The sequence below is a fragment of the Streptomyces sp. NPDC001852 genome, from assembly GCF_042891825.1.
In the GTDB taxonomy this organism is placed as follows: Bacteria; Actinomycetota; Actinomycetes; order Streptomycetales; family Streptomycetaceae; genus Streptomyces.
Window position 1 is genome coordinate 1 of record NZ_JBIATN010000015.1, and the last position, 111,741, is coordinate 111,741.

A 111,741-nucleotide genomic window follows, 5' to 3' on the forward strand; every position below is an offset into this window, starting at 1 on the left:
CCGCTACGAACGCAAGGCCGAACACTTCCTGGCGTTCACCGCCATCGCCTGCAGCCTCATCTGCTACCGCAGACTCTCCAAATGAGACGACTTCTTATATATGGCCTGTTCAAGTCTCAATGAAATAGGCCCGGTTCGACCCGCTGTCAGGCCGCCCCGCGCCGCCGTAAACTGCGGGTCCGCAGCCATGGGGGGCGCTGCTGACGGGGGGAGCGGTCATGTCCGGAAGTCCGTACGGTCCGAGTCAGGGATTCGCGGGGCCGCCGCTGCCGCCCATGCCGTCGAGCCCGCCACCCGCGCCCCCGGACGCCTGGCGCGCCGCCGCGGTCGCCCTGCTCAACCTGAGCGGTCTCGGCCTCGGGTACGCGCTGCTGCGGCGCTGGGTGCTCATGGCCGCGTGCTGGACGGCGACCGCCGTGCTGCTGCTCGTGGCGGTGCCCGTCGACGCCGACGGCGTCCCGGGCGCCGCCCTCGCCGGCTACGCCGTACTCCTGCTGCTCGCCGCCCTCCACGGCGGGTTCGCCGGGCTGCGCACCCGGCTCCCCCGCCCGGCCGGAGCGCCGCTCGCCCTGCTGCTGGGCGTGCTGCTGCTCGCCGTACCCGCGGGTGGCACCCTCTGGTACCGGGACGCCCATGACGAGGCCGTGGAACAGGCGCTCCTCGACCGCCTGGACAAGGCCGACCACCTGGTGGCGACGAGCGGCCGGGGGCCGTTCACCTCCGCCGAGTCGGACTACCGGTCGGCGCTGGAGGTCTACCGCGACCTCGCGGAGCACCACCCCGGCTCCCGCGCGGCCCGGCGGCTCCCCGACAGCCTGCGGACCTACTACACGACCGTCGGCGCTCCGTACGGCCACCGGGACTACTGCGGCGCCATCGAGCCGCTGAAGTACCTGCGCACGGTTCCCGGCACCATGCCGAAGGACCGGCTCGGCTCGCTGGCCCGCTGGCCGGACGACCGGCTGGCGACCTCCCTGTACGAGTGCGGGTCCCAGCGCCTCACCGCCGGCGGGACGGACTGGGACGCCCGCTTCGACGACCTGCTGAACACCTTCCCGCGGTCCGCGGCGGCGGCCAGGGTCTCGCCCGCCGTCGACGCGGCCGTGCAGCGCGCGGAGAAGGCCGTCGGCGGAAGCGAACCCTGCACGGCCGTCGCGCAGTTGCGCGACCTGGACACCCGGATCGGCGCCCTGTCGAAGTCCTCGGGGGACGCGGACGGTACGCTCGCCAAGGCCGCCGGCCGCGCCGGCCGGAGCGGCGACGCGGGGGAGTACGCCTGCGGAGTCCAGCAGTACGAGGACGGTGACTTCGAGGCCGCCCAGAAGACCATGGAACAGTTCGTCTCCGGGAACACGAACGACAGGAACCGGGCCCGCGCCCAGAAGATCGCCATAGCCGCCGAGGTCGCCCAGACGCTCCCGAAGGCCGGCAGGAAGCTGCCGACCACCGCCTCCGGCGGCAGCATCTCCGTCACGGTGAAGAACGACAGCCCGCACGACATCATCGTGCTCTACACCGGCCCCGTCACCGGCAGCCTCACCCTCAAGGGCTGCGGCGACTGCAAGGCGTACACGCTCGCCGACACCCTGATGACCGGCTTCAAGCCGTGCAGCGACAGCGGCAGGAACTACCCGCAGCGCACCATCAGCCTCCCGGCGGGCACCACCTACTTCCTGCACAAGCCGATCGGCAGCAGCACCGCGACCCCGGCCTCGGACACGGCCACCCTGCGGCCCGGCTACATCTACACGGAGTGCGCCTACACGACCCAGACGCTCGGATCCGGTATCTGACCGGGCCACCGCACGGAGCCGGCACCTCAGCCGGCCGCGTTGTCGACGCGCATGCGCACCTGCTCCTCCAGGCGCCGCAGGCTGCCGTCCAGGGCGTCGAACACCGCCTCCTCACCGGGATCGTCACCGGGGTCGAAGAACGACAGGTGCACGGTCACCTCGCTGGCCCCGCTGCCGATCCCGGACACCTGCAGCCAGCCGGTGTAGCTGCCCTTCTCCCGGGTGCCCCACTCCAGGCGCATCTGGTCGGGCTCGGCCCGCAGCACGGCGGGCATGTCCTGGCCCGAGCGGTCCTCGTGCACCGTGACGGAGGGCGGTTCCTCGACCTCCACGTGCAGGGCGTTGGGGAGCCATGCGTCGAGCCGGCCCATGTTGGCCGCCTGGTCGAAGACCTGCTCGGGCTGCGCGGGCATCGCGCGGGACCATTCGTACTCGGTCATGGTGACACCGCCCTCCACTCGGGACGTCGTACCCCGACCGCGTGCCCCTTCCGCGGCGGCCGAAAAGCCCACCGCCGCCCGCGCTGCGATCCGGACCATGTACGCCGTGAACTTGTCTGGTCAAGTTTGGTCGCGGTTCTTCCGCTCGACAGTGACGACCAGTACTCATGTCCCGTTCGTTGTGCACAGTCAGGCCGAGCGGGCAGGCGCCCGCACGGCATCCTCACCAACGGGACGAGGTACCACGCATGCGACTGCGCTGGAGATCCCTCGGAGGGCTGATCGCTCTCCTCGGCGCGCTGATCGTCGCCGCTCCCGCCCCCGCCGGGGCGGCCGGGAGCAGCGGCAACCTGATCGTCAACGGCGATGCGGAGGGCGGCGGCACCTGCACCGGCGACTGGGCCGCCGCCACCACGGTCCCCGGCTGGACCACCGAGGCCGGCGGCCTGGACGTCATGTGCCACAGCGTCGCCTCCTTCGGACTGCCGAGCGACGGCAACACCCCGGGCAAGGCGTTCTTCGGGCCCGGCAACTTCGGCGACGGAGCGATGACGCAGACGGTCGACGTCTCCTCGGCCGCCTCGGCCATCGACGGCGGGGGAGTGCACTACGACCTCTCCGGCTGGCTGGGCGGCTGGACCACCTACAGCGGCTACGTCGCGGTCAGCCTGCACTTCCACGACGCGAAGGGAAGCCCCGTCGGCGCAGCCGCCAAGCTGCCCACGGTGTCCGCGAGCGACCGCGGCCTGGCCACCAAGTTCCTCTCGCGCAGCACCACCGGCGCGGTCCCGGCCGGCACCCGCTCCATCCAGGTCGAGGTGCAGTTCCTGTCCACGAGCAGCGAGACCGGCTACCTCGACAACCTCTCCCTCACCCTGGACACCCCGGTCACCGCGCCCGCGCCGCTCGCGCCGCCCGTCTCCAAGGTCCCCGGCTACGACCACGTCTTCACGGTCATGATGGAGAACACGGACTACTCCGAGGTCATGAATGACCAGGCGGACACGCCGTACATACACAGCCTCATGACCCAGGGCGCCACGCTCACCGACTTCCACGGCGTCTACCACCCGAGCGACGAGAACTACCTCGCCATAGCCGGCGGCGACACCTACACCAAGGGCGCCACCTACTTCCCGAACATCAACTCTCCCGAGCGCAACCTCGGTGACACCCTGGAGGCGGCCGGCAAGACCTGGAAGGCCTACGAGCAGGGCATGGGCACCCCCTGCAACACCAAGAACAACAACGACAGTTACTACCAGCCCGACGACGCGCCCTTCATCAACTACACCGACATCAGCGGTGACGCCACACGCTGCGCCGCCCACCTGTTCGACACCACGCAGCTCACCACCGACCTCAAGTCCGCGGCCACCACACCGGACTTCTCCTGGATCGCCGCCGACGACTACTACGACGGCGAGGCCTCCGGAAACGGCAACGCCACCAGCCTGAAGACCCAGGACGGCTGGCTGAAGCAGACCCTCGCCCCGGTCCTCGCCTCCCCGGCCTGGACGCAGGAGCGCTCGCTGCTCATCCTGACCTGGGACGAGAGCGAGGGCGAGGCCTACAACCACGTGGTCACCACGGTCGTCGGCTCCCAGGGCACCGTCCCGGCCGGCACCAGCAGCCCGCTCCACTACGACCACTACGGCATCGGCCGCACCATCGAGGCCGCCCTCGGCCTGCCGGGCCTCACCGCCAACGACACCTACGCGACACCGCTCAACGCCGCGTTCGCCCCGTCCACCGCGAGCACGCCGACGCTCACCGGCGACCTGAACGCGGTCTCCGACGGCGGCAATGTCACCTTCCGCTACTCGGTGCCGTCGGCGTCCCAGGCGAACGCCAAGAACTGGATCGGCATCTACCCGGCGGGCGTCGCCCCGGGTCAGCGGTCCTCGCTGGCCTGGTCCTACGCACCGAACGCGGCCGGTGCCCTGACCTTCCCGACCGGCAAACTGAGCGGAGCGGGGAAGTACGACGTGTACTACCTCGCCGACGACGGCTACTCGGTCCTCGCCGGACCGTTCTCCCTGACGGTCGGCTGACCGGCCACGACGAGAACGGACCCGCACGTCCTCACCGCCCGCCGGAGCGGCCCACGGATCCCCACTCCGTGGGCCGCTCCCCCCTCCGCCGTCCCCACGTGGCCGGCGATCACATGCCCAGCGCGATGGCGACGCGGGTCAGCTCGGCGGTGTTGGTGATGTTCAGCTTGGCCCGGATGCGGCGCAGGTAGGCGTCCACGGTGTGAGTGGACAGTCCCATGTGGCGGGCGGTCTGGAGATAGGTGCGGCCGGCGGCGATGTGCCGGAGCGTCTCCCGCTCGCGCGGAGCCAGTGCGGGGGCCGGGGCTTCGGTGTGCGCAGTGGCGAGAGTGGCGCTCATGGGGCTGTCCTCCGGGCGAGACCTCTGACCGTTTGGGCGATTTGCCCTTGTTCCTCCAGGTTGGTTGCTGTATTTCATGACGGTGTCCGCCGACTGTCACAGGCGTGTCACAGGGAAGGAGGAATGGTTTACACCACCTCTGGACCCGGTCCTGCCAGACCGGCCCGATGGGCGAACAGGGCCGCCTGGACCCGGTTTTCGAGACCCAGCCGGGTCAGGATGCGGTTGACCCGGCTCTTCACGGTCGCCTCGCTGAGCCCGAGGTCCGCCGCGATCCGTGCGTTGGACAGCCCCCGCGCGACCAGCACCAGGACCTCGATCTCGCGCCCGGTGAGCACGGCGGCCTCCGATGACGACTCCGGCGCGGGGGAGAGGAGGGCGGGCGGCAGCGCGGTGACGGTGTCGATCAGGCGCCGGGTGACGCTCGGGGCGAGCACGGACTCGCCGTCGGCCGCGGCACGAATGGCCTCGGTGAGCTGGTCGGGCCGGCTGTTCTTCAGCAGGAAGCCGACGGCCCCGGCCCGCAGCGCCGCGTGCACGTACTCGTCCAGGTCGAAGGTGGTCAGCACCAGCACCCGCGGCACCGGCCCCGGCCCGGGCCAGTCCCGGACGATCCGCCGGGTCGCCTCGACGCCGGTCGTGCCCGGCATCCGTACGTCCATCAGCACCACGTCCGGCCGCAGCGCCACGGCCCGGGCGACGGCCTGCTCGCCGTCGGCCGCCTCTCCGACGACCGAGAGGCCTTCCCGGCGGTCGATCACGAGACGCAGTGCGGTCCGCACGATCTCCTGGTCGTCCACGACGAGCACCCGTACGGTCATCCGTCCCCCCGTGCCGGGGCGGGACCCCGCGCGGACAGGGCGGCGCGCAGACACCAGCCGCCGTCCGGCCGTGGCCCCGCGCACAGTTCGCCGTCGAAGGCCGCCACCCGTTCCCGCATGCCGACGAGCCCGCGTCCGGCTCCGGGCACCGGCCGGTGCCCCGGGGCCGGTGCGTCGTTCTCCACCTCGATCGTGAGCCGCGCCCCGTCCCCGCGTACGGCGATGCGGACGCCGACGGGACCGGCGTGCTTGACGACGTTGGTCAGCGCCTCCTGGACGACCCGGTAGGCCGAGACCTGCAACCCGGCCGGCAGCGCGTTCCCCGCGGGTACCTCGGAGACACAGCTGACGCGGCACCCCGCCGAGGCCGCGACACCGACGAGCAGGTCGATGTGGTCCAGGGACGGCTCGGGCGCGAGGTCGCGCTCGCCGAAGGACAGCAGTCCGAGCAGCCGCCGCATCTCGGTGAGCGCCGTGTCGGCGGTCCGTGCGATGAGACCGACACCCTTCGCGGCCTCGCCCGCATCGGGCGGACCGGAGGTCAGCACGTCCTCGGCGGCGCGCGCCTGGAGGGCGATCGCGCTGACGTGGTGGGCAACGACATCGTGCAGGTCCCGGGCGATCCGGGCCCGCTCGGTCAGCACCGCCTGCCGGGCGTTGATCTCCTGTTCGGCGGTGAGCCGCCGGTTGAGCTCGCTCAGGCGTTCCGCGTCTGCGTCGATCCGGCGCCGCCCGTACCCCAGCAGCCAGGCCAGGGCGAAGAAGAACACGAACGTCGTGACGGTGATCGGCTCCAGCGAGCCGGGACGGGGTGGCTGCCAGTTTCCGGTCAGGGCATCCGTGACGGCGGTGGTGGCCAGGCCGCACACGGTGAGCGGCACGCTCGCCGACGCCGGTGCGTGCCGGGCCACGGCATAGACACCGAGCATCAGCAGGAACGGCCCCGGCACCTTCCCCGGGATCGGGTCGAGCGCCTGGAACAGGACGTACAGCGCGGTCATCGCGAGGAGTACGGTCCGCGGCCGCGTCCGGCGCCACAGCAGCGGCAGGGTCTGCGCGCCCCACAGGGCCACCCCCCACGCCGGCGGCCGGGGTGTTCGGTCCAGCACCGTGGTCATGTCGACCAGGGTGAGGCCGCCGACCCACAACGCGTCCGTCAGACGCGGTCGGTCGGCGAGCCACCGCTGTGCGGCTCGGGGCAGGACGTTCACCTGGGCGCTCATATCGGTCCGTCAGGCTAGACGACCCGCAGGGCGCGGCGGATCCGCCGCCGGGCGCGCATCGAAAGATGCGTCACCGAGCCGAGGATCGGCACCGGGGCCGAGGTGCGGCCGGGTCCGGCCGCCCTAGCGTCCCGGGCATGACGAACACAGCCGTACCGGCACCACCCCACCCGACGCAGCAACCTCCCGCGCGTCCGGCACGCGCCCACCGGCGCACCTGGCCCCTGCTGGCGCTCGGTACCGGCGCGATGCTCCTCGCGGTCGGCGGCCGGTGGGACATCGAGGCCGCCGCCTGGATCTTCCCCGTCCTGCTCCTGCGCTTCAGCCGGCTCGGCCGCGCCTGGTCCGGAGCGCTGTGGATCTGGCTGGCGCACCTCGGCGCCGCCGTCTTCTGGGTCCAGGAGTCGGCGATCGGCTTCAACGCCGTGGTGTTCGCCGGGGCCCTCGCCCTGGCCGCCCTGCAGACACTGCCCTTCCTGGCCGACAGACTGCTGGCGCACCGGCTGCGACCCGCACCGGCCGCCCTGGTCTTCCCGGCCGGTGTCGCCGCCGCCGAGTTCCTGATCACTCTGCTGTCCCCGTTCGGCACGGCCTACGGCTCCCTGGCCGTCACTCAGCACTCGGCACTGCCCCTCCTCCAGGTCGTCTCGGTCACCGGCCCCTGGGGCATCGGCTTCCTCATCGGTTACGTCGCGAGCACGGCCAACCGCGTCTGGGACCGTCCCTCCTGGCGCGGCGGCCTCGCCTGCACCGCCGTCCTGCTGAGCGTCCTGCTCGCCGGCGGCGCCCGGCTCGCCTTCCTCCCGCCGCAGGGCACGACCGTACGGATCGCCGGCGTCAGTCCCTCCCGCACCGTGACGCAGCGGCTGCAGACCACACTCGCCCGATTCGCCGACGGCCGGGGCGGCGTCGCGGCGGCACCCGCCGACGCGGTGCGGCCTGCCATGACCGCGGTCGAGAACGACCTGCTGGCCGCGACCCGCCGTGAGGCCGCCGCCGGCGCGAAGATCGTGATCTGGCCCGAGGAAGCCGTCAGGACCCAGGAGCGGCAGGAGCCCGCCGCCGTCGCCGCCGCCCGGGCACAGGCCCGCAGCTCGGGCGTCTACCTGGAGATCGGAGTCCGCGTCTACAGCACCGCCGCGCCTGCCTACGGCCGGGACGAGGCGATGCTCATCGACCCCCGCGGCACCGTGCTGTGGACCTACCAGAAGGCCCACCCCATCCCCGGCTCGGAGCGCTTCACACCCGGCGACGGCCATGTCCCGGTCGTGCGCACCCCGTACGGCCGGCTCGCCGACGTCATCTGCTACGACGCCGACTTCCCGGCCCTGATGCGCGCGCGGGCCGACATCATGCTCGTGCCCGCGCACGACTGGAAGGAGTACGGTGCCGCACACACCGACAAGGCGGCGTCGGCAGCCGTCGAGGGCGGCTACTCCCTGATCCGCCAGGACGCGGAGGGCGTCTCCGCCGCGTACGACGACCAGGGCCACGTACTCGCCACCGCCGACTACTTCGCGACCGGCCGTCAGACCATGGTCGCCTTCGTGCCCGTGCGGGGCGTCACCACGGTCTACGACCGCGTCGGCGACACCTTCGCCTGGCTCTGTCTGGGCGCTCTGGCGGCGCTCACCGTCACCGCACTCGTCCGCCCCCGGCGTCCGGCGGACGGGTGACGACGGGCCGGGCTCAGGCGACGGCCCGGCGTGCCGTCCGCTCCACCAGGGAGATCCCGTCACTCATCGAGGCGCTGCCGTTCGACAGCACCGCCATGAGGCAATGGTGCCCCTTCACGGTGACCTGGCCGACGCTGTCGACGTTCCAGAGGCCGGAGGTGTTCCGCTGCAGCCAGCCGTTCTTCAGCGCCCGCGGGGAGCCGGAGCCGTCGGCGGCCGGCACTCCCCAGGTCTGCTCGGGGACGACCTGGCCCATGAGGGTGCGGATACAGGTCCGGGACTGCGCGTTCAGGGCGGCGGACTTCGCGGTGGAGCCGGGCTTCGCCGCCGTGTCGTCGTCGCACACGGTCCTCAGCAGCCGTATCCGGTCACGCGCGGTCGTCCGGGTCGGTCCCCACTTCACGCCCGGACCGCCCGTGGTCGAGGTCAGCCCCAGCCGCTTGTTGGCCGCCGCCGGCCCGGAGGCCCTGCCGATCCGGCGCCAGAGCGCGTCGGCCGACGAGTTGTCGCTGCGCTCGATCATCGGCTCGGCACGGCCGCGCTCCTCGGCGGTGAGCCCGTGTCCCGCGTCCTGTGCCCGGAGCAGCAACGCCGCGAGGATGTCGACCTTGACGATGCCGGCGGTGTCGTACGCGCCGTCCCTGCCCGTGCACCACCGGGGTGCGGCCGGCTCCGTCCAGGTCGAGCACGGCGGCCGTGGCATGCGGGGAGGGGCCGGGGAGGAGGCGGCCGGTGCCGGGTGCAGGGCGCCGAGGGAGACGAGGGCCGCGACAGAGACCGGCAGAGCGCCGGCCCGCGTGCGTGCGGTGGCAGGGGAGGGGTGAGACGGCATGCCGTCGAACGGAGACAGAACGTGCGCCCGACGGCGTGGCAGCGGTCACCTTCGGGCAGGTTCGTGGCGCAGTGCGGGAAGGCCCACCGGCACCGCCAATGGGACGCATCGCGGCATCCGGGTCGGTCGTGCGGCGGCGTGTACGCGCCTCGCGGGGCGCATGCCTCGCTTATCGTCGGCCAGACACCGACATCCGGAGCGATCATGGAAAAAACGGATGAACTGGTTGGCGTGGCCGGGGGCGTGACGGTCGTCCCCGCCGGTTCGCCGTCCGTGCGCCGCATCCGGCCGTGGCCACTCGGTGCCGCCCTGGTGATCACGCTCGGTGCCGTCACCGTGTTCATCCTCGCCGGAACCCGGTGGCTCAACCAGCCCGCAGTCCAGGCCTGGCGCACCGTGTGCCTGGCCATCACCGTCCAGGCACTGCCCTTCCTGCTCCTCGGCACCGCCCTGTCGGGCGCGATCAACGCCTTCGTGCCGGCCGACCTGTTCACCAAGGTCCTGCCGAAGCGGCCCGCCCTCGCCGTTCCCGTCGCCGGTGCCGCGGGGGCGGTGCTGCCGGGGTGTGAGTGCGCCTCCGTGCCGGTCGCCCACAGCCTGATCCGACGCGGCGTCACCCCGGCCGCCGCCTTCGCCTTCCTGCTCTCCGCGCCCGCCATCAACCCCGTCGTGCTGACCGCCACCGCCGTCGCCTTCCCGGGCAACCCCGCGATGGTCGCCGCCCGGCTGCTCGCCTCCCTCGCCACGGCGGCCGTGATGGGCTGGCTGTGGCTCTGGCTGGGCAGGGAGGAGTGGCTGCGGCCGGTCCTGCGGCACCGGCACACCGGCCACCGGCACGGCCGCGGCCGCTGGAACGAGTTCCGGCTGGGCTTCCAGCACGACTTCCTGCACGCGGGCGGCTTCCTCGTCCTCGGTGCCATGGCCGCCGCCACCTTCAACGTCGCGGTGCCGCGCACCGTGCTCGACGCCTTCTCCGGCTCACCCTGGCTGTCGGTGCTGTTCCTGGCCGGGCTTGCCGTGCTGCTGGCGGTCTGCTCGGAGGCCGACGCCTTCGTCGCCGCCTCGCTGAGCGGGTTCTCCCCGGCAGCCCGGCTCGCGTTCATGGTGGTCGGCCCGATGGTCGACCTGAAGCTGATCGCCCTTCAGGCGGGCACCTTCGGGCGGGCCTTCGCCTGGCGGTTCTCCACGGCCACCACCCTCGTGGCGGTCGCCGCGAGCGTCCTGATCGGAGGTGCGCTGCTGTGAAACGCCCGGTCCAGATCCTGCTCCTGACCCTGACCGGCATCGGGCTGCTGCACACGGCCCTCTTCACCGACACCTATCTGCGCTACGTCAAGGCCGGTCTGCGGCCTGTACTGATCACCTCCGGCGTGGTCCTGCTGCTGCTCGGCCTGGCCGCGGCGGCCGCACGGGGCGGACCGGAGCACACCGCCCACGACGACCACGAATCCGACCCTGAGCATCACGGTCACGGCCACACCGGCGCCCCGCGCATCGCCTGGCTGCTGTTCCTCCCGGCGATCAGCCTGCTCTGCTACGCGCCGCCCGCCCTCGGCGCGTACACCGCGGCACGCTCGAACGCCAAGCCGGTCGCTGTGCAGAAAGGATTCGCCCCGCTGCCCGCGACCTCACCGCTGCCCCTGACCCTGACCGAGTTCACCAAGCGAGTCCAACAGGACCCCAGCCGGGCCATCAAGAGCCGGCTCGTCCGGCTCACCGGCTTCGTCACCCCGGCCGGGGACGGCGCCGGCTGGTACCTGACCCGCATCATCTTCACGTGCTGCGCGGCGGACTCCCAGACCGTCAAGATCCACGTGTACGGCGCCGGGGCCCCGCCCGCCAACACCTGGCTCGCGGTGACCGGCACCTGGCACCCCCGGGGCACCCTAGGCACCAGGACCGCGCCGGCCGCCCTCGACGCCAAGGACACCCGCCCCATCGCCCAGCCGGTGAACGCCTACACCGACGACCTGCCGCTCACGCCGTCCTAGCAAGGCCGAACAGGGAGTTCGGCGTCGCGGGCGCGGGACCACACGCGTCGCGCGGGCCCGGTGTCACAAGGCCTGGCGGTCGTACCGGAGCCACCGCTCCTACCGGTACGACCCCGGCGTGTGAGGGGCCGGCCGGGCGGAGCCCTTCGCGGGCACGGCCGGTGTGCCGGTGAGGAGCACGCCCGTCACCAGCCAGGGGCGGATGCGCACGGCGTGGTCCCCACCCTCCTGCGGTGCCCAGGGGGCGAGCAGCGCCCGGACCCGGGCCAGGTCCGCGGGGTCCGTGACGAGCCGGGCGCAGCCCGTGACCACCACGCTCCAGCCGAGATGGGTGTCCGGGTCGATCGCGTCGGCCTCGTAGGCGACCACCACACCCTCGTCGCCGGCCTGCTGCGGGTGCGCGGTCAGCGCCGCGCCCTCGTGGGTGCGGATCACGATGTCGCCGCCGTCGAGGACATGACTGACCGGGCGCACCGCGGGAAGGGCCTGCCGGGTGAAGACGATCCGCCCGAGGGACACGCTGTCCAGCAACCGCAGCGCCTCCACCCGGTCGAGGTCGACGCGCCGGTGCACGGGCGAGCTGTCACGGATCATGGCTGGCTTCTTCGCGGGTGTGGGACTCTCGCCGGCTTCACAGGGCCCCCGGTGCGCGGCGACCATGCGGGGACGGAGCGACACCGTGGGGGAACAGGTGCCGCTCCTGCCCCCACTGTCACCCGACCCACGCCGTCCACACAGTGTCCTTCGGCCCACGGCGGCAGGGCCGGACGGCCCGATTCCGCCGGTCAACAGGGGCGGGCGGGAAGTCGTCGTGCGCCTCTTCGGCACTCACCCCGCCGACATCCCGGTTTGAGGTGCACGATGGTGTCGTGACACTCGACGGCCGGGTCCGGGAGACCGCCCCGAGCCCGCTCGCCGCCCGCCCGGCGCGATCCTGCCCGGCGAGGGGTACGTGGAGTGGGTGCGGCTGAGCCGCCGGTGTGCGAGAGGAGGCGGTGACGATGAACCGGACACCTCCCACGGCGGTCGGCCACGTACGGCTGTGGCGCTGGCGACGCAATCCGCTCAGGCGGCACAGCGACGTCGTCGAGGCCTGGATCGTCCTCGTGACCTGGGTGCTCGCCGTCCTCGGCGGAGCCGTGGCCGGTCTCATGGCGGCCCAGACCGCCGGCGCGGCGTTCTCCGCCCGGCAGGCCCAGGTGCACTCCCTGTCCGCCGTGCTCACCGACGACGCGGCGCCGACCCCGGCCTCCGGGACCGGCTACGACGACGGGCGGGTGTGGGCAACCGTGCGCTGGACGGACGTCCACGGCACCGTGCACACCGACCGCGCGAAGGTCTCCCCGGGCGCCCCCACCGGATCACAGGTGACCGTGTGGACCAACCGCGCGGGCCACGTGGTCTCCGCGCCCGTCACCGGCGCCGCGGCCGATCTCCAGGCGGCCCTCACCGGAGTCCTGGTCGCCCCGTCCGCCGGCGCGGCGGTCTGGGGCGCGGGCTGGGTGGTCCGCAGCCGGCTGATCAAGCGGCGCATGGCCGAGTGGGACGAGGAGTGGAAGCAGATCGGCCCCCGCTGGGGGAACTTCAGCGGCGGCGGACGAGGCTGAGCAGGCGACGTCGAGCCACCATCCCGCTCCGTGCAGGGGGCGCCGTCGGCGCTGGGCTCCGGTGGACGGAGGGCGCCGCATCCGGCCGTCGCTCAGGGGCTTCTGTTGCATGCCCAGGCGCCGGATGCGCGGTGCGGCCGGTGCGGGGAGTCGGAACGGGTGGGACGGGACGGGTGAGACACGACGACAGGGCGGGAAGGGCCACCCGCTTCTCGCGGATCCGGATTGCGCGGTGCACGGCTGCCGGCCGCTTCTCCGCGTCTGTTCTCGGTCCTTCCCGCCGTTACCAGCACACCACGGAACCCGCCGTCCCACCAGGCCCTGCGGCCCTCCGCGTCGTACTCCCCGGAGTGGGGCACGGCCGGCACGCCTTCAGGAGAGACCCACCGTGCGCTCAGCCTGCCGTCCCGCGGCGACCCTCCGGATCCGGCTCACCTGAGGGCTCGACTTCTCGTCGCACGTCGACGGCTGTACCTACTCGACCGGCACCGCCCCGGCCTCGACGAACGGGGTGAGCCGTGCGCGTACCTGCTCGGCGGACCCGGCTCCGGCGCTGGTCGTGGACCGGCGCGGTGATCTGGTCGCCGCGAACGACACGTTGGACGTGCTCACCGAGGGCGCCGCCCCGGAACGCGTCGGCCCCGGGAGGAATGTCCACCGGCTCGCACTGCATCCGCAGGGTCTGGCCCCGCGCATCGGCAATCTCGCCGAGTGGCCCCGGCACATCCTGGCCGCCTCGGCCATCTGCCCGAGCTACGGGACGAACTCGGCACATACATACCGGGATTGGGGCCGTCCGCCGATCACCTCGGCTTCTGCGGTGCCGCTGCGCGTGTCCTCCTCGTGCGGCGAACTGCGGCTGTTGACGACCTTCGTCGCCGCCGTCGACGTGACCCTCGCCGAGCTGGAACTGGAGGCGTCCCTGCCGGCGGCCCCGGCGGTCCCGGCGATCCAGCCGGCCCTGGCAACGGCCGCGGCACACCGGGACATCCAGCGAACCCACCGACCCGCCGTCACCGCCGCGGCCTTCTCCGAGGCCGGGGCGCTCGTGGCCACCTGGGACGACGACATGCCCGGGTGCAGCGGTCATCGCCTGGCGGCGCCTCGCGACGGCCGGCCTGAGGGTGCACACCAAGGGAGTCGGCCGAGAATGTCCCCGACAGGACGGCCCCGGTGGCCGCCGCCCACAGCGCCGGCCCCACCGTCGTGAGGACGGAAGGCCAGTCGCGCACGTACGGCGGCGGAGCGCGGAGCGCGGCGACACGCCGGGGCGATGTCCGGGCGCGGCCGGCGTCAGCGCGGGCGTGGGGCGGCGGACGAGCGGCGCCGAGCTGATCGCACGGCGACGGCCTTGCGGCTGCCGACTTCGTGGACCGCCTCCTCCGTCCAGCTCTCCGCCGTGTGGGCGACACCGGTCCGCAGTGGCCGGAGGAACGGGTTGGCGCAGGCTGCGAGTCGGGCGGGCAGCAGGCACCGGTGATGCCGGGCGAGGAGGCGGGCGCGCCCCTGGGCGAACAGCGCGGCACTGTCACACGGGCCGCCCGGCGGGGCGTAGGCGCACGGCGCCGCCGTACCCCGTGTGGCAGGACGACAGGGAGGAACACGCACATTCCCTGCGTCGTCAGTCGTCTGCTTGCTCAGTCGTCGTCGGCCGCCGGCACCCACCCCGTCGGCGGCGGGCAGCCGGACGAACAACCGGCCCTCGACAACGCGTCCGCTCAGTCCCGCGAGTCAGTCCCGCGAGTTGCCGAAGAGGATGCGGTAACCGATGAGCAGGACCAGGGAGCCTGCGATCGCCGCGCCCCAGGTGTAGAGGTCGAAGAAGTGCTTCTCCACCGAACGGTGGAGGAAGCGGGTGGAGAGCCAGCCGCCGACGAAGGCGCCCGCGACGCCGATGAGAGTGGTGCCGATCAGGCCACCCGGGTCACGGCCGGGCAGCAGGATCTTGGCGATTCCTCCGGCGAACAGGCCGAGGATGATCCAGCCGATGATGCCCATGGTGTTGTTCCTCCCGTCGGGTCGGGATCCGCGCCGAGCGCGCCGGAGACCGACACTTGGTATGCCTGTTTGCGCAAAGCCTAGGGGCAGGTCGTCGGGCCGGGACAAGGGGTGTTGGCCTGCGCGGGTCCTCTGGTGATGACCCGTCGAGGTTCTGCTACATGATGAAGACATTGCGCAATCGAGGAACTCGGCGGGCCTCAGGAACGTCGATCATGATGGATGCGGGACGTACGAGCGGCTGCGGAGGACGTGGATGAGTGTCTCCCTGACCAAGGGCGGCAATGTGTCGCTGAGCAAGCAGGCCCCCGGTCTGACTGCTGTGACGGTCGGGCTGGGCTGGCAGGCGAACACCGGGTACGAACCGGACGCCGGCGCGCTGCTGTGTGCCGCGTCGGGCAAGGTTCCGTCCGACGAGCACTTCGTGTTCTTCAACAACCTGAGCAGCCCCGACGGTTCGGTCCGCCACCTCGGCGGTGGCAGCCCCGTCGACGGCGACGACCAGCGGATCGAGGTCGACCTGACCAGGGTCCCCGACGAGGTCGAGAAGGTCGTCTTCACCGTGTCGCTGTACGAGGGCGTGAGCCGCGGCCAGGCCTTCGGACAGGTCCACCGTGCGTACATCCGCGTCCTGGACCGGGAAGGCGGCACCGAACTGGCCCGCTACGACCTCGCCTCCGGAGGCCTGTCGACCGAGACGGCACTCGTCTTCGGCGAGCTGTACCGGCACGGCGCGGAGTGGAAGTTCCGCGCGGTCGGGCAGGGTTACGCCTCGGGACTCGCCGGCATCGCCACCGACTACGGCGTGGCGGTGCTGAGAGAGGCGTCCCCGAGCCCCGCGCCGGCTCCGGACCCGGTCGCCGTACCGCAGCCGCATGCCGGCACCCCCGTGCCGCCCGCTCCGCTCAAGCCGCCGGTCGCCGCCCCGTCGGCCCCGGCGTTCACCCCATCCTCGCAACCCACCACCGGGAGTTCCAGCGTGACCTGCTTCTTCGACCCCAACCACGGCCCGGGCGTGACGAGCGTGACCTGGTCACCCCAGTGGGGCGTGCCCCGGCCCGTCCAGACCTGCGGCGCCTGCGCCCAGCGCGTCCAGACCACGGTCCCCCCGTTCTACACCCCGCCCCAGCAGGGCTATCCCCAGCCCGTGCCGCAGGGCTATCCCCAGCAGGGGTATCCGCAACAGGGGTACCCGCAGCAGGCGTACGGCGAGCCGTACGCGGACCACGACCATCACCAGCAGGGCGGCGGCCGGCGCTTCGGCGCGGGCGCGCTCATCGGTGCCGGTGCGGCCGGCCTCATCGGCGGCGCGCTGCTCAACGAGGCGTTCGACGACGACGAACCGGACGTCGTGGTCAACAACTTCTACGAGGACTGAGTCCGCCGGCAGGAGACGGACTTCTCCCGCCGCCCCGCGAGCATGCGCCCGACTCCGGAAAGGACGGGCCGGTTGTCCCGGCCGCGCCCGACCGCCGGAACCGGACGCCTACACTGGGTGGGCGCACGTGCGTCGGCTGTGGCGAGGGCGGGGACGGGAGAGGGCTGTGACGGAGAGCGCCGCCGGCTTCGAGGACCCGCCCGCCGAGGTGCTCGCCGAGGCCGCCGCGGCGTTCGGCCTGCTCGCCTCCTCGGCCCGGCTGCATCTGATGTGGGCGCTGTCGCAGGGGGAGAGCGATGTCACGCATCTCGCCGGCCGGGTGGGCGGGGCACTCCCGGCGGTCAGCCAGCACCTGGCGAAGCTCAAGCTCGCCGGACTCGTCCGCGCCCGCCGCGAGGGCCGACGGCAGGTCTATTACATCGACGACCCCGACGTCGTGACCTTGGTCCGGGTGATGGTGGGGCAGCTGACCGCGCGCTCGGCACGCCCCTCGGACCCTGCTCACGGACTGCGCCGGATCGGTGACTGAGGGCGCTACGCGGCCCCGTCGGACCCGGTGCCGACGTCTTCTGTACGGCGCTCTCCTGCAAGGTCTGTATGGCGCTCTTATCTGAGGCGCGTAGACTCCCGCTCCCGTACCATCCCGGTCCGCACGGCCATGAGACGCCTCACCTGTGAATCATGTGTGCATCCGTGCTGCTCGGGCCACAGGTTTGTTAGATTGCGCAACCACGCAAGCAATTGGCGAGCGGCGTGCTCCGCCCGCCCGGACTTCGCCGCGTGGGCTGGGCCGTACATCCCACGGCTCAGCCTGACGGGCCCGACCGTTCATGGGAGTGGGAGATGAGCGACCCGTGGGACGGGCCCACCGGGCAGGCCACGCGCAGCCGTAGCGCGCGCGTGCCCGGCCAGCGAGCGGTCGAGACCGACGGCGCGCCTCGGCCGGGCGGCCGGGCCGCGGCCCGGGCGGCTTCCCGCGGGCACAACGGCAGGCGGGGGCGCCGGGCCCGTCCGGTGGGCCGTGGCAGGAGGGTGCTGAAGGTCCTCGGGATCGGCCTGTCGGTGATCATCGTGGTCACGGCCGGTGCGGGCTGGTGGTTCTACGAGCACCTGAACGGCAACATCCACAGCGTCGCCCTCGACGGCAAGGGGGGCTCCGAGAAGGCCGACGCGTTCGGCCGCACCCCGATCAACATCCTGGTCATGGGCTCGGACGGCCGCACCAGCAAGGCCGACTGCAATCTCGGCGGCGGCTGTGCGAAGACCGGCGTGCAGACCGGCAGCAACGCGGACGTGCAGATGGTGGTGCACATATCCGCCGACCGCTCCAACGCGACGATCATGAGCATCCCGCGCGACACCATGACCCAGGTACCGGCCTGCAAGGACAGCGAGAGCGGCCAGTCCACGAACGGCTACTACGGGCAGATCAACAGCGCGCTGCAGTACGGCCCCGCCTGCCAGGTGGCCACGGTCCACCAGCTCACCGGCATCCCGATCGACCACTTCGTCAAACTCGACTTCTCCGGCGTCGTGAAGATGTCCGACGCGATCGGCGGCGTCTCCGTCTGCGTCACCGACAACGTCTACGACACCTACTCGCACCTGAAGCTCTCCAAGGGCGACCACACGCTCAAGGGCGACGCGGCGCTGGAGTTCGTCCGCTCCCGGCACGGCTTCGGCGACGGCAGCGATCTCGGCCGTACGGTCTCGCAGCACATCTTCCTCAGCTCGATGATCCGCAAGTTCAAGAGCGCGGGCACCCTCACCGACCCGACCGCGGTCTACGGCCTGGCCGACGCCGCCACCAAGGCGCTGACCGTGGACGACGGCCTGGGCAGCGTGAAGAAGCTGATCTCGCTCGCGGACGACGTGAACAAGGTGCCGACGAAGCGGATGACGTTCACCACGATGCAGACGGCCCAGGACCCCAACAACAAGGACCGGGTGGTCGTGGGCCCGGGCGCGAAGACCCTGTTCTCGACGATCGCCAACGACCAGTCGCTGACCACGGGCTCCGGCAAGAAGGCGGAGGCGGCCTCGGCGACCGCGAAGGCCACCGCCCCGGCCGTCCCGGCGTCGCAGATCGCCGTCACCGTGGAGAACGGCACCGCGGTCACCGGCCGCGCCTCGGGCATCGCGACCGCGCTGACCGACCAGGGCTTCAGCTCCGCGACGACCACGGCCAACGCCCCGAGCCCGGCGACGACCACCACGCTGACCTACGGCACCGGTCAGAAGGACGAGGCGAACACGGTCGCCAAGGCGCTCGGACTGTCCTCCGCGCACCTGAAGCAGGGCACGGGCACCGGCCTGACCCTGGTCATCGGCAGCGACTGGCCCAGTGGCACCAGTTTCCCGGGCGGCAGCTCCTCGCCCGCGCCGGCCGACACCAAGACCGCGGTCGGGGGTGCTCACGCCTCCACCGCCGACCAGGCCAAGACCTGCGCCAAGGTCAGCCCCTACAGGACGGTGAACCTCAACGGCGTCCCCATGACGCCGGCCCAGGCGTACGCCGCGGCGCGCAGCACGCCCGACTCCGACGCCTGACCGGGGGCGTCGGAGCAGGCGGCCCGGGTGGAGGGCCGAGGGCGGGCCGGCCGTGCCGTGCCCGCCGCGAAGGTCAGGGGCTGGCGATGTCGAAGCCGTACCGCAGGGGCTCGCTGGTGACGGTGTAGTCGCGGCGGTACAGATACACCGCCTCGGCGCGTGCGCCGCCGGGCTGTGCGGCCTCGACCTGGCAGGGGTACGTCACCTGGATCACGCGCGGTCGGTCGGAGACCTTCATCCGCAGCCCGTCCGCCGGTCCGCCGTCGAGCACGGCGGTCTCCCAACCCGTCACTTCGGTAGTCTCCACGCCGGAAAGTTTACGGGTTGCGCAAGTTTCGATCCCGTGAGCCAGGTCACTTCGCGCCCGTCTAGGCGGGCCGTTGCGAGGCGGCCGCTTCGGGGCGCAGGTCGGCCAGGGTCAGTGGGTGGGCCGGTGGGTCGGCCACGGCGATGCGGGACGTCGCGTGCAGCTCGGGGTCGACGTGGAGCAGCTCGCCGGGCGCCATGAGCTGCCAGTGCGGGCTCTCGTCCATGGGCTCGCTGGCCACGACGACCGACGGACGATCACCCAGATGTGCCGACCGCACGCGCATGTGGCCGTGCCGGCCGCTGTGGTCGAGGTGCCGTGAGCCGTGGTGACCGCCCGCCGGACGGCGCAGGACGTACAGCTCGTGGGTGGCGGGGTAGCGCAGGGCCCAGAGCTCTCGGGCGGTGACGAGGATGATGTTGAGGGCGTACAGGGGCAGGTTCCCGGCGACCCAGCGGGCCGCGGACACGATGCCGGCGGACACGTCCCCGCCGTGCGCCGCCGCCTCCCGCGTGACCAGGGCGAAGAAGCGCTCGGAGTCGGTGTCTCCGCGCACCCGTGAGCGGTCGTCGCCGAGATGGCGGTCGAGCCTGTCCAGCCCTTCGATCACACCGTTGTGCGCGAACAGCCGACCGCTCTGCACGAAGGGGTGCGTGTTGCGCACGTCCAGCCCTCCGGTCGAGGCGTAGCGGATGTGGGCGAGGAAGGTGGCCGACTCGACCTCCCGGGCCTCCTCGGCGAAGGCACGGTCCTCGTACGCGGCGATCGGTGCCTTGTGCACCTCCGGCGTGCCGTCCGCGTCGAAGAACCCGAGCCCGGTGCCGTCAGGCTCGCGGTGACTCTGCACACTGAGACTGTCGGGGGCGTCCAGCAGCCAGAACGTGGCGTGCGTGCGCAGCGGGGAGCTGATCAGCCCGAACAGTCGGCACACGGCGTCCTCCTCGTCACCCGTCGTTCGCCGAGCCCCGTCGTCCGGCGCCCCGCCCGGACGACCATGGTCCCGCGCCCCGGACGTTCGCGCACGCGTGCCGCAGAGGGAATCGGCCCCCGCCGTCGGCGCCTTCGTCCCGCCGGCGGCTTCCTCAGGCGGCGCCTCGCAGCACCGAGTCGAGCGCCGCGTCGATCGTCGGATGAGCGAAGGCGAAACCCGCCTTGTGCAGGGCGGCCGGCAGGACGCGTGCGCTGCAGGTGATGCTCGCGGCGAACTCCCCGAGCGCCGCGCGCAGGGCGAAGGCCGGGACGGCGGCGAGCGCCGGGCGGTGCAGGGCGTGACTCAGGGCCCGGGTCACCTCGCGGTTCGTGGGCGGTTCGGGGGCGGTGAAGTTCACGGGCCCGGAGAGCTCCTCGGTGCCGAGGGCGAAGCGGAGCGCTGCGATGTGGTCCGTCAGGGAGATGAAGGGCCAGTACTGGTCGCCGGAGCCGAGGCGGCCGCCCAGGCCGAAGCGGAAGAGCGGGAAGAGGCGGCCGAATGCGCCGCCCCGGGCGGTGACGACCAGGCCGGTGCGGGGGTGCACCACGCGGATGCCGGCCTGGCGGGCCGGGTCGGCGGCCGCCTCCCAGTCGATGCAGACGGAGGACAGGAAGTCCTCCCCGGCCGGCTCGCTCTCGTCGACGGTCCGTGCACCGGTGTCGCCGTAGTAGCCGGTCGCGGACGCGGACACCAGGACGCGCGGTGGGGCGGCGGACGCGGCGCAGGCTCGCGCGAGGGTGTCGGTGCCGCGGACCCGGCTGTCGCGGATCTCCCGCTTGTAGGCGGCGGTCCACCGCTTGTCGCCGACTCCCGCGCCCGCCAGGTGTACGACGGCGTCGACGCCGTCCAGCGCACCGGGCGCGACGCGGCCCGCGACCGGGTCCCAGTGAGCGGACTCGCTGCCGTCGTGAGGGGTGGCGGCGGACCGGTCGCGGACCAGGCGGACCACCTGGTGGCCGTCCGTGAGGAGGGAGCGGGTGAGGGCGGAGCCGATGAGTCCGGTGGACCCGGTGATCGCGACGCGCATGGCGTCCTCCCGAGGAGTTCGTGCTTCACATGTGAACCGCGGCGCACGATACACGAGTGCTTGCAGTTTCAAGTAAACCTGGGTCGACCCGTCCGGGACCGTGACGACCGGGCCCGGCACACCAGGTCCGCGGCGGCCGGCCGCCACTCGGGATACGTGAAGGCGAATCCGGCCGTGGACAGCCGCCCCGGGACCACCCGGCGGCTCTTGAGCAGCAACTCCGTGTCCGAGCGCAGCGCGAAGGCCCCCAGCTCCGCCATCCACCGGGTGGCCGGCAGTCCCACGGGGACGCCCTGGGCCGCGCGCAGCGTCCGCATGAACTCCCGGTGCGGGAGCGGGCCGGGGGAGGCGAGGTTGACCGGGCCGTCGATGTCGCCCCGGTCGATCAGGAACTCCACCGCGCGTACGAAGTCCTCGTCGTGGATCCAGGAGACGTACTGCGCGCCCCCGGCGACCGGACCGCCCAGGCCCAGCCGGGTCAGTCCCCGCAGGACGTCGAAGACCCCGCCCCGGTCGGGGCTCATCACCATCGCCGAGCGCAGTGCCACCTTCCGCGTCCTCGGCGTCGGTGCCTCGGTCTGGGCGCGCTCCCAGTTCCTGGCGATGCCGACGCTGTAGGACCAGTAGTCCGGGACTCCGGGCTCCGAGCCGCCGATCAGGCCGGTCGCCTCGTCGTTCGCCGCGTCGAAGCGATGGGCGTAGATCGTCGCCGTGCTCATCTGCAGCCACACCCGCGGCGGTTGCGTGGCGGCGGCGATCGCCTGCCCGACCACGCGCGCCGAGTTCACCCGCGAATCCTTCATGGCCCGCAGGTTCTCGGCGGTGTAGCGGCAGGAGACGCTGCGTCCGGCCAGGTTGATGACGACGTCGCTGCCGTCGACCGCCTCGGCCCAGCGGTCGAGCGCGGCCCCGTCCCAGCCGACCTGCCGCTCGCGCCTCGGATGCCGGGTCACCACGGTGACGTCATGTCCGGCTGCCGTCAGCGCGCGATCGAGGATCGTGCCGATCTGTCCGGTGCCTCCAGGCAGAACTACCTTCATCGAGCCCCCTCGGTTCCGTGCCCACAGCGTAGCCGTAGATTTGAACACGTTCAAAAGGGGCCTCGATCATGTACCCGACTGCGTTACGAGCCGGCCAGGGCCGCGACCTCGGCCGCGGTCAGCGTCCTGCCGTGGACCCGGAAGTCGTCGACCGCCGCCTTCAGATACGGGTCCGGGTACTGGGACCTGCCTATGTACGCGGCCCTGATGTGGTTGCCGAAGGAGCGGGTTCGACGGTGACCGCCGTGTTCCGGCCCGCCTCGCGGCCGTCGACGTACAGCACGGCGGTGCCGGAGCCGTACGTGACGGCCACATGGACCCAGCGGCCGGTCGGCAGCGGGTCGGCGTCGTGCTGTGCGGGGATCTACGGTAGAGAACTGTCTCCTGGTGTCAATGGCGCGCGGGAGGCCGGAGGGTGCGGCGGTAAGTCGCTGGACAACTCCCTTACCGGCGGGCAGCGTTGATGCAATGCAGCAGGAAGAGATCTGGGACGTCGCTGCCGCCCGGCGTTACGACACGCCCGGCACCGGCATGTTCGCGCCCGAGGTTCTGACGCCGGCCGTGGAACGCCTCGCCGAGCTGGCGGACGGCGGGGCCGCACTGGAGTTCGCGATCGGGACCGGCCGTGTCGCCGTCCCGCTCGCCGAGCGAGGAGTCCCCGTCACCGGCATCGAGTTGTCCGGCCCGATGGTGGAGCAGTTGCGGACCAAGGCCGACGAAGCCACGATCCCCGTGGTCATGGGTGACATGGCGACCACCCGCGCCCCGGGGACGTACAGCCTCGTCTACCTCGTCTACAACACGATCTCCAACCTGCTCACCCAGGCCGAGCAGGTCGAGTGCTTCCGCAACGCCGCCCGCCATCTCGCGCCCGGCGGCCGGTTCGTGATCGAGCCGTGGGTCCCGGAGCTGCGCACGCTTCCCCCGGGCAAGGAGGCCACCGTGTGGCGCGCCGACGCCGGATACGTCGGGCTGGACACCTACGACGTCCTCGACCAGCGTGTCGTATCGCACCACTTCCGCTTCGACGAGAGTGAGGAGGCCCGGCTGTACCGCAGCCCGCACCGCTACATCTGGCCGTCCGAACTCGACCTCATGGCCCAGCTGGCCGGATTCGAGCGGGAGTCCAGGCACGCCGACTGGTCCGGCGCGGAGTTCACCGCCGAGTCGCGTTCCCATGTCTCGGTGTACCGGCTGCCTCCGGTGACGGGGTAGCCCGCAAGCGCCTCCCGTGCCGCGACGGTGGGCCGGCCGAGCTGTCAGGGAGGCAGCAGCCGCAGCGCGTACAACGCGGCGCCCAGGTCGGCGAGGGCCATCGGGTCGGTGAGCGGGCGCCCTGTCAACTCCTCGATGCGGCGCAGCCGGTAGCGCACGGTGTTGGGGTGGACGAAGAGCCGTTCCGCGGCCCCGGCGGCGACTCCACCCGAGGCGAACCAGTGACCGAGGGTCTGCAGCAGCCGCGCCCGCTCCGCCTCCGGCAGTGCGAGGAGCGGGCCCAGCGCGACCTCGACCAGCCGGGTCGCCTCCGCGGGGGCGGCGGCGACCAGCATCGCCAGCGGGCTGTCGTCGAACCGGGTGACCCCCGGACCCCCGCCGGACGGTCCGGCCAGGGCCAGCCGGGCGAACCGCAGCGCCTGCGGAGTGTCCCGCAGCGAGTCGAACCGGGGGCTGACGCCGACCCGGGCGCGCCGGCGGCGCAGCGCGCGCAGGCTCACCGTCTCCGCGTCCCGGTGCCCCAGCGAGACCAGCCCGATCTGCTGGTCCGGCAGCAGCCGCCACACCGACGGCACGCCGGAGCGGAGCAGCGCCGCCTCGATCCCGGGCAGCGGCTCCTGCCCGGGATCCGGCACGGCCGCGGCCACGACCGCGTACGGTCCCCGCTCCGGCAGACCGAGTTGCCGGGCCGCCTCCCACGGTGTCGTACGATCCGCGAGGGCACCCGTGAACAGCGCCTCGGCCAGGGCCGACCGGCGGGCCTCGCGCTGCAGTGCCAGCTCCGCGCTGGCCTCGCGGTAGGCGGCCGCGACGGCCTCCGCGTACCGGCCGAACAGCGCCCAGATCTCCGAGGAACCGGCCACCAGCTCCGCGTCCGTGACCTCCGGGTGCCGGCGCGCCTCGTCGACCATCTCCGACCAGAGCAGCTCGAAACCGACCCGGTACGCGTGCAGGGTGTCCGCGAGCGGCACGCCCTGCTCGGCGCGCAGCCGTCCGGTCTGCTGGGCGGCCCCCACGTCGGGCTCGGCGCCGTAGGCGAAGCGCCCGAGGAGCAGATCGGCGTTCCCCTCGCAGGAGTCCCTGAGCGACGCGAACGGGATCAGCGAGTCGTCCGCGTACGACTCGACCTCCGCACGGATGCGCTCGGCCATCCGTCCACCCAGCTCCGGCAGGCGCCCCCGCAACGCCGACCCCACATTCGACAGACCCATACCCGCAGCGTACGGCGCACTGTTTGTTCCCGGGAATAACTCCGGCAGGGGTGAACTGTGGGTGTCACCATGGACGCCCGCGAGCGTGCACGCGAGCATGCCGGGAGCGCCCGCGGCGGGACCCGTGAGCGCGGCGGGAGCATGCGTGCGAGGAGGCATCATGGCCAATCTGGCGGAATTCCTGGTTCGGACGGCGCGACGGCTGCCGGAGCGCCCGGCGCTGCGGCTCGGCACCGCGGCCACCACCTACGCCGAACTGGACCGGCTCAGCGCCCGGGCCGCCGCCCTGCTGCGCACCGAGGGCCTGCGCACCGGCGACCGCGTCGCACTGATGCTCCCGAACGTGCCCGAGTTCGTCGTCCTCTACTACGCCGTCCTGCGCGCCGGCGGCATCGTGGTGCCGATGAACCCGCTGCTGAAGGAGCGCGAGACCGAGTACCACCTGCGGGACTCCGGCGCCGTGCTGCTCTTCGAGTGGCACCGGGCGCCCGGCGAGGGCGCCGCCGGCGCGGCCGCCGCGGGCGTACGGCACCTGACGGTCGAACCGGCCGCCTTCGCCGCCGAACTGGCGCGCCTGGAACCGGAGTACGAGGTGACGGCCGCCGCCGGTGACGACATCGCCGTGCTGCTCTACACCTCGGGCACCACCGGCCGGCCCAAGGGCGCCGCGCTCACCCACTCCGGGCTCCGCCACAACACCGAGGTCAACGTCACCGAGGTACAGCGGCTGACCTCCGACGACGTGATCGTCGGCTGCCTGCCGCTGTTCCACATCTTCGGGCAGACCTGCACCATGAACGTCGCCGTCCGCAGCGGGGCGTCCCTCAGCCTCGTCCCCCGCTTCGAGCCGCAGGCCGTGCTCGACGCCATCGTCCGCGACCGGGCCACCGTCTTCGAGGGCGTCCCGACCATGTATGCGGCGCTGCTCCAGCACCCGGGCGCCACCGAGGCCGACGTCTCCACCCTGCGCATGTGCATCTCGGGCGGCGCCTCGCTGCCGGTGGAGATCCTGCACGGGTTCGAGCGGCGCTTCGGCTGCATGGTGCTGGAGGGCTTCGGCATGTCCGAGACCAGCCCCGTCGTCTCCTTCAACCACCCCGACCGCCCGCGCAAGCCCGGCTCCATCGGCACCCCCGTCCGCGACGTCGAGGTCCGGCTGCTGGACGACTCCGGCCGGGACGTCGCACCGGGCGAGGTCGGCGAACTGGCCGTGCGCGGACCCAACCTGATGAAGGAGTACTGGCGCCGCCCCGAGGAGACCGCCGCCACCATCCCCGACGGCTGGCTGCGCACCGGCGACCTGGCCCGCCAGGACGAGGACGGCTATCTGTACATCGTCGACCGGAAGAAGGACCTCATCATCCGCGGCGGCTACAACGTCTACCCGCGCGAGATCGAGGAGGTGCTGCACGAGCACCCCGCCGTCGCCCTCGCCGCGGTCCTCGGCGTGCCCGACGAGCGGCTCGGCGAGGAGGTGGCCGCCGCGGTCGTGCTGCGGCCGGGGGGCCGGGCGGACACCGAGGAGTTGCAGCGGTTCGTCCGGGACAGGGTGGCCGCCTACAAGTACCCGCGCCGCCTCTGGCTGACGGACGCGCTGCCGATGGGCCCGAGCGGCAAGATCCTCAAGCGGGAGATCACCGCGCCGACCCCCTGAGACGGCAAACAGGTCGTTCACAATAAACAGTTGACGTCACGTCGTGTTGGCCGGGACCCTCGTCGCATGTCATCAACCACCGATCACACCGACCCCTTCAGCCCGCCGCGGCCGGAGCAGGCGCGCGCCCAGCGGGTCCACGCCTCCCTCTTCCGCATCGCCGAGCGGCATGCGGCGACGGACGAGCAACGGCGTCGCCAGACCCACCCGTCGCTCGTCGCGCCGCACGAGGCGGTCCGGCTCGTGACCTTCCTGCTGAGCGGGGCCGCGCTGCTCGACGAGGGCGAGCCGGAGGTGGACCGTGCCGACATCACGGCCGCGTTGAGCCTCGTCCCGCTGGTGCGAGCGGAGCTGGACGAACTGGAGGCCTCGCTCCTCCAGATGGCCCGCGGCCGGGGCATGACCTGGCCCGAGATCGCCTTCGGTCTCGGGCTCGGCACACCGCAGGCCGCCCGACAGCGTTACGAACGACTGGCCGACCGCACCACCACCGACGACGAGGACGCCTGACACCCGGACCGGCCGGCGCCACCCGGGGGCGCCGGCCGTCCCTCAGCCAAAGGTGCCTCACCCGTCCGCACCAGGATGGCAGCACGACCCCCGCCGGAGCCGTTCGGCCACCTTCAGCCAGGACATGTCCTGGGGAGGTTGGGGCACCACGGCGGAACGGTGAGCCGACGTCAAGTCGCCCTGCGCGTACGGGACTCCCTCGCGCACCACGACCGGAATGCGGACGAGGGCGTCGAAGTCGGAGAACGGGTCTCCGTCGACGATCGCCAGGTCGGCGATCCTGCCCTCCTCCACCGTCCCGAGGTCGGCGTCGAGACCGAACAGACGGGCCGGCTCCACGGTCGCGGTGTGCAGGGCCTCGGCGGCGGTGAAGCCGTGCGCGACCAGGGCCCGCAGGCCCAGATGCAGCGAGAGCCCGACCGGGACCAGGGGCGCGTCGGTGCCCAGGGCGATACGGGCGCCGTTCGAAGCGAGGCGCCGGTAGTCGGCCATCTCGGCGGCCAGGGCCCGCCGTTGCGCGTCCGTGGGCACGGTGCGGGCGTGTGCGCGGACGACGGCGACGTCCCAGGGCGGCATGAGGTGCGTGACGCGCGGATCCTCGGCGAGCCCGGGATCGGCGGCGAGCAGGATCTGCGCGCTGAACGGCGTGATGATCAGGGCGAAGGAGCCGTCGGCGTACTGCTGCACCAGATCCTGGCCGATGCGGCCGAGCGGGGTGGTGGCATGCCCGTACTCCAGGCGCTGGGTGGCCTGCAGATGGGTGGTCAGGTCCTGTCCCGCCGCCCGGCCCGGCGCGCACAGATGGCTGCCGGTGGGCAGGCCCAGCGCATGGGCCACCTCGGCCGCCTCGGCCATGACCTCGCCCGGGGCGCGCACATACGTCTTCACGAAGTCGACGTCCAGGGCGGCGGCGCGCCGGAGCGTGCGCCGGACACCGTCCCGGGTGCGGTGGGCTCGGCCCATGCTGTACGCGGTGCGCGCGCCGTCGATCAGTTCGGCGCAGGCGAGCTGCCGCGGGCCGAGCAGGGTCCCGCAGCCGGCCGCCTCGCGCAGCCGTACCGCGTCGTACAGCGGGCTGCCCAGGCAGAACGTGGTCGTGATGCCGTACGCGAGCGTGGTCAGGCTCTGGCGGGCGCCGTAGGTGGCCGGGTACGGGTGGGTGTGGCTGTCGACGAGGCCGGGGACGACGGTCCGGCCGGAGGCGTCGAGGGTGCGGTGTCCGGGGCGGCGGGCCCGGTGCGGCTCGACGGCGGTGATCCGCTTGCCGGTGACGAGGATGTCGACGTCGTGCCGGGGCGGCGTGCCGGTGCCGTCCCACAGCAGGCCGGCGTGGATCCGCAGCGGTTCGGCCACGTCGCTCGCCGGGCGCCCGGTGGTCAGGCCGAGCGGGAGCGTGCGGGCGCGTGCGGTGGTGAGGGAGAGCCGGCGCAGCCGGCCCTCGGACAGGTACAGGAGCGTGCCGGAGTCCGCGGACCAGCTGGGGTGGTCGGCCGGCTCGTCGGTGATCCGGCGGGCCGGGCCGGCCGGGGTGCCGTCGGCCGTCACGGGCAGCAGCCACAGCGCCGACTCGGCGACCAGCGCCATCCAGTGGCCGTCGGGCGACCACACCGGCCCGGAGGCGACCCGGTCGGACAGCGACTGGTGCTCGGCGGGCAGGTGACGGCGTTCACCGCCGGTGCGGGTGTCGATGACGCGGATCAGGTTGTAGCCCTCGCGGAACCGCTGGTTGAGCCGGTTGCGGTCGCAGAACGCCACGTACCGGCCGTCGGGCGACCAGGTGGGCGCGCCGGGCGGCCCGTCGGTGGCCAGCGGCCGGGCCAGCACCTCCTCGGCGCCCGTGGCCAGGGTGCGCAGCAGCAGGTTCCCGGTCACGTCCTGGCAGGCCAGCCGGGAGCCGTCCGGTGACAGCGCGGGATACAGCCGGCCGCCCTCGGTCAACGGCTCGTCGGCGCCACTGCCGAGGTGATGACGGCGTACGGCCACCAGCCCGTCCCGGTCCGTGCAGTACAGCAGGCTGCGCCCGTCCGGTGCCCACGCCGGCATCTGCACCAAGTGCACGTCGTCGGCCTGGAGCAGCTTGCGCGGCGTGCCGTCGACCGGCAGCACCCACAGGGCGTTCAGCGCCACGAAGGCCACGCTGCGACCGTCCGGGGACAGAGCCGGCCGGTGCAGACCGCGCACCGGGGCCGGGAACTCCGGTGCGAGCGGCGCCCGTCGACGTCCCCGGGACGGACCGGGCACCGTCATCCGCGCGGTGAAGGGAACCTCCCGCACCGAGGACCTGGTGAGGGAGCGGACACGGATCCGGCCGTCCCCGACGTACAGCAGCTCGTCCTCGCTCAGCCAGCACGGCGGAGCGGCCGCCAGGTCCTCGTCGGCCGTGACGACCTCACCGTCGACCACCAGCCGTGCCGCGTCGGCCGGCTGCCCGGGGCTGCCCGCGCCGGTCAGCTGCACATATGCGATCCGCCCCGCGGGTGAGACGGACGGGCACAGCAGCCGGCCGCCGGTCACCGTGCGCAGCACCTGGGCCGGGCCGCCCGACACCGGCACGCGGACGAGCGACAGCCCGCCGTCGTTGCCGCCGCCCGGCGTGTGGGCGGCGCGCACGCACACCAGCGACCGCCCGTCCGCCGACCAGGCCGGATCGAAGTCCTCGTGGTCCCCGCCGGTGAGCCGCCGTAGCCGGCCGTCGGCCACGTCCAGCACCCACAGCCCGTAGGAGGAACCGGACGTGGCGTCCCCGCCGCGTTCGGAGGAGAAGGCCAGTCGGGTGCCGTCCGGCGACCACGCGACCCCGCGGTCGTCCCAGGGCCCGTCCGTCAACTGCCGCAGCCCGCCGCCGTCCGTCCGCAGCGACCACAGGTGGAAGCCACCCCCGCGGTAACCGCACACGGCCAGCGTCTTCCCGTCGGGCGACAGCGCGGGGCGCGTCGCCTCCAGCTCCCAGCCCGTCACCTGCACGGCCCGTCCGCCGTCCCGGGACACCCGCCACAGCGCCCCCTGGACTTCGGCGATCAGGTCACCGGCGGCCGGGCTTCCGGTGACCGAACCGCCGGTCACCTGCGTGTAGGTGAGCACCCGTTCGCCGGCGCGGGCCGGGACGCCCGGTCCGGCCGGGGCTCCTGCCGCCGTCGCCGGCCGCGCGGAGACCGCTGTGACCAGCCCTGCCGCCGCCGTACCGAGAAATCCGCGCCGACCGACGCTGCCGAAGTCCATCTCCCCTGTCCTTCCTGCCGTCTCTGCTCAGCGAAGTGGCAGCGGTACGCCCCGCACCAGTACGCCATTCCGGCCACAACGGCCCCGCCCCACGTCCGGGGCAACGCCCGGATCGCACGACGGTCACGGGGCGTCACCCTGCTCGGGAGCACTCACCAGCCCGTCAGCAGCAGATGGTTGAGGAGCAGGGCCAGGACGGCCTGCGCGGTGAGCCAGGGGCGGGGGTGGGGGAGGAGGGCGCAGGCGGGGAGGAGCCAGAGGGCGAAGGGCAGCCAGATCCGTTCCGTCTCCGCCTTGCTCATCCCGGACAGGTCGGCGACCAGCAGGGCGTACAGCGCCACGGAGACCAGAAGCGCCAGACGCAGGTCCGCGGGGCGCCGGGCGCCGGTCCCCGGGAGCAGCGCCCTGGTCGTCCGGCGCAGACCCGCCGCCGTGGCCGGGCCGGTGATGAGGGCGGTGCAGGCGAGGTTGGCCCAGACCCAGTAGCCGTAGGGACGGGTGCCGCCGACGCCCTGGTAGTAGCGCGTGACGAGGAGGCGGTAGGCGTGCCACCAGTCGAAACCGGCGAGCGTGAACAGCACGGGGACCACGGCCAGTCCGGCGAGCAGGGACACCAGGACGGCCGGGCGGTCCCGCAGTTCGCGGCGCGCGAGCGCGACGACTGCCGCGCCGATCAGGGCGAACAGCGTGAGACCGTAGGAGAGGTAGCAGGTCAGGCCGAAGAGGAGCCCCGAGGCCGCCGCGTACCCGTGGGACCGTCGGGTCAGGGCCAGGGCGAGCAGGGCCAGCGACCAGGCGGCGACGGCCGCGAAGTAGGCGTCGGCCGAGGTGCCCTGCCACACCGCGGCCGGGGCCAGCACCAGGAACGGCGCCGCCCGGCGCGCGAGCGTCTCGTCGGCCAGCGCGCGCAGCGCGATCAGCACGGCCACGCAGCCGGTCGCACCGACCGTGATGCACCACATCCCGGCCCAGCCGCCGCCCCGCAGTCCGATCCGGTCCAGCAGCACGAAGGTGAGCGTGGCGGCCGGCGGGTGGCCGGCGATATGGGCGGGCCAGGGGTCGGGGGTGCCGCTGACGATGTGGTGGGAGAAGTCGCGCAGAGTGGCCGGGATGTCGTGGAAGCGGCCGATGACCCGGAGGTATTCGTTGGTGGTGGTCAGCCTGACCGCGATGCCCCGGTGCCAGCCGTCCACCAGGGCGAGGGACAGGATCCAGGACAGGGCGGCCGCCCAGGCCGCCGCGAGCAGCCCGCGCCAGGGCAGCCGGGCCGCGACGGCGGGGCCGTGGGCCACGGTGGCCGCCGCCACCGCCAGGGCCGCCGGGGTGCCGGGGCCGAGGTGGGGGTCCCAGTCCGCGAACAGCGGCGGCCAGTGCACGATCAGGGTGTGGCGGGTGTCCTGGATGTGCCGGCCGACGACGACGGCCGCCGTCACGAGGAGGGCAACGGCACCGGCGGCGTACAGGTCGTGGCGGAGAGATCGGGTCACACCGGAACGCTAGGCCGGGGGATCGGCGACCGGCCGCCGTGCGGGCCCGACGTCAGCGTTTCGTCACCGGTCGCGAGCCCTTTCCCGGGCGTCCTGCGGCCTACGGTCGGGACATGCGCGACCATCCCCGGCTTCCCACTTCCCCAGGCTTCTGGCGCAGCCCCCTGCGCGGCCCCTGGTTCACCTCGGTGCTCGGCCTCGTCCTGCTCGTCGGCATCACCGTGCTGTTCGTGACGGGCCTGGTGTCGTACGCCGCCTACAACCCGGGCCTGTCCCGGGTGAACGACATGACCCCGGACAAGGGCCTCCTGGGCTTCTACCTCTTCGCCTGGCCCACCGACCCGGTGTGGCTGTACCGGCTCACCCAAGGTGTCCACGTCACCCTCGGCATCACCCTGATCCCCGTGCTGCTGGCCAAGCTGTGGTCGGTGGTGCCGAGGCTCTTCACCCTGCCGCCGGCCCGCTCCCTGGCGCACGCACTGGAGCGGATCTCCCTGGTACTGCTGGTCGGGGGAGGGCTGTTCGAGTTCACCACCGGAGTCCTCAACGTCCAGCTGGACTATGTCTTCCCGGGCTCCTTCTACCCGCTGCACTTCTACGGCGCATGGGTGTTCTTCGCCGCGTTCGTCGCACACGCCGCGCTGAAGACACCGGCAGCGGTACGCGCCGTGCGGCGGCGCAGGCAGGAGCAGAACGACCTCGTCTCCCCGCGCCCCGCGGCGCCCACCGTCTCCCGGCGCGGCGCGCTGGGGCTGGTCGGCGGTGGTTCCCTGCTGCTGTTCCTGACCACGGTCGGGCAGAGCCTGGGCGGGCCCTTCCGCCGTACGGCCCTGCTCGCGCCGCACGGCACCGCCGATCCCGGTGGGGGCCCGAACGGCTTCCAGATCAACAAGACCGCCGCCTACGCCGGCATCACCCCGGCCGACACCCACGAGGACGCCTGGCGGCTCGTCGTCACCGGCCGCACCGGAACCGTCCGGCTCAGCCGCGCCCAGCTGCTTCGACTGCCGCAGCACAGTGCCTCGTTGCCCATCGCCTGCGTGGAGGGCTGGTCGACGGCCGACCAGTGGTGGCGCGGCGTACGACTGCGCGACCTCGCCGCGCTCGTCGGCTACGACGGCGATCCGCCGGACGTGCTCGTGGAGTCCCTGCAACGGCACGGAGCGTTCCGGCGTGCGGCCCTGCGCGCCAACCAGGTGGCCGACGGACGCTCTCTGCTCGCGCTCTTCGTCAACGGCGAGGAACTGTCCCCCGACCACGGCCACCCGGCGCGGGTCATCGTCCCGGCGGCACCCGGTGTGCTCAACACCAAGTGGGTGGGCCGGCTGACCTTCGGAGACCTGTGATGCCGCCTCGCCTCAGCCTGGGCAGCCCCTTCCAACTGCTGCTGCTCGCCTGCTCGTTCGCTCTCGCCGCATACGCCGGGGTGCGGCTGCTCGCCGGTGACTGGTTCGGCGTGGCGCTGTGGATCGTGGGCGCCGCCCTGCTGCACGATCTCGTCCTGCTGCCGCTGTACACGCTGGCCGACCGGGCGGTCACCGGCGGCCTGGGAGCGGCCGGACGGCGCGGCTGGACGCTGTACGTGCGCGTCCCGGCCCTGCTGTCCGGACTGCTCCTGCTCGTCTGGTTCCCGCTGATCAGCGGCATGACGGCCGGGCGCTACCGGTCGGCCACCGGGCTCTCGCCGGACGGCTTCCTCACCCGCTGGCTGCTGATCACCGCCGTCCTCTTCGGCGGCTCGGCGCTGCTGCTCGCATGGCGCGTGCGCAGGGCGGCGAAGCACCGGCCGCCCGCCGACCACTGAGCCACCGACCGCCACCCGGCCCTGCGCGCGTACCGCAGCAGGGCCGGGGTGCCGAGGCGCGCCCAGGGAAACGGGGCACCGGTGGCCCGGGCGGCGCCGACCGTGTCGACCACCTGGACCCGGGCGCGTTCGTCGACGTGTCCCGGCACGGTCTCGGCGATCAGCAGACCCCCCGGGCGCAGCAGCGCGGCCACCCGCTCCAGCAGCACGGAAGGCTGCCCGCCGATGCCGATGTTGCCGTCCATGAGGAGCACCGTGTCCCAGCGGCCCTCGCCCGGCAACGGCTCGAAGACCGAGCGCCGCAGCGCCTGCCCGCCGAGGCGGACCGTGTGGTCGACGGCGGCCGCGCTGACGTCGATGCCGAGCACGGTACGGCCCCGGGCGGCGAGTTCCGCCACCAGCCGGCCGGGACCGCAGCCGACGTCCAGGACGGCGCCCTCGCAGCGGTCCAGGACCTCCCTGTCGACCTGGTCGGCCCGCCCGCACCAGCGCTCCACCTCCAGCGGCAGCAGCCAGCCGTCGGTGCGGCGCAGGAAAAGTGGGCCGCGGCCGGTGCGCAGCGCGGCCGCGTAGGGATCGGCGGCCGCCCAGGCGACGGAGCCGCCCCTCATCGCGGGGTGACCGGTGTGCAGCCGGCCAGCCGTGCCGCGAACCGGCCGCGCGGAGCCAGCGCGGCGACGGCGTGCGCGTCGGCGACGGTGTCGACGTCCCGCAGCCGGGGCAGCTCGCGCACCCGCAGCCCGGCGGCCACCAGCCGCTCGCGCTGCACGGCCCCGGTCGCGGGCGTCGACATGGGCACGCCCCGCAGCAGGGCGGGGTCGGGCTCGGCCAGGCCCAGGGCCCAGAAACCACCGTCCTCGGCCGGGCCGAAGTACGCGTCGCAGTCCGCGAAGTCCACGGTGAGCAGCTCCGGCGTCACCTGCGGGGTGTCCATGCCGATGAGCAGCGCCGGGCTCGAGCAGTGCGCGAAGGCGTCCGCCAGCCGCTCGTCCAGCGTGCCCGAGCACTGCGGCACCACGTCGAAGCCGGCCGGCAGCCACTTCCCCGGCGTTCCGTCGAGGACGAGGACCCGCCGGGTCGCCGGCGCCGCCGCCACGGCGTGCAGGGTGTCCGCGAGCGCCGCCTCGGCGAGCTGAGCCGCCTGCTGCGGCGTGAACGGCGGGGTGAGCCGGGTCTTGACCCGCCCCGGCAGCGGTTCCTTGGCGATGACGAGCAACGTGGTCACCGTACGATCCCCCCGTCGGCCGGGGTCTCGGCCAGCACGCGGCTCATGTCCCGCACCGCCTGCCAGGTGCCGCGCCAGGTGCCCGTCACCTTGGAGGCGCCGGTGCGCGGGCGGTAGGGCACGTCGTGCTCGGCGATGCGCCAGCCGGCGTCGGCCGCGCGGACGACCATCTGCAGCGGATAGCCGCTGCGCCGGTCGGTGAGGCCCAGCGCGAGCAGCGGCTCACGGCGGGCGGCGCGCAACGGGCCCAGGTCGTGCAGGCGCAGCCCGGTACGGCGGCGCAGCATCCGGGCCAGCGCGAGGTTGCCTGCGCGGGCGTGGGCCGGCCAGGCGCCCCGGCCCTCGGGGCGCCGCCGGCCGAGGACCAGGTCGGCCGCGCCGTCGCGGATCTCCCGTACGAAGGGAACGAGCAGCGCGGGGTCGAGGGAGGCGTCGCAGTCGCAGAAGCACACGATGTCGCTCGTGGCCGCGGTCAGTCCGGTGTGGCAGGCGGCGCCGAAACCGCGCCGCGGCTCGTGCACCACCGTCGCGCCGAGCGCGCGGGCGATGCCGGGGGAGCCGTCGGTGGAACCGTTGTCGACGACGAGGGCGCGCCAGCCGGCCGGGATCCGGCCGAGCACCCAGGGCAGGGCCTCGGCCTCGTCCAGGCAGGGCAGCACCACGTCGACGTCCGCTGAAGTGGTCGTCACGGTTTCACCCTACGAACGCCGATCGGGCATATCGGACTCATGGTCCTTACGAAACGCGGACGCCGGACCCGCGGCCGCACGCCGGGGACCGCACGGTGCGACGCTGGAGCCATGCAACCGCTGTACGAGCCCCACGGGACCGAAGCCGCAGCCGAGACGGCCCGGATCCTGGTCGTGGACGACGATCCGACCGTCGCCGAGGTCGTCACCGGATATCTGCACCGCGCCGGCTATGCGGTCGACCGCGCCGACGACGGCCCGAGTGCCCTCGCCCACGCCGCCGCGCACCGGCCCGACCTCGTGGTGCTCGACCTGATGCTGCCCGGCATGGACGGCCTGGAGGTGTGCCGGCGGATGCGGGACGGCGGGCCCGTGCCGGTCATCATGCTGACCGCCCGAGGCGACGAGGACGACCGCATCCTGGGCCTGGAGGTCGGCGCCGACGACTACGTCACCAAGCCCTTCAGCCCCCGCGAGCTGGTCCTGCGCGTGGAGTCGGTGCTGCGCCGCAGCCGCCCCGTCGCCACCGGGCACCGGCTCGCCGCGGCCGGACTCAGCGTCGACCCCGACGCCCGCCGGGCCACCAAGAACGGCACCGAACTCGCCCTCACCCTCCGCGAGTTCGACCTGCTCGCCTTCTTCCTGCGGCATCCGGGCCGGGCCTACAGCCGGGAGGATCTGATGCGCGAGGTCTGGGGCTGGGACTTCGGCGACCTGTCGACCGTCACCGTCCACGTCCGACGGCTGCGCGGCAAGGTCGAGGACGACCCGGCCAGGCCCCGCCTGATCCAGACGGTGTGGGGCGTGGGCTACCGCTTCGAGCCCGGCCTCGGGTCCGGCGAGGCGGTGCACTGACCATGCGGGACACCCTCCTCATCGCCCTCTACGCCTTCGCCGGCGCCGCGGCCGCGGGCGTGGCGGGAGCGGGCGTGCTGCGCCTGATCCGGCGCCGCTCGCTCACCGCATCCCTCGCCGTGGTCGCGGCGGTCGGCGTCGTCGCCATGCTCACGGGCACCCTCGCCGTCGCCTGGGCGATGTTCCTGTCCTCCCACGACCTGACCGTGGTCACCACCGTCGTCGCGATGGCGGCCGTGGTCTCCCTGGCCACCGCGCTGCTCCTGGGCCGCTGGGTCGTCGCCCGCAGCCGTGAACTCACCGACGCCGCCCGCTCCTTCGGCGACGCCGGCGCCTTCGCCGCCCCGCACGGACCGGCCACCGCCGAACTGGACGCCCTCGGCCGCGAGTTGGCCGCCACCAGCGCACGGCTGGCCGAATCCCGGGAACGGGAGCGGGCCTTGGAGAAGTCCCGGCGCGAGCTGGTCGCCTGGATCTCGCACGACCTGCGCACCCCGCTCGCCGGACTGCGCGCCATGTCGGAGGCGCTGGAGGACGGCGTGGCCGCCGACCCCGGCCGCTACCTCAAGCAGATCCGCACCGAGGTCGAACGGCTCAACGACATGGTCGGCGACCTCTTCGAACTCTCCCGCATCCATGCCGGCACCCTCCCGCTGAGCCCGACCCGGATCTCCCTGTACGACCTGGTCTGCGACGCACTGGCGGGCGCCGACCCGCTCGCCCGGGAACACGGGGTACGGCTGGTGGGCGATCGCGTCGAAGCCGTTCCGGTGGAGGTGGACGGCAAGGAGATGACACGCGTGCTCGGCAACCTCCTGGTCAACGCCATCCGCCGGACCCCGCCGGACGGCACCGTCGCGGTCGCCGCCGAGCGCACCGACGACGGCGTGGTGCTGTCCGTCACGGACGGCTGCGGCGGCATCCCCGAGGAGGACCTGCCGCGCGTCTTCGACACGGGCTGGCGCGGCACCGACGCCCGGACCCCGCCCGCCGGGGCGGGGCTGGGGCTGGCGATCGTACGGGGCATCGTCGAGGCCCATCAGGGCCGGGCCACCGTCCGCAACATCCCGGGCGGCTGCCGCTTCGAGGTGACCCTTCCGACGGCGTAGGCGCGAACGGTCACCTCTCCCGGCGGCAGTCGATGGCGCTCGGGGACTGGCTCCGGCAGGTGAGCCCGCTCCCCGGGCCGATGAGGCGCGAGAGCATCGGCGCGATGTCCTTTTCGCAGGACAGACCCGGGCCGTCCTCGGGATCGTCGTTCGCCTGCCGGCAGACCCGGTCGATGACGGTGGCGCCGTCGATCTTCTGGCCGGGCGGCGGCGTGTCCGCGAAGGCCGGTGGGACGAGGAGGCCCAGGCCGAGCACCGGTGCGGTGAGCAGTGCTGCGACCTGGGCGCGGGTCGGCCTCGGGGTCCGTCGCGACATGGCTGTCCTTTCGACTCGGTCATGCGATGTCCCTGCGAATCAACGCCATGATCGACGGCGACGCCGTCCCGCGGGTGGGGACACGCTCAGTGCGTTCGCGTGAACTCCCGCATTCCGTCCGCGAAGGCCACCTCCGGCTTCCAGCCGAGTTCCGCGCGCAGCCGCGAGGAGTCCGCCGTGATGTGGCGGACGTCGCCCAGGCGGTACTCGCCGGTGACGACCGGGTCCGGGCCGCCGTGGGCGGCGGACAGGGCGCGGGCCAGGTCGCCGACCGTGTGCGGCTCACCGCTGCCGGTGTTGTACGCCGTGAGGGTCCCCGGGCGGGGCCCGGCCTCCAGCGCCAGGACGTTGGCCGCGGCCACGTCCCGTACGTGGACGAAGTCCCGCCGTTGCCGGCCGTCCTCGAACACCCGCGGAGCATCGCCGCGTTCGAGGGCCGAGCGGAAGAAGGAGGCGACGCCGGCGTACGGCGTGTCGCGGGGCATCCGGGGGCCGTACACGTTGTGGTAGCGCAACGAGATCGCCGTACCGCCCGTGGCGCGCGCCCAGGCGGCCGACAGGTGTTCCTGGGCGAGTTTGGTCGCGGCGTAGACGTTGCGTGGGTCGGTCGGGGCGTCCTCGGCGACGAGACCGGGGGTGAGCGATGCGCCGCACCGCGGGCAGGGCGGTTCGAAGCGGCCCGCCTCCAGGTCGGCCGCGGTCCGCGGTCCGGGGCGTACGACCCCGTGACGGGGGCAGGCGTAACGCCCCTCCCCGTACACCACCATCGACCCCGCGAGCACCAGGCGCCGTACCCCCGCCTCCGCCATGGCCGCGACCAGCACGGCCGTGCCGAGATCGTTGCGCGAGACGTACTCCGCCGCGTCGGCGACACCGTTGCCGAGCCCGACCATCGCCGCCTGGTGGCAGACGGCGTCCACCCCGGCAAGCGCCCGGGCCACGGACGCCGGGTTGCGCACGTCCGCGCCGGGATCCTGCCGGACGTCGTACACGAGCGGCTCGTGCCCGCGCGCCCGCAGCGCCTCGACGACATGGGACCCGATGAACCCGGCTCCGCCGGTGACCAGTACACGCATACGGCCACGCTAGACGCGGAGGGCGCCGGGACCGGGGCACACGACCGACACGTCACGACTCGGTAAGGGTGGCGGTCTCCGCCCGTCCTCGGGCCCCTGTGGGCGTCGAACCGCCCCCACTCGGCGGCCCACGGCCCGCGTTCGGGCCGCCGTCCGAGGGCGTCCGTCGTCACAAACCCCAGGACCGGTTGCCGAGCCTGCCACGGCGGCCGTCGGGGCATGTCAGGCGTGCCGCTTTCGCGGTGTCCGCGGCTGCGGCACGCGGTTGGTTTCAGCTGGGGACAGTTGGTTTCACCGGGGGACACGGCGGGTGACGCCCACGGTCAGGCCCGTTTCAAGAATTTCTGTCAACAACGTTGACTCCGTGGCGCGGCGACCGCACATTACCTATCGGTAGAACCCGGCGGTAATCCCGCCAACGGTCACTTCCCCACTGCTCTGAGCCGCCGCTTTCTCGCGCACCAGCACACGCGCGGGCCCCGTCATGCCCGCCTGCTCTGTGTCCCCCCACCCGAGAAGAGGGAGCACCCGCCCATGCCCAAGCCTGCCCTGCGCCGGGCCGTCGCCGTGACCTCCGCACTCGCCGGCGCCCTGGCCCTCGGTCCCGCCGCCGTACCCGCCCACGCCACGACGCCGCTCAACTACGCCGCCCTCGGCGACAGTTACAGCGCCGCCTCGGGCGTCCTGCCCGTCGACGCGAGCAACCTGGTCTGCCTGCGCTCCACGGCCAACTACCCCCACGTCATCGCCGCCCGCTCCGGGGCCCGGCTGACGGACGTCACCTGTGGCGCCGCCCAGACCAAGGACTTCACCGGGTCCCAGTACCCCGGGGTCGCCCCGCAGGCGGACGCGGTCGGCGCGGACACCGGCCTGGTGACGCTGACGATCGGCGGCAACGACAACGGCACCTTCATAGGCGCCATGCTCGCCTGCGGCAGCGCGGGCATCCTCAGCGGGGGCAAGGGCAGTCCGTGCAAGGACACCTACGGCACCTCCTTCGACGACGCGGTCGACGCGAAGACCTACCCCGCGCTGAAGAACGCGCTGCGCGCCGTGCGGGCCAAGGCTCCCAACGCCCGCGTCGCCGTGCTGGGTTACCCGTGGATCACGCCCGCCACCGCCGACCCGTCCTGCTTCGCCCGGCTCCCGGTCGCGTCCGGCGACGTGCCCTACCTGCACGCGCTGCAGGCCCATCTCAACGCCGTCGTGCAACGCGCCGCAGCGGAGACCGGGGCCACGTACGTGGACTTCTCCGAGGCGTCCGAGGGACACGACGCGTGCCAGGCCGTCGGCACCCGATGGATCGAGCCGCTCCTCTTCGGGCAGAACATCGTCCCGGTCCACCCCAACGCGCTCGGCGAGCAGCGCATGGCCGAGCGCACCATGAGTGTCCTCGGGCTCGGCTGACCCCCGCGCCCGGTCAGGCGCGTGCGCCGCCGTCGACCCGCAGCACCGTGCCCGTCACGAAGGAGGAACGGTCGCTCAGCAGCCAGGCGGCGGCCTCGGCGATCTCCTCGGGAACGGCCGCACGGCGCAGCGGGGTGAGCGCCGTGAGCCGGTCCTGAAGGCCGGGCGCCTCCGCTTCCCAGGCCCGGATCATCTCCGTCAGGGTGTTGCCGGGCGCGATCGCGTTGACGCGGATGCCCTCGGGGCCGTACGTCACCGCCGCCGACTCGGTGAGGCTGTTCACCGCCCGCTTCATCGCACCGTACGCGGGCAGTTCGGGGTTGCCCCGCAGACTGCCGACGGACGAGTTGTTGACGATGGCGCCCGTGCCGGCGGTGGCCCGGATGGCGGCGACCTCGGCGACCATGGCCAGCCACACGCTCTTGAGGTTCACCCTGTACACGTGGTCGAACCCCGCCTCCGGGAGCTGGTCCATGGGGCCCGGCGGCTGGATCGTCGCGCCGTTGTTGAAAGCGATGTCGAGGCGGCCGTACAGGTCGACGGTACGGTCCACGGCGGCCCGCACGCTCGCGGTGTCGGCCAGGTCGCACACGACGTGGTCCGCGGTGCCGCCGGCCGCCCGCACCTCCTCGGTGACGGCCTTCAGCTGAGCCTCGGTGCGGGCCGCGAGCAGGACCCGGGCCCCTTCCCGGGCGAAGAGCCGCGCCGCGGCGGCGCCGATCCCGCGCCCGGCGCCGGTGATGAAGGCGACCTTGCCGGCCAACAGGCCCCGCGGGGGCGTGCCCTTGTTCGGTGTGTTGTCCATGGCAGCGAGCGTGCGCCCGCGGGACGGGCCCGAGCCAGGCACCCTCAGTACCTGGATCGGGCTCGCGGCACACCCGCACACTGGAGGCGTGGACAGAGTGGAACTGGCGGGATTCCTGCGCAGCAGGCGCGAGCGGATCAGCCCTGCCGACGTGGGCCTGGCCGCCGGGCCGCGCCGGCGCACACCGGGGCTGCGCCGCGAGGAGGTGGCGCAGCTGGCGTTCATCTCGACCGAGTACTACACCCGGCTGGAGCAGGCCCGCGGCCCGCGCCCGTCCCGTGAGGTACTGGCCGGGCTGGCCCGCGCCCTGCGGCTGTCGGACGCCGAACGCGAGCACCTCCATCTGCTGGCCGGAGCCCCGCCCGACCGTGCACCCGGACCCCCGCGCGAGGTGCGGCAGGGCATCCTCGACCTGATCCACCGGCTCCCGCAGTCCGCGGCCTTCGTCACGTCGGCCACGCTGGAGGTGCTCGCCTGGAACGAACTGGCAGCCGCCCTGATGGAGGACTTCTCGGCACTGCCGCGTCGCGACCGCAACCTCGCGCGCCGCGCCTTCCTCGGCCGACGCTCCGAGGGGCGGCGCCTGTACGGCGTGTCCGACGCCGACGCGTTCGCCCGGCACGCGGTACGCCGGCTGCGCACCGCCGCCGCCCGCTACCCCGACGATCCCGAGGTGACCGGGCTGATCCGCGAACTCCGCGACAGCAGCGAGGAGTTCGCCCGGCTGTGGGACGCGCACGACGTGGACGGCGAACCCACCCTCCGCAAGACGTTCCGGCATCCGCTGGTCGGGCCGGTCACCGTCGACTGTGACGCCCTCGACCTCAGCGACCGGGACCAGCAGGTCGTGATCTACACCGCCGTCCCCGGCACACCGTCCGAGGAGGCACTGCGGCTGCTGTCGGTCATCGGCACCCAGCGCATGGACGCCGCCCGCTGAGCCGACCCGCCGTACGGTGCGGGCAGGGCATGAGGGAAAATAGTTGCCTGGCGAAACTACGGGGAACGCGTGAAAGGCCCTCCATGCCGCACCTCACCATCGACTACTCCTCCCGACTGGCCGCGGCCTTCGACGCTCGCGCCCTTGTGGAGGAGCTCCACCCGCTCGTGGTCGAGGAGTCCGGTACGTCGGGCGTGTGCAAGACGCTGCTCCGGCCGGCGGAGACGTATGCCGGGGACGGGCGGAGCCGGGAGGCCGCTTTCGTCCACGTGGAGGTCGGTCTCATGCCCGGCCGGTCGGAGGCGCGGAAGGCGCGGCTGTCGGAGAGCGTTCTGGCGCTGCTCGCCAAGCATCTGCCGGCGGACGACGGGGGTGAGGAGAGGGTGTTCCTGTCGGTGGAGGTCCGCGACCTGGCGGCCACCTACAGGCTTTCGCCCTCCGCTCGGTGAGCGGGGCCGGAGCAGGTTCCGGCCCGCGCGAATTCGGTTGTCCGCGCCGTCGGCCTCGCACTACCGTGCGGCCGGTGGATCTCTTCTCACACTCGTGGACGGCATTACGCACAGCGGTCGCGGAAGTTCCGGACGAGGACTTCGAGCGGCCGTCCGGCTGTACCGGCTGGCTGGTGCGGGACCTGGTGTGCCACCTGGTCATCGATGCCCAGGACGTCCTGATCACCCTGGTCACACCCGCTGACACCGAACCGACCGTGGACGCGGTCACCTACTGGAACCTGGTCGAACCACCGACCGGCGAGGATCCGCTCGACGCGCTGATCCCCCGGCTGGCCGCCGCCTACGGCGAGCCGCGTTGGCTGAAGTTCCACTTGGACGACGTCGGTTCCGCGGCGGGCCGTGCGGCCGAACTCGCCGATCCGGCGGTCCGGGTCGGCACGCGCGACGAGGTGCTGACCGTCGGCGACTACCTGTCCGCGTACGTGGTCGAGTGGACCTTGCACCACCTCGACCTGATCGCCCATCTGCCGTCGGCAGCCGAACCGCCCGCCGAGACCCTCGCGGCGGCGCGGGCGTCGCTGGAGAAGATCGCCGGGAGCGCGTTCCCCGCCGCGTTCTCCGACAGGGAAGCACTGCTGATCGGCACGGGACGCCGTACGCCGACCGACGTGGAGAAGGCCGCGCTGGGTGACCTCGCCGCCGAACTCCCGTTCGTTCTCGGCTGAGCGGCCCGTCCCGGCTCCTCGCTCCCCGCTGCTCGGTCGAAGGCTTCCGTGTCCCCCGTGCGCTCCCGTCCCCCGAGCGCTCGAACGACACTCGAGCCGAGACCACTTGATGAGATGTTCTTCGTATCCGGGTCACTACCATGAGGCCCAAGACAACCGATCGACCGGCCCGTTCGATACGTGCCGTTCGGGGTCGCCGATGCCAGGGACCGCTCCCCGGGCTGCGGTGATCTTCCTGTCCAGGAGGACCTTCCGCATGTTCCGACGTATTGGCAACACTGTCGTCCGACATCCCGTGTGGACGATCGTGGCATGGCTGATCGCCGCAGTGGCGATCGTCGCCACTGCTCCGAGTCTGCCCTCGAACAGTGACGAGAGCAGCTTCCTTCCCAAGAGTTACGAGTCCATCAAAGCGGCGGAGCTCCAGCAGAAGGCGTTCCCCAGCGCCTTCACCCCGTCCGCGATCGCGCTGTACCAGCGCACGGACGGCGGCAGGCTGACCGCCGCCGACAAGCAGGACGTCGCCCGGATCACCACCGAACTGGGCAAGAAGCACATCGACGAGGTGCAGAAGGTCGTCCCCGGCCCGCCGTCCGAGGACGGCAGGTACGACCTGACCCTGGTCCAGATGGACAGCAAGAACACCGGTCAGCCCAAACAGGCCGACGCGGCGAAGGCGTTGCGCGACGACGTCAAGCAACTCGCCAAGGGCACGCACCTCGACGTCAAGCTCGGCGGTTCCGCCGCCCAGACCCTCGACCAGCAGGACGCGTCCAAGCGAGGACAGGCGCTGATCGGTTTCGGCACCGTCGCGATCATCCTGGTGACCTTGCTGATCATCTTCCGGGCGCCACTGCTGGCCGTACTGCCCGTGGTGCTGATCGTCCTGGTGTCGGCCGTCGCCAACGGCCTGATCTCCTACGCCACCAAGCTGTTCGACCTGCAGGCCAACAGCTCGATCTCGGGGATCCTCATCGTCGTGCTCTTCGGCGTGGGCACCGACTACTTCCTGTTCCTGATGTTCCGTTACCGCGAGGCCCTGCGGGCCGGTGACGAACCCAAGCAGGCGATGATCAACGCGGTCGGCCGGGTCGGTGAGGCCATCGCCTCGGCCGCCGGTGCCGTCATCATCGCCTTCCTCGCGCTGGTGCTGTCGACCCTCGGCTTCCTCAAGCAGATGGGGCCGGCGCTCGCCATCGCGGTCGGTGCGACCCTCGTCGCGGGTCTGACCCTGGTCCCGGCGGTGGTCTCGCTGATCGGGCCCAAGGTCTTCTGGCCTTCCAAGTCCTGGCAGAAGGAGCCGGAGAACGCCCGGTTCGCCGCCCTGGGCCGCGGGGTGCAGCGCCGCCCGGCGCTCGCGGCCGCAGTGTCCGGTCTCGTCCTGGTCGCGCTGTCGCTCGGCATCTTCAGCTACCACGCCTCGTTCGATCTGGCCTCGGGCTCGATGCCCAAGACCAAGGAGTCCATGGTCGTCCAGGACCAGATGCAGAAGGCGTACTCGGCGGGTGCCGCGGCACCGACCGACGTCTACCTGTCCAGCACCGACGGCAAACCGCTGGACAAGGCCGCCTTCGGCGCGTACGTGAGCAGGCTCGCCGCCGTGGACGGGGTCGAGAACGTCCGTATGACGCGGGTCAACAAGGACGGCAGCACCGCGGACTTCACCGTCACGCTCAAGTACGAGGCGTCGACGGACAAGGCGATCGACGCCGTGGGCCGTGTCCGGGACGTCGCCCACGCCGACGCCCCTGACGGCACCGAGGCCGTCGTCGGCGGCATGTCCTCGATCTACAAGGACATCAACACCGCGGTGAACCACGACTACAAGACGGTCTTCCCGGTGGCCGCCGTCCTCATCATGGTGATCCTGGGACTGCTGCTGCGCAGCGTCGTCGCCCCCTGGTACCTGATGGCATCGGTGGGCCTCGGCTTCGGCGCCACCCTCGGCGCCACCGTGTGGATCTTCCAGAAGGGGCAGGGACACTCGGGCCTGATGTTCATGCTCCCGGTGTTCATGTATCTGTTCGTGGTCGCCATCGGCACGGACTACAACATCCTCATGATCGCCCGGCTCCGTGAGGAGGCCCGCGAGGGCCGCGACCCGCGTGAGGCGGCCGGGATGGCGCTGAGGCACGCCGGACCGACCGTCGCGGCGGCCGGTTTCATCCTGGCGGCAACCTTCGCCACGATGATGCTGGCGGGTAACTCGCTGTTCACCGAGATGGGTTTCGCGGTCTCCTTCGGCATCGCGGTGGCCGCCTTCGTCATGGCGATGTTCTTCACCCCGAGCCTCACCGCACTGATCGGCCATGCCGCGTGGTGGCCGGGGCACGGTGACCGGGCCGAGGCGGTGCCGTCCGGCGCGGGCACCGCTGCCGGCGGTTCCGCGACGCCGCCCGGAGCCGACCGGGACTCCCTCGCCCACGACCCCGCGGGTCGCCGCAACTAGCCGCGACGTACGGCGTGACGGGGAGTCCGGCCGGGCCCCATGGGACCCGGCCGGACTCTCCATCGGCACGCCGCAGGGGTACGGGTGCACCACGCGGCTTCGTGCAGGTGCCGACCGGCGTTTCTACCCGCCCCCTACGATCCGGACATGAAGATCACCTATGAGTGGCGGGGCGAGTTCGACAACGCGGCCCTCGACGCCTTGCACGCCACGGGCTTCGGTCACCCGGTGGGTCGGACCGAGTGGCGGGAGAGGCTGCAGCGGCACAGCCTCGGCTGGGTCTGTGCATGGGAGGACGGGACGCCGGTCGGGTTCGTCAATGTCGCCTGGGACGGCGGAGCGCACGCCTTCGTCCTGGACACGGTCGTGGCCGAGCACTGCCGTACCCGGGGAGTCGGCACCGCGCTCGTCGCGACCGCGGCCGAAGGGGCCCGCGCCGCTCGGTGCGAGTGGCTGCACGTCGACTTCGAGGACCACCTGCGTCCATTCTACTTCGACGCGTGCGGGTTCAAGGAGACGACAGCGGGGCTGCTGGCGCTCTGACGCCGACCGACCGTACCGCCTCGGGCAACGCCGCACCGGCCCGGCACCTTCCCGCTGCTCTTGCCAACTCGTGCCGACGACTTGGCCCGCCCGGCGACGCTCAGAAATGCTTTGCCGGATGCTCACTGCGGGCGGCATGCTCACGGCCGTGACAGCTCAAAGTGCGTCCACCGCCACGATTGTCCTGCCCGTCGGCGTGCGCGATCTGCTGCCCCGCGATCTCCCCGCGTGCACCTGGTCCGGCTCGGCCACCCATCTGCGCCAGGTGGAGCGGGCGCTGGCGCGCGCCGCGGCGGGGGAGGTGGACTACCTGGCGGTCTGCACCCCGGTGGATCTGCCCGTGGCGATCGGCGGCGTCGACTACGGGGTGTCCGGGGGAGCCGGCACCTTGTGGCAGCTCGCGGTGCTCCCAGCGCTGCAGTCCCGCGGGCTCGGAACCCTCCTGATCGGGGCCGCCGAACAGCGCATCGCGGGGCGCGGCCTGAGCAGGGCGGAACTCGCCGTGGAGGAGGACAACCCGCGGGCTCGCGCGCTGTACGAACGCCTGGGCTATGTGGCGTACGGCCGTGCGCCGGATGGCTGGGACGTCGAAGGACCCGACGGTGTCCTCCGCCGGCACGAGACGATGTGTGTCCTGATGCGCAAGGACCTGTGAGCCCGCGGAGCCGACCCCGGCCCCCGGGCGGACGCGCGCCTGCGCCGGTGCCTCACAGCGGCTGGCCGGAGAGGGCCGCCAGGTAGGCGCCGTAGAGCAGGGACACGGTCGTGAGGCCGCCGCACACCAGGCGGACCCGGGGGGACGGGGGCGAGCGCCACACCCGTGCGAGGGCGCGGGCCGGGGGGATGAGCAGGGGGAACGCGGGAAGGAGGAAGCGCGGCTTGGAGGAGAAGGGACCGGACACCGCGACCGCCATCAACAGCAGCACGCCCGCGAAGACCACCAGCGGCAGTGGGGCGCGGTCCTGACACAAGAGGCAGAACGACACGATGGCTGCCACGACCAGGACCACGGAGACCGGATAGGTCACCCAACTGCCCTGCAGCGGCATCGACTCCAGGAACCGCAGGGGCCCGACCGAGAGGTCCAGGCGGGAGTTCCAGGCACTCTGCACCCGCAGGTAGCCGTGCCACAGGTCACCGGTCTGCCGTCCCACCCACAGCACGTACCCCGCCCAGCCCAGGGGACCGAGGGCCGCGCCGACCAGGAGTCCCGGGGAGGCGCGCCCGCGCCGCCGTACGACCTCGTGCGCGGCCGCGGTGGCCACGGCCGCGGCGACCGCGATCCCGGTCGGCCGGGTGAGGCCCGCCAGCAGCGCCAGCGAGCCCGCGGCCAGCCAGCGGCGGCGCAGCACGGCGTACAGGGCCCAGGCGGCGCACGCGGTGAACAGGGGTTCCGTGTACGCCAGGGTGAGGGCGACCGACTGCGGCACTACGGCCCACAGGGCGACGACAGCGGTGGCGACGGTCCGCCCGTGGAGGTGATGGACGATGGCGTAGATGCCGTACCCGGCGATCCCCGCGCAACTCCAGGAGATCAGCAGCCCGGCCTGCCCGGCGGTCAGCGGGAGCACGCCGCACAGGGCCCGGATGAGTGCCGGATACAGGGGGAAGAAGGCCCAGTCGGTCTGGACCGCGCCCGTGCTGGTGATGCGCAGCTGGGTTCCGTAGCCGTGTTCGGCGATGTGCAGGTACCAGACCGAGTCCCACGCATGGACCAGGCTCTTCCCGAACGGGCGGCCGGCCAGTCCGTCGACCACGATCAGCAGGACGACCCCGGTGAACCGGACGGCTGCGAACACGGCGAGGGCCCGGAGAACGCCCGGGGCACCCTGCACACGACCGCGGCCGGTCTCACGAGGGCTGTCGGGCGGCCGCAGCGCGGGTGACATGCTCACCCTCCGACCATGAGCGGCCGCACACACGAGCGCAATCCGGAACGCACCGGAAGGGCGTGTCGCCCGCGCCCGGCGCGAAACGGTCCTGAGGATCAGGACCGTTTCCGCAGAGGTGTCGTGGCGCGGGGCGGCAGCGGACCTCAGACCGCGGTCGCGCGCAGTTCCGCCAGGGCGGCCGGCGTCAGGTGCCGGCGGGTGTCGTCGGCGTCGACCAGCACGACCGTGCAGTGTGCACTGTGGGTGAGCGCCGTGGTGAGACTGCCGTCGGCGAACTGGGCGAGCGGACCACGCGGGGAGCGGCCGACCGCGACCGCGCGGGCACCCACGTGCGCCGCGTGCCGGGCCAGCGCACGGCCGGCGGCCGCGTGGTCGCCGACGCTGCTGAGGATCTGACCGGTGGCGGCGATGCCTCGGCCGGCGAGACGGTCCAGGTGGGCGACCACGGCGGCCCGGGCCTGTTCGACGGTCTCCGTCTCGACGGCCTGTTCCTCGACCACCGCCGTCTGCTGGACGTGGACGACCTCCAGCGGGCTGCCGGTGTCCCGCGCGAGGCGGGCCGCCGCGTCGACGATGGCGGCGGCCCGGTCGTGCGCGCCCACCGCGACGATGACCGGCGGGGTGTCCACGGTGGCCGGGGCGCCGACGGGCGTCAGCGAGGGCGCCGTGGATTCGCTGTCACCGGTGTCCGTCTCGGCCCGGCGCAACAGGCCGTGCCCACTGGCCAGGACGGGGACGGCCAGGACGAAGGTGACGGCACCGAGGTAGAAGGGCACGCTCAGGTCGGTGGCGTCGGCGAGCTTGCCGGCGGCGTACGGCGCCAGGCCGCCGCCGATGAAACGCAGGAAGCCGTACGCGGAGGAGGCCACGGGGCGCTCCACGGGGGAGACGAGCATGACGGCCTGCGTGGTGAGGGTGTTGTTGATGCCGATGAAGGCGCCGCTGACGATGACCGCGACGATGACGACGGCCGGTGTCCGCACGCCGGCGGCGATGACCGCCATCACGATGCCGAGACCGACGAGGTTGATGTAGAGAACCGGAGCGGTGCCGAAACGGGCCTGCAGGCGCGGGGCGAAGAAGACGCTGAAGGCGGCCACCAGCAGTCCCCAGCCGGTGAAGACGAGACCCAGCTCGTGGGCGCTGAGCTTCATCGGATAGGGGGCGTAGCCGAGCATCGTGAAGAAGCCCCAGTTGTAGAGCAGGGCCATGAGGCCCATGGTCAGCAGACCGCGGTGGCGCAGCGCCTTGAGCGGGGCCATGGGGGAGGTGGGCCGGGCGGGCCTGGGCAGGGACGGTACGAAGGCGAGGGTCGCGACGAGGGCTATGCCCATGAGGACGGCGACGCCGAAGAACGGGCCGCGCCAGCTGATGGCGCCCAACTCGCCGCCCAGCAGCGGTCCTACGGCGATACCGAGGCCCAGGGCGGTCTCGTAGAGGATGATCGCGCCGCCGAACCCGCCGCTCGCCGAGGCGACGATGACCGCGAGCGAGGTGGCGATGAAGAGGGCGTTGCCCAGGCCCCAGCCGGCGCGGAAGCCGACGATGCCGTCGATGGAGTCCGTGGAGCCGGCCAGTGCGGCGAAGACCACGATGACGGCCAGGCCGATGACCAGGGTGCGCTTGGCGCCGAACCGGCTGGAGAACCAGCCGACGACCAGCATCGCCACCGCGGTGACGATCAGATAGCTGCTGAACAGCAGCGAGACCTGGCTGGGCGAGGCGTGCAGGCTCTGGGCGAGGGCGGGCAGGATCGGGTCGACCAGGCCGATGCCCATGAACGAGATCACGCAGGCGAACGCCACGGCCCAGACGGCCCTGGGCTGCCGGAACGGGCTGGCGGGCCTTCCTTGCGGTGCGCTCATGACCGCTTCAACTCCAGTTCTCTCCGGGGAGGGTGGATGTACGGGGACGGGCAGGTTCAGGAACGTGTCCGGCGGTCCTGGATCACCCGGGCCAGCGCGGGCAGCGCGATGGCCACGGCGTGCCGCTCGGGCTCGGTCAGCTCCTCGACGAGCCGCTCCAGGGCGTCGGCGCGTTCGGTTCGCCGTTGCCGGAACACCTCCAGACCCGTGTCGGTCGCCTCCACCAGCACCCCGCGGCCGTCGCTGCTGTCGGCGGTGCGCCGCACCAGTCCGGCTCGCTCCATGCGGGTGACGAGCTGGGTCATGTTGGGCTGGGAGGCGTTCTCGGCGCGGGCCAGTTCGGTCAGCCGCTGGGGTCCTTCGCGCCCCAGCCGGCTGAGCGCGGACGAGGCCGCGGTGCTCAGGCCGCCGGTGGTGGCGCCGCGGCGCACGTACCGGACGATCTCCTCCACGGCGAGCATCAGATGCTCGGCCGACACGTCCACGGGGCGGGCAGCCATGACCTGCTTATGCATAACGCCATTATGTAGATAGATGTAGTGCGCATCAAGTGTGTCGGCCGTCGCATCACGAGGAGGAGACCGTGAGCACAGGCCGCTGCTGTACTTCGGTACCGAGGAGCTGAGGGAGGGGAGGCGCCGGCTCTGTTCCTCCAGGGAGGACCACCAGCCGCTCATCGGACCACCGGGACCGAAGCCATGAAGTGCCGCATGTCGCAGAAGCTGCCGAACGGGGGACGACCGGCAAGGAGCTTTGTGTGAAAGACATGACATACGTCGCTTCGATATGGTGGACAGGAGGGACTTCCGGATCCTCGTGATCCGCGGTGATCCGATGGTCGGCAGGCGTGGAAGAAGTGATGCCGATGATCTCCGACATGGTTCTGGTTCCCACCAGCGACGCCACACTCTCCGGTGACCTCGTGGTCCCGACGGCGGCGCGGGCCGTGGTGCTCTTCGCGCACGGCAGCGGCAGTTCCCGGCACAGTCCGCGCAACCGGATGGTGGCCGCCGAACTGCGCACCGCAGGGTTCGGCACGCTGCTGATGGACCTGCTCAGCGAACGGGAGGAGCGGCACGACGCGCTGACCGGCGAGCACCGCTTCGACATTCCGCTCCTCGGCCGACGGCTCGTGGCAGCGATCGACTGGCTGGACACACAGCCCGACGCCCGGGGCCTTCCCGTGGTCCTGTTCGGCGCCAGCACGGGCGCCGCCGCGGCGCTGGTGGCCGCGGCCCAGCGCCCCGACCGGGTGCTGACCGTGGTCTCGCGGGGCGGCCGGCCCGATCTGGCGGGCGACGCCCTGGGACAGGTGCGGGCCCCGGTGCTGCTCGTCGTCGGCGGAATGGACCCGCAGGTGCAGGAGCTGAACGAGGAGGCGGCCAGGTACCTGCGGGTGCCGCATGCGCTGCACGTCGTTCCCGGGGCGACCCACTTGTTCGGGGAACCCGGCGCCCTGGAAGAGGTCGCCGAGGTGGCCCGGCAGTGGTGCGACGAGCGACTGACCGAGGAGACCGTGCAGCGGGGCGAGTGACCGAGGAGACCGTGCAGCAGGGCGACTGACCGAGGAGACCGTGCAGCAGGGCGAGTGACCGCTCGCGCCGACAGCGTCACGCGGTCGCCGACAGCGCCCACGCGGGGCTGTCCGCGAAGTCGCCCGTCGGCTCGGTCAGCTCGGATTCGGCCTGCCGAAGAACTCGGCGTAGCGGTCCGGCAGGCAGGACAGGAGGTGGTCGAGCTGCCGGGTGGGCACCGCGTCGGCCACCGTGGACAGGACGGCGTCCGCGTCCCACTCGGCCGTGCGGGGCCGGGCGCCGGTCTGCATGGACACCCGCCGGAGGAACTCGTCACAGTCGAACGTCTCGGGACGCCCCCGGTCCAGATGCAGGGCCTCGTCCAGGGGGGCGGGCAACCGAGCAGCCAGATCGTCGGCCTCCTCCGGGGCGATCCGGGTCGCGAGCACCCACAGGACCGCCTCGCAGACGTGCTCGGTCTCCTCGCGGCTGCGGTACTCGCCCCGGTCGCGGACCTGGGCCAGGAATTCTTCCAATTGCACGGCGGCCTCCCACTGTCGTCGCAGGCCATCACGGCGAGTCGTACCCTCCCCGTCCGCCGCGACCGGGTCCGGGGCGGCCGACGGACAGGGGTGATGTCGTCATTGTAGGTTCGCCGGTCCCAGGCCGCGAGGAACCGGAGGAAGGCCTCGACATCGGCTCCCACCAGGGGGGTGCCAGGTGCGAAACCGGCCGCTCGCAGGTTGCGTGGCAGCCGATGAAGCGCTGGTCGACCGGCCGGTGTTCGAACCGGGACATCGGCAGCGCGTCGCGGCCGGCGGGGCCGAGCAGGTGCGGGGAAGTGAAGCCGGTCGGGTGATTGACGGGCCGGTCCCGGCCTGGGTGCGGACTGTCGTGGGCTCGGCCGGAGAGACTGCCGCCATCCCAACGGAGGTGGCGAACATATGCTCAGCGACAGCACAGCGACGATCCTTGCCGAGAGGCCGGGCGTGGCGGCCGTGGTCGCCGGTGCTCCGCGCGTGGCGCAGATCGCGGCGCGGTGCAGCGACGAGACGGAGGCCGACCGGTGCCTTGCGTCCGAGGTGGTCGAGGCGGTGCGGGAGGCCGGGTTCGCCCGGCACTTCGTGCCCGCGGCCTTCGGCGGCACGGAAGGCCGGTTCGTGGACATGACCTCGGCGGTGATGCTGGTCGGCGAGGGCTGCGCCTCGGCTGCCTGGGCGGCCTCGCTGTCCGCCTACGCGGCCCGGTACGGCGCGTACCTGCCCCCGGAGGGACAGGCGGTGATCTGGGGCGACGGGCCGGACGCCCTCATGGCGGGCGCGCTCATGCCGGCCGGGAAGGCCGAGCCCGTCTCCGGCGGCTGGCGGCTCAGCGGCGAATGGAAGTACATCAGCGGAGTGCGCTTCGCCGACTGGGTCTTCGCCTGCTCCGCCGTACCCGGCGAGGTGGGCCCGGACGGGCGGGGCGAGGTGCGGTTCTTCGCGGTGCCGCAGGCCGACATCACCATCAAGGACACCTGGTTCACGCTGGGCATGCGGGGGACCGGCAGCGACACCATGGTCCTGGACGACGTCTTCGTACCCGAGCATCTGACCCTGTCGAGGTTCGACATCAACGCGGGCCGGGCGACCGCCTCCGAGGCCCGCTGCCACACGGTCCCCGTGAACGCGGTGAACGCGCTCCCGCTCGCCGTGCCCGTGGTGGGTGCCGCACGGGGTGCCGTGCGGACCGCGGCCGAGCAGAACCTCCGGCGGTCCGACCGGCGGGGCGCCCCGCTGCGCGAGAAGCCGTCGGTACAGATCGACCTGGCACGCTCGGCCGCAGAGGTGGACGCCGCCGCACTCCTCGTCCAGCGGGCCGCTCGGGTCGCCGACGGCATCGAGGAGACCAGGGAGGGCGAGGCGGCGGTCCGCGGTCCGCGGGACCTCGCGCTGGCGGTCGAGTTGTCGGTGTCGGCCGTCGAACGGCTCTTCCGCGGCACCGGGACGACGGGCCACTTCGAGGCCGACCCGGTCCAGCGGTTCTGGCGCGACGTCAACACCGCCGCGTCCCATGTGATCTTCTCCTTCGAGACCACCGGCACGGCGTACGGGGCCTGGGCACTCGGCGTGGAGAGCGCGGAGCCGAGGCGCTGACCCGGCCGGCTCTCGACGTGCCTGCGTCACTCGGTCCTGACACTTCGTGAAACGGTACTTCCGCCGGCCACAAGATCCAGGTGCCCTTCCCCTGTCCACTGTGCGTCGTATACCCCTGGAGGGCGAGAGGCCGGTCGACGGACACGATGCGGAGGGAACGGGCCATGAGCGGAGAACGGTTCGAGGACGGCTGGTACGTGGACGAGCGGTGCACCAACTGCGATGCCGCCAGACAACTCGCGCCCGGCCTGATCGGTGAGGTCGACGGGCGCTCGGCCGTGCTGCGGCAGCCGCGGGACGGGGCCGAGGCGGGGCAGCTCCACGCGGCCGCCCATGCCTGCCCCACCCGCTCGATCCGCCCCCCGGGAGGGCGGCTGGATGCGGGCCTGGACCCGTTCCCGATGGCCCTGGACGACACCGTTCACCTGTGTGGACACAATTCCACGCACACCGCGGGAGCCAACTCCTACCTGTTACGCCGCCCCGACGGCACCGCGATGATGGTGGACACCCCGCGCTGGAGCACCGCACTGGCGGCGCGCTACGAGAGGCTCGCCCCCGTCACCGACGTCCTGCTCACCCATCGCGACCACGCCGCGCACGGCCGCCGCTACGCCGACCGCTTCGGCGCGCGGCTGTGGATCCACGAGGGAGACCTCGATGCTTCGCAGGACGCCGACCGCGTCCTGCGGGGCACCGACCCGGTGGAGATCGCCGAGGGCGTCATCGCCCACCCCCTGCCCGGCCACACCCGAGGCAGCGTGCTCTTCCTCGCCGACGACCGGTACTGCTTCAGCGGCGACAGCTTCTACTGGTCGCGCACCACCGGGGACATCGAGGTGGCCGAGAGCGTCACCTGGTACGACATCCGGGAGCTGGCCGCCTCCCTGGCGCGCACCGCCGGCCGGCTGCGCTTCGAGTGGCTGCTGCCGGGCCATGGCGACCGCCGGCGCCTGCCCGCCGACGAGATGGCCCGGCGACTGCGCGGGCTGACCGCCCGGACCCGCGAACTGCGGCCCCGGCCCGTCGATTTCACCGCGGTGCGCTGGTGACGGTCCGGTTCGGCCGAGGTTTCCGGGGCGGAGGTGGAAACATGGGGTGCCATGCGTGCTGCGTACATCGAGGAGCTGGGTTCCGCCGACGTCATCCGGTACGGCGAGATCGCCGCGCCCCGGCCCGGCCCCACCGACGTGCTGGTGGACGTCCTGGCCACCGCGGTCAACCCGGTGGACACGTTCGTGCGGTCGGGGCTCTTCCCCACGCAGGTCGGCTTTCCCTTCGTCGTGGGCCGTGATCTGGTCGGCACGGTCGCCGCGGCGGGCCCCGGTGCCAGCGGCTTCCGTACGGGGGACCGGGTGTGGTGCAACAGCCTCGGGCACGGGGGGAGGCAGGGTGCGGCAGCGGAGCAGGCGGTGGTGGCGGCCGACCGGCTGTACCACCTGCCCGAGGGAGTCGATCCGTATGCGGCGGTGGCCGCGTTCCATCCGGCGGCGACCGCCTATCTGGCCCTGTTCGTCCATGGGCGGCTCCGCGTGGGTGAGACCGTGCTCGTCGCGGGCGCCGCGGGCAACGTCGGCAGCGCCCTGGTGACGATGGCGGTGCGGGCCGGCGCCCGCGTCCTCGCCACGGCCGGTGCGCGGGACGCCCGGTACTGCGCGGAGCTCGGCGCGTGGGAGGTGTTCGACTACCGGGATCCGGAACTCACCGAGAAGATCCGTGGCGCGGCGCCGTCGGGACTCGACCTGTACGTGGACACGGCGGGCGTCAACGATCTCGAGACGACGGTCGACCTGCTCGCCCGCAGGGGCCGCGTGGTGCTGCTGGCCGGCGCCCGGACCCGCCCCGTGCTGCCCGCCGGGGCGCTGTACATGAACGACTGTTCCATCGTGGGGTTCGTGATCTCCCACGCGACACCCGACGAACTCGCGGAAGCCGCCGCGTACATCAACGGCCTGCTCGGCCGGGGTGCTCTGCGCCCGCGCAGCATCGAGGTCTTCCCCCTCGGCGCGGCCGCCGACGTGCATGCCCGGATGGACAGGGGCGAACTGCACGGACGGCGGGCTGTCCTGCGTACGGACCCCAGCTCGGACGGCTGACCACCCCGGTCGTCGGCCGATCAGGTGCCGGTGAGGAGCCCGCTCGTCACCCGGCCCACGATCCGGCCGCGGGCGTGGTCGGGCGCGAGGCCCGCCGCCACCAGCGCGACCGGCTGGGCGTTGACCTTCTTCGGGGCCGGGAGCCGGTGTACGGAAAAACAGTTCCGGGCGGTTTCCACCAGAACGCGTAGGTTGGTCAGAGCTACGGGTGTGTGGATGAGCCAAGGGTCGGTGTCGGCGGAGATCGCGTGCCGTCGGACTGCGATCATGGCACTATAGTTGAATATAGAACTATCTCTTCGGGGGGCGGTCCACGGTGAGCAACGTCGAAACGAAACCCGCGGAACTGCGGTGCGGTGGTGCGGTGGACGACGAGCAGCCGGCCGGGACGGCCCGGGTCGACGTCCTGACCCCGCGCGCTGTACCCCTCGGCGGCCCCCGGGCGATGACCGTACGGCGGACCCTGCCGCAGCGGGCCCGGACGCTGATCGGTGCCTGGTGCTTCGCCGACCACTACGGCCCCGACGACGTCTCGGTGACGGGTGGCATGAACGTCGCCCCGCATCCCCACACCGGGCTGCAGACCGTGAGCTGGCTGTTCACCGGGGAGATCGAGCACCGGGACAGCATGGGCAACCACGCCCTCGTGCGGCCCGGCGAGCTGAACCTCATGACCGGCGGACACGGCATCAGCCACTCCGAGGTCTCCACCCCGCGGACCACAATCCTGCACGGCGTCCAGCTGTGGGTGGCGCTGCCGCAGGACCACCGCAGCACCGGACGGGACTTCCAGCACTACGCGCCCGAACCCGTGCTGACCGACGGGGCCGAGACCAGGGTGTTCCTCGGCTCCCTCGCCGGCAGCGTCTCCCCGGTGACGACCTTCACACCCCTGCTCGGTGCCGAGATCCTCCTCCGGCCGCGCGCGGCCCTCACGCTCGCCGTGGACCCGGACTTCGAGCACGGCCTCCTGGTCGACCAGGGAGAGGTGCGCCTGGCCGGCACCTCGGTGGGCCCCTCGGAGCTGGGCTACCTCCCCCCGGGCCTCGACACGTTGACGCTGACGAACGAGTCGGACGGCATCGCCCGCACGGTACTGCTCGGCGGAACCCCGTTCGAGGAGGAAATCGTCATGTGGTGGAACTTCATCGGGCGCAGCCACGAGGACATCGCCAAGGCCCGGGAGGACTGGCAGAACTCCTCCGATCGCTTCGGCGCCGTCGAGGGGTACCTGGGAGACCGTCTCCCCGCTCCCGCCCTCCCGAACGCCGTCATCACACCGCGCAGGAATCCACCGCGCCACTGACCCGTCCCATGCGTGCACCACCCCCGTCCGAAAGGCATCCCATGAGCCAGCCCTCCGCCGCTGCGACCGTCGAGCACAATGACGCCATGCACCGGTACGAAATCCTGGTCGACGGCGAGCGCGCCGGACTGACCGCTTACCGCGACCGCGGTGAACAGCGCGTCTTCTACCACACCGAGGTCGACGACGCGTTCGCCGGACGGGGGCTCGCCTCCCGGCTGGTCAAGGAGGCACTCACCGACGTGCGCGAGTCCGGCAAGCGGGTCGTGCCCGTCTGCCCCTATGTGGCCAAGTTCCTGAACAAGCACGAGGAGTTCGCCGACATCACCGACCCCGTGACCCCGGACGTCCTGCACTGGCTGGACTCCGCGCTGGGCTGACCGCGGCTCCGAGAGCGGTCCGTACCGGGCGACCCGGCGCACATCCTGGACGGCCGCGAGGTTGCGCGCACATCCCGGCCACAGGCCGCCTGGCGTCCACCGGCCCGCAGTTGGTGCGGTCGCCGTAGACCGTCGCACGCTCGGCTCTCGGAGCGGTCCGATGCCCCCGGCGGAAGCGGCGCCTTCTCGGCGGCTGCCAGCCGGACGAGCCGCCCGGCGTCAGTGGGTGGCTCCCTCGGTGACCTTCAGGTCGTGCTCCGCCGGGGTGCGGGCGGCGGTGACCAGCAGGGCGCGCAGTCCGTGGGCGACCGTGGCGGGTTCCAGGGCCGGGGCGGTGCCGTCGGTGACCTGCTCCGGGGCCCAGGGCACATGCACGAAACCGCCGCGGGCGTGCGGGAATTCGGTGGCGATCAGGTGGCCGAGGCCGTAGGCGACGTGGTTGCAGACGAACGTGCCGGCCGTGTTGGAGACCGCGGCCGGCACGCCTGCCGCGCGCAGGGCGGCGACGCAGGCCTTGACGGGGAGGGTGGAGAAGTACGCGGCGGGGCCGCCCGGGACCACGGGTTCGTCGACGGGCTGGTTGCCCGCGTTGTCGGGGATGCGCGCGTCGTCGACGTTGATGCCGACGCGTTCGACGGTGACGCCCGGACGGCCGCCCGCCTGGCCCAGGCACAGGACCAGGTCGGGCATGGACGCGCGGATGGCGTCGCGCAGTGTGTCGAGGGACGTGCCGAAGACACAGGGGAGTTCGGCGGCGGTGACCGTGAGTCCGGCGGGCGGCTCGGCGGCCACCAGACGGGCCGCCCGCCAGGACGGGTTGACCTCCTGACCGTCGAAGGGGGCGAAGCCGGTGACGAGCGCGCGGGTCATGGCACTTCCTTCCCGGAAAGGCGAGGGGCGGAGCTCAGCACGCCACTCAGAACGCGAACAGCGCCATGATCGTGGTGGAGCACAGCAGGAGCGGGAGGGCGGTCGGGATCTGGGCCTTGATGGGGCCGTACTGGTCCTTCAGCTCGAGCAGGGTCGCCGGGACGATGTTGAAGTTGGCGGCCATCGGAGTGCAGAGCGTGCCGGAGAAGCCGGCCAGCATGCCGATCGCGAGGATCGCCGGCGGATGTCCGTGCATCTGCTGAATGAGGACGGGCCAGCCGATCGCCGCGGTCATCACGGGGAACGCGGCGAACGCGTTGCCCATGATCACGGTGAACAGGAACATGCCCACGCAGTACGCGATGACGGCCAGGTACTTCGAGTGGTCCGGCAGCACGTCGTGCACGATCCTGCCCACCTGGGTGCCGACCCCGGCCAGGGCGAAGATCGAGCCCAGCACGGCGAGGAGCTGGGGCAGCAGCAGGGCGGAACCCATCGCCTCGAGCATCGAGCGCCCGGAGTGGAGCGGTACCGACAGCCTCCGCTCGCCGGTGACCAGCATGCCGACGACCAGGGCGACGAGGCAGCCGACGCCGAGCCCGATCAGGGTGGCCTTGCCGGTCTCGAACAGGCCGGACGTGTCGAGGAAGGAGGCGCAGACGAGGGCGACGAGCGGGATCGTCAGGGCGGGGATGAAGATCCTGCTGCCGAGCCGGGCGGCGGCGGCCTCGCGTTCCTCGCCGGTGCCGGTGACCGGGACGCCCTTGCCGAGGAAGTTGAATCCGGCGAGCACGATCAGGGCGAGGACCGCGATGCCGAGCGGTTCGGCGGGCAGGGTCCAGCCGCCGTTCTTCGCGGTGGCGTCGGCGACGCCGGTGCCGTAGGGGAAGGTGAGCCCGAGCAGGCCCCAGAACGCGGCGGTCGTCCATCGCCGGGGATTGCTGCGGTCGGCGGCCATCTGCACGGCCATGACGACGAAGACGAGGCCCACCAGCCAGTAGAGCCATTCGACCTTGATCACTTGTTGGTCTCCTTCGGCAGCGGCAGATCGTGTTCGGCGGTGGCGAGTGCCATCTCCCGGTGAAGCTGGCGGTCCAGGAGCAGCAGGCGGGCGCCGTGGACGAGGAAGGCGCAGGCGGCGACGGGGATCGCCCACAGGGCCAGTTGGGTCGGCTCGAGGTTCTGGTGGTACGTCGAGTTGACGAAGCCGGTGATCAGCAGGATCGAGCCGATCGCGATGAAGCAGTCCTCGCCGAAGAAGAGGCCCACGGTGTCGGCGGACGCGGCGTAGGAACGCACCTTCTCCCGCAGGCGCTCCGGCAGCGCCCCGCCCGTCGAGCGCTCGGCAGCGGCCTCGGCCATGGGTGCGACGAGCGGCCGCACCGTCTGTGCGGGACCGCCGATGCTGGTGAGGCCGAACGCCGCGGTGATCTGGCGGGCCAGCAGGTAGACGGTGAGGAACCGGCCGGCGCTGAGCCCGGCGAGCCGGCCGATGAGCCTGCGGGCCTGTTCGCGCAGGCCGTAGCGCTCCAGGAGGCCGATCACGGGGAGGACGACGGCGAAGACGGTGACCGAGCGGCTGTCGGCGAAGGACCGGCCGAAGGCCGCGAGGACCTCCGCCGGGTTCATTCCGCCGACCAGTCCGGTGAAGACACCGGCGACGCCCACCACGAGGACGGGGTTGCGACGCGTGACGAATCCGAGGATCACCACGACGACGCCGAGAAGAACGATCATGCGGTGGCCTTAGGCATGAGCGGGCGGGACGCCCGAGCGGCGCGGATCCGGAGGCCCGGATCCGTGAGGGATGACCGGGACCCTAGGGGATCGTTCAACGATCGAACAAGGGGGCGTTCGGCAAATCAATCCCTTGTCGGATCGTTCAACAATCGATTACGTTCTGGCTGTGATCGACCTCAACGCAGATCTCGGTGAAGGCTTCGGCCGCTGGACCCTCACCGACGACGACGCCCTGCTCTCCGTCGTGACCAGCGCCAACGTCGCCTGCAGCTTCCATGCGGGCGACCCGGCGGTGATGCGCCGCGTCTGCGACCTCGCCGCCGAACGCGGGGTCCGGATCGGGGCCCAGGTGTCCTACCGCGACCTGGCCGGATTCGGCCGCCGGGCCATGGACGTACCCGCCGACGAACTGGCCGCCGAGACGGCCTACCAGATCGGGGCACTGCGGGTCTTCGCACAGGCCGCCGGGGCCGAGGTGGCCTACGTCAAGCCGCACGGCGCGCTCTACAACCGGACGGTGCACGATGCCGAGCAGGCCGCGGCCGTGGTCGAGGGCGTGAAACTGGCGGGCGGCGCGCTGTCGGTGCTCGGCCTGCCGGGGTCGGAGCTGCTCGCCGCGGCCGGGGAGGCGGGCCTCACCGCCGTACCGGAGGCCTTCGCGGACCGCGCCTACACCGCTGCGGGCACGCTCGTGTCGCGGCGCGAGACCAACGCCGTGGTGACCGACGAGGACGTGGTGGTCCGGCGCGCGCTGGGGTTCGCGGTGGACGGCGCGGTCGAGGCCGTGGACGGTACGACGGTCGTGGTGACCGCCCGCTCCCTGTGCGTGCACGGCGACACACCGGGCGCCGCCCGGATCGCGGCGCGGGTGCGCACGGCTCTGGAGGCGGCCGGGATCGAGGTCGGGGCGTTCGCATGACGGAGAGCCGGTCTCTGCAGGTGCGCCTCGCCGGGCGGCACGCGGTGCTCGTCGAACTGCCGGACGCCGAGCACACCGGCGCCTTTCACGCCGAACTCCTGCGGCGGCGGGCGGCGGGCACCCTGCCGCCCGTCACGGACATCGTGCCGGGCGCGCGGACCGTCCTCCTGGACGGTGTCACACACCCGGAGGAGCTGGCCCGCCGCATCGCCCACTGGGACGTGCCGGCCCGGGCCGCCGACGACGGGGGAGTCGTGGAGATCCCCGTACGCTACGACGGCCCCGACCTGGCCCGGGTGGCCGCCCTGTGGGGCGTCGCCGCGCACGAGGTCGCCACCCGGCACTCCTCCCACACCTTCCGCGTCGCCTTCTGCGGCTTCGCCCCCGGCTTCGGCTACCTCACCGGCCTGCCCGCGCACCTGCACGTGCCGCGCCGTGGCACGCCGCGCACCCGCGTCCCGGCCGGCGCGGTCGCGCTCGCCGGCCCCTACAGCGCGGTGTACCCGCGCGCCACCCCCGGCGGCTGGCAGCTGATCGGCACCATGCCGGACCCCGAACCGCTGTGGGACCTCGGCCGGGAGGAACCGGCCCTCCTCACGCCGGGAACGCGCGTGCGGTTCGTCGCAGAGGGCACGCCATGACCGGCGGGCTCACCGTCGTGCGCTCCGGCGCCCTCACCACGGTCCAGGACGGCGGCCGGCGTGGCCATGCCCACCTGGGCGTTCCCCGCTCCGGCGCCCTCGACGCCGGAGCCCTGAGACTGGCCAACCTGCTGCTCGGCAACGCGCCCGGCGCCGCCGTCCTGGAGGCCACGCTGACCGGCTGCGCCCTGCGTCCCGACCGGGCCCTGACCGTCGTGGTCGGCGGCGCGCCGTGCCCGGTGAAGGTCGACAGCAGGCCGGCGGCCTGGGGCGTGCCCGTGCGGGTGCCCGCGGGCTCCGTCCTGGACGTGGGCGGGGTGACCGCGGGCGTGCGCTCGTACGTCGCCGTCGCCGGCGGCATCGCCGTCGAGCCGGTCCTCGGCAGCCGATCCACGGACCTGCTCTCCGGACTCGGCCCCGCGCCCGTGCGCGACGGGGACGTCCTCCCGCTGGGCCCACCCGCCCGGCAGCCGGTGCTTCCCGACAGTGCTCCCTGGCCCGCGCCGCCGACCGAACTGACCCTCCCGCTCCGGCTCGGCCCCCGCGCCGACTGGTTCACCCCCGGCGCGCTGCGCACCCTCACCTCGGCGACGTACCGCGTGTCGCAGCGCAGCAACCGCATCGGCCTGCGCACCGAGGGGCCGGAGCTGGAACGCGTGTCGGCCGGTGAGCTGCCGAGCGAGGGCATGGTCCTGGGCGCCGTGCAGGTGCCCCCCGACGGGCGCCCGGTGGTGTTCCTGCACGACCACCCGACCACCGGGGGCTACCCCGTGATCGGCGTCGTCGCCGAGCCCGCCCTGGCGGCTGCCGCGCAGGCCGCGGCCGGCACGCCGATCCGCTTCACCCTGGGCTGACCGGCCCCCGCAGCATTCCACCGCGCCCTGCGACGGCGTGCCGGGCGTTCGGCGGTGGGTGATCCTGTAGGGGTGGGTGGTGCCCCAGCCCGCCGGACTCCGGCGGACTACGCCGTCTCGGGCCGCCGCGCGGTACGCGTGACGCTGGTCGCCGCGGCCGGTTTCTACCTCTTCCGCTACGGCCTCGACCGTCCTGTGGCGGCCACCTACGCCCTGTTCGCGTCCGTGGCGCTGGGCGGACTCGCCAGGATTCCGGGCACCGGGCGGCAGCGGGCCGCGACCGTACTGCGTCTGCTTCCGGTGTGCTGGCTGCTGGTCGTCGTCGGCACCCTGCTGTCGGTGCGGACCTGGAGCGCCGTCGTCGGCATGCTGGCGGTGGGCTTCGCGCTGGCCTTCGCCGCCGTGGGCGGCCCACGCCCGGCGGGGGCGGCGCCCGGTCTGCAACTGCTGTACATCCTCCCGTCGTTCCCCCCGTACGCCCCCGGAACGCTCGCCGAGCGCCTGATCGGGACGAGCACCGGGCTGGCCCTCTTCATCGCCGCCGAGGCGCTGGTCCTTCCCGAGCCCAGCCCGCCGCCGTACCGGGCACGGGCGGCCCACGCCGCGCGGACCGCCGCACACTGCGCGACCCTCCTCGGCGCACCGCCGTACACCCTGACCGGACCCGACATCCGGGTCGCGTGGGAGACCAGCTGGTCCCTGCGGCCCCTGGTCGTGCCGGAGGCCGAACGTCCGGCCGGGCCAGGGGTGCGCGACCGCGCCCTCGCCCACACCGGTCTCGCCACGCGGACCCTGCTCAGCCGCCTGGCCCACCTGCCCGTCCCGCCCGACGGGCAGCCGGGATGCGAGGTGACCGCCGTACTGCGGGCCGTCGCCCGGCTGGCCACGGCGACCGCGGACTGCCTGGGGACCGGGCCGTCGCCGGTGGCCCCGTACGAGGAACTGGTCACGGCGCGCGCGCAGCTGTCGGCCCTGTCTGCGGGCCCGGTCCCCGCCGGTCATCCGGCGACCGGCACCGCTCGCGCGCCGGACCTCCCGCCCGCCGTGCTGCGCCGGCACGCCGCCGTGCTGGAGATCGCCGACGCGGCCCTCGCCATGGCCACGGCGGCCGATCTCGCCGTACGCGGACGGCACGCCGCGGTGGAGGTTCCGCAAGGCCGTTTCTGGTACGCCGGGACCTGGGCGCCGATCCTGTGGTGGCACCGGCTGCGCGGCCACGCCGGACGCCGGTCGGTGTTCTTCCAGAACGCGGTCCGCATCGCCCTGGCGCTGACCGCGGCTCGGCTCGTGGCCGGGGTGGACACGCTGCCCCACGGATTCTGGGCCACGCTGGCGACGCTCACCCTCACCCGCACCACCATGGACGAAACCTGGCACACCATCCGTCTGGCGCTCGTGGGCACCCTGGCCGGGGCCCTCGTCACCGCCGGCGCCCTGAGCCTCGCCGGGACCCACACCGCCGTCTACGCCGTGGTGCTGCCGGTGTGGATGCTGTTCGCCTTCACGGTGGGGCCGGTCAAGGGTGTCGGCTGGGCACAGGGCCTGTTCACCGTGCTCGTGGCCCTGGTCTTCGCCCAGCTCGCCCCGCCGACCTGGCGCCTGGCGGAGGTCAGGGTCCTGGACGTGCTGGTCGGCAGTGCGATCGGCGCCGTCTTCGGACTGCTGGCCTGGCCGCGCGGCGCCCATGACGAGCTGCGCCACGCGGCGGCGGAACTCCTGCGCAGGGCGGCCGAGATCGTGGTGGCGACCGGCGCCTCGGTGGCGGGCGGCGGTGCGGTGGCCGCGCCGTCCGGAGTGCCCGGGTCGCTGCAGCGCGCGGTCGTCCTCGCCGAGTCCGCGTACGCACAGTTCCAGAGCGAGCCGACACCGTTCGGCGGCGCGGCGCGCCGGCCCGTCCCGCGCACGGTGGACTGGCAGGCCACGCTGATGGCCGGCCACCACACCCTGTGGGGCTCCCAACGGCTGCTGGCCCCGCCGCTGACCGGTCTCGGCCGCGTGGCGGCCGAGACCGTCAGCGCACTGGCGGACCGCGTGGCCGGGCGGATGCTGCTGATCTCGGCGGCCCTGGATCCCGGAGCGGACACGCCGACCGGGCGGATTCCGCTGATCGATCCGGCGCGCGTGGGCCCCGTCGCCGAGCCGCCCGGCGCCCCGCGCCTGTACTACGCGACCGTGTCCTGGCTCGACTCGCTGATGACCGATCTGACACGGATCGCGCGCGGCGGCCCGGAGCCCGGACAGGGCCCGCGCACGCCATGACCGTGCCGCCGGATCCGCCCGCGCCGACGGCGGCGCCGTTTGCCCCACCTCACCGGCGGGGACCCGGAGCGACATGTTCCGAACCATCGCACGCGGCTGTGCCGCCGGAGCCGCCGGCACGACCGCGTTGAACGCCGCGTCCTACCTCGACATGGCGCTGCGCGGCCGGCCTTCGAGCAGCGTTCCCGAGGCCGTGGTGGAGAAGGTCACCACCAAGGCGGGACACCGCGTCCCGGACGGGGAGGGACGCGACAACCGGCTCTCCGGACTGGGGGGCGCTGTCGGGCATCGCCGTCGGCGTCGGGACGGGCGCCGTCGTGTCCCTGCTCCACCGCGCCGGTCTGCGGCCGCACGCCTGGCTGGGCGCCGTGCTGACCGGGGCGCTGGCGATGACGCTGGCCGACGCGCCGATAGCCGGCCTGCACATCAGCGACCCGCGCACCTGGTCGCCCGCCGACTGGGCCTCGGACGCGATCCCGCACCTCGCCTACGGCCTGGTCACCTACGGGGTCATCGCGTCCGCGTGAGGACGCGCCGCAGCCAGCGGGTACGGGCGGCGCGGGCGTCCTGGCCGAGAGCCGCCCGTGGCGCGAAGGTGTCGAAGCCGTGGCAGGCGCCGGGCCACACGTGCAGTTCGGCCCGGCCGCCGGCTCGCCAGATCGCCCGGGCGTACGCCACGGCCTCGTCCCGCAGGGTCTCGGCCGACCCGACCTCGACATGGGCCGGAGGCAGCCCGGACAGATCGGTCGCGCGGGCGGGAGCCGTGTAGGGCGGCAGCTCCGCGGTGCCGTACCGGTCGCCCAGCACCGCCTGCCACGCGGTCGTGTTGGAGGTCCGGTCCCAGGTGTCGACGCCGGCCAACTGACGGCTGGAGACGGTGTCGTTGCGGTCGTCGAGCATCGGACACAGGAGCAGTTGCCCGATCGGGCCGGGCCCGCCCCGGTCACGGGCGAGCAGGGCGAGTGCGGCGGCGAGTCCACCGCCGGCGCTCTTTCCCCCGACGACGACACGATCGGCGTCGATGCCCAGCTCCGCCGCGTGCCCGGCCACCCACAGGAGCCCCCCGTAACAGTCCTCCACGGCCGCGGGATACCGCGCCTCGGGTGCCAGCCGGTACTCGACGGAGACGACGGCCAACTCCAGGGTCACAGCCCACTCGTGCAGGAGCCTCGGCAGCACGGACCAGGCGTTGCCCGTGATCATTCCGCCTCCGTGCAGGTAGTAAAGGAGGGGCAGCGGCCCGGCGACCCCGGCGGGGCGAGCGCTCACGAGCGTGACGTCCGGGCCGCCCCGCGGTCCCGGCACCCGCACCTCCTCCACCTCGAAGCGGCCGTCGGCCCGCAGCTCCCCGACCGTCGGCCTGGGGCGCGTCGCAGCATCCCGTTCCTTGCGGGCCGCAAGGTTCTCCGGGGTGACCGGCTCCCGCATCGCGGCTCCCGACCCGGCCAGTGCCTCGGCCAGTTCGGGGTCCAACGGGGGCACGAGGCGGCCCGGTGCACCGCCTGCCGGTCTCGGGCCGTCGGGGCGGTGGGCCGCGGCCCGGCTCATCCGAGTTCCCGCGGGCCGTACAGGGCGGCGCCGGCTCCGGTGGTGAGCGCCCAGTAGCGGTCGCCGTAGGACCAATGCCACCGTCGGGTAGCCGGGGCCACGTTGACGTGGCCCCAGCCCCCTCAGAACCGGACTTGCAACTTTCATCGCATCCGGCTCAAGCAAGCCCCGGAGGGCTTCGCAGGATTGCAGATTTAGGGGTCCTCTTCCCATCGCCTGCATGGTGTTGACGATGACATTCGGAGTGCACAAGGCGGAGATTGGTTCGTTCATCCGAGCCGCCGTCGCGCCGGTATGTGAAGTGATGCTTGTGGAGCATCTTCTTCGACGCCGAGAACCAGTCCATCCACTCGCGTGGACTGTCTGGCTCATACTCGGCACCGGCGATCAGCGCCTGTTTGCAGAGCGGGCATACCCCTCTCTGCCGAGCGGCCAGGTAGAGACTTGTCCTGTCCATCGGAGGAGGCGCTTGCTTGCGACGACGGTTCTGCCAGTAGCCGATCAGGCTTGGGTCATCCGGGGATGCCCCACCCTTCACAAGCTGGTGGCGAGAGATGCTCGTCCAGACAAATTTTGGGAGGTAGGCACCGTTACTCCGGTTCCCGAACACCCAGTTGTCTTGCCTGTGTTGATTGAACCTGCCGTAGTACCGGGCTGTCACCCAGTTCCGCGACTTCCCTTCGTGGCTGCGCCTGGCCCATCGGTAGGTCAGCCGCCACATGTACGTGTCCATCGAGTTGAAGACTTTCGATGACGCCACTGACCGGTAGTAGGCCGTCCAGCCTCGAACGATCGGGCTGAGCTTCATCAGCACGGCTTCGATGCTCGCCCCTCGCAGGGCAATCATCTCCTTCCGTAGCCGTTCCCGGAGCCTCTTGCGTGCCGCCACGCTCGGTTTGATGATCAGTTTCCCACTCAATCTACGCACGGTGAATCCAAGGAAATCAAACCCATCTTCCAAGCGGACGATGGAGGTCTTCTCTTCGTTGAATTGAAGACCCCTTGGTGCCAACCATTCTGTAAGTCGAGCCTTGACCTGACGCGCCTGTTCTTCGTCACAGCACAACACGACGAAGTCATCGGCATATCTCACGAGCACCGGGTGGCCAGGTACAGCACCGGGAGACTTCCCGGCCCTGACTGTGGCGTACCGGCAGCCGGCGGCCTGCTCCATCCCGTGTAGAGCAACGTTCATCAGGAGAGGGCTGATTACGCCACCTTGAGGTGTTCCTTCTTCTGTCGGAGCGAATCGGCCTCGGTCGATCACGCCAGCTTTGAGCCACCCACGGACGAGTCCCCTTGCAGGGAACTCGCCGAGCATCGCCATCAGATGGTCGTGATTGATCCGATCGAAGGCTGCTGACAGGTCGGCATCCAGTACCCACCGGCGGCTCGGGTTGTGGCCCTTCACCGTCCAGAAGATCGCCGCTACCGCATCCTGACAGCTGCGGCCCGGGCGGAAACCGTAAGACTTCGGCTCGAACCGCGCTTCCCACTCGGGTTCCAAGGCGTTCTTAACGCGCGCCTGGATGATCCGGTCACGGATGACCGGGATACCGAGCGGCCTCTGTTTCCCGTTGCTCTTGGGGATGAACACGCGTTTGACTGGCCTGGCTCTCCAGGGTTCAGACGACTGATGGATTTCGTCCGCCAGCCTTCCTCGCTCCTTGGGAGTGATGGCCTGTTCCCCATCGATTCCAGGGGTCTTGCGCCCCTTGCTCTGCTGCGTGACACGCTTCACGCTCACCAGCGTGTTGCTGTGACTCCGCAGCATCAGCTTCTGCAAGTTTCGGACCTTCTTCAGATCCCCTTCCTGCGTAGCCTTGAAGATCCGCTGCCTCAGTCGTCGTACGTTCTTCTCGCACTCGGCCCAGCTGATGCTGTGCCAGTCGACGTTCACGCCTTCGGGTCCGTTCGCCGTCGGCATGGAAGCAGCAGCGGTCGCCTTGGCCCCCAATTTCGCCTCCCGCATCTAACTTGCCCCTCAGTTCGGACTACCTTGCTGCGGTGAGTTCAAAGGCTCACCTGATCCAGGTGGGCTCCCTTTCGGGCCGAGCCATGGGGCTCGTATCCGGCGAGTTATGCGAAGACAGATGAAGGTTCCGTCCCCGGTTTCCTCTGACCTTTCGGTCCACCGGCATTTGCTTCTTGGATCATCCTGTTCCCGCCAGGGAGTTCCGCCTTCCTTGCGGTCGCCTTACCAAGCCATGACTTGGACCCTGTCGGGGTTACCACGTTCCACACCAATAAGATTCGGCTGGGGTGGGCGCCCCCTTGCACTCCGGGACCGACGGTGTCCTCCCACCGAGCAGAATTCCCCGGTGGTCGCCTGATGCATTGCAGCACCTGGTCCTTAAGCCGCCGATTGCAAACCACCAAGCGGCTTTACCCTTACGAAGCATCATCGAGGGTTCACTTGCGTTCGCCCGTCCAGCCTTCCCCTTCGCCTGTTGCTTCCCGATGGCCGGGACGCTCTTGGGCTTGACGCGCTCAGCTTCACACCCCGCCGTTACCAGCGACGCATGTGAGCGTGGGGACGAGCCTTGGACACTGGCTCGGAGTTCAGCCGTCGGGTACCTCCTTCAATTGGCTGTCCTCACTTAAATTGGTGCGACTTCGTGTCGCACATTCCGTGGGGTAGTTGACGAGGCCGACGGCACCCAGCGCGGCACCGAGCACCCGCCGGTTGGCCCGCGCCTCCGGGCCGATCGTGGCGGCGTCCGTGCAACAGGCGCCGTCACTCTCCTCCGGGTCGGCGTTCACCCGCGTGCCCATGTCGAGTTCGCGCCCGCCGGCGTCGACGAGCGTGAGGTCCACCGCGGCGCCCGCGCTGTGCGGGGCGATCTCCGGCGGCGACACATACCGGCTCGCGGCCTCGCGCAGCCGCTCCGGCGACCAGTCCGGGTGAGCGGCCCGCAGCGTGCCCGCGTACCGATCGAAGTACTGGCGCTGCAGCGCGGGCGGCCGGTACCCCTCGACGAGCAGCAGACGCAGACCGTCCGGGAGGAGTTGCTGCCCCCTGAGGAGACGGATCAGCACCCCTTCTCGCAGCTGCGCGAACGCCCCGGACGGCTCCGCCCGGCGCGTGTCCACGGCGAGGGAATCCCGCAGCCGGACGTCGACGAGCGGTTCGCCGCAGTCGGCCACGGGGACGGCCGCGACCCTGGGATCCGCCATCAGCACGATCTCGTCCATGCACTGATCCTCTCCGGCCGGCCGGTCAGGAGCGGCCGTCTTGCACGGCCTTGGCCTGAAGCCGTTGGTCCTGGTAGTCATGGCCTGTGCGATTCGAGAGTGTTCCCATGCCGGCGGCGGTCGAGGCACGGCCCCGCGACGCTCGTGGGTATCCGGTGCCGGCGATCACCCCCTGGGAAGGGGAGGAGCCCCAGTTCGCGCTGACCGACTACGACCGCAGCGCCGCATGTGCGCGGAACCGTCTGTGCTCGGTCTGCAACCAGGGCATGCCGCAGGGGCCGGTGTGGCGTGTGGTGGGGGCCGCGGAGAGCGCGGCGATCGGGGAGGCGCTGGCCGCGGGGCGCCCCTATCGCAATCTCGCGCCCACCCTCGAAGGACCGGGGCACCGTGCGTGCATGCTGTACGCCTCGATGGTGTGCCCGTATCTGGCCCGGCCCAACGCCCGGCGCGGCATGTCGGCGGCGGAGCCGGACGACATGACCTCGCACGTGGTGCGGGGCGCCGTCCGGGGCGCGCTGGGTGCGGTGGTGGGGTTCGGCGCGTACGAGTACGCCGTCACCGGCAGCCGGGTGCTCTTCCGGTTCCTCGACGTCGTCGAGTTCCTGCCGCACGACACCGCCGACGCGCACCTGGACGAACTGCGGGCCGAGCTCGCCCGGACCGCGAAGTGACCCGCACCTCCCGGCCCGGACGCGCGCGGCCCGAACTCTCGTACGACGTCAGGGGCGGTACGCCGCCAGGCCGGTCGTCGAGGTGACCTTCGTCGGACGACCCGTGCCGTCGGCCGGCAGGGTCACCGTGCCGGACGGGGTGCGCACCGCGAGGGTCTTGCCGTCGGGCGACCAGGCCGGCTCGGTGTAGTCGGTCGTGGCGTGCGGCGTGAGGTCCTTGATGTGGTTGCCGTGCGTGAAGTCCTCCACGAGCACGTGGTCGTGGCCGGCGACCGAGCGCACGAAGACGACCTCCTCCTCGTTCGGGGACAGGGCCGGCTCGGAGCCCTGGGTGAGCTTGCCGCCCTGCTGGCGCAGGTAGTCGTCGCGGATGTAGACCGCGCCGTCGTGGTCGTTGGCGTACACCGAGGTGCCGTAGTGGCCGCCCGCGTTCGGCCAGACGTTGCCGGTCTGCGGCAGCGCACCGCCCGGACCCGGGTCGCCGTACAGGGACAGCGTCTTGGGCGTCCCGCCCACGGACTTGGCGGAGATGAACTTCAGCCGCGACACACCGCCCGCGCGCGCTGCGAAGATGAGGTTGTCCTTGGCGGGGATGCCGTTCTGGGTGTCCTTCGCGGTCACCTGCCAGGTCGGGTGCGACCAGTTCTGGTTGCCGGGGTTCTTGGCGACGACCACACGCCCGCTGCCGTCGGGGTTGGCGATGTCCAGGTTGCCGGAGCCGTCCACGAAGGCGGCCTTCCTGCCGTCCGGGGACCAGGCGAGGTCCCGGACCGGCACGCCGAAGTTCACCTTGTGGCTGCCGATCAGCACGTACTTGGTGCCGTTGCTGACGGTCAGGGTGCCGTGCGAGGCGGTGGGTGCGGCCGAGGCGGCGCCGGCGGCGCCCAGCAGCGCGGAGCCGGTGACGGCTGCGGCCACGGCGATGGCGGCCGCCATGGTGCGGGTACGGGTGGTCATGGCTGAATTCCCCCAGGAACAAGGACTGGTCAGGTCGTTCGGTGAAGCCGAGCTTGACAGGCCCTGATCTTCGAATCGTCCGTTCGGTGTCACAGGGATGTAACACAGGGGACAAGGTCCAGCTGATCGTTCAGCCGATCCTCGTGAAACTCCTTCTGACCAAAGGACATGGATGAGACGAAGATCCCTCACCGGGACGGCCGCAGCGCGCTCATATCCACTGCTCTGGGGCCTGGATCCGGCGCACTCCCAACGGTCGGCTTTCGACCCCAACGGCCGCGACGACTCCGCCACGCTCACGCTGAACCGAGTCCGCGAACCGCGCGCCGATGCCGAGCACCTCCCCGCTCGGCGTCGGCGCGCGCACCCGTCAGGCACTGGAGCCAAGGCGGTCCAGCTCAGTTCCGATCGCCTCCCGCAGCGCGTCGTGCCGCCGACCGAGCCGGAACCGCTCGTCCCGCCACCGCTCCGGCGGATACAGCCACACGGGCTTCCCCACCACCTCGGGCGACTCCCACCCGAACCGGGGCCACACGTGGGCGTGCAGGAACGGGTCCTTGTTGCCGAGAATCTCCAGGTTCACCCTGAGGAAGGAGGGGTCCAGCTGCCGGCAGGCCCGTTCGACGGCCTCTCCGAGCCGGTCCATGTCGGACAGGAACGCCAGCCGCTTGGCCCTCGGCAGGTCGGACAGCCGGTGCACACCCGGCTCGTCCACCAGGAGGACCGAGTATCCGGGCAGGAACTGCACGTCGCCGATCACCGCGAACCCCGCCCGAAGCCGCCGCAGCACCGTCGGGTTCTCGCCCCGCAGTGCAGCCCCGATCCGATCCGTGCGCCAGTCGTGACTCATGGCCCCAACCTAGGTCACCCCCCTGCGGGCAAGGGGGGTGACCTGCGGAATTGCTTCAGAGGGGCGGCAGATCGATGGCCCGGTCGACGTCCCGCGGCCGCAGCATGCGCAGGAGGGCTTCCAGCAGGTAGTAGTCGGCGTGGGGGAGGGAGATCTCGCTGCCGTCCTCGGCCGGCCGGTTGCGGGTGCAGCGGGCGACTGCTGCTTCCACGCGGGCGGATTTCCGGGTCGGACAGGTCTCCGACAGCGCGGTGAGGGTCCGCAGGGCGACCCGTCGGTACTCGGGCTCGTCGGTCGCGGCGGACAGTCGAGCAGCCCGCAGGCCATGACCGCGCCCACGGCGAGTCTGCCTGCCGTGGCGAGAAACCCCTGATCCCCGGTCCGGCGGTTCATCGTGGTGAACCCGTGGATCCCCCCACAGGGTTCCCGGCCAGAACCCTCCGACCCGGTCACCGGACGGGGAGTAGGTCCATTTCCCGAACTTCGTACCGGCGGGAGCCGGTCACGCCCCGTGCGGCGGCGCGCAGCTTCTCCACCGCGTACTCGGCCGCCGCGCGCAGTGCCCGCGCGGCCGATGCCGGGTCATCGACGCCGGACGCCTCCGCGGCGTCGGCGGATGAGGTGGCGGTGGCCGAGGCTCCGGCTGCGACGGCGAGCACGGCGCACGACTCGGGTCCGGGTACGGTGCGGGGCGACCCGCTCATGGGCCGGCGCATCCGGCGATCCCGGGACGGCCGGGCGGGTCCCAGCCGATTCCCGTCCGGAAGGTGACCGCCGATGTCCCAGCCCGCCCTCACCACCCCCGTCGCGAGCACGTCGAGTGCCCCGGTCCTCGCCGAGGTCGTCCGCTCCGGATTCGTCGAGGGGCGGCACCGGGGCAGCGTGGTGCTGCTCGCCGCGGACGGCACGGTGGAGTGGGCGATCGGTGACGTGCTCTCCCCCGTCTTCCCGCGTTCCGCCAACAAGCCCATGCAGGCGGCGGGCATGTTGCGGGCCGGCCTCGACCTCTCGGGAGAACGGCTGGCCCTGGCCGCCGCGAGCCACTCCGGCGAGCCGTTCCATCGCGACCTGGTGCGCGCGATGCTCGACGAGCACGGGCTGACCCCGGAGCACCTTCAGTGTCCGCCCGCCCTCCCGCTGGACCAGGAGGAACAGGAGGTCTGCCTGGCGGCCGGCGGCCGGCGTGACCGCGTGGCCATGAACTGCTCCGGAAAGCACGCGGCGATGCTGGCGGCCGCCGCGCTGAGGGACTGGCCGCTGGACTCCTATCTGGACCCGGACCATCCGCTCCAGCGCGTCATCCGCACGGTCGTGGAGGAGGCGGCCGGTGAACCGGTGGCCGCTGTCGGCGTGGACGGCTGCGGGGCGCCGCTGATGGCGATCAGCCTGACGGGCCTCGCCCGCGCCTTCCGCTCCTTCGTCGTCGCAGCACCGGGTACGCCCGAACGGCGGGTGGCCGACGCCATGCGGGCCCACCCCGAGTACGTCGCCGGAACCCGCCGTCACGACACCTGGCTCATGCGGGACATACCGGGCGTCCTGTCGAAGGTCGGCGCGGAGGCCGTGCAGGCCCTCGCCCTGCCCGACGGGCGTTCCCTGGCCCTGAAGGTCGAGGACGGCGGAGTCCGGGCCCTCGGCCCCGTCCTGGCCCGTGCGTTGCGGCTGATGGGGGTGACGGCGCCCGTCGTGAACCGCATCGGCCGTACGCCGGTTCTGGGTGGCGGGGAGGAGGTGGGGGAGGTGCGTGCGGTATTCTGACGTCGCCCTACGTTGCTGACGTATCGTCAGACTGCTTGCTGACAAGGAGAGTTGGGGAATCTGCCGGCTATCGGCGCGGCGCATGCCTGTCTCCTTCCGTTCCCTGAGCGTTCAACTGGCGATTCCTGTGAGTGTGGTGTCCTCTTCTTAGGGTCCTTGAGGCTTTCGAAAGAAGGGGCTCATGGACTCACTCCTCGCGATCCGGGCGCGCGGGATCACCAAGTGCTTCGGCGATGTCGTCGCACTCGACGGCATCGATCTGGATGTGGCGCAGGGACAGATCCACGGCCTGGTCGGACCGAACGGCGCCGGCAAGACGACCCTTCTCGGGCTCCTGCTCGGCCTGGCCGTGGCCGACAGCGGCCGGCTCGAGATCCTCGGTGTGCCGGTGGGCAGGAGGTTCGCCGCTCCCGACGGTGTCGCCGGGTTCGTGGACGGGCCGGGGCTCTACCCCTCGCTCACCGCCAGGCAGAATCTCGCCGCGCTCGCCTCCCTGCGAGGCCGGGACGCGCGCACGGCGCGCATCGACGACATTCTCGACCAGGTCGGGCTCACCGATGTCGCCGACGACCGGATCCGCGGCTTCTCCCTGGGCATGCGGCAACGGCTCGGGCTCGCCGCCGCCCTGCTCACCGAGCCCCGGCTGCTCGTGCTCGACGAGCCGTCCAACGGCCTCGACCCGGCCGGGAAGAAACACGTGCACGGTGTCCTCGCCCGGCTCGCCGCCGAGGGGACCGGCGTCGTGCTGTCGAGCCACCGCATGGACGACCTCGAGGCGCTGTGTTCCGACGTCACCATCCTCGCCACCGGACGCGTCGTCTTCTCCGGCCCGCTGAACAAGCTGGCCGCCGAGAACCGTGAACTCGACTACCGGCTGCTCACCTCCGACCCGCAGACCGCGCGCAGGCTGGCTGCCGGCATGCCCGGCGTCCGCCTCGTCGACGAGGCCGCAGGACGTCACGGCGCCGACGGGCTCGTCGTACGCGCCCTGGTGCCGGCCCTCGACGAACTGGTGGTGCGGCTCGTGCAGTCGGGCGTCGCCCTGCGCGAACTCGCCCCCGTGGTGTCCCCGCTCGAGGCCGCGTTCCTGGCCCTCACCGAGCAGCAGAACACCGGCACCCGGCCTCGGGTGACCGACGCCCAGCCGCAGGAGGCCGGCCGATGACCGCGACCGCAACCGTCGCCGCCGCCACCCCCACCACCGGCACGGACCGCGTCTCCGTGGCCCGCGCCTACCGCTTCGAACTGGTCAAACTCGTCTCGCAGTGGCGGATCCGCCTGCTGGTCCTCGCCTGCTGGATCGCCCCGGCGCTCTTCGTCGCCGGGGTGAGCCGGCAGAGCACACTCCCCGCCGACACCCTCTTCGGCCGCTGGATGCTCGCCACGGGATGGGCCGGGCCCCTGGTGATCCTGGGCTTCTCGGGCACCTGGGCACTGCCGCTGCTGACGTCCGTCGTCGCCGGCGACGTCTTCGCCTCCGAGGACCGGCTCGGCACCTGGCGTCACCTGCTCGTGGCGACCCGCTCGCCCCGCCGGATCTTCGCGGCGAAGGCGCTGGCCAGTGCCAGCGTGATCCTGCTGCTCGTGGCCGGGCTGGCCGGCTCGAGTACCGTCGGCGGTCTCGCGGCGGTCGGCAACCACCCACTGGTCGGCCTCGACGGCCATCTCCTGGCCCCGGGGGACGCCGCCGGCAAGGTGCTGCTCGCCTGGGCCTGTGTGCTCGCCCCGACGCTGGCCCTGGCCGGGATCGGCCTCCTCGGGTCCGTCGTGCTGGGGCGGTCCCCGATGGGCCTGCTGCTCCCGGCGGTCGTCGCGCTCGCGATGCAGCTCGCCCAGATGCTGCCGCTCCCCGTCGCCGTCCGACTCGCGCTGCCCAGCTGGGCGTTCATCGCCTGGAACGGGCTGTTCACCAGCCCGTCACAGCTCGGCCCGCTGGTCATCGGCATCGTTGTCAGCCTGGTGTGGGCGGTCGTCGCGACGGCGCTGGCCTGTCTGCTCTTCCTGCGACGCGACTTCACCAACCCGACCGATGACGGCTCGGGCCGCCGCGCGGTCACCGCCGGACTCCTGCCGCTCGCCGGGCTCGTCGCCGTCACGGTCGCCGTGGTCGCGGCGGTGACCGGCGCGAGCACCGGCTCCGGGATCCAGCAGGACAAGGTGCAGCGCTCGCTCGCCACTGCCTTCGCGCACCTCTACCGGATGCAGACCACACAGCTCAACCGGCCCGCCGTCACCGAAGCACAGCTGAAGTCAACGGCCGCCTGCACCAAGGGCGGCGTCGCGGACGACGCGGAGGGCGCCGGCAACGACTGGCGCTGCGTCGTCTCCTGGCATCTGCCCGGTACCCAGACCACCGGCCAGGCCGTTTACCAGCTCGACATCACCGCGGACGGGCGGTTCGTGGCCGACGGCGACGGACCGAAGGAAGTGAACGGCTACTTCCTGGTGCGGACTTCGACCGGAGACGCACCGAACCCCCTCTGGCAGTTCGACGGCAACGTCGAACTTCTCTCCACCTCCCCGAAGGGATGACGTCATGCAGATAACGCGCCGCCGCCGGCAGGCCGAGAAGGAGTACTTCGACCTGCTGGGCAGACGCGTCGGCCGCCGGGCAGCGCTGCTCGCGGCATGCATCACCACGGTCGCCCTGGCCACCGGCACCGCTGTCGCCTCGACCCACCAGTTCGGCACCGACCAGGTCGGCCAGGTCACCGACAAGGGCCAGGTGGTCTCCGCCGACCAGTACATCTCTCCCTACGGCAGCCGCCTCGTCATCAACGACGGCAAGATCATGTCCTCGACCGTCAGCCCGGACGGCAGCCACCTCGCGGCCGCGGTCGCCGACGGCGATGCCGCGCTGGTCGTCGTGGACCTCAAGACCGGGCAGGTGAAGCAGAAGGTCGGCACCAACGCGGCGGACGACCTGCGCATCAAGAGCGGTTCGGTCGGCCAGGAAGGCCCGACGTACTCGCCCGACGGCAAGCAGCTCTGGCTGGGCCAGACCGACGGCTACACCAGGTTCACGGTGAACGCCGACGGCACCCTCGCCGACCCGGTGACCGTCCCGATCCCGGCCGACGGCACCAAGCACGCCCTGGCGAGCGCGGCCGTGTTCTCCGCCGACGGCTCCACCGTCTACTCGGCGGTCAACGGCCAGAACCGGGTCGTCGCCATCGACGCGGCCACCGGCGCCGTCAAGCAGAGCTGGTCCGTGGGCAACGCCCCGCGCGGCATGGTCCAGGCCGGCGACAAGCTCTACGTCAGCAACGAGGGCGGGCGTCCGGCCAAGGCCGGCGACACCACCATCAACTCCTACGGCACCCAGGTGCCGGCCGACCCCAGGACCGCTGCCACCACCACCGGCACGGTCAGCGTCATCGATCTGGCGAACCCGTCCGCCGCCGTCGGGACCATCGACGTCGGGCTGCACCCGACCGCCGTGTACGCCAAGAACGGCGCGGTGTTCGTCACCAACACCGCCGACAACAACGTCTCGGTCATCAACACCAGGAACGACAAGGTCGTACAGACCATCTCCACCCAGCCGTGGCCGGAGGCCTCGGTCGGCTACGAGCCGAACGCGGTGACGCTCACCGACGACGGTCATCTGCTGGTGACGCTCGGCCGTGCCAACGCGGTCGCGGTCTACCGCTACACCTCCCCGCAGGAGCCGGTGTCCTACGTCGGCCTGCTCCCGACGGACTACTTCCCCGCGGAGATCACCACCGTGGGCAGGACCGTGGTCGTCTCCAACACCCGCGGCGTCGACGCCCGCCGCCCCGACAGCGCCGGCCACGGCACCCACGACACGACCTCCAGCCTTACGCAGTTCGCGCTGCCCAGCGACCGTGTCATCCGGTCCGAGACCCGCAAGGTCTTCCAGCAGAACGGCTGGACCGAGGGCTCGGTGAGCTACGCCGACAAGCACAGCAACGCCAGGCCGGTACCCGTCCCGGCGCGGCTCGGCGACCGCTCGACGATCAAGCACGTCTTCCTGATCGTCAAGGAGAACCGGACCTACGACCAGGTCTACGGCGACATCGCAAAGGGCAACGGCGACCCGTCGCTGACCCAGTTCGGCGAGAACGTCACGCCCAACCAGCACGCCCTCGCCGAGCAGTTCGGGCTCTACGACAACACCTACGACATCGGCACGAACTCGGCCGAGGGCCACAACTGGCTGATGCAGGCCGACGATCCCGAGTACACCGAGTCCTCGGCCGGTGAGTACCAGCGCAGTTACGACACCGAGGACGACGCGCTCGGCCACCAGAAGACCGGCTTCCTGTGGACCGGCGCACAGGCGGCGGGCAAGACCGTGCGGGACTTCGGCGAGTTCCAGCAGTTCCTGACCAAGCCGTCCGGCGCGAGCTGGCAGAACCTGTACTGCGACGCCAAGAACATGGCGGCGACCGGGCAGGGCACCGCCTACCCGCTGAACTCCTCCTCGCCGATCCCGTCGCTCAACAGCGTGTCGGTGCCCGGCTTCCCGAAGTTCGACACCAGCGTCCCGGACGTCTACCGGGAGCAGATCTGGAAGCAGGACTTCGAGAAGAACGGTCCGGCGAACCTCAACATGTTCTGGCTCTCCAGCGACCACACCGGTGGTCCGGCGAGCCCCGCCGCCCAGGTCGCCGACAACGACCTCGCGACCGGCAGGATCGTCGACGAGATCTCCCACAGCAAGTACTGGAAGGACTCGGCGATCTTCGTCGTCGAGGACGACTCCCAGGCCGGCCTCGACCACGTCGACGGTCACCGGGCGCCGATCCAGATCATCAGCCCCTGGGCCCAGCACGACACGGTCGACAGCCACTACTACTCGCAGATCACCATGATCCGTACCATCGAGCAGATCCTCGGGATCCGCCCGATGAACCAGAAGGACTCCGCTGCCACCCCGATGCGCGGCGCCTTCACCCAGCACCCGGACTACACGCCGTTCACGGCGCTGCCCAACCGCACCTCGCTGACCGACGGTCTGAGCACGCCGCCGTCCTGCGGCGTGGACACCCCGGCGAAGCAGGACCTCAAGGCGGCGGCCGTGCCGTCGGCGAAGGTCCCGTCGGACATGCGGAAGCTGGCGGACGAGTGGAACAGCTGGAAGTCGAAGCAGCGGCTGACCGGGCCGAACGCCGTACCCGACTACGCCAACCCCGCGCAGATGAACCACCTCACGTGGTATCAGACGCACAACTGGAAGACGCCGTACCCCGGCGAGAAGAAGATCTACGCACCTGACGACGTGCCGGGTGCCTACATCCCGTCGTCGGAGTCCGACGGCTGACACGGGCCGACCTGACGAGGACCCCTGGCCGGCACACGCCGCCAGGGGCTCTCGCCGTTCCCGCGCGCCCACTGACCTCGTCCCATCGGGGGGTGGGCGTTGCAGGCTCGTAAGGACCGGAGATCCCATCGGGCATAGCCTGATGAATGGGCGGATTCGCGGGCAGTGTGTCACCGCACCCCCGGTGAAGATCGCCGCAGCTCACCGGTGAAGGAGGAGACATGTCGGTTTCCCAGGAGCGACAGGCGCCTCCGGACCCCGCCAGGCAGGAGGCGTTCGCGGCCGAGATGGTCGACGTCCTGAACAAGGCGGCACTGGCCCTGCTCACCAGCGTCGGTCACCAGTGCGGCCTGTTCGACACCCTGGCCGGCCTGCCCCCGTCGACCAGCGCCGACCTGGCCGAGGCGGCGGACCTCGACGAACGGTATGTGCGGGAGTGGCTGGGAGGCATGGTCGTCGGCGGCCTCGTCGAGTACGACCCCGCGGGGGACACCTATGCGCTGCCGGCGGAGCACGCCGCGTCGCTGACCACGGCGGCGGGCCCGGAGAACATGGCGGCCATGATGCCGTACGTCGCGCTGATGGGCGAGGTCGAGCAACAGGTCGTGCGGTGCTTCCGCCGGGGCGGGGGAGTGCCGTACTCGGCGTATCCCCGCTTCCAGGCGCTGCGGGCGGAGGAAACCGCCCGGATCTACGACGTCGCCCTGGTCGATGTGATCGTGCCGCTGGTGCCGGGCCTCCCCGAGCGCCTGCGGTCCGGCATCGACGTGCTCGACGTCGGTACGGGGCAGGGCCATGCCCCGCTCGTGCTGGCGAGGGCGTTTCCCGCGAGCCGCTTCCTCGGCCTGGACCAGTCGGAGGCGGCGATCGGGGTGGCACGGGCCGAGGCGGCCTGTGCACGTGTGCACAACCTGAACCACACCGTCGCCGACGCGACACAGATCACCGGCGAGTACGACCTCATCACCGCCTTCGACGTCATCCACGACCTGGCCCGGCCGGCCGAGACCCTCACGGCGATCGCCCGCGCCCTGCGCCCCTCGGGCACGTTCCTCATGGGTGACATCGCCGCCTCCAGCAGACTCGAGCAGAACATCGGCCATCCCTTGGGCCCCGCCCTCTACGGTTTCTCCGTCTTCTACTGCATGACGACCTCGCTCAGCACGGGCGGTGCCGGTCTGGGCACGGTGTGGGGCCGGGAAACGGCCCTGCGGATGCTCCGGGAGGCCGGGTTCGGGACCATCGACGTCAAGTCGGTGGAGGGCGACCCGATCAACGTCTATTACGTGGCTACCAAAGGCACCCGGCCATGAACACCATCGACGCAACGGCTCTCGGCGGTCTGCGCGAGGCACTGCGGGGATCCGTGATCACACCGCGGGACCCCGGCTACGACGCGGCCCGCAGCATCTACAACGCCATGATCGACCGGCGGCCGGCCGCCTTCGCCCGGTGCGAGGACCTGGCGGACGTGCAGACGGTGATCTCCTTCGCGCGGGACACCGGCGTCGAGCTCGCCGTGCGCGGCGGCGGCCACAGCGGCCCGGGTCTGTGCCTCGTCGACGACGGACTCGTCCTCGATCTGTCCCCCATGCGCTGGGTCAGGGTGGACCCGGAGACGGACACCGCCCAGGTGGGCGGCGGCAGCCTGTTCGGAGACGTCGACCACGCGACCCACGCCGTCGGGCGCGCCGTACCGTCCGGGATCGTGTCGACCACGGGCGTCGGCGGTCTCACCCTCGGCGGCGGCCACGGTCACCTGACCCGCAGGTACGGCCTGACGGTCGACAGCCTGCTGTCGGCCGACGTCGTCCTCGCCGACGGCAGCTATGTCACCGCGTCCCGGGAGAGCCACCCGGAGCTGTTCTGGGCGCTGCGGGGAGGGGGCGGCAACTTCGGCGTGGTGACGTCGTTCACCTTCCGGCTGCATCCGGCCGGCACCGTCGGGGCCGCCGTGACGGTGTGGCCGGTCGAGCGCACCCCGGAAGTGCTGCGCTGGTACCGGGAGTTCCTGCCCGCCGCGCCGGACGTGCTCACCGGGTTCTTCGCCCTCCTCGTCGTACCGCCCGGCCCGCCCTTCCCCGAGCCGATCCACGGGCAGAAGATGTGCGGCGTCGTGTGGTGCTACACGGGCGACCTCTCCGAAGAACACCTGGCGCAGGTGTTCGCCGTGGTGAACGAGCCGGCGCCGCCGGCCTTCCACTTCGCCGCCCCGGTGCCCTACCCCGCCCTGCAGACCATGTTCGACGAACTGCTCCGCAAGGGACTGCAGTGGTACTGGCGCGGCGACTTCTTCGAGACCATCTCCGACACCGCGATCGACGTGCACCACAAGTACGGGGAGAACATCCCGACCGGCCTGTCGACCATGCACCTGTACCCGGTGGACGGGGCGGCCCACGAGACCGACGCGGACGACACCGCGTGGGCCTACCGGGACGCCCTCTGGTCGGGTGTGGTCGCCGGCATCGACCCTGACCCCGCCCACGCCGACGCGATCCGGCGGTGGTGCGTCGACTACTGGACCGACCTGCACCCGCACTCCATGGGCGGCTCGTACGTCAACTTCATCGGCCACGGCGAGAGCCCCGACCGGGTCCGGGCCACCTATCGCGGGCACTACGACCGCCTGGCGGCCGTCAAGCGCGCCTACGACCCGGACAACCTGTTCCACGCCAACCAGAACATCCCACCGGCCCCGGACTGACGCGCGTGCATGCCTCGTCCGGGCCGTCGGCCGGGGCCGAGGGCGTCTACCGCTCGGCCGGACCGATCCTGCGGCCCGTGAGGCTCGTGGGCCGGATCGACACCCACATCTCGCGCTCGCCGCCCGCCCACGGCGGAGTGTGGGCGCGCCGGGTGAGTGCCCGCACGGTGGCCGGGTCCGTCACGACGCTCGCCGGGCCGACGGCGAGGACGCTCCAGCCCTGGCTCAGGGCCTCGTCCACGTGGTCGACCTCGAAGGCGACCTCCCGTTCGGCGGCCGCCGCGGCCACGGAGTCGGGCGCGGTCCGGAAGACGATGGCGTCGTCGACGACGTCGTAGTTGACGGGGACGACCGCCGGTCGGCCGTCGGCCGTCGACACCGAGACACGTCCCACGCCGTGCGTGGACAGCAGTGAGCGGCATTCCTCCGGGGCGAGGTCGCGCAGCTCGGGATGGAGCAGTGCGTGGCCCTGACCGGGTGGGAGATCGATGCCTCCGCCGCGCAGCGCGGCGACCGTGGTGCCCAGCACGTCGGCCAGCCTGACGAGCGTCGCCAGGGTCGGGTCGGCGGGCCGTTCCTCGAGGTACGCCAGATAGTCGGGCGACATCCGGGCGCGGCCGGCCATCTCCTCGCGGCTGAGGCCCTGTCTCCTGCGCTCGAGGGCCACGCGCCGGCCGATGTCACCGGGGTTGGCCGACCCTGGTGGTGGGGCGGTGCGGGACAGGGTGGTCATGTCACCCGTGTCCTGTGGTGGCTCGTGCGCGGCCGGGGCCCGTTCGTGGTGCAGCGGGCGGATGTGTGCGTCCGGTCCGGGGAACACGAGGGTCACTTCGTCCGTGTCCGACCAGCGCACGTCGTAGGGAGGCGTGCCGTCCGCATGGTGCAGTCCGATGATCTCGCCGTCGCGCCTGGTGGCGCCCGTCGCCGGACTTTCCACGACGAGCTGGTCGCCGAGGTGAGCTCGCATGATCGCCGCCCTCTCCTCAGACTGCTGCTGTATCCAACCTGCCACGCGTCGGTCCCGCCCGCCTCATGGACGGCTCCCCTCTCGGTCCCGGCATCGGCCGGCGGGCGGTCGTGTTGCCCGGAAGACCGGTGGGCGTGACCGTGGAGGAGGGAAGAGCGAGGAAGTGAGCACCGTGCGAGCGCTCGTCTACCACGGCCCGTCGGAGACCTCCTGGGACACGGTCCCGGATCCTGCGATCGAGGAGCCGACCGACGCGATCGTGCGCGTCGACGCGACCACCATCTGCGGCAGCGATCTCCACATCCTCCGCGGGGACCTCCCCGAGGTGAAGCCGGGAACGGTCCTCGGTCACGAGGCCGTGGGCGAGGTCGTGGAGGTCGGTGGCGAGGTCCATCACCTGCGTCCCGGTGACCAGGTGATCGTGTCGTCGGTCTCGGCGTGCGGAGGGTGCTGGGCGTGCCGCGACGGGATGTACGGCCAGTGCGCCGGGGGCGGCGGATGGCTTCTGGGAGGCCTGATCGACGGCACCCACGCCGAGTTGGTACGGGTTCCCTTCGCCGATCAGTCCACCACCCGATGCCCTTGCGACGTCCCGCTCGACGACGCGGTGCTGCTCGCCGAACTCCTCCCGACCGCCTACGAGGTCGGGGTGCGCAACGGCCGTGTGTCGCCGGGGGACACCGTGGTCGTGGTGGGCGCGGGACCCGTCGGCCTCGCGGCCGTGGTCGCCTCCCGGCTCTACTCTCCCCGCAGGATCATCGCGGTGGACCTGGCCGGCGCCCGGCTGGAGACCGCCGTCCGCGTGGGGGCCGATGCCGCCGAGTCACCGGGGAGGATGCTCGCCGAGCTGTCCGAGGGACCGGGCGCCGACGTGGTCATCGAGGCGTCGGGGGAACCGGATGGCTTCGTCCTGTGCACCCGCGCGGTCCGCACGGGCGGGCACATCGCCAACATCGGCGCGCACGGCAGACCGGTGACGCTGCATCTCGAGTCCCTGTGGCGCAAGAACGTGACGATCAGTACGGGCCAGGTGGACACGTCCTCCACCCCGCGGCTGCTCGAGCTGATGAGGTTCCGGCGTCTGCCCGTCGCCGGGTTGGTCACCCACACCTTCGGCCTGGACCGGATGGAGGACGCGTACGACGTGTTCGCGCGCGGGACCAGCACGGGCGCCCTGAAGGTCGTCCTGCACCGTCGATGAAGGTTCTTTGGGAGGTGACGGGTATGACGCGCCGGCTCCGGCTCACGCTGCTGGGTGTGGGCGCCATGGCGTCCCCGCGTTTCGCCCCGGCCGGCCTGCTGGTCGCCTACGGCCGCCGGCGCGTCGCGTTCGACGGCGGTCCCGGCGCGGAGCCCCCCGAGGGCCGGCTGGACGCCTGGCTCGTCACCGATGAGCACGCCGAACTGCGCTCCGCCCTGCGACGCCTCGCCGCCGAGCGCGGGCTGGTGCCGCGCATGACGGACCTGGACCTCGGCGAGCTGCGCATCCACGCGCTGCCGGTCGCGCACACCTCCCACCCCACCTGCGGTTACCGCATCGAGTCAGAGCCGGGGGAGGCGGTGTGGGCACCGGAGTTCCGGACCTTCCCCGCCTGGGCCGCCGAGGCGGACCTGATGTTCGCCGAAGCCTCCTCCTGGGACCGCCCCGTCCGCTTCCGCGGCGGAGTGGGCGGGCACGCCCCCGTACGGGACGTCGGCGCGGAGGCGGCAGGGAAGCGGGTCGGGCGCCTGGTGTACGCGCACATCGGCCGCCCTTGCCTGCGGGCGATGGACGCCGGTCTGGCCCCCGAGTTCGGGGAGTGGGGCCGGGAGGGCCGTACGTACGTCCTCCCCGCACCCGGTGCTGAAGGAGGCCGGTCATGAGCGCCGGCGCCTGCGCCAAGGCCTCCAGGGCCCCGCCGCTGAGCGGGTCGGCCTCGCAGCCCCTGCCGACCCCCCGGACGCCGGCCCCTCGCCGGGGTCATGTGGCCCCCGATGCCGCCCGGCACGGCGCCGGCCCGGAGACGAAACCCTCACCCTGGAGGCGGAGACCATGCCCGGAACCGTCGTGGCAGGCATCGACGGCTCGCCCGAGAGCCGGGCCGCGGTGGAGTGGGCGGCGCGCGAGGCGCTGCTGCGCGGCCTGCCGCTGAAGATCGTGTACGTCAGCGAGCCGGTCCCTCGGCGCCTGGCCCAGAACCCGCTGCTGGCCCCCGAGAGCTACCAGCACTGGGCCGAGCAGATGCTGCGGGAGTCCGTCGAGGGCATCCGGTTGCGTCACCCGGGCATCGCGGCGGTCGCCGAGCAGCTCACCGGAACGGTGGCCGACCTCCTGTGCGAGGCGGCGGGTTCCGCCGAAATGCTGGTGCTGGGTTCACGGGGTCTCGGTGCGGTGGGCGGGTTCCTGGGCGGCTCGGTGAGTCTGGCCGTCGTGGCCCGCGCCGAGCGTCCGGTGGTGCTGGTGCGGGCAGGAGAGCGGGCCGCGGCCGAGCACGAGACGCAACGCGCGGGCGTGTCGTCCACTGCGGCGCCCTTCCGGCCCGTCGTGCTCGGTCTCGACATCGACGATCCGAACGACACCCTGCTGGAGTTCGCCTTCGACGCCGCCGCGTGCCGGAAAGCCCCCTTGCGGGTCGTCCACAGCCGGCCCGAGCCACCGACCGCCTTCTACCGCTTCTCCGGTGACGCCGAGCTCCGCGACTCGCTCGCGCGCGGACAGGCCGGCCTGCTGAGCAAGGTGCTGCGACCGTGGCGGCAGAAGTTCCCGGACGTGGAGGTGATCGAGTCGAGCCGGACCGGCAGCGCCGCACAGAACCTCGTCGAGGATGCCCGCGACGCCTCACTGGCCGTCGTCGGCCGGCGAATCCGCACGGGCCTTTTCGGCGCCCGCATCGGCCATGTCGCGCACGCCGCCATCCACCACGTCGCCGCCCCCGTCGCGGTCGTCGCACACGGCTGACCCGCCACTGCGAGGAGGAGACCCATGGCCGAGCGCGGAGCCGACGGCCCGGAAGAGGCCATGCGGCCCGATGACTGGGGCCGCCCGTCCGGCGAGGGTGAAAGGGGGCCGGCCGCGACACCACCGGCGGCCGAGGGGGACGACCGGGGCCGTACGCCCGCCCGGCACGAGGAGGCGACCATGGACGAGCAACTCGCGGTGCGGAGTCTGATGGATGCCGCCCCGTACTCGATCGGCGACGACGAGAGCGTGCTGATGGCCTGGGAGGTCATGGAGCGGTCCGAGCAGTGTCAGCTCCCGGTGGTCCGTGCGGACGGCTGCTGCGCCGGAGTGCTGGACCGCGCAGAAGTCGCGGTGGCCTGTGCCGCCGCGGCTGCGCCCCTGTCCCGCAGCAGGGTCCGCGAGCTCGTGCACGCGCGCCGGACCGTCACGGTCCACCCCGAGGAGTCGGTGCTGCGGGCGGCGGCCGTGATGACCGAGGAACACCTCGACGCCCTGCCGGTCACGGATGCACGCGGGCGGCTGGTCGGCCTGCTCACGGCCCGGCACTACGTGGCCGCAGCCGCGGGCCTGCACACCCGCACCGAGTCCGACGGCCGGCATCCCGCACGGGCCGCCCTGGACGGGCTGCCGCCGCGCCGCGCGGCGCAGGCACGCGGAATCGTCATTCCGTAGCGGTCCCGCTCGCGGGGCCGTTCGCTCATGAAGGGAGGCTGACGTCATGGTCTGGGCATCTTGGACCACCCCCGGGGTCTTCACCGGCCCGGGCGGCACGCGAACCGAGGAGGCGGGGGTCGTCGTCGGCGACCTGACCGTCCACACCACCTGGGACGGCAACGAGGCCGACGTGTCGGTCCAGTACACGGGAACCTCCGAATGGTTCACCCTGACCGGAAGTCCCGTGCCCTGCCGTTCCGAGGTGCAGAGCCGGCACCTGCATCAGGCAGCCGTGGAAGCGGTCAGGGCGGGCGGCGGCTCCACCGTCCCCCGACTCTGAGCAAACCGGATTGCCCCTGCGCCGCCGGGTGCGCATCCTGTTGGGATGCGGTTCTCCGTCAACGTCCCCAACTTCGGCGACTTCGCCGATCCCCGTAACGTCGCGACCGTGGCGGCTGCGGCCGAAGCGGCGGGCTGGGACGGGCTGTTCGTCTGGGACCACGTGGTGCACCGGCACCACCAGGGCCGTCCCTTCGGGGACCCCTGGATGCTGCTGACCGCCGCCGCACTGGCGACCTCCCGGATCCGGCTCGGCGCCCTGCTGACGCCGGTGCCGCGTTACCGTCCGCAGCAACTCGCCCGCCAGGTGGCCACGTTGGACCATCTCAGCGGTGGCCGGGTGATCTTCGCCGCGGGCCTGGGAGGTCCGATCGAGGACGAGTACGGCAGCTTCGGCGACACCACCGATCCACGCCTCCTCGCCGAGCGGCTGGACGAGGGACTTGAACTGTTGCGGCGGCTGTGGTCCGGCGAGCCGGTGAACCACCACGGCCGGCACTACCGGGCGCGGGACGTGACGCTGCTGCCCGCCACCGTGCAGCGGCCCGGACCGCCGGTGTGGATCGGCGGGTTCTGGCCGCGCCGCCCGCCCATGCGCCGAGCGGCGCGGTGGGACGGCGCGGTGCCACTCTTCGAGACGGCCCGGCACGGGCATGTGCCGGATGCGGCGGAGGTACGGGAACTGGTCGGCTACGTGCGCAAGCAGCGTACGGCCGCAAGCGAGCGCCCCTTCGCGTTCGTGCTCGGCGGCGCCACGCCCCCGGACCCGGCCAGGGCCAGGGACGTGCTCGGTCCGCTGTACGACGCCGGTGCCACCTGGTGGGACGAGCGGCAGGTTCAGACCGGCCCCGACCTGGACCGTCTGGCACCGGTGCTGCGCCGCGTCGAGGCGGGCCCGCCGATGTCCTGAACTCATCGTCGCCGTACCCGAGGCCGCGTCGGTGATCCGGACGTTGCGTCGCCGAGGGGTCCGCCGGCGCACACGCCACGAGGGGAGACTCCGAGCCCGCCTCGCCGCACACCTCCACCCCACGCTCACGCCCGCACCCTCCTGGTGACGTTCGGCCGGTCGTGGGCTACGGCTTCCGGGCTGGGCCGCCGTGTTCGGCGATGATGTCCGGGCCGGGCGCACCGGGCTCCGGGCGCCACTGCGTGACCGGGACGACACCGGGGTCGATGAGTTCCAGGCCGTCGAAGAACCCGGTGATCTCGTCGACCGTGCGCAGCTTGTACGGGACGGCACCGCTGCGTCCGAACGGCCGCCCGCCGCCCATGGGTTCGGGCTACCGGCCGTCGGACGGAGCGTCTGTGCGGCAGGGCTCAGCCCGTGCCACCTGTTTCGTACACCTTGGGCCGGTGGCCCACCCTGCGGATTCCCGCACCCCCGGGCCCTGGTGTCCCGGGGGTTCTCCGCCGTCCGGCCGGTCGGTCGCGCGCACCGTCAGCCGAGCTGGAAGGTCGCCTCGACCGGGTAGTGGTCGCTCGGAGCGTTGGTGTCGATCTGGCCCGCGGTCCAGCCGGACTGCGGGTCGAAGTCCACCTGGACGGTGGGCAGCGCGGCCGGCGTCGGGCGGCCCGGCGCGTCGAGATAGCCGATGTAGTCGAGGTCGTCCCGGTAGTCCTTCGGGAAGGACTCGATGCCGGACATGTACTGGCACCAGGCGGAGACCGGGCAGTCCATGGTCCTCAGGGGCTGACCGGAGTCGGTGGCCGGGGTGCCGAGTACGCCGTTCACCGCGGTCTGGGCGTCGGTGTAGTCACCGCGCGACCGGCCGCCGTAGTACTCCACGTTCAGGTCGCCGCCGATCAGCACCGGCGCGGTCGAGCCGGCGATGCCGTCCACCCAGGTGCGGATCTCGCCGAGTTGGGCGAGCCGGGTGGACTGCGTGGTGTCCGTGGACGTGTCGGACTCGTCGGCCTGCAGGTGGGTGCCGACCACCCAGCTCTTCACACCGTCCTTCTGGATCTGCACCAGCGCCGCGCCCTTGTTGGCGTGGTAGTCCCAGGTGCCGTAGGTGGAGTTGCTGAAGACATGGGCGTACTGGGCGGTGATCGGGTACTTGGAGAGGATCATGGTGCCGCCGTTGATGACGAACCACGAGTTGGAACAGTCACCGCTGATGCCCGTCCAGCCGCCGCCGGAACAGGTCTGGCCGACGACAGGGGTGTGGTAGGGGTAGAGGTCGGCGAGCTTGCTGGTGATGTCGGCGGTCGAGCTGTTGTTGAAGTCCTCGTCCAGCACCACCACGTCCGCGCTGTGCTTGCGGATGACGGACTCGATGGTGGGGGTGCGTTGCGCCGCCTTCTCGTTCTGGGTGCTGTCGACGATCGCGGTGCCGAGATCGACGTTCCAGGCGAACACCGAGAGACCGGTGCCGGTGCCCGCGCTCGCGGCGGGGGCCGCGTAGCCGCTGAAGCCGAGCAGCAGAGCTGCCGCTGCGGAGGTGAGGGCGGTAGCTGTACGACGCGAGACCATGCGCTCTCCTGGTGAGGTGGGTAGTCCCCGGGCCGTGACCGGATACTCCGGTCGCGTACATGACAGCGCCGACTCTAGGGTGCTCACCGGTACGTCCGAGGGAACTTCGTTCGATCACCTCATGGAGAAAAGGTGTCTGGACAAGTTCGTCCCGTGCGGAGTGAATCCGACAGGCCGACGCCTTCTGCTCGTCTCCCGTCTGCTCACACGGACGCTGGGCCGGAGCGTGCCGGGAGGACGCCGCCCTAGGGTGGGTGTATGGGCGGCGGTGTGGTGACGCTGTTTCTGTGCGGCGACGTGATGCTCGGGCGTGGCGTCGACCAGATCCTGCCGCACCCCGGAAGTCCGGTACTGCGCGAGGGTTACGTCACGGATGCCCGGTCGTACGTGGAACTGGCCGAGGCGGTCAGCGGTCCGATCCCCGCGCCGGTCGACCCGGCCTGGCCGTGGGGCGAGGCGCTGGCGCTGCTGGACGAGGTCGCGCCGGATGCCCGGATCGTGAATCTGGAGACGGCTGTCACGCGCAGTGATGCGTTCATGCCGGGGAAGGCGGTGCACTACCGGATGCACCCGGCCAACCTCCCCGCGCTGACGGTGGCACGGCCCGATGTGTGCGTCCTGTCCAACAACCACGTGCTGGACTTCGGTCGGCCGGGCCTGGCGGAAACGCTGGACGCACTCGCCGGTGCGGGCCTGCGGGCCGTGGGCGCGGGGCGCACCGCCGAGGAGGCCTACGCGTCCGTGACGGTCCCGGTCGGGCCCGGCCGCCGCGTCCTGGTCCACGCTCTGGGGGCACTGTCCAGCGGCATCCCGCCCGACTGGGCCGCGACCACGGACCTCCCCGGCGTCGCCTATGCCCAGGAGCTGTCGGCGGCGGCAGCCGAGGCGGCCCTGCAGCGGGTGCGGCGGGACCGGCAACCGGGCGACGTCGTGGTCCTGTCGGTGCACTGGGGCTCCAACTGGGGATATCTCGTCCCCCACGAGCAGACGCGCTTCGCGCACGCCCTGGTCGACGGCGGCGTCGACCTTGTCCACGGGCACTCCTCGCACCATCCCCGCCCCGTCGAGCTCTACCGGGACCGGCTGATCCTCTACGGCTGCGGCGACTTCATCGACGACTACGAGGGCATCTCGGGCTACGAGGAGTACCGCGACGACCTCAGGCTCGGCTACCTCGTCTCGGTCGAGGCGGACACGGGGCGCCCCGTCGCCCTGCGGATCTTCCCGTGGCAGGCGCGGCGGATGCGGCTGGAGCCCGCCGGTGACCGGGACCGCGCATGGCTGCGCTCGACCCTCGACCGGATCAGCCGCGGCCTGCACATCGCCATGGAGGCCGACGGCACGCTCGGAGTCGCCGGGGGGTTCGCGGGCGCGGGCCGGTGAGGCAGGGTCGCCGGGCGTCACGCGGTGCGGTGGGGGTATGGCCGGAGAGTCGCGGGTACCCGTGCGGTGGCAGACGTTTCCTGAGGAGATGACCCCGATGCTGTTCCTCGGACTGCTCCTGCTCGTGGGCGCGGGTGCCTTCACGGCCCTGGCCATCATCGGCAACCTGTCCGGCGGGCCCGGATACACCGTGTCCGTCCTCGGCCACGACATCGCCACGATGAACGGCCTCGCGCTGTTCAGCTCGGGCCTCGCGCTGGCGCTCATCTTCTGCCTGGGCCTGGCGATGGCGGCCACGGCCGGCACCCACCGGCACCGTCACCGCCGCCACCGCGTCCCCTGGGGGCGGGGACGCAGGACAGGGCCACTCTCGGCGGGCTGACCGGTCGATTGAAACGCCAACAAGACAGCGCCACGCGCCTCGTGCACCATGGCTGAAGGCCTTGTTCGGGCCATGGACGGGGTTCGTGCGCCGCGCCATCGGCGCCACCACCGGAACTCTCCGCCGAGCCCCCTGGGGTGGTGAACTGCACCATGCTCCTGCCGGCGAAATCCGAAGTGCGCCGTCTGCTGCGCCGCTACCGACTGTGCGAGCGCGCCACGGTCGCGGCACCCGCCGATCTCGCCTCGCGTGCCGCCTTCGAGGACTCGGGCTACACGCTGTGCGTGCTGATGGGCGAGCGCACCCCGCGGGAGGCGGCCGAAGCGGCCCGGCGCTATCTGCGCACCGACCTGGCCACGTACCTGAGGGAGCGCAACGGCCGGATCCGGGCGGCCTCCGTCGGCCGGAGGCCGCGGCGATCCACTTCGAGGACCCAGGATTCCCGGGCGGGCTGACTGCTCGCACCGGTACAGCCGTGAAGGGACGAACGATGACGACTGCGAAGGACATCATGAGCCGGGGCGCCCAGTGGATACCCCGGCACGAGACGCTGGACCGGGCCGCGCAGATGATGCGGGACCACGAGCTGGGTGCACTTCCGGTCAGCGATCCCGACAACGGCGACCGCATGTGCGGCATCATCACCGACCGCGACATCGTGGTGAAGTGTGTCGCCTCGGGCCATGACCCCGCGCGGATGACCTGCGGTGACCTGTGCGAGGGCACGCCGCGCTGGATCGATGCCGCCGCCGACATCTCGGACGCCCTGCGGGAGATGGAGGGCCACCAGATCAAGCGCCTGCCGGTGGTCGAGAACAAGCGCATGATCGGCATGATCAGCGAGACCGACATCGCCCGGCACCTCAGTGACGACAAGCTCGCGGAGTTCGTCCACCGGGTGTACGCGCCCGCCTGATCGCGGAAGGGACACCCCATCGCCAACGACTCGGCCGGCCGAGTCGTTGGCGAACTCTTTGACGGCTGACGGATCCTTGACCGCCGCTTCGGCCTCGGCGATGCTGTGTTGCGAAACGTGAGAGGTGTGCCGTAATAGGCAACATCTCGATCCGCTGTGAGCCGAGGAGTGGCCATGTCCCAGCAGGTCCGTGGTGTCGTCGCGCGGAGCAAGGGTGCCCCTGTCAGTCTGGAAACCATCGTCGTGCCCGATCCCGGCCCGGGCGAGGCGCTGGTCAAGATCGAGGCCTGCGGGGTCTGCCACACCGATCTGCACTATCGCGAGGGCGGTATCGGCGACGAGTTCCCGTACCTGCTGGGGCATGAGGCCGCTGGCGTGGTCGAAGCGGTCGGCGAGGGGGTCACCGAGGTGGCTCCCGGTGACTTCGTGATCCTGAACTGGCGTGCCGTGTGCGGTCAGTGCAGGGCCTGTCTGCGCGGGCGGCCCTGGTACTGCTTCAACACGCACAACGCGAAGCAGAGGATGACCCTGGCGGACGGCACGGAGCTGTCGCCGGCGCTGGGCATCGGCGCCTTCGCCGAGAAGACCCTCGTCGCGGCCGGCCAGTGCACCAAGGTCGACCGGGCCGCCTCGCCCGCTGCGGCCGGGCTGCTCGGCTGCGGCGTGATGGCCGGCCTCGGCGCGGCCATCAACACGGGGAACGTGGGCCGTGGGGACACCGTCGCCGTGATCGGGTGTGGCGGTGTGGGAGCCGCGGCGGTCGTCGGATCGAGGCTTGCGGGTGCGGCGAGGATCATCGCCGTGGACATCGACGACCGCAAGCTGGACACCGCGAAGAAGCTGGGCGCGACCCACACCGTCAACTCCCGGGAGACCGACGCGGTCGACGCGGTGCGCGAGCTCACCGGCGGCTTCGGCGCCGACGTCGTCATCGAGGCCGTCGGCCGCCCGGAGACGTACCGGCAGGCCTTCTACGCCCGCGACCTCGCCGGCACCGTCGTCCTCGTCGGCGTCCCCACCCCCGAGATGAAGCTCGAACTGCCCCTGCTGGACGTCTTCGGTCGCGGCGGCGCCCTCAAGTCGTCCTGGTACGGCGACTGTCTGCCCTCGCGTGACTTCCCGATGCTCATCGACCTCTATCTGCAGGGCCGGCTCGACCTGGACGCCTTCGTCACCGAGACCATCGCGCTGGACGAGGTCGAGAAGGCCTTCGAGCGGATGCACGGCGGGGACGTGCTGCGTTCGGTGGTGGTCCTCTGATGCCGGCCGGGACGGCGGGCGCCCGCGTCGAACGTCTCGTCACCTCGGGGACGTTCTCGCTGGACGGCGGCACCTGGGACGTCGACAACAACGTGTGGATCGTCGGTGACGACACCGAGGCGGTCGTGATCGACGCCGCTCATGACGCCGATGCCATCGCCCGGGCCCTCGGCGGGCGCGCCCTGCGGGCGATCGTGTGCACCCACGCGCACGACGACCACATCGACGTCGCACCCGACCTCGCGGCCCGGACCGGCGCCCCGATCCTGCTGCACCCCGACGATCTGCCGCTGTGGAAACAGACCCATCCCGACCGGGCACCCGACGGCGAGCTGACCGACGGACAGCGCCTCACTGTCGCCGGAGTGGAGCTGACCGTGCTGCACACCCCGGGACATGCCCCCGGAGCCGTGTGTCTGTACGCCCCGCGCCTGTCCGCGCTGTTCAGCGGCGACACGCTGTTCGCCGGCGGGCCGGGGGCGACGGGACGGTCGTACAGCGACTTCCCCACCATCACCCGTTCGATCAGGGAACGCCTCCTGGCCCTGCCGGACGACACCGTCGTGCACACCGGTCACGGCGACACCACCATCATCGGCGCCGAGGCGCCTCATCTTCAGGAGTGGATCGAGCGCGGCTTCTGACCGCACGGCGAGCAGCGGCCCTGCCCCCGGTGACGGACCGACGTGGACGGCACCGGCGGCGGGGCCGTCGTCGCACCCCCGCACCACTCGCTGATCAGCCTGCTGACCTGCCCTTTCGAGGTCGCTCCGGCGTGCCCGGAAATCGGTCGCCGGGCACCCTGCAAACAGGCCTCTGGATGCCTTGACAACGCTTCCAAGCGGCCAGCAGACTGACGTTGCGCTAATCGCAATCCGTTTCGCTATACGCACCGAGGTGTCATGATGATTCCCGCGTGCCGCCTCGCGGATCTGCCGCGAGGCGAGGCCCACCGGCTCGACATCGACCCGCCCGTTTCGGTGTTCCACACCGACGACGGCGAGCTCTTCGCCATCGACGACACCTGCACCCACCAGGACGCGTCGCTCGCCGACGGCTGGCTGGAGGGCTGTGAGGTGGAATGCCCCCTGCACGCCTCCAAGTTCGACCTGCGGACCGGGGCCGTGGACGCCCCGCCGGCCAAGCTCCCGGTCCGCACCCACGAGGTCCTCGTCGAGGACGGCATGGTCTATGTGCGGCTGTCCACTCAGGCTCCCAACCTGCCGCCGTGCATCGCCGCGCGCCTGGCCGGAGGCCCCGCGTGAGGACCGTCACCGTGGTGGGCGCGTCGCTGGCCGGTCTGTCGGCCGCGCGCTCGCTGCGCAAGCGGGGGTACGACGGCCGGCTGGTCGTCGTCGGCGCCGAGCTCCACCGCCCCTACGACAGGCCGCCGTTGTCCAAGGAGTTCCTGGCCGGTGCCGTCGGCGAGGCGGAACTGGCGCTGGAGCGGGACGACGAGGAGCTCCAGGCCGAGTGGGTGCTCGGCGCCCGCGCCGTCGGACTCGACCGCACCGAGCGGGCGATCCGGCTCGCCGACGGCCGGGAGATACGCGCCGACGGCGTGGTCATCGCGACCGGCGCCGCCGCCCGCACCCTGCCCGGCACCGAAGGGCTCGCCGGCGTCCATGTACTGCGCACGCTGGACGACGCCCGGGCCCTGAGGGACGACCTGGCCCGGGGCGGACGGGTGGTGGTGATCGGTGGCGGCTTCATCGGCGCCGAGGTCGCCTCCACGGCGTACGCCCTCGGCCTCGACGTGACCGTGGTCGAGGCGGCGCCGACACCGCTGGCCGGACCGCTCGGCGAGGCCATGGGCCAGATCGTCTCCGCCCTCCACACCGATCACGGTGTGCGGCTGCAGTGCGGGGTCGGGGTGAAGGGGCTGAGCGGGGAGCGCCGGGTCGACGCCGTACTGCTGGAGGACGGGCGCAGCATCCCCGCCGACACCGTCGTCGTCGGCGTGGGCGCGCGCCCCTGCGTCGAGTGGCTGGAGGGCTCCGGCGTCGCCCTCGACAACGGCGTGCAGTGCGGTGTCGACGGACGCACCAGTGTCGCCGGGGTGGTCGCCGTGGGGGACTGCGCCAGCTGGTACGACCCGCACGTCGGTTTCCACCGCAGGGTCGAGCACTGGACCGGCGCGCTGGAACGGCCGGACGCCGCCGTCGCCGCACTTCTCGCTCACGGTGCGACGGAACCGGGTGTGCCCCGGCCGCCGTACTTCTGGTCCGATCAGTACGGCGTGAAGATCCAGTTCGTCGGCCACGCCGCCGGGGCCGACAGCGTGACGGTCGAGGAGGGCTCGACCGACGACCGCAGTTTTCTGGCGGTCTACCGCCGGGCCGACCGGCCGGTCGCCGTGCTCGGCATGAACCAGCCGCGGCTGTTCACCCGCCGGCGCAAGCAGTTCGCCTCCGCCGCATCGTGACACCACCCCATAGCCCCTCCCATCGGTCCACATTCCCGAGGAGTGCACTGTGACCTCGACCAGCCTGCCGGACAGCCTGATCGCCACTCTCCCCGGCTCCGCCTACACGGATCCCGGCATCTTCGCCCAGGAACAGGAGCGCATCTTCGAGGCGATGTGGTTCTGCGTGGCCCGCTCCTCCGACCTGGCCAGGCCCGGTGCCTTCCGCACCGTCGACGTGGGACGCGAGAGCATCCTGGTCACCCGTGCCCGGGACAACTCCGTCCGCGCCTACTTCAACGTGTGCCGGCACCGCGGTGCCAAGCTCTGCACCGACGAGACGGGCGAGGTCAAGCGGGCCTTCCAGTGCCCCTACCACGCCTGGACCTACGACCTGAACGGCAAGCTCGTCGCGGCACCCAACCTGACCAAGATGCCCGACGTCGGCCGCACCGAGTACGGCCTGGTGAGCGTGGCCGTCCGCGAATGGCTCGGCTATGTCTGGGTGTGCCTCGCGGAGAACCCGCCCTCCTTCGAGGAGGACGTGATCGGCGCGATCGTCGAACGCCTCGGCGACGTCGGGTCGATCGAGCGCTACGACGTCGAGAACCTCTCGGTCGGCAAGCGGATCGTCTACGACGTCAAGGCGAACTGGAAGCTCATCATCGAGAACTTCATGGAGTGCTACCACTGCGCCACGATCCACCCCGAACTGACCGAGGTGCTCCCGGAGTTCGCGGACGGCTACGCGGCCCAGTACTACGTCGGGCACGGCGCGGAGTTCGGCGAGGAGATCCAGGGCTTCACCGTGGACGGCAGTGAGGGCCTGGACCGCATCCCCGGCGTGTCCGAGGACCAGGACCGCCGCTACTACGCGATCACCGTCAAGCCGCAGGTCTTCATCAACCTCGTCCCCGACCATGTGATCTTCCACCGCATGTACCCCGTGGCCGTCGACCGCACGGTCGTCGAGTGCGACTGGCTCTACCTGCCGCACGTCGTGGAGAGCGGCAAGGACGTCAGCCGGTCCGTGGAGCTCTTCGACCGGGTCAACCGCCAGGACTTCGACGCCTGCGAACGCACCCAGCCGGGCATGAGTTCACGGCTGTACGCCAAGGGCGGCGTGCTCGTGCCCAGCGAGCACCACATCGGCGCCTTCCACGACTGGGTGAACGAGCGTCTCGGTACGCACCGTCCGGAGTGAGGGAGCGCCCGTGGCCCGCGCGGGGGGCGTACGCGGGCCGTGCGGCCGTCGTGCTCCGTGCGCTCAGCCGAGGTATCCCATCCGGTGGCTGATCTCCTCCGCGCCCTTGACCAGCACCGGAGCCAGCTCGTGCATGCGCTCCTCGGTGAAGCGGTACGAGGGCCCGGAGGCGCTGATCGACGCGATGACCTGGCCCTCCCGGTCACGGATCGGGGCGGCCATGGCGTGCAGCCCGATCTCCAGTTCCTCCAGCGTCCAGGCGTAGCCGCGTTCGCGGGCCGCGGCGAGGTTCTTCTCCAGCTTCGCCTTCGAGGAGATCGTGTGGGGAGTCAGCTTCTTCAGGCCGGCATCCGTCAGCAGCGCGGCGCGCTCCTTGGCGGGCAGGTGGGCCAGCATGATCTTGCCGCTGGAGGTGGCGTGCAGCGGGGTGAGCTGGCCGACCCAGTTGTGGGCGGTGACGGCGGCCGTGCCGCGCACCTGGTAGAGGTTGATCGCATAGTGCTCCTGCATCACGGCGATGTTGACCGTCTCGCCGATCTCCTCGGCCAGGCGCTCGCAGACCGGACGCCCCTGCTGGGTGATGTCGATGCGTCCCGTGACGGCACCTGCCAGGCGTACGATGCCGAAGCCGAGGCGGTACTTTCCGCGCTCACCCGACTGCTCCACGAGACCGCGCGCCTCCAGGGCGCCGAGCAGGCGGAACGCGGTGGACTTGTGCACATCGATCTCGCCGGCCACCTCGCTCACGCCGGCCTCGCCGCGCTGGGCCAGGATCTCCAGGACGCTGATCGCGCGGTCGACGGACTGTACTCCTCCGGGCGGCGAGCCGTTCGTTTCGGTATCCGGACTGTAGTTGCTCATAGCGAAACTATACGCGCAGTAAACAACTTTGCTGCAAGTAACGCGCTGTGAACAAAGAACTTACAAGTTGCGCCGTCCGCAACCTAGTGCGCATAGCGATACCCGTACTAGCATGCCCGGCACATCAACGACGCGAGCGAGACGAGGCACCATGGCTCCCTTGCAGTACGACTTCGTCATCGTCGGCGGTGGGTCGGCCGGCAGCGCACTGGCGAACCGGCTCTCGGCCGACCCCGGCAACAGGGTGCTCGTCCTGGAGGCCGGCCGCTCCGACTACCCCTGGGACGTCTTCATCCACATGCCCGCGGCGCTGACCTACCCCATCGGCAGCCGCTTCTACGACTGGAAGTACGAGTCCGAGCCCGAGCCCCACATGGGCGGCCGCCGCATCTACCACGCCCGCGGCAAGGTACTCGGTGGCTCCAGCAGCATCAACGGCATGATCTTCCAGCGCGGCAACCCCATGGACTACGAGCGCTGGGCGGCCGACCCCGGCATGGAGACCTGGGACTACGCCCACTGTCTGCCGTACTTCCGCCGTATGGAGAACTGTCTGGCGGCCGACCCGGACGACGAGTTCCGCGGCCATGACGGACCCCTCGTCCTCGAGCGCGGCCCCGCGAGCAACCCGCTCTTCACCGCCTTCCTCAAGGCCACCCAGGAGGCGGGCTACGCGCCGACGGACGATGTCAACGGCTACCGCCAGGAGGGCTTCGCCAAGTTCGACCGCAACGTCCACCGCGGGCGCCGGCTGTCGGCCTCGAAGGCCTACCTCAAGCCCGCGATGAAGCGGCCGAACCTCACGGTGAGGACGCGTGCCCTCGTCACCCGGGTGCTCTTCGAGGGCAAGCGGGCCGTCGGGGTCGAGTACCGGCGCGGCAAGGGCGCCCCCCAGCAGGTCCGCGCCGGCGAGGTCATCCTGTGCGGCGGCGCGATCAACTCCCCGCAGCTGCTGCAGCTCTCCGGGGTCGGCAACGCCGCCGAACTGTCCGCCCTCGGCATCGACGTCGTCCACGACCTGCCGGGCGTCGGCGAGAACATGCAGGACCACCTGGAGGTGTACGTCCAGTACGCCTGCAAGCAGCCGGTCTCCATGCAGCCGTACATGGCGAAGTGGCGCGCCCCCTTCATCGGGCTGCAGTGGCTGTTCCGCACGGGCCCGGCGGCCACCAACCACTTCGAGGCGGGCGGCTTCGCCCGCAGCAACGAGGACGTGGACTACCCCAACCTGATGTTCCACTTCCTGCCGGTCGCCGTCCGCTACGACGGTTCCTCGCCGGCCGGCGGCCACGGGTACCAGGTGCACGTCGGGCCCATGTACTCGGACGCCATGGGCTCGGTGAAGATCAGGAGCCGGGATCCGCGGGTCAAGCCCGCGCTGCGCTTCAACTACCTCTCCACCGAGCAGGACCGCCGCGAGTGGGTCGAGGCGATCCGCGTCGCGCGCAGGATCCTCGGCCAGCCCGCCCTCGGCCCCTACAATGCCGGCGAGATCTCGCCCGGACCCTCCGTCGAGACCGACGAGGAGATCCTGGCGTGGGTCGCCAAGGAGGGCGAGACCGCCCTGCACCCGTCCTGCACCTGCAAGATGGGCACCGACGAGATGTCCGTCGTCGACCCGCAGAGCATGCGGGTGCACGGTCTGGACGGGCTGCGCGTGGTGGACGCCTCGGTGATGCCGTACGTCACCAACGGCAACATCTACGCACCGGTGATGATGATCGCCGAGAAGGCGGCCGACCTCATCCTGGGCAAGGAGCCGCTGGAGCCGTCCAAGGCCGCGTACTACCGGCATCGCGACGCCCAGAAGCAGGCCGGGTAGACCATGGGGGCCGAGGCCCTGCGGGCGCTGCTCGGCCGCGTCCGCTACGAGGTGCTACCGGCGAAGGTGACCGAGGAGAAGGTCCTCGCCCATGTGCCCCGCGACGTCGTGGTCACGGTCACCGCGTCGCCGGTCAGGGGGCTGGAGCCGACCCTCGGCCTCACCGAGCGGCTCGCGGCGCACGGCTACCGCGTCGTCCCGCATGTGCCCGCACGGCTGCTGCGGGACGACGTACACCTGAAGGACGTGGCCGAACGGCTGCGGGCGGCGGGCATCGACGACGTCTTCGTGCCGGCCGGCGACGCCGATCCGCCGGCCGGGCCGTACGACGGAGCTCTGCCAGTGCTGCGCGGTCTGAGCGAGCTGGGCAGCCCCTTCGCCGACGTGGGCATCACGGGCTATCCGGAGAGCCATCCGCTCATCCACGACGACATCACCATCCAGTCGATGTGGGACAAGCGGACGCACGCCACGTACATCGTCAGCAACCTGTGCTTCGACCCGCGCGTCCTCGGCGACTGGATCACCAGGATCCGGCGCCGTCGCATCATCCTTCCCGTGTACGTGGGCGTCGCGGGGCCCGTGCAGCGGACGAAGCTGCTGGCCATGGCGACGAAGATCGGGGTGGGGGAGTCGACGCGCTTTCTCACCCGGCACCCCTCCTGGTTCCTGCGGTTCGCGGCACCCGGCGGATACGCCCCCGAGCGGCTGCTCGGCCGCGGCGCGGAGGCGCTGACCGGACCCGCGGCCGCGGTGGCCGGCCTGCACCTGTTCACCTTCAACCAGATCGCCGAGACAGAGCGCTGGCGCCGGGCCCTGCTGGACCGGCTCGCCGCCTGAAACCGGCATCCGCCGACCCCTTGACGGGTGTCGGCCCGGTCGGACAGGGTGTTCCACCACAAGCAATGCGATGCACAATACGCAACGAGCTCCTGCGAAGGGCGCGGCCGTGGCAGATCTGTACGTGGACGGAGAATGGCGCGCTGCGGTGGCCGGCGGCCACCGGGAGATCCGCTGCCCGGCGGACGGCACGCCGGTCGCGACGGTCTCGGAGGCGACCCGCCCCGACACCGAGGCGGCGATCGCCGCCGCCCGGCGCGCCTTCGACGAAGGCCCCTGGCCCCGCACCCCCGAGCGGGAGCGCGGCGCGCTGCTGCTGCGCACGGCGGACGTCATCGAGCGCGACGCCAAGGAGTTCGCCCGCGCCGAGTCGCTCGACACCGGCAAGCGCCTGGTCGAGAGCGAGTACGACATCGCCGACGTCGTCGCCTGCCTCCGGTACTACGGCGGCATCGCCGGCACCAGCGCGGGACGGGTGGTCGACACTGGACGCGACGACGCCCTCAGCCGGGTCACCTACGAGCCCGTCGGTGTGTGCGGACTGATCACCCCCTGGAACTACCCGCTGCTCCAGGCCAGTTGGAAGGTCGCCCCGGCCCTTCTCGCGGGCAACACCGTCGTCCTCAAGCCCAGCGAGCTGACCCCCTCCACCTCCGTCCTGCTGATGAAGGCCCTCCAGGAGGCGGGGCTCCCGGCGGGCGCCGCCAATCTGGTGCTGGGCGCCGGAGCCGAGGCGGGCGCGCCGCTGGCCGACCACCCGGCCGTCGACATGGTGTCCTTCACGGGAGGCCTGGAGACGGGGCGGCACATCATGGCCACCGCGGCGGCGACGGTGAAGAAGGTGGCGCTGGAACTGGGCGGGAAGAACCCGAACGTGGTCTTCGCCGACGCCGACTTCGAGACGGCCGTCGACTTCGCCCTCACCGCCGTCTTCCTGCACTCCGGGCAGGTCTGCTCGGCCGGCGCCCGCCTGATCGTCGAGGACTCGGTCCACGACGCCTTCGTCGACGAGGTCGTGCGCCGCGCCCGGCGGATCCGCCTCGGCGGCCCCTTCGACCCCGAGGCCGAGACCGGTCCGCTGATCTCCGCACGGCACCGGGAGAAGGTCGAGGCCTACGTCGCCGCCGGTCTCGCCGAGGGCGCCGTACTGCGCTGCGGCGGCGAACGCCCCGACGACCCCGCGCTCGCGGACGGCTTCTACTACCCGCCCACCGTCCTCGACGAGTGCCGGCAGGACATGCGCGTCGTGCACGAGGAGTCCTTCGGACCCGTGCTCACCGTCGAGCGCTTCCACGACGAGGACGACGCCGTCCGCATCGCCAACGACACGGAGTACGGCCTCGCCGGAGCCGTCTGGACGCAGGACGCGGGCAGGGCCCAGCGGGTGGCCCGCGGGCTGCGCCACGGCACCGTGTGGATCAACGACTACCACCCCTATGTGCCGCAAGCGGAATGGGGTGGGTTCGGGCGCTCGGGCGTGGGCCGCGAGCTGGGGCCGACCGGCCTCGACGAGTACCGAGAGCCCAAGCACGTCTGGCAGAACATCCAACCCCGGCCGCAGCACTGGTTCCGCGGCTGAACGCCGAAGAGAGGTCGATCATGACCCCAGCACAGACCGAGGTGTCGCAGCGGCGCGACACGTCCCAGGACCCCAAGGACCGCACCCCGGTCATCTCCGTGCGCCGGCTGTGGAAGGTGTTCGGGCCGAAGGCCGACGAAGTGCCGGGCTCGGAGGAGCTGTGCGGACTCACCCGCCGCGAGCTCATGGACCGCACCGGATGCACCGCCGCCGTACGGGACGTCGACTTCGAGGTGTCGCCCGGCGAGGTCTTCGTGGTGATGGGCCTGTCCGGCTCCGGCAAGTCCACCCTGGTGCGATGTCTGACCCGGCTGATCGAACCCACCGCCGGAGAAGTCGTCTTCGAGGGCGAGGACATCCGTGGCGCCGACCCGAGGCGGCTGCGCGAACTGCGGCGCAGCAAGTTCTCCATGGTCTTCCAGCACTTCGGTCTGCTGCCGCACCGCAGGGTCGTCGACAACGTGGCGTTCGGCCTGGAGATACGGGGCATGGGCAAGGCCGAGCGCACCAAGAAGGCCCTGGAGGTCGTCGAACTGGTGGGCCTCGCCGGATACGAGAACTCCTACCCCGACCAGCTCTCCGGCGGTATGCAGCAACGGGTCGGCCTCGCCCGCGCCCTCGCCGGCGACCCCGACGTCCTCTTCTTCGACGAGCCGTTCTCCGCGCTCGACCCGCTGATCCGCCGCGACATGCAGAGCGAGGTCATCCGCCTGCACCACGAGGTCGGCAAGACCATGGTGTTCATCACCCACGACCTGTCCGAGGCCCTGAAGCTCGGCGACCGCATCCTGATCATGCGCGACGGGAAGATGGTCCAGTGCGGCACCGGGGACGAACTCGTCGGCGCCCCCGCGGACGACTACGTACGCGACTTCGTGAAGGACGTGCCGCGCGGCGACGTCCTCACCCTGCGCTGGATCATGCGCCCGGTGGAGCCCGAAGACGCCCTGGACGGACCCGAGTTGGGGCCGGACGTCGTGGTGCGCGAGGCCACCCGTACCGTGCTGGCCGCGCACAGGCCGGTCAAGGTCGTCGAGAACGGCAAGCTGCTCGGCATCGTCGGCGACGAGGAGATCCTTTCCGTCGTCGCGGGACAGTCGGCCGGTCAGGAAGGCGGTGCGTGATGGCCGTAGCCGCCGACGCGACCGCGCCGGTCGTGACGATGCGCAAGAAGGTCGGCCGCCCCATGCTGGTGGCGGCGATCCTGCTCGCCTGGCTGGTGCTCTTCGCCGTGCTGCGCGGCCGGCAGACGCTGACCCTGGCGGCGGCCGACCTCACAGGCCTGCACCGCCGGCTGAACGATCTCAACGACAGCATCGGGGCCAACCGCAACTCCAACCCGCTCTTCCTGTACTTCTTCAACGAGATCCGGCTGGTCGTCGACAACCTGGTCACCTTCGTCCAGTCCCTGATCTCCCAGCCCACCGGCAGCCGCCCGGTCCCGCAGATCGGCTGGCTCGGTGTCGTCGGACTCACGGGCTATGTCTCCTGGGCCGTGGGCAACTGGCGGGTGGCGCTGCTGGCCGTCGCGGGCTTCACCTTCTTCGGGCTGCAGGGCCTGTGGCAGGAGAGCATGGACACCCTGGCGCTGACCCTGTCGGCCGTCCTGGTGGCGCTGCTCATCGGCATCCCGCTGGGTGTGTGGGCCGGTCTCTCCGACCGGTTCAACCGGATCATGACGCCCTTCCTGGACTTCATGCAGACGATGCCGACCTTCGTCTACCTCGCCCCGCTGACCCTGATCTTCCTCATCGGCGGGGCCTCCGCCGTCATCACCACGGTGATCTACGCGGCGCCGCCCGCCATCCGCATCACCGCGCACGCCATCCGCTCGGTGCCCGAGACCACCGTCGAGGCGGCGGAGTCGCTCGGCACCACGCGCTCGCAGCAACTGCTGAAGGTGCTGCTGCCGATGTCGAAGCGGACGGTGGTCATGGGCGTCAACCAGACCATCATGGCCGCCCTGGCCATGGTGACCATCGCCGCCCTGATCGACGCGCCCGGCCTCGGCAAGACCGTCGTACAGGCCCTGCAGTCGCTCGACGTCGGCACGGCCTTCAACGCCGGCCTGGCCATCGTCGTCATGGCCATCGTGCTCGACCGGGTCACCACCGCGGCCGCCGGACGCGCCGACGCGGCGCGGCGCAGCGCCGGACGCCTGGCGCGGTGGCGCCGCCCGCTGCTGGCGGCGGGCGGGGTCGGCGCCGCCGTCCTCGTCTACCTGTCCCACACCTATGTCTGGGCGGCCGAGTTCCCCGGCAACGGCAGCACCGGCAGCCACATCGCGAGCGCGGCCGACACCACGACCACCTGGCTGCAGGACCATCTCTCGGGAGTGACCAACGGTGTCCGGGACGTCATCACCAACGGTCTGCTGAACCCGTTCCAGACGCTGCTCACCGACTCCCCGTGGTGGCTCGTCGGCGTCACCCTGGTCGGGCTCGGCGCGGTGCTTGGCGGCCTGCGTGCCGCAGCGACGGCCGCCGTGTGCGTGGGACTGCTCGTCGGGACGGGCGTGTGGTCGGACAGCATGACGACCCTCGCCTCGACCGCCGTGGCCACGGTGCTGGTGATGCTGTTCGGCGCCGTGTTCGGGGTGTGGATGGGGCGCAGCCGGCTCGTGGACCGGATCGTGCGGCCCACCCTGGACGCCGCGCAGGTCATGCCGCCGTTCGTCTATCTCGTGCCGTTCCTGGCCCTCTTCGGAGCCACCCGGTTCACCGCGATCGTCGCGGCCGTCGTCTACGCGGCGCCCGTCGCCATCAAGATCATCGCGGACGGGGTGCGGAACGTGTCCGAGTCCACCGTGGAGGCGGCCACCTCCGCCGGGTGCAACACCTGGCAGATCATCACCAAGGTCCAGCTGCCGATGGCACGCAGCGCCCTGACCCTCGCGACCAACCAGGGCCTGATCTACGTGCTGTCGATGGTTGTGGTGGGCGGCCTGGTAGGGGCGGGCGCCCTCGGCTACGACGTCGTGGCCGGATTCTCGCAGGGACAGCTGTACGGCAAGGGGCTGGCGGCAGGGATCGCCATCGTACTGCTGGGAGTCATGTTCGACCGGATCACTCAGGCTGCGGCACGACGCACCAGGGCATAAGGAGCACGACACCATGGCAAGACACTGGCGTGCCGGCGCGGCCGGCCTGGCCGTCCTCGGCCTCACCCTCACGGCCTGCTCGGGAGCGAAGGTCGGCGACAGCACCTCCGCCGGCTCGAAGTCCTCGGGCGGCAAGTGCAGCACTTTCAATCTGGCGGTCAACCCGTGGGTCGGCTACGAGGCGGACGCGGCGGTCGTCGCGTACGTGGCGCAGCACGACCTCGGCTGTACGGTCCAGAAGAAGGACCTGAAGGAGGAGATCGCCTGGCAGGGCTTCGGCACCGGCGAGGTCGACGCCGTCCTGGAGAACTGGGGCCACGACGACCTGAAGGCGAAGTACATCACAGGGCAGAAGACCGCCGTGGAGGCGGGATCCACGGGCAACAAGGGCGTCATCGGCTGGTTCGTGCCGCCGTGGCTGGCCAAGGCCCACCCGGACATCACCGACTGGAAGAACCTCAACAAGTACGCCGACAAGTTCAAGACCTCCGAGTCGGGCGGCAAGGGCCAGCTGCTCGACGGCGACCCGTCGTACGTCACCAACGACGCCGCCCTGGTCAAGAACCTGAAGCTGAACTTCAAGGTGGTGTACGCGGGCAGTGAGACCGCGCTCATCCAGGCCTACCGCACCGCCGAGAAGAACAAGCAGTGGGTGATCGGCTACTTCTACGAGCCGCAGTGGTTCATGTCGGAAGTGCCGCTGGTGAAGGTCAACCTGCCCGCGTACACCAAGGGCTGCGACGCCGACGCGGCCAAGGTGGCCTGTGACTATCCCGTGTACGACCTGGACAAGATCGTCAGTGCGAACTTCGCCAAGTCGGGCAGCCCGGCGTACAACCTGGTGAAGAACTTCCACTGGACGAACGACGACCAGAACACCGTCGCCAAGTACATCGCCGTGGACAAGATGTCCGACGACGCGGCGGCCAAGAAGTGGGTCGACGCCAACCGCGCCAAGGTCGACACCTGGCTGAAGTAGCAGGGGACGGAAAAGGCCGGCTGACGATGCCCGGCGGGCGGTGTGCACAGGTGCGCACCGCCCGCCGGGCATTGCCGTGTTCCGGCCCGTTCTCCGACGTCACCGCCCCCTTGACACCCTCCATGGCGACAGGCACATTGAGTTGCGCAACCTGAACCTAGTTGCGCAACAAGCAACTGAACCGGTCTCAAGTTCGGAGGTTGGGCGATGGCGGGACCCCGAGTGGTCATCATCGGAGCGGGTGTCGTGGGAGCGGCCCTCGCGGACGAGATCTCCGCACGCGGCTGGACCGAGGTGACCGTGGTCGACCAGGGCCCCCTCCCGGCCACCGGGGGCTCCAGCTCGCACGCCCCGGGCCTGGTCTTCCAGACGAACCCCTCGAAGACCATGACGGAGCTGGCCCGGTACACGGTCGAGAAGTTCTGCTCCCTGGAGGTGGACGCCGAGCCCTGCTTCCTCCAGGTCGGCGGCCTCGAGGTGGCGACCAGCCCCGAGCGCCTCGCCGAACTGAGGCGGCGCCACGGCTGGATCACCGCCTGGGGCATCGAGGCGCGCCTGCTGACCCCGGACGAGTGCGTGGCGAAGCACCCGCTGGTCGACCGCGACAAGATCCTCGGCGGCCTCCTCGTCCCCACCGACGGCCTCGCCAAGGCGGTCCTCGCCGTCGAGGCCCAGATCCGCCGGGCCACCGAGCGCGGCGTGCGCTTCCTCGCCCGGCACGAGGTCCTGGACGTGCTCCAGGCCGACGGCGAGGTGACGGGCGTCCGCACCGACCAGGGGGACCTGGAAGCCGACATCGTCGTGTGCTGCGCCGGCATCTGGGGCCCGAAGATCGCCCGCATGGCCGGGATGAACCTGCCGCTCACCCCGCTCGCCCACCAGCTCGCCTGGACCGGCCCGGTCCCCGCCCTGGCCGGCCAGACCGAGGAGGCGGTCCGCCCGATCCTGCGCCACCAGGACGCCGACCTGTACTACCGCGACCGCTTCGACGGCCTCGGCATCGGCTACTACGGCCACCGCCCGATGCCGGTCTCCGCCGACGACATCCTCTCCGTGGACGAGGCCGACCGGATGCCGTCGGTCCTGAAGTTCACCGAGGAGGACTTCGAGGACGCCTGGACCGAGACGCAGTCCCTGCTGCCCGCGACCCGCGAGGCCAAGATCGAGGAGGGCATCAACGGCCTGTTCTCCTTCACCACCGACGGCTACCCGCTGCTCGGCGAGTCCCCGGACGTCAAGGGCTTCTGGGTCGCCGAGGCCGTCTGGGTCACCCACTCCGCGGGCGTCGGCCGGGCCGTCGCCGAGTGGCTGGTCGACGGCTACTGCTCCTCCTTCGACCTGCACGAGTGCGACGTCAACCGCTTCGAGCCGCACCAGCTCTCCCCGGAGTACGTCCTGGCCCGCGACTGCCAGAACTTCGTCGAGGTCTACGACATCCTCCACCCCCTCCAGCCTTCGGGCAGGCCGCGCCCGATCCGCACCAGCCCCTTCTACGCCCGCCAGCAGGAACACGGCGCCTTCTTCCTGGAGGCGAACGGCTGGGAGCGTCCGCAGTGGTACGAGGCCAACGCGGGCCTGGTGGAAGGCCGTTCCCTTCCCACGCCCAACGACTGGGCGGCGCAGTACTGGTCCCCGATCGTCGGCGCCGAAGCACAGGTGACCCGCGAGAAGGTCGCCCTGTACGACATGACCGCCCTCAAGCGCCTGGAGGTCAGCGGCCCCGGTGCCGCCGGCTTCCTGGAGGGCCTGGTCACCGGAAAGGTCGCCAAGTCGGTCGGCTCGGTGACGTACACGCTGCTCCTGGACCACGACGGCGGCATCCGCAGTGACATCACCGTCGCCCGCCTCGCCCGCGACCTCTTCCAGGTCGGCGCCAACGGCAACCTGGACCTCGACTGGTTCACCCGCCACCTGCCCGCCGACGGCACGGTCCAGGTCCGCGACATCACCGCCGGCACCTGCTGCATCGGCCTGTGGGGCCCGCTCGCCCGCGAGGTGCTGCAACCGCTCACCGACGAGGACTTCTCCAACGACGGTCTGAAGTACTTCCGCGCCAAGCGGGCCTACGTCGGCTCGGTGCCGGTCACCGTGATGCGGCTGTCGTACGTCGGCGAGCTCGGCTGGGAGCTCTACACGACCGCCGACCAGGGCCTGAAGCTGTGGGACACCCTGTGGCAGGCGGCCGAGCCACTGGGCGGCATCATCGCCGGCCGCGGCGCCTTCAACAGCCTCCGTCTGGAGAAGGGCTACCGCTCCTTCGGCACCGACATGACCTACGAGCACGACCCGTACGAGGCCGGCGTCGGCTTCGCCGTCAGACTCGACAAGGGCGACTTCACCGGCAAGGCCGCGCTGGAGCGGCGCAAGACCGATGTGCGGCGCAGGCTGAGCTGCCTCACCATCGACGACCCGCGGGCGGTCGTCATGGGCAAGGAGCCGGTCTACGACGGCGACCGCGCCGTCGGCTACGTCACCAGCGCCGCGTACGGCTACACGGTCGGCAAGGGGATCGCTTACGCGTGGCTTCCGGCCGAGCTGGCCGCTCCCGGCACCACGGTGCACATCGGCTACTTCGACCAGCGCATCGAGGCCGTCGTCGCCGAGGAGCCGCTGTTCGATCCCGCCATGTCCCGTCTCCGTGGCTGACACTCCGTGGGCTTCGACGGAAAGGAACACCACCGGTGACCGCACAACGCCTTGACGGCAAGGCCACCGCCGCCGCCATCCGCAGTGAACTGGCCGAGCGAGTGGCCAAGTTGACCGCCCTCACGGGACGTTCCCCGGGCCTCGGCACCGTGCTCGTCGGCGACGACCCCGGCAGCCACGCCTACGTCTCCGGCAAGCACCGCGACTGTGCGCAGGCCGGTATCGCCTCCCTGCGCCGTGAGCTGCCCGCCGACGCCACCCAGCGGCAGGTCGAGGACGTCATCGACGAACTCAACGCCGACCCGGCCTGCACCGGCTACATCGTCCAACTCCCGCTCCCGCGCCACCTGGACGCCAACGCCGTCCTGGAGCGCATGGACCCCGCCAAGGACGCCGACGGCCTGCACCCGGTCAACCTCGGCCGGCTCACCCTCGGCGTCGAGGCGCCGCTGCCCTGCACCCCGCGCGGCATCGTCGAACTGCTCCGCCGTCACGACGTCCCGCTCGCCGGAGCGCGGGTGTGCGTGGTCGGCCGGGGCATCACGGTCGGACGGCCCATCGGCCTGCTGCTCACCCGCAGGTCCGAGAACGCCACGGTCACCCTCTGCCACACCGGAACCAAGGGGCTGGCCTGGCACGTACGCGAGGCGGACATCGTCGTCGCGGCGGCCGGCTCGCCCGGACTGATCACCAAGGACATGCTGCGCCCCGGCGCGGCCGTCCTGGACGTCGGCATCACCCGCACCGGGCACGGGCTCGTCGGCGACGTCCACCCGGAGGCCGCCGAGGTCGCCGGATGGCTCGCGCCGATGCCCGGGGGAGTGGGACCCATGACCCGAGCCATGCTGCTCGCCAACGTCGTCGAGGCCGCCGAGAGGAACGCGACCGCCGTATGAACGCCCTGAACACGCCCCTGGCGGAGCTGGACCCCGAGGTCCACGAAGCCCTCCGCGCCGAACTCCTGCGCCAGCAGTCCACCCTGGAGATGATCGCCTCCGAGAACTTCGCGCCCACCGCCGTGATGGAGGCACAGGGATCGGTCGCGACCAACAAGTACGCCGAGGGCTATCCCGGCCGCCGCTACTACGGCGGCTGCGAACACGTCGACGTCACCGAGCGCCTGGCCATCGAGCGGGTCAAGTCCCTCTTCGGGGCCGCCTACGCCAACGTCCAGCCGCACTCGGGCGCCCAGGCGAACACCGCCGTGTTCTTCGCCCTCCTCCGGCCCGGCGACACGATCCTCGGCCTCGACCTCGCGCACGGCGGCCACCTCACCCACGGCATGCGCATCAACTACAGCGGCAAGATGCTCGACGTCGTGCCCTACCACGTCTCCGAGACGGACCACCTCGTGGACATGGACGAGGTGGAGCGGCTCGCCAAGGAGCACCGCCCCAAGATGATCATCGCGGGCTGGTCGGCATATCCCCGGCAGCTGGACTTCGCGGCCTTCCGGCGCATCGCCGACGAGGTCGGTGCCCTCCTCATGGTCGACATGGCGCACTTCGCGGGCCTGGTCGCCGCCGGACTGCACCCCAGCCCCGTCCCGCACGCGCACGTGGTCACCACCACCACGCACAAGACCCTCGGCGGCCCCCGCGGCGGAGTCATCCTCACCAACGACGCCGACCTCGCCAAGAAGATCAACTCGGCGGTCTTCCCGGGCATGCAGGGCGGCCCGCTGGAGCACGTCATCGCGGCCAAGGCGGTCTCCTTCAAGGTCGCCGCCTCGCCCGAGTTCGCCGAACGCCAGGCCCGCACCCTGGCCGGCGCCCGTATCCTCGCCGAACGCCTCACCCGGCCCGACACGGCCGAGGCCGGGGTGAAGGTGCTGACGGGCGGCACGGACGTCCACCTCGTCCTGGTCGACCTGCGGGACTCCTCACTGGACGGCCGGCAGGCCGAAGACCTCCTCCACCGGATCGGCATCACCGTCAACCGCAACGCCGTCCCCTTCGACCCGCGCCCGCCCATGGTCACCTCCGGCCTGCGCATCGGCACCCCCGCGCTGGCCACCCGGGGCTTCACGGAGGCGGACTTCGCCGAGGTCGCCGACGTGATCGCGTCGGCCCTGCAGCCCGAGCCGGATGTGGCGGCCCTGCGCGCCCGCACCGAGGCACTCGCGGCCAGGCACCCGCTCTACCCGCACCTCTCGCACGACGGAGACGCCCGATGAGCCCCCGCACCCCAGGCGCCGACCTGCCCGACCACCCGGACCGGCTCTGGCGCACCCCCGAGCCGAAGCGGTCGTACGACGTGGTGATCGTGGGCGGCGGCGGCCACGGCCTGGCCACCGCCCACTACCTGGCGAAGAACCACGGCATCACGAGTGTCGCGGTTCTGGAGAAGGGCTGGCTCGCGGGCGGCAACATGGCCCGCAACACCACGATCATCCGCTCCAACTACCTGTGGGACGAGAGCGCGGGCATCTACGAGCACGCGCTGAAGCTGTGGGAGGGACTGGAGGAGGAGCTCGACTACCCGATCCTCTTCTCCCAGCGCGGTGTGCTGAACCTCGCCCACAGCCTGCAGGACGTCCGCGACAGCGTGCGCAGGGTCGAGGCCAACCGGCTCAACGGCGTCGACGCCGAGTGGCTGGACGAGCAAGCGGTCAAAGAGGTCTGCCCGATCGTCAACGTCTCGCCCGACGTGCGCTACCCCGTGCTCGGCGGTACCTACCAGCCGCGTGCCGGCATCGCCAAGCACGACCACGTCGCCTGGGGCTTCGCCCGCTCCGCGGACGCCGCCGGCATCGACATCATCCAGAACTGCGAGGTCACCGGACTGGACGTGGCCGGCGGCCGGGTCGTCGGCGTCCAGACGTCCCTGGGTCCGATCGCGGCGGGCAAGGTGGCCCTGTGCTCGGCCGGCCACACCTCGGTCCTCGCCGCCATGGCGGGCATCGAACTGCCGCTCCAGAGCCACCCGTTGCAGGCCCTCGTCTCCGAACTGCTGGAGCCGGTGCACCCGACCGTGGTGATGTCCAACGCCGTCCACGTGTACGTCAGCCAGGCGCACAAGGGCGAGCTGGTGATGGGTGCGGGCATCGACGCCTACAACTCCTACACCCAGCGCGGCGCCTTCCACATCATCGAGGAGCAGATGTCGGCGGCCCTGGAACTCTTCCCGGTCTTCGCCCGCGCCCATGTGCTGCGCACCTGGGGCGGCATCGTCGACGTCAGCCCCGACGCCTCGCCCATCGTCGGTCTGACCCCGGTCGGCAACCTCTACCTCAACTGCGGCTGGGGGACAGGCGGTTTCAAGGCCACCCCGGGCGTCGGCTGGGTCTACGCCCACACCATCGCCCACGACACCCCGCACACCCTGAACGCCCCCTTCTCGCTCGACCGTTTCACCACCGGCGCGCTCGTCGACGAGCACGGCGCGGCCGCGGTGGCCCACTAGGGAGCCGAACCATGCTGCTGATCCCCTGCCCGTGGTGCGGGCCCCGTGACGAGGCCGAGTTCCACTACGGCGGCCAGGCCCACGTCCCCTACCCCGAGGACCCCGCAGCCCTCACGGACGAGGAGTGGGCGCGGTACCTGTTCTTCCGTGACAACCCCAAGGGGCCGTTCGCCGAGCGGTGGAGCCACGCGGCGGGCTGCCGCCGCTGGTTCAACGCGGTGCGGGACACGTCGACGAACGAGATCCTCGCCGTGTACAAGGCGGGGGAGCCGCGTCCGGAGACGGTGGAGCCGCGCCTGGTCACTTCTCGGCCGGCTTCGGCCGTACCAGCCCGTCCGGGGGTCCCCCCTCCGGGGGAGCTTGAGGACGGGGCCCGTCCGGGGCCGACCGGGAGTCCGGGG

The 111,741-nt window shown here is 71.9% G+C and carries 105 protein-coding genes and 4 pseudogenes (1 of these 109 only partly in view); 68 read left to right on the forward strand and 41 right to left on the reverse strand.

The annotated features are described in order from the left end of the window. Together ACFYZB_RS25390 and ACFYZB_RS25395 are read left to right on the forward strand one after the other, a co-directional pair. Positions 1-85: pseudogene (locus tag ACFYZB_RS25390) on the forward strand (IS5/IS1182 family transposase); the annotation flags it as partial. Positions 86-218: 133 nt separating this feature from the next. Continuing rightward, positions 219-1,793, forward strand: coding sequence for a hypothetical protein (locus ACFYZB_RS25395; RefSeq protein WP_388762697.1), 1,575 nt, complete (start codon positions 219-221; stop codon positions 1,791-1,793). Positions 1,794-1,819: 26 nt separating this feature from the next. On the opposite strand, the gene ACFYZB_RS25400 is transcribed toward ACFYZB_RS25395, so the two are convergent. Then, complete coding sequence (locus ACFYZB_RS25400; RefSeq protein ID WP_388762700.1) at positions 1,820-2,233, reverse strand: SRPBCC family protein; 414 nt, start codon at positions 2,231-2,233, stop codon at positions 1,820-1,822. Between the two features lie 248 nt (positions 2,234-2,481). On the opposite strand from ACFYZB_RS25400, the gene ACFYZB_RS25405 reads away from it, so the two are divergent. Beyond that, positions 2,482-4,287 (forward strand): alkaline phosphatase family protein, encoded by a 1,806-nt coding sequence (locus ACFYZB_RS25405; protein WP_388762702.1) that lies wholly within the window; start codon positions 2,482-2,484, stop codon positions 4,285-4,287. A 109-nt stretch (positions 4,288-4,396) separates the two neighbouring features. Here the strand turns inward: ACFYZB_RS25405 and ACFYZB_RS25410 are convergent, their stop codons facing one another. From ACFYZB_RS25410 to ACFYZB_RS25420, 3 genes are all read right to left on the reverse strand, one after another. Next, complete coding sequence (locus ACFYZB_RS25410) at positions 4,397-4,627, reverse strand: helix-turn-helix transcriptional regulator (protein WP_351210134.1); 231 nt, start codon at positions 4,625-4,627, stop codon at positions 4,397-4,399. Between the two features lie 128 nt (positions 4,628-4,755). Continuing rightward, entirely contained in the window at positions 4,756-5,448 is a 693-nt protein-coding gene (locus ACFYZB_RS25415; RefSeq protein ID WP_388762705.1) for a response regulator, read from the reverse strand. Then, entirely contained in the window at positions 5,445-6,671 is a 1,227-nt protein-coding gene (locus tag ACFYZB_RS25420; protein ID WP_388762707.1) for a sensor histidine kinase, read from the reverse strand. The genes ACFYZB_RS25415 and ACFYZB_RS25420 overlap by 4 nt, the downstream gene beginning before the upstream one ends. A gap of 137 nt (positions 6,672-6,808) precedes the next feature. Between ACFYZB_RS25420 and ACFYZB_RS25425 the strand changes: the two genes are divergently transcribed. Then, complete coding sequence (locus tag ACFYZB_RS25425) at positions 6,809-8,347, forward strand: nitrilase-related carbon-nitrogen hydrolase (protein WP_388762710.1); 1,539 nt, start codon at positions 6,809-6,811, stop codon at positions 8,345-8,347. A gap of 13 nt (positions 8,348-8,360) precedes the next feature. On the opposite strand, the gene ACFYZB_RS25430 is transcribed toward ACFYZB_RS25425, so the two are convergent. Next, positions 8,361-9,179, reverse strand: a complete 819-nt coding sequence (locus ACFYZB_RS25430) for a serine hydrolase (protein WP_388762713.1) — start codon at positions 9,177-9,179, stop codon at positions 8,361-8,363. Positions 9,180-9,383: 204 nt separating this feature from the next. On the opposite strand from ACFYZB_RS25430, the gene ACFYZB_RS25435 reads away from it, so the two are divergent. Both ACFYZB_RS25435 and ACFYZB_RS25440 read left to right on the forward strand, forming a co-directional pair. Continuing rightward, a complete protein-coding gene (locus tag ACFYZB_RS25435; protein WP_388762715.1) occupies positions 9,384-10,424 on the forward strand; it encodes a permease in 1,041 nt (346 codons plus the stop codon). Then, a complete protein-coding gene (locus ACFYZB_RS25440; protein ID WP_388762717.1) occupies positions 10,421-11,170 on the forward strand; it encodes a TIGR03943 family putative permease subunit in 750 nt (249 codons plus the stop codon). Before ACFYZB_RS25435 ends, ACFYZB_RS25440 begins: the two co-directional genes overlap by 4 nt. 99 nt (positions 11,171-11,269) lie before the next feature. Here ACFYZB_RS25440 and ACFYZB_RS25445 read toward each other — a convergent pair whose 3' ends face one another. Beyond that, a complete protein-coding gene (locus ACFYZB_RS25445; RefSeq protein ID WP_388762719.1) occupies positions 11,270-11,764 on the reverse strand; it encodes a pyridoxamine 5'-phosphate oxidase family protein in 495 nt (164 codons plus the stop codon). A gap of 407 nt (positions 11,765-12,171) precedes the next feature. Here ACFYZB_RS25445 and ACFYZB_RS25450 point away from each other — a divergent pair, with 407 nt between their 5' ends. Both ACFYZB_RS25450 and ACFYZB_RS25455 read left to right on the forward strand, forming a co-directional pair. After that, on the forward strand, positions 12,172-12,777 hold the full coding sequence (locus ACFYZB_RS25450) for a hypothetical protein (RefSeq protein ID WP_388762720.1): 606 nt from the start codon (positions 12,172-12,174) through the stop codon (positions 12,775-12,777). A 511-nt stretch (positions 12,778-13,288) separates the two neighbouring features. After that, a complete protein-coding gene (locus tag ACFYZB_RS25455; RefSeq protein WP_388762722.1) occupies positions 13,289-13,987 on the forward strand; it encodes a hypothetical protein in 699 nt (232 codons plus the stop codon). Between the two features lie 521 nt (positions 13,988-14,508). On the opposite strand, the gene ACFYZB_RS25460 is transcribed toward ACFYZB_RS25455, so the two are convergent. Then, a complete protein-coding gene (locus tag ACFYZB_RS25460; RefSeq protein ID WP_351210156.1) occupies positions 14,509-14,775 on the reverse strand; it encodes a GlsB/YeaQ/YmgE family stress response membrane protein in 267 nt (88 codons plus the stop codon). Positions 14,776-15,031: 256 nt separating this feature from the next. On the opposite strand from ACFYZB_RS25460, the gene ACFYZB_RS25465 reads away from it, so the two are divergent. The 3 genes from ACFYZB_RS25465 to ACFYZB_RS25475 all read left to right on the forward strand — a co-directional run bounded on the left by ACFYZB_RS25465 (position 15,032) and on the right by ACFYZB_RS25475 (position 18,703). After that, on the forward strand, positions 15,032-16,153 hold the full coding sequence (locus tag ACFYZB_RS25465; protein ID WP_388762723.1) for a TerD family protein: 1,122 nt from the start codon (positions 15,032-15,034) through the stop codon (positions 16,151-16,153). 166 nt (positions 16,154-16,319) lie between these two features. After that, positions 16,320-16,682, forward strand: a complete 363-nt coding sequence (locus tag ACFYZB_RS25470) for an ArsR/SmtB family transcription factor (RefSeq protein WP_388762724.1) — start codon at positions 16,320-16,322, stop codon at positions 16,680-16,682. Positions 16,683-16,996: 314 nt separating this feature from the next. Continuing rightward, a complete protein-coding gene (locus ACFYZB_RS25475) occupies positions 16,997-18,703 on the forward strand; it encodes an LCP family protein (protein ID WP_388762726.1) in 1,707 nt (568 codons plus the stop codon). A 73-nt stretch (positions 18,704-18,776) separates the two neighbouring features. Here the strand turns inward: ACFYZB_RS25475 and ACFYZB_RS25480 are convergent, their stop codons facing one another. The 5 genes from ACFYZB_RS25480 to ACFYZB_RS25500 form a co-directional block, all read right to left on the reverse strand. Then, positions 18,777-19,010 carry a hypothetical protein gene (locus tag ACFYZB_RS25480; protein ID WP_388762728.1) on the reverse strand — a complete coding sequence of 78 codons (234 nt, stop codon included), beginning with the start codon at positions 19,008-19,010 and terminating at the stop codon, positions 18,777-18,779. 61 nt (positions 19,011-19,071) lie between these two features. Further along, complete coding sequence (locus tag ACFYZB_RS25485; protein WP_388762729.1) at positions 19,072-19,941, reverse strand: class II glutamine amidotransferase; 870 nt, start codon at positions 19,939-19,941, stop codon at positions 19,072-19,074. 151 nt (positions 19,942-20,092) lie between these two features. Then, positions 20,093-21,007, reverse strand: coding sequence for a TIGR01777 family oxidoreductase (locus ACFYZB_RS25490; protein WP_388762731.1), 915 nt, complete (start codon positions 21,005-21,007; stop codon positions 20,093-20,095). A 68-nt stretch (positions 21,008-21,075) separates the two neighbouring features. Next, on the reverse strand, positions 21,076-22,047 hold the full coding sequence (locus tag ACFYZB_RS25495; RefSeq protein WP_388762732.1) for a TIGR01777 family oxidoreductase: 972 nt from the start codon (positions 22,045-22,047) through the stop codon (positions 21,076-21,078). Positions 22,048-22,237: 190 nt separating this feature from the next. Then, positions 22,238-22,360: a hypothetical protein gene (locus tag ACFYZB_RS25500; RefSeq protein ID WP_388762734.1), complete on the reverse strand. Its 123-nt coding sequence runs from the start codon at positions 22,358-22,360 to the stop codon at positions 22,238-22,240. Between the two features lie 155 nt (positions 22,361-22,515). On the opposite strand from ACFYZB_RS25500, the gene ACFYZB_RS25505 reads away from it, so the two are divergent. Beyond that, the gene (locus ACFYZB_RS25505; protein WP_388762736.1) at positions 22,516-23,262 is read left to right on the forward strand and encodes a class I SAM-dependent methyltransferase; all 747 of its coding nucleotides are present in this window, start codon (positions 22,516-22,518) and stop codon (positions 23,260-23,262) included. A 44-nt stretch (positions 23,263-23,306) separates the two neighbouring features. On the opposite strand, the gene ACFYZB_RS25510 is transcribed toward ACFYZB_RS25505, so the two are convergent. Beyond that, positions 23,307-24,473, reverse strand: coding sequence for a PucR family transcriptional regulator (locus ACFYZB_RS25510; protein ID WP_388762738.1), 1,167 nt, complete (start codon positions 24,471-24,473; stop codon positions 23,307-23,309). Between the two features lie 160 nt (positions 24,474-24,633). Here ACFYZB_RS25510 and ACFYZB_RS25515 point away from each other — a divergent pair, with 160 nt between their 5' ends. Next, entirely contained in the window at positions 24,634-26,127 is a 1,494-nt protein-coding gene (locus ACFYZB_RS25515) for a long-chain fatty acid--CoA ligase (protein WP_388762740.1), read from the forward strand. Positions 26,128-26,193: 66 nt separating this feature from the next. Then, entirely contained in the window at positions 26,194-26,637 is a 444-nt protein-coding gene (locus ACFYZB_RS25520) for a DNA-binding protein (protein WP_351217533.1), read from the forward strand. Positions 26,638-26,694: 57 nt separating this feature from the next. On the opposite strand, the gene ACFYZB_RS25525 is transcribed toward ACFYZB_RS25520, so the two are convergent. Continuing rightward, positions 26,695-29,856 (reverse strand): amidohydrolase family protein, encoded by a 3,162-nt coding sequence (locus tag ACFYZB_RS25525; protein ID WP_388762743.1) that lies wholly within the window; start codon positions 29,854-29,856, stop codon positions 26,695-26,697. Positions 29,857-30,008: 152 nt separating this feature from the next. Continuing rightward, complete coding sequence (locus ACFYZB_RS25530; RefSeq protein WP_388762745.1) at positions 30,009-31,343, reverse strand: hypothetical protein; 1,335 nt, start codon at positions 31,341-31,343, stop codon at positions 30,009-30,011. 113 nt (positions 31,344-31,456) lie between these two features. Between ACFYZB_RS25530 and ACFYZB_RS25535 the strand changes: the two genes are divergently transcribed. Further along, a complete protein-coding gene (locus ACFYZB_RS25535) occupies positions 31,457-32,689 on the forward strand; it encodes a molybdopterin-dependent oxidoreductase (RefSeq protein ID WP_388762747.1) in 1,233 nt (410 codons plus the stop codon). Between the two features lie 313 nt (positions 32,690-33,002). On the opposite strand, the gene ACFYZB_RS25540 is transcribed toward ACFYZB_RS25535, so the two are convergent. The 3 genes from ACFYZB_RS25540 to ACFYZB_RS25550 are packed head-to-tail and all read right to left on the reverse strand — an operon-like array spanning position 33,003 to position 35,061. Next, positions 33,003-33,758 carry a class I SAM-dependent methyltransferase gene (locus ACFYZB_RS25540; protein WP_388762749.1) on the reverse strand — a complete coding sequence of 252 codons (756 nt, stop codon included), beginning with the start codon at positions 33,756-33,758 and terminating at the stop codon, positions 33,003-33,005. After that, positions 33,755-34,372: a DUF2064 domain-containing protein gene (locus ACFYZB_RS25545; protein ID WP_388762751.1), complete on the reverse strand. Its 618-nt coding sequence runs from the start codon at positions 34,370-34,372 to the stop codon at positions 33,755-33,757. Before ACFYZB_RS25545 ends, ACFYZB_RS25540 begins: the two co-directional genes overlap by 4 nt. Continuing rightward, positions 34,369-35,061 (reverse strand): glycosyltransferase family 2 protein, encoded by a 693-nt coding sequence (locus tag ACFYZB_RS25550; RefSeq protein WP_388762752.1) that lies wholly within the window; start codon positions 35,059-35,061, stop codon positions 34,369-34,371. The genes ACFYZB_RS25545 and ACFYZB_RS25550 overlap by 4 nt, the downstream gene beginning before the upstream one ends. A 111-nt stretch (positions 35,062-35,172) precedes the next feature. On the opposite strand from ACFYZB_RS25550, the gene ACFYZB_RS25555 reads away from it, so the two are divergent. Then, complete coding sequence (locus ACFYZB_RS25555) at positions 35,173-35,916, forward strand: response regulator transcription factor (RefSeq protein ID WP_388762754.1); 744 nt, start codon at positions 35,173-35,175, stop codon at positions 35,914-35,916. 2 nt (positions 35,917-35,918) lie between these two features. Continuing rightward, positions 35,919-37,025, forward strand: coding sequence for a sensor histidine kinase (locus tag ACFYZB_RS25560; RefSeq protein WP_388762756.1), 1,107 nt, complete (start codon positions 35,919-35,921; stop codon positions 37,023-37,025). Between the two features lie 10 nt (positions 37,026-37,035). Here ACFYZB_RS25560 and ACFYZB_RS25565 read toward each other — a convergent pair whose 3' ends face one another. Together ACFYZB_RS25565 and ACFYZB_RS25570 are read right to left on the reverse strand one after the other, a co-directional pair. Further along, positions 37,036-37,341 carry a hypothetical protein gene (locus ACFYZB_RS25565; protein ID WP_351217550.1) on the reverse strand — a complete coding sequence of 102 codons (306 nt, stop codon included), beginning with the start codon at positions 37,339-37,341 and terminating at the stop codon, positions 37,036-37,038. 86 nt (positions 37,342-37,427) lie between these two features. Continuing rightward, the gene (locus ACFYZB_RS25570) at positions 37,428-38,417 is read right to left on the reverse strand and encodes an NAD-dependent epimerase/dehydratase family protein (protein WP_388762758.1); all 990 of its coding nucleotides are present in this window, start codon (positions 38,415-38,417) and stop codon (positions 37,428-37,430) included. 534 nt (positions 38,418-38,951) lie between these two features. Between ACFYZB_RS25570 and ACFYZB_RS25575 the strand changes: the two genes are divergently transcribed. Next, on the forward strand, positions 38,952-39,824 hold the full coding sequence (locus tag ACFYZB_RS25575) for an SGNH/GDSL hydrolase family protein (protein WP_388762760.1): 873 nt from the start codon (positions 38,952-38,954) through the stop codon (positions 39,822-39,824). Positions 39,825-39,837: 13 nt separating this feature from the next. Here ACFYZB_RS25575 and ACFYZB_RS25580 read toward each other — a convergent pair whose 3' ends face one another. Beyond that, entirely contained in the window at positions 39,838-40,629 is a 792-nt protein-coding gene (locus tag ACFYZB_RS25580; protein WP_351217555.1) for a glucose 1-dehydrogenase, read from the reverse strand. An 88-nt stretch (positions 40,630-40,717) separates the two neighbouring features. Here ACFYZB_RS25580 and ACFYZB_RS25585 point away from each other — a divergent pair, with 88 nt between their 5' ends. The 6 genes from ACFYZB_RS25585 (at position 40,718) to ACFYZB_RS25610 (ending at position 46,393) form a co-directional block, all read left to right on the forward strand. After that, on the forward strand, positions 40,718-41,569 hold the full coding sequence (locus ACFYZB_RS25585) for a helix-turn-helix transcriptional regulator (RefSeq protein WP_388762762.1): 852 nt from the start codon (positions 40,718-40,720) through the stop codon (positions 41,567-41,569). Between the two features lie 83 nt (positions 41,570-41,652). Then, the gene (locus ACFYZB_RS25590) at positions 41,653-42,018 is read left to right on the forward strand and encodes a 5-carboxymethyl-2-hydroxymuconate Delta-isomerase (protein ID WP_388762764.1); all 366 of its coding nucleotides are present in this window, start codon (positions 41,653-41,655) and stop codon (positions 42,016-42,018) included. Between the two features lie 74 nt (positions 42,019-42,092). Next, a complete protein-coding gene (locus ACFYZB_RS25595; RefSeq protein ID WP_388762766.1) occupies positions 42,093-42,746 on the forward strand; it encodes a maleylpyruvate isomerase N-terminal domain-containing protein in 654 nt (217 codons plus the stop codon). A 256-nt stretch (positions 42,747-43,002) separates the two neighbouring features. Continuing rightward, the gene (locus ACFYZB_RS25600) at positions 43,003-45,195 is read left to right on the forward strand and encodes an MMPL family transporter (protein WP_388762768.1); all 2,193 of its coding nucleotides are present in this window, start codon (positions 43,003-43,005) and stop codon (positions 45,193-45,195) included. A gap of 147 nt (positions 45,196-45,342) precedes the next feature. Beyond that, complete coding sequence (locus tag ACFYZB_RS25605; RefSeq protein WP_388762769.1) at positions 45,343-45,738, forward strand: GNAT family N-acetyltransferase; 396 nt, start codon at positions 45,343-45,345, stop codon at positions 45,736-45,738. A 136-nt stretch (positions 45,739-45,874) separates the two neighbouring features. Next, positions 45,875-46,393, forward strand: coding sequence for a GNAT family N-acetyltransferase (locus tag ACFYZB_RS25610; protein WP_388763072.1), 519 nt, complete (start codon positions 45,875-45,877; stop codon positions 46,391-46,393). Between the two features lie 52 nt (positions 46,394-46,445). Here ACFYZB_RS25610 and ACFYZB_RS25615 read toward each other — a convergent pair whose 3' ends face one another. The 3 genes from ACFYZB_RS25615 to ACFYZB_RS25625 form a co-directional block, all read right to left on the reverse strand. Next, positions 46,446-47,627 (reverse strand): hypothetical protein, encoded by a 1,182-nt coding sequence (locus tag ACFYZB_RS25615; RefSeq protein ID WP_388763074.1) that lies wholly within the window; start codon positions 47,625-47,627, stop codon positions 46,446-46,448. A gap of 146 nt (positions 47,628-47,773) precedes the next feature. Next, positions 47,774-49,495, reverse strand: coding sequence for an MFS transporter (locus ACFYZB_RS25620; protein WP_388762772.1), 1,722 nt, complete (start codon positions 49,493-49,495; stop codon positions 47,774-47,776). 56 nt (positions 49,496-49,551) lie between these two features. Then, positions 49,552-50,010, reverse strand: coding sequence for a MarR family winged helix-turn-helix transcriptional regulator (locus ACFYZB_RS25625; protein ID WP_388762774.1), 459 nt, complete (start codon positions 50,008-50,010; stop codon positions 49,552-49,554). A gap of 350 nt (positions 50,011-50,360) precedes the next feature. Between ACFYZB_RS25625 and ACFYZB_RS25630 the strand changes: the two genes are divergently transcribed. Then, positions 50,361-51,029, forward strand: a complete 669-nt coding sequence (locus ACFYZB_RS25630; RefSeq protein WP_388762776.1) for a dienelactone hydrolase family protein — start codon at positions 50,361-50,363, stop codon at positions 51,027-51,029. A 135-nt stretch (positions 51,030-51,164) separates the two neighbouring features. Here ACFYZB_RS25630 and ACFYZB_RS25635 read toward each other — a convergent pair whose 3' ends face one another. After that, positions 51,165-51,551, reverse strand: coding sequence for a DUF2267 domain-containing protein (locus ACFYZB_RS25635; protein WP_351213245.1), 387 nt, complete (start codon positions 51,549-51,551; stop codon positions 51,165-51,167). Between the two features lie 402 nt (positions 51,552-51,953). On the opposite strand from ACFYZB_RS25635, the gene ACFYZB_RS25640 reads away from it, so the two are divergent. The 3 genes from ACFYZB_RS25640 (at position 51,954) to ACFYZB_RS25650 (ending at position 55,240) form a co-directional block, all read left to right on the forward strand. Further along, positions 51,954-53,144: an acyl-CoA dehydrogenase family protein gene (locus ACFYZB_RS25640; RefSeq protein WP_388762778.1), complete on the forward strand. Its 1,191-nt coding sequence runs from the start codon at positions 51,954-51,956 to the stop codon at positions 53,142-53,144. Positions 53,145-53,308: 164 nt separating this feature from the next. Continuing rightward, positions 53,309-54,196: an MBL fold metallo-hydrolase gene (locus ACFYZB_RS25645; RefSeq protein WP_388762780.1), complete on the forward strand. Its 888-nt coding sequence runs from the start codon at positions 53,309-53,311 to the stop codon at positions 54,194-54,196. A gap of 51 nt (positions 54,197-54,247) precedes the next feature. After that, the gene (locus tag ACFYZB_RS25650) at positions 54,248-55,240 is read left to right on the forward strand and encodes an NADPH:quinone reductase (RefSeq protein ID WP_388762781.1); all 993 of its coding nucleotides are present in this window, start codon (positions 54,248-54,250) and stop codon (positions 55,238-55,240) included. 20 nt (positions 55,241-55,260) lie between these two features. Here the strand turns inward: ACFYZB_RS25650 and ACFYZB_RS25655 are convergent, their stop codons facing one another. Continuing rightward, positions 55,261-55,509: a hypothetical protein gene (locus ACFYZB_RS25655; protein WP_388762783.1), complete on the reverse strand. Its 249-nt coding sequence runs from the start codon at positions 55,507-55,509 to the stop codon at positions 55,261-55,263. 47 nt (positions 55,510-55,556) lie between these two features. Between ACFYZB_RS25655 and ACFYZB_RS25660 the strand changes: the two genes are divergently transcribed. Together ACFYZB_RS25660 and ACFYZB_RS25665 are read left to right on the forward strand one after the other, a co-directional pair. Beyond that, positions 55,557-56,546 (forward strand): pirin family protein, encoded by a 990-nt coding sequence (locus tag ACFYZB_RS25660; RefSeq protein WP_388762785.1) that lies wholly within the window; start codon positions 55,557-55,559, stop codon positions 56,544-56,546. 41 nt (positions 56,547-56,587) lie between these two features. Next, positions 56,588-56,926 carry a GNAT family N-acetyltransferase gene (locus tag ACFYZB_RS25665; RefSeq protein WP_388762786.1) on the forward strand — a complete coding sequence of 113 codons (339 nt, stop codon included), beginning with the start codon at positions 56,588-56,590 and terminating at the stop codon, positions 56,924-56,926. A gap of 219 nt (positions 56,927-57,145) precedes the next feature. On the opposite strand, the gene pcp is transcribed toward ACFYZB_RS25665, so the two are convergent. From pcp to ACFYZB_RS25680, 3 genes are read right to left on the reverse strand one after another with little or no spacing between them, the layout of a single operon-like run. Beyond that, positions 57,146-57,796, reverse strand: a complete 651-nt coding sequence (gene pcp / locus ACFYZB_RS25670) for a pyroglutamyl-peptidase I (protein WP_351213257.1) — start codon at positions 57,794-57,796, stop codon at positions 57,146-57,148. 46 nt (positions 57,797-57,842) lie between these two features. After that, positions 57,843-58,817: a DUF979 domain-containing protein gene (locus ACFYZB_RS25675; protein WP_388762788.1), complete on the reverse strand. Its 975-nt coding sequence runs from the start codon at positions 58,815-58,817 to the stop codon at positions 57,843-57,845. Then, positions 58,814-59,533: a DUF969 domain-containing protein gene (locus tag ACFYZB_RS25680; RefSeq protein ID WP_388762790.1), complete on the reverse strand. Its 720-nt coding sequence runs from the start codon at positions 59,531-59,533 to the stop codon at positions 58,814-58,816. The genes ACFYZB_RS25675 and ACFYZB_RS25680 overlap by 4 nt, the downstream gene beginning before the upstream one ends. 169 nt (positions 59,534-59,702) lie before the next feature. On the opposite strand from ACFYZB_RS25680, the gene ACFYZB_RS25685 reads away from it, so the two are divergent. From ACFYZB_RS25685 to ACFYZB_RS25705, 5 genes and pseudogenes are all read left to right on the forward strand, one after another. Then, positions 59,703-60,455: a 5-oxoprolinase subunit PxpA gene (locus ACFYZB_RS25685; protein ID WP_351213263.1), complete on the forward strand. Its 753-nt coding sequence runs from the start codon at positions 59,703-59,705 to the stop codon at positions 60,453-60,455. After that, on the forward strand, positions 60,452-61,096 hold the full coding sequence (locus ACFYZB_RS25690; protein WP_388762792.1) for an allophanate hydrolase subunit 1: 645 nt from the start codon (positions 60,452-60,454) through the stop codon (positions 61,094-61,096). Before ACFYZB_RS25685 ends, ACFYZB_RS25690 begins: the two co-directional genes overlap by 4 nt. Continuing rightward, positions 61,093-61,950, forward strand: a complete 858-nt coding sequence (locus tag ACFYZB_RS25695) for a biotin-dependent carboxyltransferase family protein (protein ID WP_388762793.1) — start codon at positions 61,093-61,095, stop codon at positions 61,948-61,950. The genes ACFYZB_RS25690 and ACFYZB_RS25695 overlap by 4 nt, the downstream gene beginning before the upstream one ends. A 72-nt stretch (positions 61,951-62,022) precedes the next feature. After that, positions 62,023-64,209 (forward strand): FUSC family protein, encoded by a 2,187-nt coding sequence (locus ACFYZB_RS25700; protein WP_388762795.1) that lies wholly within the window; start codon positions 62,023-62,025, stop codon positions 64,207-64,209. A 73-nt stretch (positions 64,210-64,282) separates the two neighbouring features. Then, positions 64,283-64,736, forward strand: a pseudogene (locus ACFYZB_RS25705) (hypothetical protein). On the opposite strand, the gene ACFYZB_RS25710 reads toward ACFYZB_RS25705, so the two are convergent. From ACFYZB_RS25710 to ACFYZB_RS25725, 4 genes and pseudogenes are all read right to left on the reverse strand, one after another. Continuing rightward, entirely contained in the window at positions 64,720-65,757 is a 1,038-nt protein-coding gene (locus tag ACFYZB_RS25710) for an alpha/beta hydrolase (RefSeq protein ID WP_388762797.1), read from the reverse strand. The pseudogene ACFYZB_RS25705 and the gene ACFYZB_RS25710 sit on opposite strands and share 17 nt — an antisense overlap. Further along, positions 65,754-65,846, reverse strand: a pseudogene (locus ACFYZB_RS25715) (dipeptidase); the annotation flags it as partial. The gene ACFYZB_RS25710 and the pseudogene ACFYZB_RS25715, both read right to left, overlap by 4 nt. 68 nt (positions 65,847-65,914) lie before the next feature. Then, the gene (gene ltrA / locus ACFYZB_RS25720) at positions 65,915-67,729 is read right to left on the reverse strand and encodes a group II intron reverse transcriptase/maturase (RefSeq protein ID WP_388762799.1); all 1,815 of its coding nucleotides are present in this window, start codon (positions 67,727-67,729) and stop codon (positions 65,915-65,917) included. A gap of 590 nt (positions 67,730-68,319) precedes the next feature. After that, positions 68,320-68,952, reverse strand: a complete 633-nt coding sequence (locus ACFYZB_RS25725; protein WP_388762800.1) for a M15 family metallopeptidase — start codon at positions 68,950-68,952, stop codon at positions 68,320-68,322. Between the two features lie 107 nt (positions 68,953-69,059). Here ACFYZB_RS25725 and ACFYZB_RS25730 point away from each other — a divergent pair, with 107 nt between their 5' ends. Then, entirely contained in the window at positions 69,060-69,623 is a 564-nt protein-coding gene (locus ACFYZB_RS25730) for a hypothetical protein (RefSeq protein WP_388762802.1), read from the forward strand. A 48-nt stretch (positions 69,624-69,671) separates the two neighbouring features. On the opposite strand, the gene ACFYZB_RS25735 is transcribed toward ACFYZB_RS25730, so the two are convergent. The 4 genes from ACFYZB_RS25735 to ACFYZB_RS25750 all read right to left on the reverse strand — a co-directional run bounded on the left by ACFYZB_RS25735 (position 69,672) and on the right by ACFYZB_RS25750 (position 72,134). Continuing rightward, on the reverse strand, positions 69,672-70,580 hold the full coding sequence (locus ACFYZB_RS25735; RefSeq protein ID WP_388762804.1) for a hypothetical protein: 909 nt from the start codon (positions 70,578-70,580) through the stop codon (positions 69,672-69,674). A 370-nt stretch (positions 70,581-70,950) separates the two neighbouring features. After that, the gene (locus ACFYZB_RS25740; RefSeq protein WP_388762805.1) at positions 70,951-71,430 is read right to left on the reverse strand and encodes a diadenosine tetraphosphate hydrolase; all 480 of its coding nucleotides are present in this window, start codon (positions 71,428-71,430) and stop codon (positions 70,951-70,953) included. A 55-nt stretch (positions 71,431-71,485) separates the two neighbouring features. After that, positions 71,486-71,641 carry a hypothetical protein gene (locus ACFYZB_RS25745; protein ID WP_388762806.1) on the reverse strand — a complete coding sequence of 52 codons (156 nt, stop codon included), beginning with the start codon at positions 71,639-71,641 and terminating at the stop codon, positions 71,486-71,488. Positions 71,642-71,879: 238 nt separating this feature from the next. Continuing rightward, the gene (locus tag ACFYZB_RS25750) at positions 71,880-72,134 is read right to left on the reverse strand and encodes a hypothetical protein (RefSeq protein WP_388762808.1); all 255 of its coding nucleotides are present in this window, start codon (positions 72,132-72,134) and stop codon (positions 71,880-71,882) included. A gap of 73 nt (positions 72,135-72,207) precedes the next feature. On the opposite strand from ACFYZB_RS25750, the gene ACFYZB_RS25755 reads away from it, so the two are divergent. The 6 genes from ACFYZB_RS25755 (at position 72,208) to ACFYZB_RS25780 (ending at position 81,182) form a co-directional block, all read left to right on the forward strand. Then, positions 72,208-73,188 carry an asparaginase gene (locus ACFYZB_RS25755; protein WP_388762809.1) on the forward strand — a complete coding sequence of 327 codons (981 nt, stop codon included), beginning with the start codon at positions 72,208-72,210 and terminating at the stop codon, positions 73,186-73,188. A gap of 181 nt (positions 73,189-73,369) precedes the next feature. Then, a complete protein-coding gene (locus tag ACFYZB_RS25760) occupies positions 73,370-74,353 on the forward strand; it encodes an ABC transporter ATP-binding protein (protein ID WP_388762810.1) in 984 nt (327 codons plus the stop codon). Further along, on the forward strand, positions 74,350-75,720 hold the full coding sequence (locus ACFYZB_RS25765; RefSeq protein WP_388762811.1) for an ABC transporter permease: 1,371 nt from the start codon (positions 74,350-74,352) through the stop codon (positions 75,718-75,720). The genes ACFYZB_RS25760 and ACFYZB_RS25765 overlap by 4 nt, the downstream gene beginning before the upstream one ends. Before the next feature lie 4 nt (positions 75,721-75,724). Next, positions 75,725-78,475 (forward strand): alkaline phosphatase family protein, encoded by a 2,751-nt coding sequence (locus tag ACFYZB_RS25770; protein WP_388762812.1) that lies wholly within the window; start codon positions 75,725-75,727, stop codon positions 78,473-78,475. Between the two features lie 221 nt (positions 78,476-78,696). Beyond that, positions 78,697-79,788 (forward strand): class I SAM-dependent methyltransferase, encoded by a 1,092-nt coding sequence (locus tag ACFYZB_RS25775; RefSeq protein ID WP_388762814.1) that lies wholly within the window; start codon positions 78,697-78,699, stop codon positions 79,786-79,788. After that, positions 79,785-81,182: an FAD-binding oxidoreductase gene (locus tag ACFYZB_RS25780; protein WP_388762816.1), complete on the forward strand. Its 1,398-nt coding sequence runs from the start codon at positions 79,785-79,787 to the stop codon at positions 81,180-81,182. The genes ACFYZB_RS25775 and ACFYZB_RS25780 overlap by 4 nt, the downstream gene beginning before the upstream one ends. Positions 81,183-81,228: 46 nt before the next feature. Here the strand turns inward: ACFYZB_RS25780 and ACFYZB_RS25785 are convergent, their stop codons facing one another. Next, positions 81,229-82,149, reverse strand: a complete 921-nt coding sequence (locus ACFYZB_RS25785) for a DUF1918 domain-containing protein (RefSeq protein WP_388762817.1) — start codon at positions 82,147-82,149, stop codon at positions 81,229-81,231. A gap of 172 nt (positions 82,150-82,321) precedes the next feature. Here ACFYZB_RS25785 and ACFYZB_RS25790 point away from each other — a divergent pair, with 172 nt between their 5' ends. The 6 genes from ACFYZB_RS25790 (at position 82,322) to ACFYZB_RS25815 (ending at position 86,993) form a co-directional block, all read left to right on the forward strand. Further along, positions 82,322-83,350: an alcohol dehydrogenase catalytic domain-containing protein gene (locus ACFYZB_RS25790; RefSeq protein ID WP_351213423.1), complete on the forward strand. Its 1,029-nt coding sequence runs from the start codon at positions 82,322-82,324 to the stop codon at positions 83,348-83,350. A gap of 23 nt (positions 83,351-83,373) precedes the next feature. Beyond that, entirely contained in the window at positions 83,374-84,012 is a 639-nt protein-coding gene (locus ACFYZB_RS25795) for a hypothetical protein (RefSeq protein WP_388762819.1), read from the forward strand. Between the two features lie 169 nt (positions 84,013-84,181). After that, complete coding sequence (locus ACFYZB_RS25800; protein ID WP_388762821.1) at positions 84,182-85,087, forward strand: universal stress protein; 906 nt, start codon at positions 84,182-84,184, stop codon at positions 85,085-85,087. Positions 85,088-85,111: 24 nt separating this feature from the next. Beyond that, on the forward strand, positions 85,112-85,762 hold the full coding sequence (locus tag ACFYZB_RS25805) for an HPP family protein (RefSeq protein WP_388762822.1): 651 nt from the start codon (positions 85,112-85,114) through the stop codon (positions 85,760-85,762). A gap of 46 nt (positions 85,763-85,808) precedes the next feature. Continuing rightward, a complete protein-coding gene (locus ACFYZB_RS25810; RefSeq protein ID WP_351213305.1) occupies positions 85,809-86,084 on the forward strand; it encodes a hypothetical protein in 276 nt (91 codons plus the stop codon). Between the two features lie 45 nt (positions 86,085-86,129). After that, a complete protein-coding gene (locus tag ACFYZB_RS25815; RefSeq protein WP_388762824.1) occupies positions 86,130-86,993 on the forward strand; it encodes an LLM class flavin-dependent oxidoreductase in 864 nt (287 codons plus the stop codon). A 166-nt stretch (positions 86,994-87,159) separates the two neighbouring features. On the opposite strand, the pseudogene ACFYZB_RS25820 reads toward ACFYZB_RS25815, so the two are convergent. Continuing rightward, positions 87,160-87,339: pseudogene (locus ACFYZB_RS25820) on the reverse strand (SAM-dependent methyltransferase); the annotation flags it as partial. Between the two features lie 185 nt (positions 87,340-87,524). Then, a complete protein-coding gene (locus ACFYZB_RS25825) occupies positions 87,525-88,559 on the reverse strand; it encodes a sphingomyelin phosphodiesterase (RefSeq protein ID WP_388762826.1) in 1,035 nt (344 codons plus the stop codon). Between the two features lie 258 nt (positions 88,560-88,817). Here ACFYZB_RS25825 and ACFYZB_RS25830 point away from each other — a divergent pair, with 258 nt between their 5' ends. The 9 genes from ACFYZB_RS25830 to ACFYZB_RS25870 all read left to right on the forward strand — a co-directional run bounded on the left by ACFYZB_RS25830 (position 88,818) and on the right by ACFYZB_RS25870 (position 96,108). Beyond that, the gene (locus tag ACFYZB_RS25830) at positions 88,818-89,942 is read left to right on the forward strand and encodes a CapA family protein (RefSeq protein ID WP_388762828.1); all 1,125 of its coding nucleotides are present in this window, start codon (positions 88,818-88,820) and stop codon (positions 89,940-89,942) included. An 88-nt stretch (positions 89,943-90,030) separates the two neighbouring features. Next, on the forward strand, positions 90,031-90,324 hold the full coding sequence (locus ACFYZB_RS25835; RefSeq protein WP_351213313.1) for a hypothetical protein: 294 nt from the start codon (positions 90,031-90,033) through the stop codon (positions 90,322-90,324). Between the two features lie 152 nt (positions 90,325-90,476). Beyond that, on the forward strand, positions 90,477-90,779 hold the full coding sequence (locus ACFYZB_RS25840; RefSeq protein WP_388762829.1) for a DUF5133 domain-containing protein: 303 nt from the start codon (positions 90,477-90,479) through the stop codon (positions 90,777-90,779). Positions 90,780-90,814: 35 nt separating this feature from the next. Continuing rightward, positions 90,815-91,240: a CBS domain-containing protein gene (locus tag ACFYZB_RS25845; RefSeq protein ID WP_351213315.1), complete on the forward strand. Its 426-nt coding sequence runs from the start codon at positions 90,815-90,817 to the stop codon at positions 91,238-91,240. Between the two features lie 174 nt (positions 91,241-91,414). After that, entirely contained in the window at positions 91,415-92,500 is a 1,086-nt protein-coding gene (locus tag ACFYZB_RS25850; RefSeq protein WP_351213317.1) for an S-(hydroxymethyl)mycothiol dehydrogenase, read from the forward strand. Continuing rightward, entirely contained in the window at positions 92,500-93,144 is a 645-nt protein-coding gene (locus tag ACFYZB_RS25855; protein ID WP_388762832.1) for an MBL fold metallo-hydrolase, read from the forward strand. Before ACFYZB_RS25850 ends, ACFYZB_RS25855 begins: the two co-directional genes overlap by 1 nt. Before the next feature lie 258 nt (positions 93,145-93,402). Continuing rightward, positions 93,403-93,765, forward strand: a complete 363-nt coding sequence (locus ACFYZB_RS25860; protein WP_351213320.1) for a bifunctional 3-phenylpropionate/cinnamic acid dioxygenase ferredoxin subunit — start codon at positions 93,403-93,405, stop codon at positions 93,763-93,765. Next, positions 93,762-94,925, forward strand: coding sequence for an NAD(P)/FAD-dependent oxidoreductase (locus ACFYZB_RS25865; protein WP_388762834.1), 1,164 nt, complete (start codon positions 93,762-93,764; stop codon positions 94,923-94,925). Before ACFYZB_RS25860 ends, ACFYZB_RS25865 begins: the two co-directional genes overlap by 4 nt. A gap of 49 nt (positions 94,926-94,974) precedes the next feature. Beyond that, positions 94,975-96,108 carry an aromatic ring-hydroxylating dioxygenase subunit alpha gene (locus tag ACFYZB_RS25870; RefSeq protein ID WP_388762836.1) on the forward strand — a complete coding sequence of 378 codons (1,134 nt, stop codon included), beginning with the start codon at positions 94,975-94,977 and terminating at the stop codon, positions 96,106-96,108. A 63-nt stretch (positions 96,109-96,171) separates the two neighbouring features. Here the strand turns inward: ACFYZB_RS25870 and ACFYZB_RS25875 are convergent, their stop codons facing one another. Beyond that, positions 96,172-96,969 (reverse strand): IclR family transcriptional regulator, encoded by a 798-nt coding sequence (locus ACFYZB_RS25875; protein WP_351213326.1) that lies wholly within the window; start codon positions 96,967-96,969, stop codon positions 96,172-96,174. A 151-nt stretch (positions 96,970-97,120) separates the two neighbouring features. Between ACFYZB_RS25875 and betA the strand changes: the two genes are divergently transcribed. From betA to ACFYZB_RS25930, 11 genes are all read left to right on the forward strand, one after another. After that, positions 97,121-98,791: a choline dehydrogenase gene (gene betA / locus ACFYZB_RS25880; RefSeq protein WP_388762838.1), complete on the forward strand. Its 1,671-nt coding sequence runs from the start codon at positions 97,121-97,123 to the stop codon at positions 98,789-98,791. A 3-nt stretch (positions 98,792-98,794) separates the two neighbouring features. Next, entirely contained in the window at positions 98,795-99,631 is an 837-nt protein-coding gene (locus ACFYZB_RS25885; RefSeq protein WP_388762840.1) for a 5,10-methylenetetrahydrofolate reductase, read from the forward strand. Positions 99,632-99,740: 109 nt separating this feature from the next. Then, positions 99,741-101,210: an aldehyde dehydrogenase family protein gene (locus tag ACFYZB_RS25890; protein WP_388762842.1), complete on the forward strand. Its 1,470-nt coding sequence runs from the start codon at positions 99,741-99,743 to the stop codon at positions 101,208-101,210. A gap of 20 nt (positions 101,211-101,230) precedes the next feature. Next, positions 101,231-102,334, forward strand: coding sequence for a glycine betaine/L-proline ABC transporter ATP-binding protein (locus ACFYZB_RS25895; RefSeq protein WP_388762844.1), 1,104 nt, complete (start codon positions 101,231-101,233; stop codon positions 102,332-102,334). After that, the gene (locus ACFYZB_RS25900) at positions 102,334-104,310 is read left to right on the forward strand and encodes an ABC transporter permease (protein ID WP_388762845.1); all 1,977 of its coding nucleotides are present in this window, start codon (positions 102,334-102,336) and stop codon (positions 104,308-104,310) included. Before ACFYZB_RS25895 ends, ACFYZB_RS25900 begins: the two co-directional genes overlap by 1 nt. 13 nt (positions 104,311-104,323) lie before the next feature. Next, positions 104,324-105,289, forward strand: a complete 966-nt coding sequence (locus tag ACFYZB_RS25905) for an ABC transporter substrate-binding protein (protein WP_388762846.1) — start codon at positions 104,324-104,326, stop codon at positions 105,287-105,289. Positions 105,290-105,496: 207 nt separating this feature from the next. Continuing rightward, on the forward strand, positions 105,497-107,935 hold the full coding sequence (locus tag ACFYZB_RS25910; RefSeq protein WP_388762847.1) for an FAD-dependent oxidoreductase: 2,439 nt from the start codon (positions 105,497-105,499) through the stop codon (positions 107,933-107,935). Positions 107,936-107,970: 35 nt separating this feature from the next. Next, the gene (locus ACFYZB_RS25915; protein ID WP_388762848.1) at positions 107,971-108,831 is read left to right on the forward strand and encodes a bifunctional methylenetetrahydrofolate dehydrogenase/methenyltetrahydrofolate cyclohydrolase; all 861 of its coding nucleotides are present in this window, start codon (positions 107,971-107,973) and stop codon (positions 108,829-108,831) included. After that, positions 108,828-110,111: a serine hydroxymethyltransferase gene (glyA, locus tag ACFYZB_RS25920; RefSeq protein ID WP_388762849.1), complete on the forward strand. Its 1,284-nt coding sequence runs from the start codon at positions 108,828-108,830 to the stop codon at positions 110,109-110,111. Before ACFYZB_RS25915 ends, glyA begins: the two co-directional genes overlap by 4 nt. Further along, entirely contained in the window at positions 110,108-111,340 is a 1,233-nt protein-coding gene (locus ACFYZB_RS25925; RefSeq protein WP_388762850.1) for a sarcosine oxidase subunit beta family protein, read from the forward strand. Before glyA ends, ACFYZB_RS25925 begins: the two co-directional genes overlap by 4 nt. A gap of 11 nt (positions 111,341-111,351) precedes the next feature. Beyond that, positions 111,352-111,741, forward strand: partial view of a sarcosine oxidase subunit delta family protein gene (locus ACFYZB_RS25930; protein WP_388762852.1) — the start only. Its footprint extends 2,841 nt past the window's final position; 390 of the gene's 3,231 nt are visible here — the first part of the coding sequence; its start codon is at positions 111,352-111,354; its stop codon lies beyond the right edge, outside the window.

Excerpts from the sequence above, each read along its gene's own strand:
- ACFYZB_RS25560 (WP_388762756.1), top strand. The coding sequence starts at position 35,919 with ATGCGGGACACCCTCCTCATCGCCCTCTACGCCTTCGCCGGCGCCGCG.
- ACFYZB_RS25450 (WP_388762720.1), top strand. The coding sequence starts at position 12,172 with ATGAACCGGACACCTCCCACGGCGGTCGGCCACGTACGGCTGTGGCGC.
- ACFYZB_RS25775 (WP_388762814.1), top strand. The coding sequence starts at position 78,697 with ATGTCGGTTTCCCAGGAGCGACAGGCGCCTCCGGACCCCGCCAGGCAG.
- ACFYZB_RS25885 (WP_388762840.1), top strand. The coding sequence starts at position 98,795 with ATGGGGGCCGAGGCCCTGCGGGCGCTGCTCGGCCGCGTCCGCTACGAG.
- ACFYZB_RS25650 (WP_388762781.1), top strand. The coding sequence starts at position 54,248 with ATGCGTGCTGCGTACATCGAGGAGCTGGGTTCCGCCGACGTCATCCGG.
- ACFYZB_RS25900 (WP_388762845.1), top strand. The coding sequence starts at position 102,334 with ATGGCCGTAGCCGCCGACGCGACCGCGCCGGTCGTGACGATGCGCAAG.
- ACFYZB_RS25630 (WP_388762776.1), top strand. The coding sequence starts at position 50,361 with ATGATCTCCGACATGGTTCTGGTTCCCACCAGCGACGCCACACTCTCC.
- ACFYZB_RS25835 (WP_351213313.1), top strand. The coding sequence starts at position 90,031 with ATGACCCCGATGCTGTTCCTCGGACTGCTCCTGCTCGTGGGCGCGGGT.
- ACFYZB_RS25570 (WP_388762758.1), bottom strand. The coding sequence starts at position 38,417 with ATGCGTGTACTGGTCACCGGCGGAGCCGGGTTCATCGGGTCCCATGTC.
- ACFYZB_RS25410 (WP_351210134.1), bottom strand. The coding sequence starts at position 4,627 with ATGAGCGCCACTCTCGCCACTGCGCACACCGAAGCCCCGGCCCCCGCA.
- ACFYZB_RS25620 (WP_388762772.1), bottom strand. The coding sequence starts at position 49,495 with ATGAGCGCACCGCAAGGAAGGCCCGCCAGCCCGTTCCGGCAGCCCAGG.
- ACFYZB_RS25910 (WP_388762847.1), top strand. The coding sequence starts at position 105,497 with ATGGCGGGACCCCGAGTGGTCATCATCGGAGCGGGTGTCGTGGGAGCG.
- ACFYZB_RS25755 (WP_388762809.1), top strand. The coding sequence starts at position 72,208 with ATGTCCCAGCCCGCCCTCACCACCCCCGTCGCGAGCACGTCGAGTGCC.
- betA (WP_388762838.1), top strand. The coding sequence starts at position 97,121 with ATGGCTCCCTTGCAGTACGACTTCGTCATCGTCGGCGGTGGGTCGGCC.
- ACFYZB_RS25445 (WP_388762719.1), bottom strand. The coding sequence starts at position 11,764 with ATGATCCGTGACAGCTCGCCCGTGCACCGGCGCGTCGACCTCGACCGG.
- ACFYZB_RS25760 (WP_388762810.1), top strand. The coding sequence starts at position 73,370 with ATGGACTCACTCCTCGCGATCCGGGCGCGCGGGATCACCAAGTGCTTC.
- ACFYZB_RS25710 (WP_388762797.1), bottom strand. The coding sequence starts at position 65,757 with ATGAGCCGGGCCGCGGCCCACCGCCCCGACGGCCCGAGACCGGCAGGC.
- ACFYZB_RS25510 (WP_388762738.1), bottom strand. The coding sequence starts at position 24,473 with ATGGGTCTGTCGAATGTGGGGTCGGCGTTGCGGGGGCGCCTGCCGGAG.
- glyA (WP_388762849.1), top strand. The coding sequence starts at position 108,828 with ATGAACGCCCTGAACACGCCCCTGGCGGAGCTGGACCCCGAGGTCCAC.
- ACFYZB_RS25925 (WP_388762850.1), top strand. The coding sequence starts at position 110,108 with ATGAGCCCCCGCACCCCAGGCGCCGACCTGCCCGACCACCCGGACCGG.
- pcp (WP_351213257.1), bottom strand. The coding sequence starts at position 57,796 with ATGACCCGCGCGCTCGTCACCGGCTTCGCCCCCTTCGACGGTCAGGAG.
- ACFYZB_RS25895 (WP_388762844.1), top strand. The coding sequence starts at position 101,231 with ATGACCCCAGCACAGACCGAGGTGTCGCAGCGGCGCGACACGTCCCAG.
- ACFYZB_RS25725 (WP_388762800.1), bottom strand. The coding sequence starts at position 68,952 with ATGGACGAGATCGTGCTGATGGCGGATCCCAGGGTCGCGGCCGTCCCC.
- ACFYZB_RS25825 (WP_388762826.1), bottom strand. The coding sequence starts at position 88,559 with ATGGTCTCGCGTCGTACAGCTACCGCCCTCACCTCCGCAGCGGCAGCT.
- ACFYZB_RS25475 (WP_388762726.1), top strand. The coding sequence starts at position 16,997 with ATGAGCGACCCGTGGGACGGGCCCACCGGGCAGGCCACGCGCAGCCGT.
- ACFYZB_RS25555 (WP_388762754.1), top strand. The coding sequence starts at position 35,173 with ATGCAACCGCTGTACGAGCCCCACGGGACCGAAGCCGCAGCCGAGACG.
- ACFYZB_RS25640 (WP_388762778.1), top strand. The coding sequence starts at position 51,954 with ATGCTCAGCGACAGCACAGCGACGATCCTTGCCGAGAGGCCGGGCGTG.
- ACFYZB_RS25600 (WP_388762768.1), top strand. The coding sequence starts at position 43,003 with ATGTTCCGACGTATTGGCAACACTGTCGTCCGACATCCCGTGTGGACG.
- ACFYZB_RS25465 (WP_388762723.1), top strand. The coding sequence starts at position 15,032 with ATGAGTGTCTCCCTGACCAAGGGCGGCAATGTGTCGCTGAGCAAGCAG.
- ACFYZB_RS25845 (WP_351213315.1), top strand. The coding sequence starts at position 90,815 with ATGACGACTGCGAAGGACATCATGAGCCGGGGCGCCCAGTGGATACCC.
- ACFYZB_RS25815 (WP_388762824.1), top strand. The coding sequence starts at position 86,130 with ATGCGGTTCTCCGTCAACGTCCCCAACTTCGGCGACTTCGCCGATCCC.
- ACFYZB_RS25905 (WP_388762846.1), top strand. The coding sequence starts at position 104,324 with ATGGCAAGACACTGGCGTGCCGGCGCGGCCGGCCTGGCCGTCCTCGGC.
- ACFYZB_RS25565 (WP_351217550.1), bottom strand. The coding sequence starts at position 37,341 with ATGTCGCGACGGACCCCGAGGCCGACCCGCGCCCAGGTCGCAGCACTG.
- ACFYZB_RS25735 (WP_388762804.1), bottom strand. The coding sequence starts at position 70,580 with ATGACCACCCGTACCCGCACCATGGCGGCCGCCATCGCCGTGGCCGCA.
- ACFYZB_RS25805 (WP_388762822.1), top strand. The coding sequence starts at position 85,112 with ATGGCCGAGCGCGGAGCCGACGGCCCGGAAGAGGCCATGCGGCCCGAT.
- ACFYZB_RS25665 (WP_388762786.1), top strand. The coding sequence starts at position 56,588 with ATGAGCCAGCCCTCCGCCGCTGCGACCGTCGAGCACAATGACGCCATG.
- ACFYZB_RS25810 (WP_351213305.1), top strand. The coding sequence starts at position 85,809 with ATGGTCTGGGCATCTTGGACCACCCCCGGGGTCTTCACCGGCCCGGGC.
- ACFYZB_RS25855 (WP_388762832.1), top strand. The coding sequence starts at position 92,500 with ATGCCGGCCGGGACGGCGGGCGCCCGCGTCGAACGTCTCGTCACCTCG.
- ACFYZB_RS25540 (WP_388762749.1), bottom strand. The coding sequence starts at position 33,758 with ATGAGGGGCGGCTCCGTCGCCTGGGCGGCCGCCGATCCCTACGCGGCC.
- ACFYZB_RS25655 (WP_388762783.1), bottom strand. The coding sequence starts at position 55,509 with ATGATCGCAGTCCGACGGCACGCGATCTCCGCCGACACCGACCCTTGG.
- ACFYZB_RS25730 (WP_388762802.1), top strand. The coding sequence starts at position 69,060 with ATGCCGGCGGCGGTCGAGGCACGGCCCCGCGACGCTCGTGGGTATCCG.
- ACFYZB_RS25625 (WP_388762774.1), bottom strand. The coding sequence starts at position 50,010 with ATGCATAAGCAGGTCATGGCTGCCCGCCCCGTGGACGTGTCGGCCGAG.
- ACFYZB_RS25400 (WP_388762700.1), bottom strand. The coding sequence starts at position 2,233 with ATGACCGAGTACGAATGGTCCCGCGCGATGCCCGCGCAGCCCGAGCAG.
- ltrA (WP_388762799.1), bottom strand. The coding sequence starts at position 67,729 with ATGCGGGAGGCGAAATTGGGGGCCAAGGCGACCGCTGCTGCTTCCATG.
- ACFYZB_RS25430 (WP_388762713.1), bottom strand. The coding sequence starts at position 9,179 with ATGCCGTCTCACCCCTCCCCTGCCACCGCACGCACGCGGGCCGGCGCT.
- ACFYZB_RS25520 (WP_351217533.1), top strand. The coding sequence starts at position 26,194 with ATGTCATCAACCACCGATCACACCGACCCCTTCAGCCCGCCGCGGCCG.
- ACFYZB_RS25780 (WP_388762816.1), top strand. The coding sequence starts at position 79,785 with ATGAACACCATCGACGCAACGGCTCTCGGCGGTCTGCGCGAGGCACTG.
- ACFYZB_RS25425 (WP_388762710.1), top strand. The coding sequence starts at position 6,809 with ATGACGAACACAGCCGTACCGGCACCACCCCACCCGACGCAGCAACCT.
- ACFYZB_RS25405 (WP_388762702.1), top strand. The coding sequence starts at position 2,482 with ATGCGACTGCGCTGGAGATCCCTCGGAGGGCTGATCGCTCTCCTCGGC.
- ACFYZB_RS25615 (WP_388763074.1), bottom strand. The coding sequence starts at position 47,627 with ATGTCACCCGCGCTGCGGCCGCCCGACAGCCCTCGTGAGACCGGCCGC.
- ACFYZB_RS25750 (WP_388762808.1), bottom strand. The coding sequence starts at position 72,134 with ATGAGCGGGTCGCCCCGCACCGTACCCGGACCCGAGTCGTGCGCCGTG.
- ACFYZB_RS25605 (WP_388762769.1), top strand. The coding sequence starts at position 45,343 with ATGAAGATCACCTATGAGTGGCGGGGCGAGTTCGACAACGCGGCCCTC.
- ACFYZB_RS25785 (WP_388762817.1), bottom strand. The coding sequence starts at position 82,149 with ATGCGAGCTCACCTCGGCGACCAGCTCGTCGTGGAAAGTCCGGCGACG.
- ACFYZB_RS25690 (WP_388762792.1), top strand. The coding sequence starts at position 60,452 with ATGACGGAGAGCCGGTCTCTGCAGGTGCGCCTCGCCGGGCGGCACGCG.
- ACFYZB_RS25800 (WP_388762821.1), top strand. The coding sequence starts at position 84,182 with ATGCCCGGAACCGTCGTGGCAGGCATCGACGGCTCGCCCGAGAGCCGG.
- ACFYZB_RS25850 (WP_351213317.1), top strand. The coding sequence starts at position 91,415 with ATGTCCCAGCAGGTCCGTGGTGTCGTCGCGCGGAGCAAGGGTGCCCCT.
- ACFYZB_RS25515 (WP_388762740.1), top strand. The coding sequence starts at position 24,634 with ATGGCCAATCTGGCGGAATTCCTGGTTCGGACGGCGCGACGGCTGCCG.
- ACFYZB_RS25495 (WP_388762732.1), bottom strand. The coding sequence starts at position 22,047 with ATGAAGGTAGTTCTGCCTGGAGGCACCGGACAGATCGGCACGATCCTC.
- ACFYZB_RS25580 (WP_351217555.1), bottom strand. The coding sequence starts at position 40,629 with ATGGACAACACACCGAACAAGGGCACGCCCCCGCGGGGCCTGTTGGCC.
- ACFYZB_RS25415 (WP_388762705.1), bottom strand. The coding sequence starts at position 5,448 with ATGACCGTACGGGTGCTCGTCGTGGACGACCAGGAGATCGTGCGGACC.
- ACFYZB_RS25575 (WP_388762760.1), top strand. The coding sequence starts at position 38,952 with ATGCCCAAGCCTGCCCTGCGCCGGGCCGTCGCCGTGACCTCCGCACTC.
- ACFYZB_RS25645 (WP_388762780.1), top strand. The coding sequence starts at position 53,309 with ATGAGCGGAGAACGGTTCGAGGACGGCTGGTACGTGGACGAGCGGTGC.
- ACFYZB_RS25490 (WP_388762731.1), bottom strand. The coding sequence starts at position 21,007 with ATGCGCGTCGCGATCACCGGGTCCACCGGACTCATCGGCTCCGCCCTC.
- ACFYZB_RS25680 (WP_388762790.1), bottom strand. The coding sequence starts at position 59,533 with ATGATCGTTCTTCTCGGCGTCGTCGTGGTGATCCTCGGATTCGTCACG.
- ACFYZB_RS25460 (WP_351210156.1), bottom strand. The coding sequence starts at position 14,775 with ATGGGCATCATCGGCTGGATCATCCTCGGCCTGTTCGCCGGAGGAATC.
- ACFYZB_RS25695 (WP_388762793.1), top strand. The coding sequence starts at position 61,093 with ATGACCGGCGGGCTCACCGTCGTGCGCTCCGGCGCCCTCACCACGGTC.
- ACFYZB_RS25535 (WP_388762747.1), top strand. The coding sequence starts at position 31,457 with ATGCGCGACCATCCCCGGCTTCCCACTTCCCCAGGCTTCTGGCGCAGC.
- ACFYZB_RS25525 (WP_388762743.1), bottom strand. The coding sequence starts at position 29,856 with ATGGACTTCGGCAGCGTCGGTCGGCGCGGATTTCTCGGTACGGCGGCG.
- ACFYZB_RS25740 (WP_388762805.1), bottom strand. The coding sequence starts at position 71,430 with ATGAGTCACGACTGGCGCACGGATCGGATCGGGGCTGCACTGCGGGGC.
- ACFYZB_RS25830 (WP_388762828.1), top strand. The coding sequence starts at position 88,818 with ATGGGCGGCGGTGTGGTGACGCTGTTTCTGTGCGGCGACGTGATGCTC.
- ACFYZB_RS25875 (WP_351213326.1), bottom strand. The coding sequence starts at position 96,969 with ATGAGCAACTACAGTCCGGATACCGAAACGAACGGCTCGCCGCCCGGA.
- ACFYZB_RS25610 (WP_388763072.1), top strand. The coding sequence starts at position 45,875 with ATGCTCACGGCCGTGACAGCTCAAAGTGCGTCCACCGCCACGATTGTC.
- ACFYZB_RS25505 (WP_388762736.1), top strand. The coding sequence starts at position 22,516 with ATGCAGCAGGAAGAGATCTGGGACGTCGCTGCCGCCCGGCGTTACGAC.
- ACFYZB_RS25770 (WP_388762812.1), top strand. The coding sequence starts at position 75,725 with ATGCAGATAACGCGCCGCCGCCGGCAGGCCGAGAAGGAGTACTTCGAC.
- ACFYZB_RS25860 (WP_351213320.1), top strand. The coding sequence starts at position 93,403 with ATGATGATTCCCGCGTGCCGCCTCGCGGATCTGCCGCGAGGCGAGGCC.
- ACFYZB_RS25795 (WP_388762819.1), top strand. The coding sequence starts at position 83,374 with ATGACGCGCCGGCTCCGGCTCACGCTGCTGGGTGTGGGCGCCATGGCG.
- ACFYZB_RS25395 (WP_388762697.1), top strand. The coding sequence starts at position 219 with ATGTCCGGAAGTCCGTACGGTCCGAGTCAGGGATTCGCGGGGCCGCCG.
- ACFYZB_RS25435 (WP_388762715.1), top strand. The coding sequence starts at position 9,384 with ATGGAAAAAACGGATGAACTGGTTGGCGTGGCCGGGGGCGTGACGGTC.
- ACFYZB_RS25765 (WP_388762811.1), top strand. The coding sequence starts at position 74,350 with ATGACCGCGACCGCAACCGTCGCCGCCGCCACCCCCACCACCGGCACG.
- ACFYZB_RS25420 (WP_388762707.1), bottom strand. The coding sequence starts at position 6,671 with ATGAGCGCCCAGGTGAACGTCCTGCCCCGAGCCGCACAGCGGTGGCTC.
- ACFYZB_RS25590 (WP_388762764.1), top strand. The coding sequence starts at position 41,653 with ATGCCGCACCTCACCATCGACTACTCCTCCCGACTGGCCGCGGCCTTC.
- ACFYZB_RS25840 (WP_388762829.1), top strand. The coding sequence starts at position 90,477 with ATGCTCCTGCCGGCGAAATCCGAAGTGCGCCGTCTGCTGCGCCGCTAC.